General features: G+C 46.8%; 92 protein-coding genes and 1 pseudogene (1 of these 93 cut by a window edge). 59 read left to right on the top strand and 34 right to left on the bottom strand.

What is annotated here, in order from left to right:
* Window positions 1–128 precede the first annotated feature (128 nt).
* Window positions 129–503: pseudogene (locus tag OEZ43_12555) on the bottom strand (transposase).
* A gap of 216 nt (window positions 504–719) precedes the next feature.
* Entirely contained in the window at window positions 720–1,598 is an 879-nt protein-coding gene (locus OEZ43_12550; GenBank protein MDH5546417.1) for an adenylate/guanylate cyclase domain-containing protein, read from the bottom strand.
* Window positions 1,599–1,827: 229 nt separating this feature from the next.
* Here OEZ43_12550 and OEZ43_12545 point away from each other — a divergent pair, with 229 nt between their 5' ends.
* Entirely contained in the window at window positions 1,828–3,066 is a 1,239-nt protein-coding gene (locus OEZ43_12545; GenBank protein ID MDH5546416.1) for an HDOD domain-containing protein, read from the top strand.
* 24 nt (window positions 3,067–3,090) lie between these two features.
* Here OEZ43_12545 and OEZ43_12540 read toward each other — a convergent pair whose 3' ends face one another.
* The 5 genes from OEZ43_12540 to OEZ43_12520 form a co-directional block, all read right to left on the bottom strand.
* Window positions 3,091–3,492 carry a hypothetical protein gene (locus tag OEZ43_12540; protein ID MDH5546415.1) on the bottom strand — a complete coding sequence of 134 codons (402 nt, stop codon included), beginning with the start codon at window positions 3,490–3,492 and terminating at the stop codon, window positions 3,091–3,093.
* Window positions 3,493–3,525: 33 nt separating this feature from the next.
* Entirely contained in the window at window positions 3,526–3,861 is a 336-nt protein-coding gene (locus OEZ43_12535; GenBank protein ID MDH5546414.1) for a ribulose bisphosphate carboxylase small subunit, read from the bottom strand.
* Between the two features lie 59 nt (window positions 3,862–3,920).
* A complete protein-coding gene (locus OEZ43_12530; protein ID MDH5546413.1) occupies window positions 3,921–5,006 on the bottom strand; it encodes a hypothetical protein in 1,086 nt (361 codons plus the stop codon).
* Between the two features lie 200 nt (window positions 5,007–5,206).
* Window positions 5,207–6,139, bottom strand: coding sequence for an ethylbenzene dehydrogenase-related protein (locus tag OEZ43_12525; protein MDH5546412.1), 933 nt, complete (start codon window positions 6,137–6,139; stop codon window positions 5,207–5,209).
* Between the two features lie 17 nt (window positions 6,140–6,156).
* The gene (locus OEZ43_12520; GenBank protein MDH5546411.1) at window positions 6,157–6,735 is read right to left on the bottom strand and encodes a NapC/NirT family cytochrome c; all 579 of its coding nucleotides are present in this window, start codon (window positions 6,733–6,735) and stop codon (window positions 6,157–6,159) included.
* A 140-nt stretch (window positions 6,736–6,875) separates the two neighbouring features.
* On the opposite strand from OEZ43_12520, the gene OEZ43_12515 reads away from it, so the two are divergent.
* The 6 genes from OEZ43_12515 to OEZ43_12490 all read left to right on the top strand — a co-directional run bounded on the left by OEZ43_12515 (window position 6,876) and on the right by OEZ43_12490 (window position 12,221).
* Window positions 6,876–7,325, top strand: coding sequence for a hypothetical protein (locus tag OEZ43_12515; GenBank protein ID MDH5546410.1), 450 nt, complete (start codon window positions 6,876–6,878; stop codon window positions 7,323–7,325).
* A 242-nt stretch (window positions 7,326–7,567) separates the two neighbouring features.
* Window positions 7,568–7,753: a hypothetical protein gene (locus OEZ43_12510; protein ID MDH5546409.1), complete on the top strand. Its 186-nt coding sequence runs from the start codon at window positions 7,568–7,570 to the stop codon at window positions 7,751–7,753.
* A 90-nt stretch (window positions 7,754–7,843) separates the two neighbouring features.
* Window positions 7,844–9,655, top strand: a complete 1,812-nt coding sequence (locus tag OEZ43_12505; GenBank protein MDH5546408.1) for an ABC transporter ATP-binding protein/permease — start codon at window positions 7,844–7,846, stop codon at window positions 9,653–9,655.
* An 89-nt stretch (window positions 9,656–9,744) separates the two neighbouring features.
* Window positions 9,745–10,161 carry a rubrerythrin family protein gene (locus tag OEZ43_12500; GenBank protein MDH5546407.1) on the top strand — a complete coding sequence of 139 codons (417 nt, stop codon included), beginning with the start codon at window positions 9,745–9,747 and terminating at the stop codon, window positions 10,159–10,161.
* A 90-nt stretch (window positions 10,162–10,251) separates the two neighbouring features.
* On the top strand, window positions 10,252–11,595 hold the full coding sequence (locus OEZ43_12495; GenBank protein ID MDH5546406.1) for a heterodisulfide reductase-related iron-sulfur binding cluster: 1,344 nt from the start codon (window positions 10,252–10,254) through the stop codon (window positions 11,593–11,595).
* A 38-nt stretch (window positions 11,596–11,633) separates the two neighbouring features.
* On the top strand, window positions 11,634–12,221 hold the full coding sequence (locus OEZ43_12490; protein MDH5546405.1) for a DUF3501 family protein: 588 nt from the start codon (window positions 11,634–11,636) through the stop codon (window positions 12,219–12,221).
* Between the two features lie 45 nt (window positions 12,222–12,266).
* On the opposite strand, the gene OEZ43_12485 is transcribed toward OEZ43_12490, so the two are convergent.
* The 3 genes from OEZ43_12485 to OEZ43_12475 all read right to left on the bottom strand — a co-directional run bounded on the left by OEZ43_12485 (window position 12,267) and on the right by OEZ43_12475 (window position 15,679).
* Window positions 12,267–13,100 carry a hypothetical protein gene (locus OEZ43_12485; protein ID MDH5546404.1) on the bottom strand — a complete coding sequence of 278 codons (834 nt, stop codon included), beginning with the start codon at window positions 13,098–13,100 and terminating at the stop codon, window positions 12,267–12,269.
* A gap of 125 nt (window positions 13,101–13,225) precedes the next feature.
* On the bottom strand, window positions 13,226–15,046 hold the full coding sequence (locus tag OEZ43_12480) for a hypothetical protein (GenBank protein ID MDH5546403.1): 1,821 nt from the start codon (window positions 15,044–15,046) through the stop codon (window positions 13,226–13,228).
* A gap of 438 nt (window positions 15,047–15,484) precedes the next feature.
* On the bottom strand, window positions 15,485–15,679 hold the full coding sequence (locus tag OEZ43_12475) for a hypothetical protein (GenBank protein ID MDH5546402.1): 195 nt from the start codon (window positions 15,677–15,679) through the stop codon (window positions 15,485–15,487).
* Between the two features lie 137 nt (window positions 15,680–15,816).
* Between OEZ43_12475 and OEZ43_12470 the strand changes: the two genes are divergently transcribed.
* Both OEZ43_12470 and OEZ43_12465 read left to right on the top strand, forming a co-directional pair.
* The gene (locus OEZ43_12470; GenBank protein ID MDH5546401.1) at window positions 15,817–16,785 is read left to right on the top strand and encodes a phosphoribulokinase; all 969 of its coding nucleotides are present in this window, start codon (window positions 15,817–15,819) and stop codon (window positions 16,783–16,785) included.
* Window positions 16,786–17,027: 242 nt separating this feature from the next.
* On the top strand, window positions 17,028–18,383 hold the full coding sequence (locus tag OEZ43_12465) for a Glu/Leu/Phe/Val dehydrogenase (protein ID MDH5546400.1): 1,356 nt from the start codon (window positions 17,028–17,030) through the stop codon (window positions 18,381–18,383).
* 6 nt (window positions 18,384–18,389) lie between these two features.
* Here the strand turns inward: OEZ43_12465 and OEZ43_12460 are convergent, their stop codons facing one another.
* Genes OEZ43_12460 through OEZ43_12450 form a run of 3 tightly spaced genes read right to left on the bottom strand, consistent with a single transcriptional unit; the run spans window position 18,390 to window position 21,299 of the window.
* Complete coding sequence (locus OEZ43_12460; protein ID MDH5546399.1) at window positions 18,390–19,979, bottom strand: AAA family ATPase; 1,590 nt, start codon at window positions 19,977–19,979, stop codon at window positions 18,390–18,392.
* Between the two features lie 52 nt (window positions 19,980–20,031).
* The gene (locus OEZ43_12455) at window positions 20,032–20,757 is read right to left on the bottom strand and encodes a hypothetical protein (protein ID MDH5546398.1); all 726 of its coding nucleotides are present in this window, start codon (window positions 20,755–20,757) and stop codon (window positions 20,032–20,034) included.
* Window positions 20,754–21,299 (bottom strand): sigma-70 family RNA polymerase sigma factor, encoded by a 546-nt coding sequence (locus OEZ43_12450; protein ID MDH5546397.1) that lies wholly within the window; start codon window positions 21,297–21,299, stop codon window positions 20,754–20,756. Before OEZ43_12450 ends, OEZ43_12455 begins: the two co-directional genes overlap by 4 nt.
* Before the next feature lie 167 nt (window positions 21,300–21,466).
* On the opposite strand from OEZ43_12450, the gene OEZ43_12445 reads away from it, so the two are divergent.
* Together OEZ43_12445 and OEZ43_12440 are read left to right on the top strand one after the other, a co-directional pair.
* Entirely contained in the window at window positions 21,467–21,922 is a 456-nt protein-coding gene (locus OEZ43_12445; GenBank protein MDH5546396.1) for a DsrE family protein, read from the top strand.
* Between the two features lie 232 nt (window positions 21,923–22,154).
* Window positions 22,155–22,358 (top strand): cold-shock protein, encoded by a 204-nt coding sequence (locus OEZ43_12440; GenBank protein MDH5546395.1) that lies wholly within the window; start codon window positions 22,155–22,157, stop codon window positions 22,356–22,358.
* A 53-nt stretch (window positions 22,359–22,411) separates the two neighbouring features.
* Here the strand turns inward: OEZ43_12440 and OEZ43_12435 are convergent, their stop codons facing one another.
* On the bottom strand, window positions 22,412–22,915 hold the full coding sequence (locus tag OEZ43_12435) for a response regulator (GenBank protein ID MDH5546394.1): 504 nt from the start codon (window positions 22,913–22,915) through the stop codon (window positions 22,412–22,414).
* On the bottom strand, window positions 22,896–24,254 hold the full coding sequence (locus OEZ43_12430) for a hypothetical protein (GenBank protein ID MDH5546393.1): 1,359 nt from the start codon (window positions 24,252–24,254) through the stop codon (window positions 22,896–22,898). The genes OEZ43_12435 and OEZ43_12430 overlap by 20 nt, the downstream gene beginning before the upstream one ends.
* A gap of 446 nt (window positions 24,255–24,700) precedes the next feature.
* Between OEZ43_12430 and OEZ43_12425 the strand changes: the two genes are divergently transcribed.
* Window positions 24,701–25,306, top strand: coding sequence for a hypothetical protein (locus tag OEZ43_12425; GenBank protein ID MDH5546392.1), 606 nt, complete (start codon window positions 24,701–24,703; stop codon window positions 25,304–25,306).
* 302 nt (window positions 25,307–25,608) lie between these two features.
* Here the strand turns inward: OEZ43_12425 and OEZ43_12420 are convergent, their stop codons facing one another.
* A complete protein-coding gene (locus tag OEZ43_12420) occupies window positions 25,609–26,304 on the bottom strand; it encodes a TVP38/TMEM64 family protein (GenBank protein MDH5546391.1) in 696 nt (231 codons plus the stop codon).
* 1 nt (window position 26,305) lies between these two features.
* Entirely contained in the window at window positions 26,306–27,172 is an 867-nt protein-coding gene (locus OEZ43_12415) for a sterol desaturase family protein (protein MDH5546390.1), read from the bottom strand.
* A gap of 116 nt (window positions 27,173–27,288) precedes the next feature.
* Between OEZ43_12415 and OEZ43_12410 the strand changes: the two genes are divergently transcribed.
* Entirely contained in the window at window positions 27,289–27,942 is a 654-nt protein-coding gene (locus OEZ43_12410) for a metalloregulator ArsR/SmtB family transcription factor (protein ID MDH5546389.1), read from the top strand.
* A gap of 17 nt (window positions 27,943–27,959) precedes the next feature.
* On the opposite strand, the gene OEZ43_12405 is transcribed toward OEZ43_12410, so the two are convergent.
* The 5 genes from OEZ43_12405 to OEZ43_12385 all read right to left on the bottom strand — a co-directional run bounded on the left by OEZ43_12405 (window position 27,960) and on the right by OEZ43_12385 (window position 31,653).
* Entirely contained in the window at window positions 27,960–28,472 is a 513-nt protein-coding gene (locus OEZ43_12405; GenBank protein ID MDH5546388.1) for a hypothetical protein, read from the bottom strand.
* A gap of 61 nt (window positions 28,473–28,533) precedes the next feature.
* A complete protein-coding gene (locus OEZ43_12400) occupies window positions 28,534–29,130 on the bottom strand; it encodes a hypothetical protein (protein MDH5546387.1) in 597 nt (198 codons plus the stop codon).
* A gap of 6 nt (window positions 29,131–29,136) precedes the next feature.
* Window positions 29,137–29,664, bottom strand: a complete 528-nt coding sequence (locus OEZ43_12395; protein ID MDH5546386.1) for a hypothetical protein — start codon at window positions 29,662–29,664, stop codon at window positions 29,137–29,139.
* Window positions 29,665–29,950: 286 nt separating this feature from the next.
* Entirely contained in the window at window positions 29,951–30,925 is a 975-nt protein-coding gene (locus OEZ43_12390; protein MDH5546385.1) for an ATP-binding protein, read from the bottom strand.
* 2 nt (window positions 30,926–30,927) lie between these two features.
* Entirely contained in the window at window positions 30,928–31,653 is a 726-nt protein-coding gene (locus tag OEZ43_12385; protein MDH5546384.1) for a response regulator, read from the bottom strand.
* Window positions 31,654–31,890: 237 nt separating this feature from the next.
* On the opposite strand from OEZ43_12385, the gene OEZ43_12380 reads away from it, so the two are divergent.
* The 3 genes from OEZ43_12380 (at window position 31,891) to OEZ43_12370 (ending at window position 35,080) form a co-directional block, all read left to right on the top strand.
* Entirely contained in the window at window positions 31,891–32,223 is a 333-nt protein-coding gene (locus tag OEZ43_12380) for a hypothetical protein (protein MDH5546383.1), read from the top strand.
* Window positions 32,224–32,407: 184 nt separating this feature from the next.
* Window positions 32,408–33,157 carry a glutathione peroxidase gene (locus OEZ43_12375; protein MDH5546382.1) on the top strand — a complete coding sequence of 250 codons (750 nt, stop codon included), beginning with the start codon at window positions 32,408–32,410 and terminating at the stop codon, window positions 33,155–33,157.
* A 150-nt stretch (window positions 33,158–33,307) separates the two neighbouring features.
* Window positions 33,308–35,080: a cytochrome c3 family protein gene (locus OEZ43_12370; GenBank protein ID MDH5546381.1), complete on the top strand. Its 1,773-nt coding sequence runs from the start codon at window positions 33,308–33,310 to the stop codon at window positions 35,078–35,080.
* Here the strand turns inward: OEZ43_12370 and OEZ43_12365 are convergent.
* Window positions 35,077–36,054 carry a CysB family HTH-type transcriptional regulator gene (locus OEZ43_12365; protein MDH5546380.1) on the bottom strand — a complete coding sequence of 326 codons (978 nt, stop codon included), beginning with the start codon at window positions 36,052–36,054 and terminating at the stop codon, window positions 35,077–35,079. The two genes, OEZ43_12370 and OEZ43_12365, sit on opposite strands and share 4 nt — an antisense overlap.
* A 151-nt stretch (window positions 36,055–36,205) precedes the next feature.
* Here OEZ43_12365 and OEZ43_12360 point away from each other — a divergent pair, with 151 nt between their 5' ends.
* Window positions 36,206–37,459, top strand: a complete 1,254-nt coding sequence (locus OEZ43_12360; GenBank protein MDH5546379.1) for a nitrite/sulfite reductase — start codon at window positions 36,206–36,208, stop codon at window positions 37,457–37,459.
* Between the two features lie 58 nt (window positions 37,460–37,517).
* Here the strand turns inward: OEZ43_12360 and OEZ43_12355 are convergent, their stop codons facing one another.
* The 6 genes from OEZ43_12355 to OEZ43_12330 form a co-directional block, all read right to left on the bottom strand.
* On the bottom strand, window positions 37,518–39,857 hold the full coding sequence (locus tag OEZ43_12355; GenBank protein ID MDH5546378.1) for a VWA domain-containing protein: 2,340 nt from the start codon (window positions 39,855–39,857) through the stop codon (window positions 37,518–37,520).
* Between the two features lie 2 nt (window positions 39,858–39,859).
* The gene (locus OEZ43_12350) at window positions 39,860–40,456 is read right to left on the bottom strand and encodes a methyltransferase (protein ID MDH5546377.1); all 597 of its coding nucleotides are present in this window, start codon (window positions 40,454–40,456) and stop codon (window positions 39,860–39,862) included.
* A gap of 147 nt (window positions 40,457–40,603) precedes the next feature.
* Window positions 40,604–41,419 (bottom strand): CbbQ/NirQ/NorQ/GpvN family protein, encoded by an 816-nt coding sequence (locus OEZ43_12345; GenBank protein ID MDH5546376.1) that lies wholly within the window; start codon window positions 41,417–41,419, stop codon window positions 40,604–40,606.
* Window positions 41,420–41,502: 83 nt separating this feature from the next.
* Window positions 41,503–41,814: a hypothetical protein gene (locus OEZ43_12340; protein MDH5546375.1), complete on the bottom strand. Its 312-nt coding sequence runs from the start codon at window positions 41,812–41,814 to the stop codon at window positions 41,503–41,505.
* 88 nt (window positions 41,815–41,902) lie between these two features.
* The gene (locus OEZ43_12335) at window positions 41,903–42,259 is read right to left on the bottom strand and encodes a ribulose bisphosphate carboxylase small subunit (GenBank protein MDH5546374.1); all 357 of its coding nucleotides are present in this window, start codon (window positions 42,257–42,259) and stop codon (window positions 41,903–41,905) included.
* A 128-nt stretch (window positions 42,260–42,387) separates the two neighbouring features.
* Window positions 42,388–43,809, bottom strand: a complete 1,422-nt coding sequence (locus OEZ43_12330) for a form I ribulose bisphosphate carboxylase large subunit (GenBank protein MDH5546373.1) — start codon at window positions 43,807–43,809, stop codon at window positions 42,388–42,390.
* Between the two features lie 174 nt (window positions 43,810–43,983).
* Between OEZ43_12330 and OEZ43_12325 the strand changes: the two genes are divergently transcribed.
* The 9 genes from OEZ43_12325 to OEZ43_12285 all read left to right on the top strand — a co-directional run bounded on the left by OEZ43_12325 (window position 43,984) and on the right by OEZ43_12285 (window position 54,331).
* On the top strand, window positions 43,984–44,910 hold the full coding sequence (locus OEZ43_12325; GenBank protein MDH5546372.1) for a LysR family transcriptional regulator: 927 nt from the start codon (window positions 43,984–43,986) through the stop codon (window positions 44,908–44,910).
* Between the two features lie 144 nt (window positions 44,911–45,054).
* Window positions 45,055–45,345 carry a copper-binding protein gene (locus OEZ43_12320; GenBank protein ID MDH5546371.1) on the top strand — a complete coding sequence of 97 codons (291 nt, stop codon included), beginning with the start codon at window positions 45,055–45,057 and terminating at the stop codon, window positions 45,343–45,345.
* A 325-nt stretch (window positions 45,346–45,670) separates the two neighbouring features.
* Window positions 45,671–46,948, top strand: a complete 1,278-nt coding sequence (locus OEZ43_12315; protein ID MDH5546370.1) for a TolC family protein — start codon at window positions 45,671–45,673, stop codon at window positions 46,946–46,948.
* Window positions 46,949–46,950: 2 nt separating this feature from the next.
* On the top strand, window positions 46,951–48,408 hold the full coding sequence (locus OEZ43_12310; protein ID MDH5546369.1) for an efflux RND transporter periplasmic adaptor subunit: 1,458 nt from the start codon (window positions 46,951–46,953) through the stop codon (window positions 48,406–48,408).
* A gap of 110 nt (window positions 48,409–48,518) precedes the next feature.
* The gene (locus OEZ43_12305; protein ID MDH5546368.1) at window positions 48,519–51,755 is read left to right on the top strand and encodes an efflux RND transporter permease subunit; all 3,237 of its coding nucleotides are present in this window, start codon (window positions 48,519–48,521) and stop codon (window positions 51,753–51,755) included.
* Window positions 51,728–52,111, top strand: coding sequence for a hypothetical protein (locus OEZ43_12300; GenBank protein ID MDH5546367.1), 384 nt, complete (start codon window positions 51,728–51,730; stop codon window positions 52,109–52,111). The genes OEZ43_12305 and OEZ43_12300 overlap by 28 nt, the downstream gene beginning before the upstream one ends.
* 812 nt (window positions 52,112–52,923) lie before the next feature.
* The gene (locus OEZ43_12295; protein ID MDH5546366.1) at window positions 52,924–53,412 is read left to right on the top strand and encodes a DUF2231 domain-containing protein; all 489 of its coding nucleotides are present in this window, start codon (window positions 52,924–52,926) and stop codon (window positions 53,410–53,412) included.
* Complete coding sequence (locus tag OEZ43_12290) at window positions 53,402–53,845, top strand: cytochrome c (protein MDH5546365.1); 444 nt, start codon at window positions 53,402–53,404, stop codon at window positions 53,843–53,845. The genes OEZ43_12295 and OEZ43_12290 overlap by 11 nt, the downstream gene beginning before the upstream one ends.
* Window positions 53,846–53,941: 96 nt before the next feature.
* Entirely contained in the window at window positions 53,942–54,331 is a 390-nt protein-coding gene (locus OEZ43_12285; GenBank protein ID MDH5546364.1) for a DUF302 domain-containing protein, read from the top strand.
* 53 nt (window positions 54,332–54,384) lie between these two features.
* Here OEZ43_12285 and OEZ43_12280 read toward each other — a convergent pair whose 3' ends face one another.
* The 3 genes from OEZ43_12280 to OEZ43_12270 form a co-directional block, all read right to left on the bottom strand.
* Entirely contained in the window at window positions 54,385–56,529 is a 2,145-nt protein-coding gene (locus OEZ43_12280) for a hypothetical protein (GenBank protein ID MDH5546363.1), read from the bottom strand.
* Window positions 56,526–56,981: a CopD family protein gene (locus OEZ43_12275; protein ID MDH5546362.1), complete on the bottom strand. Its 456-nt coding sequence runs from the start codon at window positions 56,979–56,981 to the stop codon at window positions 56,526–56,528. Before OEZ43_12275 ends, OEZ43_12280 begins: the two co-directional genes overlap by 4 nt.
* Before the next feature lie 128 nt (window positions 56,982–57,109).
* Complete coding sequence (locus OEZ43_12270; GenBank protein ID MDH5546361.1) at window positions 57,110–58,066, bottom strand: alpha/beta hydrolase family protein; 957 nt, start codon at window positions 58,064–58,066, stop codon at window positions 57,110–57,112.
* Between the two features lie 49 nt (window positions 58,067–58,115).
* Between OEZ43_12270 and rpe the strand changes: the two genes are divergently transcribed.
* The 27 genes from rpe (at window position 58,116) to OEZ43_12135 (ending at window position 84,584) form a co-directional block, all read left to right on the top strand.
* The gene (rpe, locus tag OEZ43_12265) at window positions 58,116–58,805 is read left to right on the top strand and encodes a ribulose-phosphate 3-epimerase (GenBank protein ID MDH5546360.1); all 690 of its coding nucleotides are present in this window, start codon (window positions 58,116–58,118) and stop codon (window positions 58,803–58,805) included.
* A gap of 23 nt (window positions 58,806–58,828) precedes the next feature.
* On the top strand, window positions 58,829–59,896 hold the full coding sequence (locus OEZ43_12260; protein ID MDH5546359.1) for a hypothetical protein: 1,068 nt from the start codon (window positions 58,829–58,831) through the stop codon (window positions 59,894–59,896).
* Window positions 59,897–60,055: 159 nt separating this feature from the next.
* Window positions 60,056–60,955 (top strand): cytochrome c3 family protein, encoded by a 900-nt coding sequence (locus OEZ43_12255; GenBank protein MDH5546358.1) that lies wholly within the window; start codon window positions 60,056–60,058, stop codon window positions 60,953–60,955.
* Window positions 60,956–60,979: 24 nt separating this feature from the next.
* Complete coding sequence (locus OEZ43_12250) at window positions 60,980–61,954, top strand: peptidylprolyl isomerase (protein MDH5546357.1); 975 nt, start codon at window positions 60,980–60,982, stop codon at window positions 61,952–61,954.
* 198 nt (window positions 61,955–62,152) lie between these two features.
* Window positions 62,153–63,946, top strand: coding sequence for a hypothetical protein (locus OEZ43_12245; GenBank protein ID MDH5546356.1), 1,794 nt, complete (start codon window positions 62,153–62,155; stop codon window positions 63,944–63,946).
* Between the two features lie 139 nt (window positions 63,947–64,085).
* Window positions 64,086–64,463 (top strand): hypothetical protein, encoded by a 378-nt coding sequence (locus OEZ43_12240; protein MDH5546355.1) that lies wholly within the window; start codon window positions 64,086–64,088, stop codon window positions 64,461–64,463.
* 14 nt (window positions 64,464–64,477) lie between these two features.
* The gene (locus tag OEZ43_12235; protein ID MDH5546354.1) at window positions 64,478–65,176 is read left to right on the top strand and encodes a cytochrome c, class I; all 699 of its coding nucleotides are present in this window, start codon (window positions 64,478–64,480) and stop codon (window positions 65,174–65,176) included.
* A gap of 219 nt (window positions 65,177–65,395) precedes the next feature.
* Window positions 65,396–66,871, top strand: a complete 1,476-nt coding sequence (locus OEZ43_12230) for a hypothetical protein (protein ID MDH5546353.1) — start codon at window positions 65,396–65,398, stop codon at window positions 66,869–66,871.
* A 146-nt stretch (window positions 66,872–67,017) separates the two neighbouring features.
* A complete protein-coding gene (locus tag OEZ43_12225; GenBank protein MDH5546352.1) occupies window positions 67,018–67,614 on the top strand; it encodes a hypothetical protein in 597 nt (198 codons plus the stop codon).
* Window positions 67,569–68,717, top strand: coding sequence for a hypothetical protein (locus tag OEZ43_12220; GenBank protein ID MDH5546351.1), 1,149 nt, complete (start codon window positions 67,569–67,571; stop codon window positions 68,715–68,717). Before OEZ43_12225 ends, OEZ43_12220 begins: the two co-directional genes overlap by 46 nt.
* A 5-nt stretch (window positions 68,718–68,722) precedes the next feature.
* Window positions 68,723–69,805, top strand: coding sequence for a 6-bladed beta-propeller (locus OEZ43_12215; GenBank protein ID MDH5546350.1), 1,083 nt, complete (start codon window positions 68,723–68,725; stop codon window positions 69,803–69,805).
* Window positions 69,806–69,817: 12 nt separating this feature from the next.
* Window positions 69,818–72,313 carry a hypothetical protein gene (locus tag OEZ43_12210; GenBank protein MDH5546349.1) on the top strand — a complete coding sequence of 832 codons (2,496 nt, stop codon included), beginning with the start codon at window positions 69,818–69,820 and terminating at the stop codon, window positions 72,311–72,313.
* Between the two features lie 77 nt (window positions 72,314–72,390).
* A complete protein-coding gene (ccmA, locus tag OEZ43_12205) occupies window positions 72,391–73,026 on the top strand; it encodes a cytochrome c biogenesis heme-transporting ATPase CcmA (GenBank protein MDH5546348.1) in 636 nt (211 codons plus the stop codon).
* Window positions 73,026–73,691, top strand: a complete 666-nt coding sequence (ccmB, locus tag OEZ43_12200) for a heme exporter protein CcmB (protein ID MDH5546347.1) — start codon at window positions 73,026–73,028, stop codon at window positions 73,689–73,691. Before ccmA ends, ccmB begins: the two co-directional genes overlap by 1 nt.
* Window positions 73,692–73,701: 10 nt before the next feature.
* A complete protein-coding gene (gene ccmC / locus OEZ43_12195) occupies window positions 73,702–74,451 on the top strand; it encodes a heme ABC transporter permease CcmC (GenBank protein MDH5546346.1) in 750 nt (249 codons plus the stop codon).
* Complete coding sequence (ccmD, locus tag OEZ43_12190; protein ID MDH5546345.1) at window positions 74,452–74,610, top strand: heme exporter protein CcmD; 159 nt, start codon at window positions 74,452–74,454, stop codon at window positions 74,608–74,610.
* A 7-nt stretch (window positions 74,611–74,617) separates the two neighbouring features.
* Window positions 74,618–75,097, top strand: coding sequence for a cytochrome c maturation protein CcmE (gene ccmE, locus OEZ43_12185; protein MDH5546344.1), 480 nt, complete (start codon window positions 74,618–74,620; stop codon window positions 75,095–75,097).
* Entirely contained in the window at window positions 75,097–77,100 is a 2,004-nt protein-coding gene (locus tag OEZ43_12180) for a heme lyase CcmF/NrfE family subunit (GenBank protein ID MDH5546343.1), read from the top strand. Before ccmE ends, OEZ43_12180 begins: the two co-directional genes overlap by 1 nt.
* Complete coding sequence (locus tag OEZ43_12175; protein MDH5546342.1) at window positions 77,100–77,624, top strand: DsbE family thiol:disulfide interchange protein; 525 nt, start codon at window positions 77,100–77,102, stop codon at window positions 77,622–77,624. The genes OEZ43_12180 and OEZ43_12175 overlap by 1 nt, the downstream gene beginning before the upstream one ends.
* The gene (locus tag OEZ43_12170) at window positions 77,621–78,076 is read left to right on the top strand and encodes a cytochrome c-type biogenesis protein CcmH (protein ID MDH5546341.1); all 456 of its coding nucleotides are present in this window, start codon (window positions 77,621–77,623) and stop codon (window positions 78,074–78,076) included. Before OEZ43_12175 ends, OEZ43_12170 begins: the two co-directional genes overlap by 4 nt.
* Window positions 78,077–78,094: 18 nt before the next feature.
* Window positions 78,095–79,402, top strand: coding sequence for a c-type cytochrome biogenesis protein CcmI (ccmI, locus tag OEZ43_12165; GenBank protein ID MDH5546340.1), 1,308 nt, complete (start codon window positions 78,095–78,097; stop codon window positions 79,400–79,402).
* A gap of 647 nt (window positions 79,403–80,049) precedes the next feature.
* Entirely contained in the window at window positions 80,050–80,652 is a 603-nt protein-coding gene (locus OEZ43_12160) for an RNA polymerase sigma factor (GenBank protein ID MDH5546339.1), read from the top strand.
* Complete coding sequence (locus OEZ43_12155) at window positions 80,649–81,038, top strand: DUF3619 family protein (protein ID MDH5546338.1); 390 nt, start codon at window positions 80,649–80,651, stop codon at window positions 81,036–81,038. The genes OEZ43_12160 and OEZ43_12155 overlap by 4 nt, the downstream gene beginning before the upstream one ends.
* A 10-nt stretch (window positions 81,039–81,048) precedes the next feature.
* Window positions 81,049–81,246 carry a hypothetical protein gene (locus OEZ43_12150; protein ID MDH5546337.1) on the top strand — a complete coding sequence of 66 codons (198 nt, stop codon included), beginning with the start codon at window positions 81,049–81,051 and terminating at the stop codon, window positions 81,244–81,246.
* Window positions 81,239–81,730 (top strand): DUF3106 domain-containing protein, encoded by a 492-nt coding sequence (locus tag OEZ43_12145; GenBank protein MDH5546336.1) that lies wholly within the window; start codon window positions 81,239–81,241, stop codon window positions 81,728–81,730. The genes OEZ43_12150 and OEZ43_12145 overlap by 8 nt, the downstream gene beginning before the upstream one ends.
* 6 nt (window positions 81,731–81,736) lie before the next feature.
* Window positions 81,737–82,606, top strand: coding sequence for a hypothetical protein (locus tag OEZ43_12140; protein ID MDH5546335.1), 870 nt, complete (start codon window positions 81,737–81,739; stop codon window positions 82,604–82,606).
* A gap of 118 nt (window positions 82,607–82,724) precedes the next feature.
* Window positions 82,725–84,584 carry a metallophosphoesterase gene (locus OEZ43_12135; protein ID MDH5546334.1) on the top strand — a complete coding sequence of 620 codons (1,860 nt, stop codon included), beginning with the start codon at window positions 82,725–82,727 and terminating at the stop codon, window positions 84,582–84,584.
* Between the two features lie 42 nt (window positions 84,585–84,626).
* Here OEZ43_12135 and OEZ43_12130 read toward each other — a convergent pair whose 3' ends face one another.
* On the bottom strand, window positions 84,627–86,570 hold the full coding sequence (locus OEZ43_12130; protein ID MDH5546333.1) for a methyl-accepting chemotaxis protein: 1,944 nt from the start codon (window positions 86,568–86,570) through the stop codon (window positions 84,627–84,629).
* A gap of 23 nt (window positions 86,571–86,593) precedes the next feature.
* Window positions 86,594–87,853 carry a carbohydrate porin gene (locus OEZ43_12125; GenBank protein MDH5546332.1) on the bottom strand — a complete coding sequence of 420 codons (1,260 nt, stop codon included), beginning with the start codon at window positions 87,851–87,853 and terminating at the stop codon, window positions 86,594–86,596.
* A 228-nt stretch (window positions 87,854–88,081) separates the two neighbouring features.
* On the opposite strand from OEZ43_12125, the gene OEZ43_12120 reads away from it, so the two are divergent.
* From OEZ43_12120 to OEZ43_12095, 6 genes are all read left to right on the top strand, one after another.
* Complete coding sequence (locus OEZ43_12120; GenBank protein ID MDH5546331.1) at window positions 88,082–89,059, top strand: hypothetical protein; 978 nt, start codon at window positions 88,082–88,084, stop codon at window positions 89,057–89,059.
* Window positions 89,060–89,260: 201 nt separating this feature from the next.
* Window positions 89,261–89,716 (top strand): hypothetical protein, encoded by a 456-nt coding sequence (locus tag OEZ43_12115; GenBank protein MDH5546330.1) that lies wholly within the window; start codon window positions 89,261–89,263, stop codon window positions 89,714–89,716.
* Window positions 89,709–91,178 carry a DUF1302 domain-containing protein gene (locus OEZ43_12110; GenBank protein ID MDH5546329.1) on the top strand — a complete coding sequence of 490 codons (1,470 nt, stop codon included), beginning with the start codon at window positions 89,709–89,711 and terminating at the stop codon, window positions 91,176–91,178. The genes OEZ43_12115 and OEZ43_12110 overlap by 8 nt, the downstream gene beginning before the upstream one ends.
* A 22-nt stretch (window positions 91,179–91,200) precedes the next feature.
* Window positions 91,201–93,903, top strand: coding sequence for an MMPL family transporter (locus tag OEZ43_12105; protein ID MDH5546328.1), 2,703 nt, complete (start codon window positions 91,201–91,203; stop codon window positions 93,901–93,903).
* Window positions 93,903–94,820: a hypothetical protein gene (locus OEZ43_12100; GenBank protein MDH5546327.1), complete on the top strand. Its 918-nt coding sequence runs from the start codon at window positions 93,903–93,905 to the stop codon at window positions 94,818–94,820. The genes OEZ43_12105 and OEZ43_12100 overlap by 1 nt, the downstream gene beginning before the upstream one ends.
* Before the next feature lie 58 nt (window positions 94,821–94,878).
* A protein-coding gene (locus OEZ43_12095; GenBank protein MDH5546326.1) for a tetratricopeptide repeat protein crosses the window boundary here: on the top strand, window positions 94,879–97,643 show its 5' portion. Its footprint extends 46 nt past the window's final position; the window shows 2,765 of its 2,811 coding nt (coding positions 1–2,765); it begins with the start codon at window positions 94,879–94,881; its stop codon lies off the right edge, out of view.

Raw genomic sequence — 97,643 nt, 5'->3', positions numbered from 1 at the left:
ACTGCGCTGGGGTTCGACGTTGATAGGCGGTGTTGCTCATAATATCCTCATGGCCGTTGTGAAACGATGAGGGAATTCTAAATGGGGAGTACTATTTAAAGAAGGACGTCACGAAATGAACGGTTACCCTTGAACGTGGCAACAATCTCACGCGTGGTCATGCCTTTGGCATACAGAAAATGAATTTTCTCGTCCATGCCGGTAAAGCGGGTTTGCTGTTTCTTGACGAGTTGCGGCTCGAATGAGCTGTCTCGATCGCGTGGCACATCAATCTGAAATTGGCCATCTTCGGTGATGAGCGTCTTACTAGAATAGCCGTTTCGACTATTGCTACTGTCCGATGTTTGGTGTTTGTCGTAGCCCAGGTGATCATCGAGCTCCGCATTGAGTGCCGCCTCTACGGTGATCTTTTTCAGCATCTTACTGAAGTCACTTAAATCCTTTTCTGACTTGATGCTCTTGGCTGCTTCGCGTGCGAAGGCTTCTATTTCCTTTTGTTTCATCTCGCTTATCTCCCTTTAGGGTATATGATAAGCAGATACACAATCTAATTTACAGTCTCTGTAGGTAGAAAAGTGCACAAAGAATTATGTGAACACAACTATATTGTTCGTGCGTTTTAAACTCGAAATGGGTTAATTTGGCTAATACGTTTATTCTGGGAGGGAGATAGTCAAAACTTTTCGCAAGATAGATGTGTCCGTTTTTATCGGCAATGGCTAATCCAGACTGTATTCGATGATCTGTCCATTATTGTTCTTGGCGGACTCACCAATACTGATGATTCCATTTCCTACCAGCGGTACACTTTCTCGGCGGATATAGACTTCTTCGTTGTTAGAGGTGACAAAGGTGCCATTAGTGCTCTCATCCACCAACATAAATTTACCACGTCGGTATTCAATCTTAGCGTGAAAACGGGAACTCATATTTGATCTGACGACGAGTTGGCAACTATCATGGCGGCCAATCCAGAACTCGTGGGTCTGAGCATCCACTTGTTGAACGCTTGCCCCTGCCTGGAGTTTCAAGTGTTGCGTATCTTGGGTACTGTAATTAACCGGAATACTTATTGTCGTAACGTCCGTCATTTCCCACATATATTCATAGATATTTGTGGTTTCCTGTTTGCCTTTAAGTGTGATGTGATCAAAAAGTCGGGTCCGTCCCTTTTCTAACGAGAAGAGCTGTTTAACAAGTTCTTCGGTAAGAAGTATTTTGTGTGCACCTGCGATATTGGACAGATAAGCCGCGACATTGACTACGTCTCCAGCAATGTCATTGGTGCTGACCATGAACGGTCCTAGATGGGCGCCGATGCGCAGGGTGATCGGTTTACCCAAGGGCGTTAACATACTCCGTGCCGCCGTCTGCATCTCGGCAGCTGCACGTACGGTTGCATCAGCCTTCGGGAAGCGACACATGACCGCATCACCAATAGTCTTGATAATGACACCCTGATGCTTCAAGGTAATTGCAGATAGAGTACTTAGGCAGCGATTTATTTGTTCTGCAGCAACCTGGTCTCCCAGATCTTCATATAAGGCCGAACTTCCTACTACATCCGCAAATAGAATCACACCTTCCTGGGTTTGCATTTCTTTCCTGTACGCTGAGTCTATTGGCTTCATTCTAGAGGAGATAGTGTCTGTATGCGATAGTAAAAATGTATTAGCGGGAGCGCAAATGCCTCACTTCCGCCGGGCTCATCCCGTTATTCGCATTAATACTAATGCAAATAAAGTGGTAATTAAATTTATTTTTTTGCCGAATAAAAACTAGCGTTTGGTGGAAGTCATAAGCAGTGTTTTTAAGTATATGAAAAATATGGAAAACATAAGAACGATGGAGTCTGAACAGTCGGCTTTTGTTGGTCGGCAACCCATATATGACAAGAATCTAGGCATTTTTGCCTATGAATTACTTTATCGTAGTGGGTTGGTCAATGTTGCGGGTGTATTTGACGGCGACGAAGCTACTACCAGGGTGATATTGAATACCTTTGTAGACATCGGTTTCGAAAATATCGTTGGCGACAAAATGGCCTTTGTTAACCTCACCGAAAATTGCATCAATGGCACTATCCCTCTACCGCTAACACAGAAACATGTGATACTCGAAATTCTCGAGGACGTACGTGCAACACCCGAACTCATAAAAATACTCGGAGAATATCGAGACAACGGATTTAAGATAGCTCTGGACGACTATGTTTTTGAAGACAAGATGAAAGCGTTTCTTCCTGTCGTTGACATAGTAAAAGTTGATATACAGGCGGTGGACAATACAAAGTTAGTAGAGGGCATAAAGTATCTCAAACTAGTTGGGAAGACGATTCTTGCGGAAAAAATCGAAACACTAAAGGAATTTGAAGCCTGCAGGGAAATGGGATTTGATCTTTTTCAAGGGTATTTTCTATCTAAGCCAGAGGTAGTGGAAGGTAGAAAACTCAGTACCGGTAAAGTCGTTTTAATGCAGTTATTGTCTTTGTTACAGGATCCTGAGGTAGAGTTTGGTGCTTTAGAAGCTTTGATTTCCAAGGATGCAGCGCTGAGCTTCAAATTGCTACGGTATATACGATCTCCTGCCGTTGGCGTAACAACACAAGTTGATTCCATTCAACGCGCCCTGATGATACTTGGGCTGGACGCGCTTAAACAGTTTATGACATTGTTGATTATTGCTGACGTTGGTGGTTCATGTAACGAATTGGTTCGTGTTGCGCTAACTAGAGCGAAAATGTGTGAGCAGATTGCGGTCAGGAAAGGTGTCGAAAAGACGAATAGCTTTTTCGTCGTCGGTTTATTTTCCGCTCTCGACGCGATGCTGGGAATCTCAATGTCAAATATTTTAAAAAGTTTGCCGCTGCATAAACGCCTCAATGAGGCCCTGCTTGAACGTTCTGGTGATGAAGGGAAAATTCTGAGGTGTGTTACGGACTATGAGAAAGGAGATTGGGACGTATTATTGTGTGAAAAGCTTTCGCACAATGCAATCGCTAGTTCATATCTTGATGCGATAAAATGGGCAGACGATATGTTGGCCGAGCTTGAGAAGCTTGATTAGCATCCACGGCACATCAGATCCTTTTTAGGATCGTTTTATGGGGCTGACTTTCTGGCCGGGCTCTACATCTGAAGTTGATTGTGTACTACGCACATATTCATCCGCTATATCCAACACCTTGTTTACGATCACGCCAGCGTGGGCGTGGTAAAAACGTAGATCACATCGAATCGGCGCGGTCAGGTCCGTGCGTGCTTCTAACTGAAAACTTAGCCAGGCAATGACAGGCAAATCGTTATTTGTGGCATCTACCACTAACCAGACGTCATCATTGAGCTCGAGTTCAAGGCCTCTCAAGCCAGCAAGTTTCATCCTTAGCGGCTTTTTGTTGCGCTTAATTGCCACGCGTAGCGCATTAAAGCGAGCGGCGTCGATCAACGCAGTGGATTGAGCTAATACGGGAACACTTTCAAGGCGTGACGGCATAGGTGTTTCTGTCCTAAAAAATTACAACGGGGTTTATATGCAATTTGCGTCCCTGTTACCACTATCAACCCCAAAAGCAAGCATTTGTGCGACCTTTCTATACTTGTGGTCCTCTTGGCTGTGAGCGCAAATCATCACGAAACAGTCAGGGTGTTGGGTGTGGCACCTTTCCAATTCTTCAAATATGAGATCCGGAAAATGCGCGTCAACCATTGATAGTGGCCAGGTTTGCCAATAGGTATTTTCATCACTATTGACTGGAGAGTATTCGATACTGACCAGCCAGTCATTTTTCGAACACTTTACCAGAAAGCTACGTATCTCTGTTTCGCTGTGCGGCGTATTGCTTAAAAACTGATAATGCGACATCAGCGAAACTTAGCACAAAAAGACGTGTTTGCGCAGATTTTTATATCGTCCCTTTTGAATCACAACATATACCGTAATGTCACGCTGACATGATTGCCAAAACCCGTGCTCATATGCGCATGGTCGCCACTCGTGCCCGTGTCATCATGTGGCGCGACGGCAACATCCTGCTCATAGATGTATGACGTCGTGAGCTTGATGTTTTGCGCTGGCTTCAGGACGAGCGCAAACGTCATCTGGCTTTCTACGCCGCTATTTTCTCCATTGTCAGTAGTGTCATAGCGATAGATGCCGAGAAGTTTTTTGGTGAATTTATAATCTGCTTGGAAGGTGAATCCATAACGTGGTTCACCTTGAGTATCCGCGCTATGTTTGCTGACATCCAGAGAAAATTGGCTTCGAAGATCCAGATTTTTATAGCGAACATTAAACGCTGCCGTCATGACTTGTTTTTCTACGCTACCGTTAGCGTTATACCATAGCAGCGAGGCCGAGCTTCCAGCAAAATCGAGACGTCCGGTTGCCCAATAATCCAGTCGATCATAGTTTCGACCAGTGTCAGCGTGAGCGTGGCCATCGGTCGCAATGGTATCCGATGCGGGTATTTCGCCATTTGCCAAGCCTGCGGATAGCAGCAGCCAGTCGTTGTAGCCGTAGAACTCAATACCCTCATGTTGCGCGTAGCCTGGGCCCACCTGAGTGAAATTGGCCCCCGCGCCGTGGTGTCCGCCGCCATATGCCCCAATGTCACCACTGGGAGTGTCCAATGCGCCACTGTGACCGTAAAAAGAAGTCCAGGTCGTAGGGTCAAGTGTTCCTGCTCGCAGGTTTACATAACTTGAATCCAGTATATTGGTGCGTGCGATCGTGTAGCGATGCACTTCCGCACCGGAGGATGAAATATCTGCACCTACCCAAATGGGTGTATTTTCGGCGAGGCTACCAGTTGCCAGAAATCCCACGGCATTAGGGACTCCTAGCTCTGGAGTGACAGTGCCACCCTTCATACTCATTAATTCCATATCACCAGTGATACTGAGAGTCTCGGCCAGCTTGCGTAGCAGTTTATCCTCTTCCTGACCTTTATCATCGTCCAGGCCGAAACCGCCATCGTTTTCCTTTTTTAGCTGAAACCCATTGCGCATGAAACGCTCTCCGCGAGTGTTTAGGCGAGGGAAAGACTGGGTGTGGCATTTGTCGCATTTGGAACCCGTGGCGCGTGCAAAGGCACCGGTGGCCTGCGATTCTATGCTAAATGTGGATAAAAAAATTAGAGTTAAAAATGGAAGGCTAACTACGCCCGATATAAATCTGTTCAGTTGGTTCATGATTTGGTCTCTATGAATTAGTGAATTTTCTTGACTGTAATATCAGATTTTTCACCGTTGAGGCTCAGGCGTTTGCCGAACGATACGTAGTGAAAGCGTCCGCTGGTATAATCGTCGTGTATGGCGAATCCTATCTGCAACGGTGTGGAAGCGTCGAGTTTTTTAAGACCATCGCCTGTTGTTTTCAGGCGTCGCTTGAATTCGACTGTCCAAACGTTGTCTTTTTTTTCCGCTACACTGGTTACCGGCTGTCCCTGATGGAGATGTCGTTTTTCGAGGATGTATCCTGAAACCGTTTCCATAGATTTCTTACCGGGGCGTGCTTGCCAGAATTCCATAAAGTTATTTTCGTCGAGCAATGCCTTTAACTCCGAGACGCCTTTGTATTTATCACCACCGCCCTTTTGAGTGATGGTCTGCCGGGATTTGCTGGTATACAACTCACGTTTTTCACCATCGGCAGAAGGCATGTTGGCAACGTCGACATGGCATACCCCCCAGCAACCGGCGACACCGGCTTCCTTAACCCGGCCGTCGTCAAACATGACTGCGAATTTGGTTTCGTGGTTGGCATCCATCTTTTTTCCGCTGCTGAACTCTGGGTCTTGCCACTGTGCGCGCAGGTACAGAAAATCCGCATCAATGGCTGCCTGGATGCTGACGGTAACAGAACCCGGTTTGCCCGCAATGGCATCCGAATCCATTTTTTTTCCGCTGGCGAGTGCTGCTCCCATCTGTTTTTCTTCTGTCTCGTGACATTCGAGACAGGGAGTGCCTTTACGTAGACTCTTCGAGCCCTTGTGTTGTGTGAGTAACCATTCCCATGAGGCCTGGCCTGGATAAAACAGAACGAATTCCTGACTGTCCACTTGTCCCCAATCAATGTTGTTTGCATAGACATTTGGTGAGACAACGGCACATATCAGGAGAGCAATTTTCCCTGATCTCATTTTTTCATCCCCGTCATTCAAAACTCCAAGATAATATTTTCTTCTTCTGATGTTTCCATCAAATCATGAACTGCTTTGTGTGCGATTCCCTTGTGGCACTCGATGCAAGTTTCACCGTCTTTAGTGGCTTGCTGGTGCATTTTAGAGGCGCGTTGACGTTGTTTGTCCATATCCATAGAGTCGAAACTGTGGCAGTTGCGGCATTCGCGGGAGTTTGACGCTTTCATCGAAGCCCATACTCTTTGCGCCATTTCCAGGCGACGTGCTTCGAATTTTTCCGTAGTGTCGATTGTCCCCAGGAGATGATGATAAATATCTTTGACGGCTGCAAATTTGCGAATGATGGTTGTGCCGAGGTCATGTGGTATATGGCAATCAGCACAACCGGCGCTTACGCCACTGACGTTTTTATAATGCGTGGTTCGCCGATACTCCTGATATACCGTCGTTTCCATCTCGTGACAGGAAATACAGAACTCGTTAGTGCTTGTGGTTTTTATAAACGCACTCATGCCGAGTCCACCCAATAACGCGAGTGCGACTATGGAAATACAGACCAGAACAATGACGATTATGCGGCGGTCTTGGAAGTTCAATGTTGTTATAGCCTCTTCCAATAAGGGGGTAAGACAAAGGACGATAATAACACTATGTTGGATTCAAGTAATCACGTCACAAAATAGGCTGAAGTTGAGTCGGGATTTTAGAGAAGTTGAGCTACAACGTAGACTAAAGCTTGTCGCTCGACGCTCGTTATAAAAGAGATGCCAATCTGTTTAGCGAGGTCGCCATGCCTTCCACATTGACGGTTTTTGACGAAACAGCCCGTGGAGAACGTACCCATAGAGTGCAATTGAAACTTGCGAGCGAGCGCTTGACATTACGTGAGCTGATAGAGCGACGTGTACAGGCCGAAGCCGAAAGCTTTAATCTGCGCCGCCCGGTGAATTTTCGAGCCCTGGTGCAGCCTGCGGACGCTGAGGAGACTAGTCAGGGATATCGTTTGCGTCAACATCGCGATCTTGACTGGAAGGTGCAATGCGAAGAGGCTCTAAAAGCCTTTGAAAATAAAGCATTTTTCGTGATGGTGGATCACAGGGAAGTGCAGAGCCTTGATCACGAACTGACGATAACGCCGTCGACGGACGTTAGCTTTATCAAGCTAATGCCAGTGGTTGGCGGCTAAAAGATCGTTTTGGTTGGTGGTATCAAGCCGGGCCGCTATATTGCCTTTTTCCAACGTTTAAACCTGGATTAATCTTGCCTGCCTAGACTCTGCCCGAAATCGGCTTGGCCCGGTTTTGGAAAAATAGACATATATTGTCTATACTCAACGAGTGTCTTGGTTTTTTTCTATTAAATCAAGGCGCTACTATGGCGCAGTTCCAGACTGCATTCACCTACATTATCCGAAGGAGGTCACTATGGGTGGCATGGGTGGTATGGGTGGTGGAGGAGGCGGCGGCATGGGCGGTATGGGCGGAGGAATGGGCGGTGGCATGTAGGCCACACCAGACTACCGTACAAGAACAACAACACCACACGCGCCACATCGAAAGCCGTGTAGATGCGGTGATATGGGGAGCGGGTATCTACCCGAACACTTATCACTGATGACTTGTTCCATCATCAGATAAACCGTAGTAAAAGAGAAAGAGAGGCTTCGGCCTCTCTTTTTTTGTTTTCAGCTTCAGGAAGGACGGTGTGGTACAGAATGGATACCTAACCGTCGGAGATGAGTCATTGCTGTTTAAAGGTCTATTTGAGCTATTGAGTGAAACCCGCCGCATCAAAAAGCGTTATGCGGAGGAGTTGGTTGACGAGTTATCGACAATAAAGCTTGCAGCGATCGCGGTGCTTTTGATCGCTATATCCAATACAGTACTGATTTGGTTGTTAGGTCAGCCGCTTAATCTCATTTTTCAAAGTCAATACCAGCAGCTATTGTCTGTCATTTTAGGGCTGATGGTAATGGTTATTCTGAATCAATCGGCCCATTTTATTGCGCGTATACTATCGAGTGGTGCGGGATTACGATTTGTTGGCCGCTTGCGTAACCGTTTTCTCGGTCATTTATTGGAAGTTTCTGCACCAGTTTCCGACAAATTTGAGCAGGGTGATCTGCTGTCACGTTTAAGTCATGACGTGGATGAAGTTCAACGTGTTGTGATTGAATATCCGATATATGTTTTATCTCACATTTTAACAATATTGTTTTATGTGGCGATGTTGTTTTTTTTAGATCCATATCTTGCGGTACTCGCAACGATGTTGACGCCATTGTTTGTGATGCACCAGAAAATATTTGTTAATCGTAAACACAAGGCCGCAAGCCAGTTTATGCACAACAATGGCAAATTGTTGGCGTTCGAAAATGTCTTGATCAGTTTTCTGAAACCTATGACCAGTTTCGGCGCATCAACACGCATGCGTCAGCAACACCTTCAGCGTTTCAATGACGCGTATCGGGCAGCGATGAAAGAGCGTTGGCTAGAGGCATCGTTCGGCGTCAGCCTGAGCGCATTGATGTATGTGTGTATTCTTGCTGTCATATATGTTGGTATCGGCTTTGTCGAACAATCCAGGCTAAACGCCGGTTCTTTAGTCAGCTTTCTGATCTATCTTGGATATCTTTCCGTTCCTGTTCGAGGTCTTGCAGAGATGCCCTTTCAGGCGCAAGCCGGACTTGCGGCGAGTAGACGATTGGAAGAAGTGCTGGCGCAAAGCGCAGATGTACGGCAGAGCGGGTGCGAGAATTTCGTCGCCGGTGATAACGGCGTGCGTATCGATATACAGGATTTGTGGTTTGCCTATCCCGGATCTCAACCTTTGTTTCGTGGTGTCGATCTGGCGTTCATTCCCGGTGAAACAGTCGCCATAGTAGGAGCGAGCGGCAGCGGTAAGTCTACGTTGGTAAATGTGTTATTGCGTTTTTATGATCCACAGCAAGGCGAGATCTTGTTCAACGGCAAGAATATTTCAGCGTATGACCCGGTATCGCTGCGCAAATACATTGCAGTCGTCTGGCAGGAACCATTGTTACTACCAACCAGTATTCGGGAGAATCTACTGCTCGCTTGTCCTGATGCAAGTGATTCGATGTTGCAACAGGCCTGTGTCGATAGTGGTAGTTGGGAATTTATTCGAAATCTGGAGTTGGGTTTGGATACACCCATAGGCGAAGGCGGTTTTACTTTGTCTGGTGGTCAGTTGCAACGGCTCTCGATTGCACGTGCCTTTTTGCGGAATGCTCCCATTCTGATTATGGATGAACCCAGTTCCGCGCTTGACAGCGAATCGGAACAGCATCTGATGCAAAGTATTCGGCGACTATGCGTGGGACGAACTACGATAATCATAGCCCATCGGTTTTCTTCAATTCGTGAAGCGGATCGTGTTGTATATCTTAACGGTGATGGAAGTGTGGATGTTGGTACTCACTCACAGCTTGTTGCTGAACACTCATCATATAGTGCAATTGTTGAGTGGCAAACGCGTGTCGATGTTGAATCATAATTACCTTGATAAATATTGGACAAAGTCCAAATTATTCTTCAGAATGCAAATGAACAAATGGTGAGCTAATCTATTGCAGGAGGAGCAACATGTCGTTAAAAGGTAGTAAAACAGAAAAAAATCTGAAGGACGCTTTTGCCGGCGAATCTCAGGCAAATCGTCGTTATCTTTACTTTGCTGCCAAAGCAGACGTCGAAGGTTATAACGATGTCGCAACTGTTTTCCGTTCGACGGCAGAAGGTGAAACCGGTCATGCCCATGGTCACCTGGAATATCTTGAAGAGGTAGGCGATCCTGCAACAGGATTACCAATTGGAAATACCTCCGATAATCTCAAGGCGTCGATTGCGGGCGAAACCCATGAATACACAGATATGTATCCGGGTATGGCTAAAACGGCTCGTGATGAAGGTTTTGATGAAATTGCTGATTGGTTTGAAACACTGGCAAAGGCCGAGCGTTCTCACGCTAATCGTTTTCAGAAGGCCCTCGACACACTCGACTAGATCAAAGAGTACACGTAAAACTGGCCACATCCGTGGCCAGTTTTTCTCACCAAAAAAAGAATAAACAGACTGTCATTCCAAGGGAGTTTTATGTCTGGACCGAAATCCCCTGTGCGTGAAGGTAGCCTGGAGGCTCCTACGCGACATTCGCTCGACTGGAAAAACCCCGAGTTTTATAACGAAGAATCACTCATGCACGAACTTGAGCGCATCTATGACATTTGTCATGGATGTCGCCGATGCGTCAGTCTTTGCAATGCCTTCCCGACACTTTTTGATCTGGTAGACGAGTCCGACACCATGGAAGTTGATGGAGTCGCGAAAAAAGATTACTGGAAAGTCGTCGATCACTGCTATTTGTGTGATTTGTGTTATATGACGAAGTGTCCTTATGTTCCCCCGCACGAATGGAATCTGGATTTTCCACACACGATGTTGCGTGCAAAGGCAGTAAAGCATCGCAAGGGGGACGTGAAGCTGCGAGACAAGATACTGACCTCGACAGATGCCGTTGGCTCTTTGGCAGGTATTCCCGTTGTGTCTGGTGTGGTAAACAGCGCCAATAAAATTCAGGCTACGCGCAAGATTTTACAAAGCGTACTCGGTATACATACTGACGCGGTGGTTCCGCAATATCATAGCCATACAGCGCGCAAACGGCTAGCCAGCCATAAGTCTTTGGCGCAATCAGAGGCTACGGAGCAGACCGCAGGCAAGGTTGCGGTGTTTGTTACCTGTTATGGCAACCGCAATGCGCCACAGATAGTGGAAGATCTGGTTGCCGTGTTCGAACACAATCAACTTCATACCAAACTAATAGATTCCGAAGTATGTTGTGGTATGCCTAAGTTGGAGCTCGGTGATCTGGAGGCAGTTGAAAGGGCAAAAAACAAAAACATCCCGGTAATGATTGAAATGATAGAGCAGGGTTTTGATATCGTTGGACCGGTTCCGTCCTGTGTATTGATGTTTAAACAGGAATTGCCCTTGATGTTCCCGGATGATAGAGATGTACAAAAAGTAAAACAACACATCTATGACCCGTTTGAATATCTCATGCTTAGACACAAGGCTGGAAAGTTAAACACCAGTTTCCAGCGAGGTTTGGGTAAGGTGTCGTATCATGCATCCTGCCATTTGCGAGTACAGAACATCGGTTTGAAAACCCGGGATGTGTTGGCATTAACGCCAGGAACTGAAATCGATCTTATTGAGCGATGTTCGGGCCACGATGGGACGTATGCGGTAAAGCAAGAGTACCACGATATTTCCATGAAGATATGTCGACCCGTGATCAACAAGGTCAAGAAATTTGAACCAGATCACTATACCAGCGACTGTCCAATGGCGGGCGATCAGATAGAAAACGGTTTAAAAGATGGTCGTGGTGCGACACATCCCTTGAGTCTTTTGCGTATGGCTTACGGAATTTAGTTTTACTGTATCAGTGATGGACAGATAGTAGAGGTAGCATGTCTGACAAACTTACACGTAGTGATTTAATGTCTCTGGAATCCTATGCGGAAGCTCGAAAGGAGTTTCGCGCCAAAGTCATCGAACATAAAAAGAACCGAACGGTTCACTTGGGGCAGAATGCGACCTTGTATTTTGAAGACCGTCTGACGGTTCAGTATCAGGTGCAGGAAATGCTACGCATCGAAAAGATCTTTGAAGCCGATGGTATAAAAGAAGAACTGGAAGCCTACAATCCACTCATTCCCGATGGATCTAACTGGAAGGCCACGTTTATGATCGAATACCCTGACGTGGATGAACGTAAAAAGATGTTGGGGCAGCTCATCGGTATAGAGCGCCAAGTTTGGGTGCAAATTGATGATTGCGACAAAGTATATCCAATCGCAAACGAAGATTTGGATCGCGAGACTGATGAAAAAACTTCCTCGGTACATTTTCTACGATTCGAGTTTACCCCAGGTATGATCGAAAAGGCCCGAACCGGTGCAGCGATCGCGATAGGTGTTGATCACAATGCCTATTCAACGGTAGTGAAGCCACTTCCCGAAAATTATCGCAATGCTTTAGTTGCGGACTTTGATTGAAAAATCACACTATTATTTTCTATGAATAGAAGGCCGCAGTTGAAATCAGGGCGTGTACGATTGGTGTTGTTCGACGGATAGGTAGGTCTGCAGTCGTTTGCGCCAGCCGGGTAGCCAGCGTCTTTCGTCACGGGGCGCATTCTCCACTCGGCGCGTCAATATGAAATCTGCCGCTTCGACAAACGCGTGTGTTTTGCTTTCCCGACTGCTATTCATGTGGTCAAGAACCTGTGCTAAACCCCAGCCGAGGCCGTTGTAACGTTCCTTTTCTGAAATGCCCTCACCTTTGAAATTAACGTAGTCAACCAGTGTATAAACGCCATTAGGATAGGCGGCTAAAGCGTAGAAGTTTTCGCGGATATGCATTTTCGCAAACGGGTTCTTTGTGTTTCTCAGGATACGCGGTAGCGCTTCTTGCAATCGCATAATGACAAACTGAGTTTGCTCGGCGAAGCTGTCCTGTAAGAAGGAACGTAGCCTTTGCGTAAATTCACTGTTCCTATTTGCCAGAAACTCTTCGCGCGAATTCCACGGTGCTGCGCTATCAGGATTCAATTCCGATGGCAAGTTACGCGTTTGACTGAGAAACCGCAGCAGTTTCGGAAAACTTTCCTCGAAAGTGTGTTCAACACCTTGCGGATACCAGATGAAATGCCCAATACCTAGAGATGGAAAATCTTCTCCTTCATTCCAGGAAATCAGGTTCTCCAACTTCCCACCACTTTCGTTTTGCCATATTTGCTTTCCAATCTGCTGTGCTTGCATATCATTGATGTGAATTTCCTGCGAAACCGAAAAATAATTCGCAAGAAAGACAAGTACAGCAATTGTAAGCAGGAAAAAGGAAAGCCAGGGCAGGGCGCGGGTTTTATTGGTCATAGCCTCGGCACAGATATTCAGGAAGAACGACCTTAGCACGTCGGCGAAAAAAACTCAGCTAGTTTGCCTGCGTTGGGCGAAATCCACCTGCCCCAGGGGTAGGGCAGGTAGACTCGCTGTTTAGGCTAGCGCCGATAGTAATTGCTTATAAAGCCTGCTGCCGGCGCAGCCGTTGGGGGTGGCAGTATGCCGCCTTCGATAAACTCAAGAACGCTAATTGAGTCCATTAAATTCAGGAGATCATGATGATCGGCATGCCCGGGCATTGCACTTCCTGGATTTCCGAATCGGATTTTATGCAAAGCTTCCTGCGGATCTGCAAGAACAAAATTATGCAGAAAGATAGGTGGTTCGCCCGCAGGTGCTAAATCAATCGCCGTACCATCTGGGCCGTGACATGCGGCATCGCCACAGCCTCCGGCATCTGCGGCTGCATGAAATACCGTCTGACCATGTTCGACGTTGCCACCTGTTACGGTTCCGGTGGCGAGATCGATAAAGTCATCAGGCGCCATGCCGTGCATTGCTTCTTGCTGCAAATCGACGACTAAACGTGTTAGCGCATACAAGTCCTCAGGTGATACGTGTGCTGCGAAGGCGTGATCTCCTTCAGCATGCACCGTTCCTGAATGGATGAAATCGTAGATTGCTACAGGTTCCATATGGGTTGGCATAGTGTTGTGAGACGTTACGATGCCCTTAATGCCGGTTTCGTAACTGCTGCCACTGACACCATTGATTCCGTCTGCGCCCACATAGTCCCAGCCATGACAGGCTTTACAGCGCCAGGTAATTTCTCCAGCTGCTGGTGTTAGGTTAGTCGCAGCAGGTGTCCACAATGCATGATCGACACCGACAATCTCCGGTGGAACAACAAGCGGTGCGGTTTCGTCATGTGCCGTCCACCATTCGTCGTAGAGGATACCGCCGCGTGCGAAATCGAGTGCGGGTTGATTCGCGGTAGCGTGATCTGCGCCAGCCTGGAAGGTTCTGAAGTCGAAACCAGTCGCACTGGCGATCAGGCCGTTCTGTGCGTAGGCGACAATATTGACCGCCTCGTGCAGCACATCCTTTGTTGCATGTGCGGGATATTCGCCCAGGCCTTTCATGAATACAGGTTCGCTTCCGGGTTGACCAAAGCGGATGATATGCAGTGTTTCCCAAGGGTTTTCGCGCGCCAGAGTATCAACAAATTCGTTAGGTTGAGTCGCTGGGTCACCATCAATGAAATCGATCATCTTTCCATCTGCGCCATGACAGGCCTGACAACCACCTTCGGTGATATCGAGGCCGAACATTGTCGCTCCGTCCGCTTCCACACCAGCCGTAAGTCCGGTTTCCTGATTAATGTAGTTACTTGGAGCGCGCTGCGCTAATGCGTCTTCGTGCATAGTGATAACAAATTTGGTCAGGGCATATATCGCCATGTCATCGAGAATCACGTGACCAAATGAATGAGACAGCGTATCGACCATGCCGTCGTGTAGAAAGTTATATACTTCTTCCGGTGTCTGTAGCACGGGTTGGCTACCACCGCTTATAGGTATGATGCCTTTGATACCGGTATGAAATGGGCTGGCAGGTTTGCCATTGATACCGTCAACTCCCTGGTAGTCCCAGCCATGACAGGAGCTACATTCCCAGGTAACTACTCCGGCCTCGTTGGTATTTTCCACCGGCCATAGCTCGTGAGTAGTTGCGGTTTCAGCAGGTACCGGCAACATTGTGCCATCTTGATTTGTCCACCAATGATCATATAGGCGACCACCCCAATGCAGGTCTGCAAGCTCATAGAGTGCTGGATCAAATGGGACGAGAGTGGCCTCGCGAATATGGAGGTTTGATCCCTTAATGCCGGGGCGTTTGTATGTTGGGGGTGCTTCACAAGAACTGATAAATAGAAAAACAAACAGACATAAGACTGCCTTTACACTGTACAACTTCATTTCCGTACTCCCCTCCAGCATTGGAGCGTCCTGCTCTTTCTTATTGTTAGCAATTTTATTTGTAAAAAAATCTAACTGAAACGATAGGTTATATTATTTTAGAGTATTTGTCTGGTGCTGTGCCCTCGATCAATTCCCCTAAAATCTGATAGTTAGGTCGTAAATTAATATAGTTTTCTGAACGCAGACTGATTATTCCCTGGGGAGTTTAATGTTGGCTGAAGAGCAAATATGCCTATTTTGTAGCATCGTCGAAATCTTTGATGATATGTGGCGGTAGAGGGGCGCTGTACCTGCTTACGACTAGGATGCTGGCTAGAGAAAAAATAAAACCGGGTACAATTTCCTAGACATCAAATAGGCCACCACTTCAAAGAACAACATAAGCGACACTTTCACCAGTATTGCTGCCATAAGCAAACCCTGAATAAGATCGGTCTACGAAACTGCGAGGAATCCGTCAATCACAATATTTGACATGATAATGACCGTACCCATGGTCAATGCAATACGGGAAGTCAGACACAGCATGGAATAGCTGGCACCGACGCATAGAGTCGCGACATAGTCTGAGACCTTACCCTGTGTGTCAGGCAGTAGGCGAGATAGCCCACGACCAGTACGAGTAGCCAATACGCGATAAATGCAAAAATAGTCATATTTATTCAGATTGTAGCGTGCAAACGTTATACGCGTTAGTCAGTATTGGCTTGATTGCATAATCATGCAGCTTATCGTAGTATTTTTGGGAAATTCAAAGGGAGTGAGTTATGTCCAGTCAATACCCTGTCATCGCAGTTACGGGCTCGGCGGGATCGGGTATATCATCGGCGGCTAACGACTTTCGTCAGATTTTTCAGCGGGGAAATGTAAACGCCTGCTTTGTCCACGGCAATAGTTTTCGTAAATATCCCGGTAAAGACTTGGTACGCATGTTTCGAGATGCAGAAAAGTCTGGAACGCCATTGAGTGCTTTTGGCCCCGAAATCAATTTATTGAATCGCCTTGAAGGCTTGTTTCAGGAATTTTCACGGAGCGGTAGTGGAACGGTGCGTGAATATGTTGAGTCCGATGAGCAGGCGCAGCGATTAGGTGTTGAAAAAGGGTTGTTTTCTGCTTGGGAAGAAATTCCTGTGGATACCGATGTGCTTTTTTACGAAGGGCATCATGGCGGTTATATTGAATCTCTGTGGTCAAAACGCGAATTGAGCCAGTCAAATAACCCGCTGGTGATACAAAAACGTCAGCAATCCCAAACGATCGAAGACCCAGGTGTCGATATCGCACAGTGGGTCGATTTGCTGATAGGGATAGTGCCGAGCATCAACCTTGAGTGGATGCAAAAAATCAATAGAGCCTGTCAGTTGACTTTTTGTTCCGCACAGGACGCTGTTAATCTCATTCTGCGACGCATGCCGGATTACGTAAAGTTTATTACGCCTCAGTTTTCCTGGACGGATATCAATTTTCAACGTATTCCCATGGTGGATACCTCCAATCCATTTGTGTTGACCGATGTTCCTCTGGAAGACGAGTGTATGGTGGTGGTGCGTTTTCGAGAGCCAAAAAAATATAATCTGATTGCCTATAAAGAGAAATTCCCTGGTGCTAAATTTACTCGCCCAAATACCTTGTTAATACCCAATACCCACATGTCTCAGGCGATACGTACGATTTGTGAACCGATAGTCACTCAATTGATGGAGCGGCGTAAGGAAGCTGTATGCCAATTGGCGTAGGTCTCGCTGCAGCAAATCGTTCACAACAAAAGAGCATTATTCGCACGAAGAATGCTTTCAGACTTGTATGTAAATACAGATGTTTCGCGTTCTTTTGAGTCAAATATTTGAAGCTTTTGTGATGAGTTACCCTTTCACTATTTCGGACGATTAAAGTTTCGTAATTCATTTGTGCTTGCTTTCACTCCTCGTGAGTATTAAAAGTGTGTAAGCAAGTCACGCAAAATATTATGGATGACCAAATGCAAGAGCAATCTTCAAACGAGCAATCCCAAAGTGCAAAAGAAAACCTTGATCCTGTTTACATAAGCGAGCAGCAATTTAATCGAGCAAAACAATATATCCACGGGCTAAAACAAGGTCTCATCGATTTTCTCAAACAACCAAAGCGTATTTATCACGTAAATTTTCCAGTAGAGCTGGATGATGGTTCGGTGAAATCATTCCAGGCATATCGAGTAGTTCATAATCGCGTGTTTGGACCGGGCAAAGGCGGTATTCGATATCATCCTGAAGTGACTCAGGACGAAGTAGTAGCTTTAGCAAAGCTTATGACATGGAAATGTGCATTAGTGAATATTCCATTTGGAGGCGCAAAAGGCGGGGTAGTCTGTAATCCTAAGGAATTGAGTGACGGAGAACTGCGGCGTATCACGCGGCGATTTACTGCAGAGGTCTCTGACGTAATTGGTCCGCATATTGATATTCCGGCGCCGGACCTCTATTCCGATGAGCAAACTATGGCCTGGATATTCGATACTTATGACATGTTGCACCCTGGGCACAACAATAGGCCAGTAGTCACGGGAAAGCCAATAGAAATGGGCGGATCATATGGCCGTCGCGAAGCGACCGGTTTAGGCGTGTTGTTTGCGACGGAGCGTTTTTTATCAAAGGCGCTGATACCGGAGAAGCAGGAAGTTGCAGGTTGTCGTGTCGCAATACAAGGATTCGGCGCTGTGGGTGCGATTGCCGCGGATGCCTTTTTTCGCAAAGGTGCAAAAATTGTTGCCGTTAGCGATAGCCGCGGAGGCATCTACTGTGCGGACGGTTTGGATCCTTCGGCAGTCGAAGCATTCAAAAAACAAAACGGTACCGTTGTTGGTATGGCAGAAACCCTAACCATAACCAACGAAGAAATACTCGAGACGGATTGCGATATTCTGATTCCTGCAGCCATGGGTAACCAAATTCGTGCGGATAACGCGCACTGCGTTAAGGCGAAGCTTGTCGTTGAAGCCGCAAACAATCCCACCACACCGCAGGCCGATGCATTGCTGGCGGCGAGAGGAATTTTTGTATTGCCAGATATACTCGCGAATGCCGGTGGTGTAACCGTGAGCTTTTACGAATGGGTACAGAATCACGCGCATGAGCATTGGCCGTTGGAGGAAGTCATCGACAAATTGCAACGCAGAATTCATGACACAGTGGATCATGTGTTTAGTCGTTGGCAAAGTTATGTGGTTGGTGAAAACGGTATGGCCGATCCGAACTCACCAATACCGCATGAACTACCCGATTTTCGAACAGTTTCCTTGATTATTGCTATCGAGCGTGTCGCTAAAGCGACATTAATGCGAGGAATCTGGCCGTAGCTGCCTTTATGTGTCGTTTGTTTGTATAGATTTGACAGTTTGAATAACCGTGTTTAACGCGAGTGTTGCTTCTTCTCTACTCTCTGTGTTAACACGAAAAAATAGCGGATAGTCTTGTTCGCTAAGAGTCTGCCACGATTGTAACTGGTGATCTAAAACAGCGATATCAGCATCCGAGGCGTCGCCTGTTCGTTTGGAAACTCGTTGTCTCAACGTATGGGTTGAAGCATAGAACTCAACAATAATGAAGCCGATATTGTTCTCGATCGCTGTTTTTTGAAACGCACGTATATGTACGGGAGATTGAAATGTTGCATCGACAATGACATGGTATCCGGCGTCTAATATTTCCTGCGTGAGTTTCAATAAATGTGCGTAAGTTTTGTCAGTCGAGGATGCGCCGTATATTCCCTCGCCAGGTGTTGTTCTCGTAATTTTGTGTGCATCCTGTCCGTGTAGGCGTTTTCGTTCCACGTCAGAGCGAATTCTGATGGCGCCTAGATGTTGTAGTAAATTTTGCGAGTAGGTTGTCTTTCCCGTTCCTGATGGGCCACGTGTAAGTATGAGCATGGGAGTTCGCGTTTTTGTATACGCTGTAGCGAGATCCAAATATTCATGGGCTTCCCTATCGACCTTTATGTGTTCCTGTTGTGTGCTGTCGGTCTGTATCAGTCGAATCGCCGCTACCATGCCTCTGACCAGTGCACGATAGGTGAGATAAAAGCGTAACAGTGATAGGCCCGCATAGTCTCCTGTGTATTCCAAATAGGTATTCATGAATCGCGACGACAGTTGTGATTGCTGTCTATCATCGAGGTCCATGATCAGAAAAGCGATTTCACTAATAACGTCATTCCAACGCAAGCCTGGACTGAATTCAATACAGTCAAACACCAGTGGTGTTCCATCGTCCCACGCGATATTGCGTAAATGCATATCACCATGGCATTCCCGTACGAATCCAGCAATCTTACGTTTTTCAAAGCTTGGGCCAAGCGTTTGAAATTGATGTTTGCACCAGGTGTCTATTTGATCTAGCTGTCGTAGCATTTCTGGTTCGCTGAGAGCCTGCCTAAAGCTCTTTATGGTTTCTGTAACGATATGGGTTATATGATTTGTATCACCATAAGGCTCTTCGACGGAACAGGATGGGATGTTCTTGTGAAAACTTGCGATCATAGTGGCCAGCGCATCAATGTGAGACTCCTGCAATTCTCCTCGCGACAGCATCTCGTCAAACTGATTCCGGTGCTGAAACTGGCGCATGCGTACAGCATATTCTAGCGTTGGCCCGTCACCATTCATGATTGGATGGTCTTCTCGGCCGGTAATGGGGACAACAGATAGGTAATAGGAAGGGGCAAGTCGTCGATTAAGACGTAATTCCTCTTCACAGAAATAACGACGTTTTTCGAGACTGGAAAAATCGAGAAAACCAAGATTGACGGGCTTTTTTATCTTGTAGGCATATCTACCCGTCAGGATAATCCAGGAGATGTGAGTCTGTATCAGCTTGCATTCCCAAACAGGATGAGAATAGGCTTCTGGTTCTAGCAGCGCCAGTATAAAGCGCGGTGTTTTTATAGTGGCATCCATGCCAGTATTTTACGCCGTGACTCAGCACATGCAATGCGTGACTGTCACTTATTTAGCCACGAACATAGGTCCAGCCCTCACTCAGTCGAGTGAGGATAAAATCAAATGCCATCGGTACCATATGTACGTCCGGCAGCATCGCAATTCTCCGGCCTTCCCGCAGTTCGGCATTGCTTCTTGCCGAGCTACATGCACGGAAGGTCACGTTGGAAAAGTCCGACGTCATTTGTCTAATTTCCTGCGCAAAAGGTGATCCTTCGCGCATAAAGTCGATTCCGTCGGAGTTGGCAACAATTTCTAACTGCAAATTGCTGCTCTTGTCCTGGGAAGCCAGCATACCTTTTGCGGTATCCAGCGCGGAAAGTATTTGTCTGGGGTTCATATCACTGATATGGATTAGAACCCGGTTGCTTTGTAGATTGTGGTTTTGAATTTGATCAATGCTGAGAAATCCAGGGTCAGCAACTTGAGTATTAAATTGCCCACCAATCCATCCTGCGATCGCGCCGCAAATAATGAGAGCAAAGGAGGCGGCGAAATTTCTAAAAGGCAGTCTCTCTGTTGTTTTTACTCTGGAATGCGCCAGTTGCGATGGTAGGGGTGGGTTGGAGTATGCCAGTGCTATCGAGTCTTTGGTTCGACGCAAGGCACAATAGCGAGAAGCCACCTCTTGATCCTGTTGCATAATGGACAAAACATGTGCTCTGTCATCGTTATCCAATTCGTTGTCCAGCAAAGCGTTTAATTTCTCATCTGAAACTGTTTCTTTGCGGCTCATTTTATAATCCTCAATTCTGGTTTATTGGAAACGGTCTCTCTCTCCATTGTAATCAAGATATCCTTTAATTCTTTTCTCGCTCGACACAGGCGACTCATTACCGTGCCGATAGGAATATCGAGAATTTGAGCAACCTCTTTGTAGCTCATTTCCTCTATATCGACCAAGCTCAATACTTGACGCTGGTGCAAAGGTAAACGTGCGATGGCTTGGCGAACCCCGGAAATGAGATCATTTCGTTGTTGATGTGTGTGGATATCATCAAAAGGTTCGTGTTCGATTTGGTCCAAGTCAGACATTTCCCGGCGATTTCGCCAATAGTCCTTCCAGCAATTATTTAGAATACTGAACAGCCAGGCATCCAATGCATCGGTATCTTTCAGCTGATGCATGTTCTTTAAGGCTTTCGCAAGGGTGTCTTGTGTAAGATCTCCCGCAAGATCTGGGTCATGACACCAGGAATAGGCCAGGCGGTAGAGGCGATGCCAGCGGCTTTCAAGCTTCTGGCGGGATTTGCGAGACTGGGTAAATATTTCCCACATAGTGCAACCTTCTAACGTTACCACGTATTATTTAAGACGGCTTGGTCTACGGTTTTATTCCCTTAGGGAAAAATATTTTTCAAATGTGGAATAAATGTCTATCGGCCAACGTCTATAGTCCTGTAGGTGTTTTTGTTTAACTGTCATCACATTTTGGGAGAAATAAAATGAAATTTAGCAAACTAGTGTCTAAGGTTTTCGCTATTGCTGCTGCAAGCGCAATCCTGGCTGTATCTGTATCCGCAAACAGCGTAGCTGCTGACTTTGATCCAAAATATAAAATCGTTATCCAGGTCAGCTCAGATGATGCTCAGACCCAAACTATTGCGTTGAACAATGCTGTTAACCTGCAACAGGAATACGGTCTTGACAATATCGCAGTAGAAGTCGTTGCCTACGGTCCTGGCCTGGGTCTACTGACTAAAGGTAACAAGCAGTCAGACCGCGTTAAGAGCCTGGCCACTCAGAATATTACTTTCAGCGCTTGTGGCAACACAATGAAGAAAGTTAAGGCAAAAACTGGCAAAGATCCAGTGCTGACTGAAGGCGTTCAGGTTGTTAAGGCTGGCGTTGGTCGCATCATGGAGCTTCAAATGGCCGGTTATTCTTACGTAAGACCTTAATCGGAAATACGTATTACGATAATTAGAAAAAGGAGTGGCAGCGGTGTTCCGCTGCCACTTTTTTCTTTAAAAATAGCTGGATATTGAATTCCCTTTATGCTCTAATTTGCCCCCTGGAGCATTGTTACATTATCACGGTCATTCGGTCACATCTCTCCCTGTGTTCTCAGTAAGCTACCTTGATATGTTTGCAATACCTTTTTAGTTCAACATCTTATCGAGGTATCTCACTATGAATACTGGCACAGTCAAGTGGTTTAACGAAAGCAAAGGTTTCGGATTTATTACACCTTCCGATGGCAGCGCTGACGTTTTTGTTCATTTTTCAGCCATTCAGGGTAGCGGTTTTCGCACACTGAACGAAGGTCAAACAGTAACCTTCAAAGTAGAAAATGGAGCAAAAGGACCACAGGCGACCGAAGTTCGTGTAGATTAATTCTCACCGGTTTCTGTCAAAAACCCGCCTCAATAGAAGGCGGGTTTTTCGTTTCAGGCGATCAATTTTTCAACAGCATTGAGCACTGTTTCTTCAATAAATGGTTTGCAAATCCAATCAGACGCCCCCGCCTTACTTGCCCGGTCTTTTTTATGAGAGCGGCGTTCCGAACTAATTGCCAATATAGGGGTGTAACGGTTGCAGGACTCCTGGCGGAGCTTTTCAATAAGCTCAACCCCATCCATACTTGAAATGTTAATCTCGGTAATAATTAAGCCGTATTGTTGATGTTGGGCAAGCATCCAGGCGCTTCCACCGTCCTGTGCTTCTTCAACTAAGTGACCTGCGTTTTCCAGATAATATCGTAAAATTTTGCGCACAATAAATGAGTCGTCTACGACCAGTATATTTACACCCGACATAAAATTCCTTTTTCCAGACGCCATTTTGGCGAGAAGCTTTCCATATTTTCCTAACGGGTAGAGTAATTTGCTCTTTAATGAAGTACTACTATAGAAATTTATAGGGTGGGTTGGATCAGCGTCTGCGTAAGGCATTAATATTTAGATTTGCCAGTGGTCCGTTAATGCCCACTTCTGCCCATGCGAGGCTAATAATGCCTATCTTATTTATATCAATCGTTGAGGCTAATAATTGTTGACCGTTAATATTCGAAAAGCTGGCGACAGAAATACTGCCACTCCATCCTGTGCTAGGGCGAAATTCGCGGAAGTGGAGTGTTTGATCAACACCAGCTTGGGTTTGCCACAAAACTACCGTATCGCTATTGTCTGCCACCTTTACCATCACGCTACTGTGCACGGCAGCAGGAATATCGCTGCTAAATTCCGTCACACCATTCCAGGCAAAACCTTGTTGGATTCGCGAAAAACGATTTCCATATACACGTGTGACAAATACAGGACTGGTATCTTCACTCAGCCACACAACTTGTATATCTCCGAGTCCGTTGTAGTTCGCGCGTAGATTTGAACGGCTAGATGGTATAGGAGTGGATTCGCTGATGACTTGGGGGTTTCCCCAGCCGACAATTGGATGGAAGCTCTGCGAAAGAATGTTGCCACCGCGGTCATAACCGATAAGCATGAGAACATTCCCAGGCAGGCTCGCAGTAACAATTTCTCTCGCAATATCAAAATTGATGCTGGTGAGGGTTGGGGATAGTGTGAACCAAGTTTTCCCCGGTTCAAGTTGACTCACGATTAACTCTTGTTGACCGGCGATGTTGTATTGTTGCCAAAGTTGTGATGTCCTCGTCTGGTCGTCAATTGTAGCTGAGCCAAGCGCTACACCACTACCAAACGACAAATTCTGAACGTCGCCAATTTGGGCAATTGGTGCACCGCCCATACCGCGTGCCAGGCTGGTAACTCGGCCTTGAATAGAATTGTTGAGCGTTGGCGCAGGCCAAACCATAGCGTATGCTTGTGTGTCCACGGGTGGTGAGAAAGGAAGTGTTTGTGCCGAAAATAGCAATTGAGGTTTGCCGGTGCTGTTTCCCTGTAATTGAGGCAACAGCCATATAGGGCTAGTATTCACGTAGATGTCACTGCTGTATATTTCGCCATTGTTTGACCATAACGCCTTCGCATTGTTGGCGTCGCGAGAGAATTGTATGTCTAGATATTGGGCATTCGTTTGTTGTATTTCCGGAATCGGCGAAGCACTGGTGACTGCACCAATATCATCCAAGATGCGAACCTGATAGTTTCCCCAAAGGACATTTCCCGAGAATGCATCCATCGAAACCGCGTTTTGCCAGGAAAAAATACTCGTAGCATCTTGCGGAGACAGGCTTACAGCGAATTCTCGAATTCGGGCAAGATTAGAGTTGTCAACTTGGGCCGAGGATAGCTGTACGACAGGATCCCACATACCGTGGCTTCTTGAACTGGGACTATTTTTTGAGGATGTCAATGAAGTTGCTGGGCTTGGTGGAAGGTTTTCTGCACATGCTGCCACCATAGTCAAAATAATCCATACGAGTAGCGAGATTCGCACCATGCAGTCGTCCCTACGTATATTTATTGTGTCTTAGATAAACTATAGATAGCAAATTAGTGGCGATCAAGTGCGAATAGTTTTAGACCTGGACTTCCCCCATCTAATACCAAAAATGAAGAGAATGAATCCGAAATTTCAACAATTGAAAATTGTTCCTCATCTTTTGGGGTTTGTTAGCTAAACAATTTAATGTTTCCTGGCGATACAGGAGGGTAGGAGGCTACATTATATACTTGGTCTGGAAATTCGGTTTCCCGCTCGGAAAGTTTTCATAATTGACTATCCATAGATACAATTATTTAAAATAAAGTGTGTAAATGAGAATTTTTGCTGCAATTTTGTTGATGTCTCAACTGTCTAGTGTTTCGTATGCAAATGGATTTGATTGGAAGAAATTTGCCTTTGCCCACTACGACGTTCTTCCAGGTGAAACTGTGGCAAGATTTATTATAATCAGGCAGGAAGCCAGCGGTGAAACAACGCGACGTGAAGACGTAGTAGCAGGACGAGGCCTGTTTTTTGCCGGTGGACTTGCGCTAACATACCGATCATTTGAGGCACGTCTGGATTTAGGATGGAAGAGCAACCGGGTCGGTGGAAGCGATGGCAGAGGGGTATTCTCACGTGCTCCAATTGATGCACTTGCTATGCTACGTTATCGCATGCACGGTTTAGGATTCGGAATAACGCGCCATCTCTTTGTGAGTTATCTTTGTGAGGTAGAAGGGGGATGCAATGGGCATTACAAATTTAACGACGTTGGCGGTGTGATAGCAGAATACAATTACGAAATACGCGAACGAGACGTCAGCTTTTCGATGTTTGTTGGAGTACGCTATACCATGATACGTTACAATATACCTGGTTTCAGCCACGGTGTTAGCGGAAACACGCTGGGAGCAAATATCGGCGTTTCATTTTAAATAGCGTAAGCAGCGGAAACCTAAAACTGTAGTGAAGGTAGCAAGACTAATAGAATAAAAAATACAAACGGTAGAAAAAGTGTGAATGAAACAAAGAAAGCAACAAAGGCATAAAATATAAAGCATTCCGCCAGGTCCGGCCATGAGCAGGCGCCTGTCAGGTCGAACACGTCCCGTTCATACGCTTCGAAGAACAGTTTAACTGACGACATCATAATACCTCCTTCGAGACATTACTCTGAGTACTTAACTTCTTTAGATTGCGTCGGCCGAAAGTCGTTCAGACTTGAGGACAAGGATTTTTAATCACCGTGCCCGTGGTTTTTCTTATGACTGTCACTGACAGCGGAAGAATTCTGGCGAACGCGTTTCACGATTCCGGGTAGGAAAGCGACGCAGGCAAGTAGGGCAGTTGCAAGAATGATTTTTTGTACCAGATCTTCGCCGCCGGTAATTGCCTCTTTTCCTGCATATCCAAGATAAGTATAGGCGAAGGCGCCGGGTATCATGCATAGGAGTGTCGTCACCACATAATCTCGCAGTGAAATGCGAGTCAGTCCTAATGCATAGTTCAAGAGATTGAATGGGAATATTGGTACCAGCCGCACGAAGGCAACAAAGCGCCAGCCTTCTTGTTCGATGCTGTGTTTGATGCTCCCCAGCTTGTTTTGGCTGTATTGTTCGACCCAGCCGGAAGCCAAATATCGAGCGATTAGGAAGGAGAGTGTTGCCCCGGTAGTGGCGCCGATTAAACTGTATAGGCTTCCCAAAATTGGTCCGAATAGGGCGCCGGCAGTTAGGGTGAGTAGTGAACCGGGTAAGAAGAGGACGCAGGCAATGATATATGCCCCAACAAAAATTACGGGACCGGCTCCCCCTAATTCATTTATCCACAACTGAATAGCATCGGAATCAAACTGGTGACGATTGAGTACAGCCACGACGATGCCAATGGCAAGCAAGCCCGCCATCAACACGCGGGGGAGATTCTTAATCACGTTATTTATCCTGTTCCGTGTTCTTCCAGGAGCGTCGATTGATAGCGTAAGCGCTTACTTTTCCTTTGAACGGCAGCATAAGCATACCGGGTAACCAGGTGACGGTTTTTGTTTCGGTAAATTGGTGAATTCCTATTTTCATACCTTCGTGACCATTGCGCGGCTGAGCACGATAGGTACCGAAGACGCGGTCCCAAATGGAAAGATTGAATCCGAAATTACTATTTGCCTCGTCGTCTTCCACGGAATGATGCACTCGATGCATGTCCGGTGTTACGACGATAAGGCGTAGGTATTTGTCCAGCCGCAGTGGTAGTTTCACATTGGCGTGATTAAACATCGCCATTGCGTTCAGAATGACCTCGAAAATAATTACGGCAACAAGCGGTGCGCCTAACACAATAATCGCGGCAAACTTGATTAGCATAGATAAGATAATTTCGATGGGATGAAAGCGCGCGCCGGTCGTTACATCGTAATCGGGATCAGCATGGTGAACCCGATGCAGGCGCCAAAGCGCAGGGACGGCGTGTACCAATACATGCTGAAGATAAATGATTAAATCGAGTGCGATGATGGCCAAAATAACACTGAGCCAGAAAGGCAGTTGATAAAAATTCAACAGCCCCCAACCAGCGTTTGTTGCGAAGGCCGCAACGCCGACCGCGGCAGCGGGAAATAGTATGCGTAAAATGAGGCTGTTCAGAAATACCAACCCCAGGTTATTGAGCCAGCGCATGCCCTTGGCGATAGACAGTGAGCGTCTTGGCGCAAGCATCTCCCAAGTGGCCATCACCAGCAATACGCCGAAAAAACACCCGAGGCGTATAACCACTTCGTTGTGAGTCAGCCATTCGTCAAAAGACATGAATTTCTCCGTGAATTTGTATTCAAGGGATTGTTTGAATAATATATCGGACGCGCGGTTTTGTATTCAAGTATTCATTTGAATATTATTGATCTCACTGGCAAGAGACGAGTGGTATGAAAACGTTTAAAAAGCAGTTGCTTGCTCATTTCTCACGGGTGGCTAAAGCCTTGGGCAATGAGAATCGCCTGGAGTTGCTGGAGTTTCTGGCTCAGAGCGAACGTTCGGTGGAAGACTTGGCCACGCTCACGGGGCTAAGTGTTGCTAACACATCTCATCATTTACAGCAGCTCAAACAAGTTGGTTTAGTGATCGGTCGCAAGGAAGGGCAATACGTTATCTACCAACTGAGTGGTGACGATGTGATCGCACTCACCGATCGATTGAGAGTGGTCGCCGAACGCCATCTGGACGAGGTAGAGCAGCTGATTACCGATTATCTTAATGTGAAGGACGACCTTGAGCCCATACCGGCAGCTGAGCTCTATGAGCGTGCCAGCAGCGGCCTGGTAACGGTGTTGGATGTACGCCCGGACGAAGAGTTTCAGGCCGGCCATATTGCGGGGGCTATTAACCTGCCACTGTCAGAGCTCAAGAAAAGGCTACACGAACTGGATGCGACACAAGAATATATCGCCTATTGCCGAGGGCCTCATTGCGTGCTGGCATTTGATGCGGTCGCTTTACTGCGTGAACATGGTATACACGCGCGGCGTTTGGATGGGGGCTTTCCCGAATGGAGAATTATGGGTTTGCCTACTGAGTGCTGAATAACGTTGCTGAAGTCTTATTTCCAGCCGTATAGAATTCCCATAGAAGGCCGCATATCAAATGTTTGAAATGATGGAGAGCCTATTCCGTCATAGGTGAATACATAGTTTAAGGCTGCCCACAGGCTAAGTCCGGAGCTTCCAGGATTGCCAAACTCGAGCGCAACGCCTCCGCCATAGTAGCTTCGGTCGTAAGTAAAGCTACCTGTTGTGAATCCGTCTCTTGATGAATCAGTCCGGTCAATAACAAGGTCGGCGCCTGCCATGAGTTTAAGACCCATGGGTGGAAGTATGCCAAAGGACTCCAATCGGCTTAGATAGGTGCCTACAGAGAACGCAGCGTCTACATAAGCGTCATTGCCGTTATTCGACACGAGACCAAATATCGTTCCTTGCGCAAAATGATCACCAAAGTATCGTCGGTACGTAATGCCGCTTCCATTGACCCAACCAGCAGAAAATCCCAATGCATGTTTAGCTGGCTTTAGTTGCGCAGGTTCAAGTGCGTAGACGGAAGCCGTTAAAAGCATACCTAGCACCGTTGAGCAAATGCGGAATGTCAGTGTTTGGGAAAAGCATTTCATATTCGTATTACCAACTATAAATCAGTGCCATTGCCGGGAGCGGGCTAATGAGCCACTCGCGTTTTTGCGGGCTCACATCTTCGATAGACAAGGCATAGGAAATAGCTAAAGACCAGACCAGTCCTGGTTCTCCCGGACTGCCTATGTCGATTCCGAGACCCGCGCCAGTAGTAATGAAATATGCCGATTGAAGTGTGTTGTAATCCGTATCAGGAGTAACAATAAGACCGGAGTTAATTATGCCAGACTGATAGCGCACATCTGTTCCAACAATCAATTTCAGCGCAACGGGAACCATGGAGCGTGGATCTCGTACATGGTGGAGATAGCGGGCGAAAGATACCCCGATTGTGTAGTCACTACGAAATTCATCGACATTTCCAGCAAAGGATAGCTGTAACATGTTCGGGCCTAGGTAATGTATATAGCCTAAACCACTACCGCCTATCCAACCAAAGCCTCCCGAAATACCGTGTTTGGCTTTTTGTTCGGCCATTGCCGGTGAAGAAAAACACACAACAAGTATGCACACAACCATAACCCAAGGTAACATGCCTTTGAAGCCTGATTGTCTGGTTGAGAAATGCGGCAGGTAAATGTCCATATTCGGTTACCAGTTATAAAACATGCTGACGTCTAGTTGCGGACCAAGATTCCAGTTCCAGCTACCGATATCCTTGTCCATTACTAACGCGTAATTCATGCCGATGGAAAACATCAATCCAGGAGAAAAGGTATTGCCGATTTCGAGCGCTACTCCAACTCCTGATGCGAATTTGTTAAAGCCTGAGCCCACGATATCATCTTGAGTGTAGTGACCGTCGGCGCCAATTGTCAGTACTAAGGCCGTTGGTGGGAGGGCTTTTACCATTGAGATTTCACTCAAGACGTGACCATACGACGCGCCCAGTAACAAGTTTGTCAACTTGTCATAACCATTTGCGACAGAGAAAAACCGCCCCTGCAGGAACCCATTGGAGAGATATTGCCGGAACGTTAGCCCCCCGCCAGATGCAGTGCCAGCCGAGACACCGAATGCGTGTTTAGCACTTCCAAAACTGTTGTCCTCCGCATAGACGTTGGAGACTAACAACAACAGCGATGCAATGATTAGCGGGGAAGTTTTTTTGTTTTCCATAATGACAGTTCGATATGAGTATTCCTATGCGTCCTATTCTAGACATTGATGTGAAATAGCGCAATCGATCCCTTTAGAGAAAAGGACGAGGACAATATTTGCTATTTGAATGAGAATATCTGTATTAGTGAATAGCCAATGTTTTTCGAATGTTATGAAAGTTGTGCGAAGTAAATTGTGAGAATACGTTTCTATTTCTTGTAAGAGAAAAAACGTTTGACTAATAGCAGCGTTCGTTATGCTTTGGGAGACGCAAAAGATTTGTTTGAATATCGTTGCGCCTTACTCAGGATTGATGTCGAATCAGTTTTACTTCGACGCGCAGGCCACCTTCTTTTTTATTGGAGAGTAGTATCTTTCCACCATGTGCGTGTATCGTGGTGCGACTTACGCTCATACCCAGGCCGATTCCACCGGTTTCTCGGTTTCGTGATTTGTCGATGCGGTAAAACGGCAGAAAAACATTTTCAAATTGATCAGGGGGAATGCCGTCTCCCTGATCATCGATCAGCAGTGAAATTTCTGTTTCGCCACAACTCAAAGTGACAGTGACATTTTTGCCATAAATTACGCCGTTTTCGATAATATTGGCCAGGGCACGTTTCAACGAGTTCGGCTTGCACAAGCTTATACAACGATCCGGACCGGTATATGTCGCAGGCCCATAGATATCACTGGTATCGTCACAAATAGTCTGCACCAGTGATGCGATATCTGCCTTGACACTTACCTCGGTTGCAGCGTCATCACGGATAAAGGCGAGGGTGCTTTGGATCATGGCACGCATGTCTTCAATGTCTCGCAGTGCCTTGTTGCGCTGTTCTTCGTCCTCTATTGTTTCCACTCGGAGTCGCAAACGCGTGAGAGGGGTGCGTAAGTCGTGAGAGATAGCCGCGATCAGTTGCATTCTTTCCTCGACGAAGCGCTGTATGCGTTGCTGCATCTGGTTAAAACTTTGCGCTGTATCACGTACTTCTTTTGGCCCTTTTAATACCAGGGTTTCGCTTTTCAAATCGGTGGAAAAGCGCTGAGCTGTCTCGGCCAGGCGTCTAAGGGGCTTGATTAGTTGTCGGGATATTATGTAGCCAATGAATATCAGTCCAAACAGTATCGCTGCCGAAACACTAATCCAACTCGAGGCATCCTGCTGTTTGTTGTCTAACATCGAGCCAACAAGTAATACATCAAGAGCAATCAGTGCCGCACCGAGCAACAGGATGAGAATGACGCGGCCAGTCAAATTGTCATAGATAAAGCGCATATTCACGACTCTACTTCAGGCGTGAACATATATCCGCTGTTACGAATGGTTTTGATCAATTGGGGCTGCTTTGGATCGTGCTCGATTTTTTGTCTGAGTCGGCTGAGCTGAACATCAATACTACGATCAAAGGGTATGCTGTCACGCCCCTTGGTCAGGTCGAGAAGTTGATCGCGATTGAGTATGCGTTGCGGATGTTCGACAAAGGTTTGCAGCAAATCGAATTCACCGGAGGTTAGACTAACCAGCACTCCGTCCGGATTGTGTAATTCACGTTTGGCTGCATCGAGTCGCCACCCCTCGAATCGAAAACTGTGTGTAGCATGTTCGGACGCGGATTTCGGAACGTGTTGCAGGCGTCTCAATACTGCCCGAATGCGCGCCAGCAATTCGCGCGGATTAAATGGCTTAGGTAGATAATCATCGGCGCCCATTTCCAGGCCGATAATTCGATCCGTATCCTCTCCCATAGCCGTCAGCATAATAACGGGTATTTCTGATTGCATGCGCCAGCGCCGACAAAAAGACAGACCGTCTTCGCCTGGCATCATCAAGTCGAGAACAATAAGATCGAAACGTCCCGCAGCCAATTTGTTTTCTGCTTCGGCTGCATTGTATGCCACAGAAGTTCGAATGTGATTGTCAGACAAAAACCGACTGAGCAGGCTACAAATTTCCCTGTCATCGTCAACAATCAAAATATGGGCTTGTTTCTGTGCTTGTTGCATATCGGTACTATAAACCAGATATGACAAATTTGCAGTGATCGGCGTGTAACAACACATTTCAAGAATCCAGATCGTGGGGCTCTTTTCTCCTTGTTGGCAACAATACATTACACAGGGGGTGTCTGAAATATTTCGTAACCGTTTGATACCCGTGTGAGACCTTGATCCAAACACTCTCTGCTAGAGTTTTCCTTAGTCAGTTACGACTGGTTTTCACAATCAACAGAGGAAAATATTATGAGTATCGATTGGTGGGATTATCTAAGTGGAATATTGTTGGCAGGGGCGTTTCTTCATCTGGTCTATGCCTATGCAAATATTCGATTTCCAAGCCTGTTCGGGCGTTCGACGAAAGGAAATCTAATTCATAGTATTTTACTGGCAGGCGCTTCGATCGATGTGTTTGCTTTCAACCATGGCCTGGACGCGGTGTTTAATAGTGGTCTTTTGATGGGCGGGGTGGATTTGTATTTGGTCTATCTCTTATTCGGGCGCTTTATGCATCGTCGTTGGCAGCCAACGGAATCAGGCATGACGCCCCAAGCGTGTTCTAGCGCACTTGGCTCATAAGTCCCTATTTCTGAGTATCGAGGGCCTAAGTAGGCCCTCTTTTCTTTGTTATTCAGTTGCTTATGGGTGATAGGAATTAACGATACATGGGATAATAACAAACGATTATATCTATTGTAGGTTTCGCACGATAATGTCTCCGTATTCAGTCAGCTAAGCTTTTCTTAACCTAAAGGAGAATACCATGTTAACTAATTGCGAGGGACGAAAAGTCCCCCAAGTCGTCTTTAAGACGCGTCTTAATAACGAATTTGTGGATGTGAGCAGTGATGACATATTTAAAGGCAAAACTGTGGTTCTTTTCTCGCTTCCTGGGGCATTTACGCCCACATGTTCGTCCACTCATGTACCGCGCTTTAACGATCTCGCTCCAGTTTTTCATGCTAACGGCATTGATGACATTGTTTGTTTGTCGGTCAATGATGCGTTTGTTATGGATGCCTGGAAAAAAGATCAACATGCAGACAATCTCACGTTAATCCCCGACGGCAACGGCGAATTTACCGACGCTATGGGTATGTTGGTGGACAAGTCCGACATCGGTTTTGGTATGCGTTCCTGGCGCTATTCGATGTTGGTTCGCGACGGCGTGATCGAAAAAATGTTTATCGAACCGGAAGTGCCAGGTGATCCATTCGAGGTGTCGGATGCGGATACCATGTTGCGATATATCAATCCACAGGCGGAAGTCCCTGCTGCCGTGAGTATTCTTACTCGACCCGGTTGTCCATTTTGTGCGGAAGCCAAAAAACTTTTGGACGGGCATGGCTATACCTATGAAGAGATCTCACTTGCGCACGATGTTTCGCTGCGTACAGTACACGCCATAACCGGGCTAGATACCGTTCCCCAGGTGTTTATAGAAGGAAAGCATATTGGTGGCGCTGAACAACTGAAAGCCTATTTTGGCCAGAAGACAAAAGGCGCTGCATGAACATGAAATGGCAGGCAGCTCTACAGCGCGAAAGGCTGTAGAGCTGTTTGTTTTCTCTTTAGATTTATCCCACTTTGCCAAGCCCTGTTTAATGAGCGTTTAAAGACACTTATATATGCTCTTTTCAGCTTTTTGGTTGGCAAATATTTCATGTCGAATAGTGCTTCGATTTTACGAATTCTAAATTTTCTTCTTGTTCTGCTGTTCTCACTTATTGCTTTGGGAGGATGTGCGGAAAGAGACTTTTCATCGCGGCACAAGAATGACTCAAATGGAAGCAGCAATCTAGGCGGCACTGAGCACTATAAAGTACTTGCGGTTAACCGCAGGGGAATGGCCTTTCCTGATCAAGATTTTTCGGTGTTTGCAATATTTCCTCCTGCCAATTTCATCAAGGCTCAGGTGATAAAAACGTCTACCGATAAAAAGCAATTGCCTGTATTACTCGATAATACCGAAGTTAAACTTGAGTATCAGGGCACTATGGACCGCTATGGTTCTATCAATACCAGCAGCGCCAGCAAGACGAATTTTTGGGAACATGCCGGCGAGCTATACCGGTTTTTACTTGGCAATCAAGTTCGGATTCCGCTAGATGGCGGGGTGCGAGGATTACTGTTTGATGGACAGAACATGCCCGGGCTTAATAACATTCCACAAACATTTGGTTTGTTTGATGCGAAGACCAAAGAGTTTACCGCTGCATGGGTACCGATTACACCAATAGATGATAACGGTAATCTAAACTATTTTCCGCAATTCCAAATTAGTGCGATCGTTCGCGGAGAACATCCACGCTTGCTTGCATCTACAAACATTGTGTTACCCATGGCTAAACCAATGGATTGTGCCCACTGTCATGCGACGGGTGAGATTGCAGCAAACGATGCCGTCAGTCAACGTCTGGGTATCGATATTGAGTGGAGTCAAAATTCAGATATCGACAACCAAGGAAAGGAAAACGTTTTGCTATTGCATGGGGCAACGACAGGCCTCGATTTATTAAAGAGAACACCGCTGATGTGTGCTGAGTGCCACTACTCGCCAGTTGCAGATCCGGATGGTTTGGGGCCGTCAACCTTTCATCAACAACGACGATTACCATTGTCGATTTCAATACATGCTGCACATGCCTTAAACAACCAATATCAGTTGGCCGTTTCAAACGAAACACAAAATATTCCAGAGGATGGGAATACCAGTTGTATGTATTGTCACGGTCGTGAAGCACCCTATGTTAGAGATGCTATGAGCAAGAGCGGAATCAACTGCCAAAGCTGTCACGGTGGCATGCTCGCGGTAGGTAAATCCCCTATGGTCGGTTCATCCGAACAACGAAGACCGTTTCTCGATGAACCACGTTGCGAGTCTTGCCATACGGGCGATGCGCTTCAGCATTTGGGCGACTCGATAGTGTTGAACAGAACCTTTGATGAATCCGACGTGTTTGCCACCCAGCGTCTAGCCGTTAATCGACGCTATGCAGAAGAGCCGGATAAGTTGTATCGTCAAAGTGTTGGTCACGGTGGCGTGGCCTGTCAGGGTTGTCATGGTAGTCCGCACGCTATTTGGAGTAGCTCAATTCCCGGCATGGTGGATAATTTGATCCCGATCCAGCTGCAAGGGCACGTCGGTACCATCAGTCAGTGCGAGGTATGTCATGAAAAAGGCGTTCCCGTTTCTCTAAATGGCCCCCATGGACTACACAATATTGATGATCCCCAGTGGATGGGTTCCGAACATGGTCGATTTTACAATGCCGATCCGAAAAGTTGCCAATCCTGTCATGGCTTGTCGCTGGAAGGTACACATCTATCACGTGCACTGGCCGCTCGTAGCTTTATTACAAAAGCCGGTAGCGTCATTCAGTACGGTAGTGGGCAGGTTATTGGCTGTAATGATTGTCACTTATTGACTCGCTAGCGCAAAGGCAAGTCTGTCAGCTTTTGCATTAACTCATTTTCCAGTTCCGGACTATGCTTAGTCAGTAACGATGAAATCTGTCCAATGCTGAGGTGCGGTGCAAACATTTCGACAAACTCGAGCATGTAACCGCGTAGAAAACTGCCGCGTCGTATACCGATACTGGTAACACTGTCATCAAAGAGATGACTGACATCTTTGCAGCGCAATTTCTTGTCTCGTTTCTCATCGTATGCCATATGTGCAAGTACACCTATCCCTAGCCCAAGTTCCACATAGTGTTTGATAACGTCGGAGTCGATTGCAGTTAACACTATGTTGGGTTTGAGTCCTGCCTCAATAAACGACTTATTCATCGCGGAACGGCCGGCAAAGGCAAAGTCATAGGTCACGATAGGAAATTGCGCGATCAGGTCCAGCGTCGGTTTGCGTGGTTTCAAAACTGGATGTCCGGAGCGTGCAATCAGGCACCGGTTCCAGCGATACACGGGTAACATAAGCAGCTGTTGGTAAGATGCGATGGCCTCGGTTGCAATTGCAATATCAGCATCGCCCTGAATCACCATTTCGGAAATTTGCTGTGGATGTCCTTGTCGAATACGCAGTTGAACGTCAGGATAACGTTTTACAAAGCGCGTGATAATAGCTGGGAGCGCATATCTGGCCTGGGTGTGAGTGGTGGCTATGGTAAACGTCCCTTTTTTCTCTTGGCTAAACTCCTCCCCAACAGCACGTATTGCACGAATTTTTTGCAGGATTTCCTGGCTCATGCTGACGATCGATTCGCCGGCAGCGGTTAAGCCTATTATGCGTTTGCCTTTGCGCTCAAAGATCATTACTCCTAATTCGTCTTCCAAAGCGCGTAACTGAGTACTCACACCGGGCTGTGTAGTGTGCAGCGTTTCGGCTGCACGGGAAAGGTTGTAAGCATTTTTTACTATGGCATCGATATGGCGTAACTGTGTCAGATTCATATATATCTAAAAACGTATAAGAAAATTAATATATATTATTTCAGATTATAAGCATTTCTGCCTATATTCCAACTACTCCTGTTATGTGGCTTTTAGATGGAGCTGGTTCCCAGGGACGGGATATAACTTATTTTGGTCGAGGAAACGGCAGATGAATGCAGCAATACAAAACACTTTCGAGGATATTGCGCGCTTTGAGCAAAAGCGTCATGCCTTTGAGCGGGGCGAGCTCTTTGAGGAAGATTTTGTTGCCAGTCGTCTGCAGCTTGGTGTCTACGCGCAGCGCCAGAGCGGTAGGTTTACGGTTCGGATACGCGTACCAGGAGGTAAGCTTGCTCGTACTCAACTAAGTCGAATTGCTGAACTCGGACGACGCTACTCGGACAAAGCCTTTGTAAATGTCACAAAGCGCCGGGATATACAGTTCCACTTCGTAGCACTCGAAAACGTTTCGTCACTACTACGTGGTTTAGCCGAAGTTGGTCTAACTACGCGAGAGGCCTGCGGTAATACGATATGCAATATCACGACCTGTGTATTAACGGGCGTGTGCCTGGTTGGGTATGTGGATGTGCAGGCCTATGTTAACGCGATAGTGCAATATTTTTTGCGCAACCCGGATTGTCAGCACTTACCGCGAAAATTTAGGATAAGTTTCTCGGCTTGTGAACAAGACTGTGCCCAGACCTTGATTCATGACCTAACATTTGTTGCAACAAAAAAAAATGAACGATTCGGATTTCGTGTTTACGTCGGTGGTGGCTTAGGTCACAAGCTACGCGAAGCGGTGGAGTTGGAGGCATTCATCGACGAGGGGAACATACTTTCAGTTGTTGAGGCTGTAGTTAATTTGCACAATCGAAATTCTGACGGCAGCAAACACGCCAAGTCACGTTTTAGTGACTTGGTGGAGCGAGTCGAGGCTGGTGAATTGCGTGAACTCTATAAGCGCGAGTTAAAACGTATCGAACATGCGGTGCCGGTGATTGCTGTTGGCGAGAACTGGCGTGAACCCGATGAGAAACTAATATTCGACTTTCGTGATTTGAACGAAGTCGTACCACAACGGCAAACACGAAACGTCGCAATCCCTTTGAAATTATCAAGAGGTGAATTATCTTTTCAGACCATCGAACAGTTGGACGCACTGTTGAGTCGATACGGATTGCAGGAAATAAGACTCACTCAAAACCAGAATCTGGTTTTGCCCAATGTAGTCGAATCGCAATTACAGGATCTAGTGAAAAAACTAGAACGTATAGGTCTGCACGTTCCAAATGCGGAAAACGATGTGGTGGTTTGCCCAGGCACCTGGACTTGCCGACTCGCCATTGCCGACGTGCGTGAAGTTGGCAAGGTATTGTCTGGTTTGCATGCGCCTTCGAAGACCATAGCAATTTACTGAAGCTAAAACAAACACCACTAAAAAGTGGTGTTTGTTTTATGTGAGAAAAGTGTCGAGATCAAGTAGTAAGCGATGCGAATAGCACTGGCAGTTTTTCAGGCAAACGCTGTACGTGGTCAATAATGGTGTAATTGTTAGCACCGAAAATCCGCTTCACGTAGGCATCAGCATCGGGGTCTAGTGTAAGACAGTAAGACATAATCCCTTTGCCATATAACTCTTCGACTGCCTTTTTTGTGTCGTGGCGTAAATACTGTGGATCGCGTTCGTCAATATCCGCAGGCTCGCCATCGGTAACGACAAGAAGCAGTTTCTTACGCTCTTGCTGTCGAAGCAAATGTTGTCCGGCGTGACGCATTGCCGCACCCATTCGAGTAGACAATCCACCCTTCATTCCGGCAAGTCGCGACTTGGGTTCTTCATTAAACTTTTGATTGAAATCCTTGAACCGGAAATATTGGACATTGTGTCGTCCATCGGAGGAGAAACCGTGGATTGCAAAAGGATCACCCACGCCGTTGATTGCAGTCGCTACCAACGATGCAGCTTCACGTGTTAGTTCAAGAATAGTTTTATCTGATCCTTCTACGGTTTCATTAGTAGACTCAGACAAGTCGAGTAATACCACAACCGCCAGATCGCGATTCTTGATCACGTTACGCATGGTAATCCGCGTGTTTGGCTGTCTACCTTGGCGGATATCGATCATTGCATCAATCGCGGCATTGATATCGATTTCATCACCATCTTCCATATTGCGCACACGTTGCACGCCTTCCGGCTGTAAAAGGTCTATGATCTGTTTGATACGGTGTGTAACCGGTTTGTAATCGAGCAATATACGATCGATATCTTCTGGGTCGCCTTTTTGAGGACGGCGTTCATAGATAGTCGCCCAATCAGGACGATGCAATTGCACCTGGTAATCCCATTCCTGATAGTGAAAAGGCTCAGAGATCGGTTCCTTACCCCACATCTGGTTAAAGCTTTGGGTATTCTCCAGATCATCCTCATAGGGATACATTTCTGTTTCACATATCCAGATTTCCTGTGCATCGTCGCCGGCCAATTCGCAATCTACTTCATTTGCCATCTCTACAACACTGACTTTGCGTCGAATCTGTTGCATAGCTGCAGCAAGATAATCGGCTGGTTTGTCCCAGGCGAATTCTTCGAATTCCCAAACATAACGATTGTCGTCGCGATAAGGGATACGTATCGACTCCAGGATTCGTAGGCTTGGAACATCACGACGCGCGGCGAAAATATTATACAACTCCATACCCATATGCCATGAGAAAGAACTATCTTCGGCATTGTTTTCTATATTGGCATGAAATCTTTCTACAAACGCCTGGATGTCTGCATCATTGGAAGTCACACTGTCATCCAATAACATGCGCGCAATGTATTCCAATGTAGCAATGGTTGGATGCTGCGGCGCCTGTTCGAATTCGATATCGAGCAGAGACTTCCACAGTTTCTTGAGTCCCGGGAATTCTTTAATTGCAAGATACTCAACTCGTGAGTCTTCAATTAAGCCGATGAAAAACATTTGTGCAGGGGATAATTGTTCCGCTGAAATTCGCGATTTGGTGTATACCATATGTGACGCGAGGTGAGCGGCTGTAGCGCGATAAAGCTCAAGGCCCTTAATGTCAGCAATGTCATCTAAGGCATCGGGTAAATGCAGAATACGTGATTCAATAAAAGGTTTGAAGCCGTCATGGTCAGCCGCTGTTGGGCGTAAAAAAAAGTCACGCCCCCATAGGGCGCGTAAATAGAAATTTATCTTGCGTTGGATGTCAATAAACAAGGTTCCACGTCGTTCCTTCTGCAGCACTTTTAGGCTGTCTGCGGTTTGTAGAGCAAAGTATGACGCTTGATTAACATAGTCACGGCGATAGGCTTCGGCACCGAAATTCGCCCATCGACGTAGACCACTCAATGTTAGCTTGGATAACAATTCATCCATGTGTTCCAACATTGGACGTAGCCCGCGCGGCGCTTTTGCCGATATCTGGTGTACAAGTGCGATATAAGATTTCAATAATTCGGCATCGCCCAGTCGACTCGCGGCAGTTGGCAAACTCGCCAGGAGTAGCGCGATTACCTGACCAGAGGTCAAGGAGGACAGTTTTAATGCAGCGGCCAGAACATCATTGATGATATCGTCACCGCATTCTTTGACAACCTTGGGCATGTCTTCGAGAAAGGAGACAACGATGTCGCTACCGCGCCCAAGATTTGCTAGACCCTTGGCGCCGTTAAGGTATTGTTCGAGTCCGGCGGGAGACATGTTGCGTGCGGCTTCATGTACGATGCCGTCCAAGGTGTTTTTCAATTCCGGTGCTGCTTTGGTCAGCACTTCACGATAGTTTTCGATATCGACGCTCATGACTACCTCGATTCTGACTTTTCTGCCAGCGCTACAGTGTAATTCTTGCCCTGTTTGACTTTGTCGTAGTTACCAAATGTCTCTTTGAAATGTCGTTTCATAAAGTCTCTTAGACCATTAATCGTTACGACATAAAATTTTCCACCAGGTGACAAACGATGGAATGTGTCATACATAATAATCTGCAACATTTCCTTGCCTACTTTAGCCGGAATGTTTGACGCTATGACATCGTAGCTTTGTTGGGGAATGTGTTGAAACCCGTTACTCAGCAAAGCTTTCGCATTGTTGATGCCGTTGAATTCTGCATTCTTGTTTGCATATTCCACCGCCATAAAATCCTTGTCGACCATAATGGTCTGGCCTGCCGGTGCCATGCGTGCCATCGTTAGGCCGATAGGGCCGTATCCGCAACCGAGGTCAAAACAATTGGCTTCTTTTGCGATGTTTATGCGTTCAAGCAATAATTCAGTACCTTCGTCTATTTCTCGGGGTGAAAAAATTCCCCAGGTTGAGTGGAAGGTAAACGGAAAACCGCCCAATTCCGCATTGAAAACAATATCCTTACGCAAGCTATCGATATATTGTTTTTTTTCCATGTGTGTATGTCACCGAAGTGAGAAAGCGCATAAGACAATAGTTAAACCTTTCAGTTTTTACACCCGGCAAGCAGACGACTGACGCCATTTGCTAACCGGGTTACTTAGTCTTTTCCAGATAGCTTGCTACGCAAATCCAATATCTGCTTAGAAGAAGGTACCGACGGCTGCATCCAATGTCTCACGCATATCTGGGTCGTCTGTTAGAGGACGAACCAGTGTCATGCTGCAGGCAGCAATAGGATCGACACCTTTCTGTATTAGTTGACCCGCGTAAACCAGAAGACGGGTGGATATACCTTCATCCAGGCCATGTCCTTTCAGATTGCGCGCGCGATGTGCGATCTGCACCAGCTTGTGCGCAGTTTCCTTGTCAATGTCGGTTTCCTTAGCAACGATTTCTGTTTCGATTTCTTCCGATGGATAATCGAAATCCAAAGCGCCAAAACGTTGTTTGGTTGATTGCTTGAGATCCTTCATTAGACTTTGATATCCAGGGTTGTAGGAAATAACCAGTTGGAAATCAGGATGGGCTTCGATCAACTCACCCTTTTTGTCTAGTGGCAGCGTACGACGGTGGTCAGTCAGTGGGTGGATAACAACGGTAGTATCCTGGCGCGCTTCAACCACTTCATCCAGGTAACAAATTGCACCTATGCGCGCTGCCATAGTCAGGGGCCCATCTTGCCAAACAGTACCGTCTTTATCGAGAAGGAATCGGCCAACAAGATCGGATGCTGTCATGTCTTCATTACACGCGACGGTGATCAATGGACGGCCTAAACGATAAGCCATATATTCAACGAAACGTGATTTACCGCAACCGGTAGGGCCTTTGAGCATAACTGGCATGCGTGCCGCGTATGCTGCTTCATACATTTCAACTTCGTTGGCAACAGGCTTATAAAATGGTTCTGATTTAACTTTGTATTGATCTGGATCTACGCTATTTTGTTTAGACATAGTGCACCTTCGATTTCTTGAAAGTTTAGATGAAAGACATTCTGATTAACCTGGTATGGATAATGGGTTAATCAGAAAACCTTTTATTCTTCGTCATCGGTCTCGACGTTTCCATTCCAACCAGCCTGGTTGGCTTTCTTTACAGCGTCGCCGTGAATGCGTTGATGCTTTTCGAACAGTTCAGTAGGCAAACATCTAACCATGCAACCATATTTATCCCATTCGGCGTTTACTTTGTGCATTAACGCCTCAACGGCCTGTTGTGTCCAGCCTTCACAGGTCTGGGTTTCCGGAATCAAACCAAATACCCAAGCGTCTCGAATAACTTTGCCGATAGGTGTCATGCCGCCATTTATATCTTTATCGATACCGATGTAAGCTTTGGGTTTGTTCACTTATGGAATTCCTTCTTGCTATGGATAAAAAAAGCCCCTGCCCGCGAGCGGCCAGGGGCTTTTTGTAGGTCTTTACCCTGGCGGCTGATTAAACAGCTTTACCGCGGAAAATTACCATGGAAGCACCGGCAGACTGTGCGAAGTTGTCGAAGCCCATCAAACGAACGTGGTTCTTTGGATGTGCTTTCTTGCAAGCAGCGCATTCGGCCAGAACTTTGTCTACGTCAGTTTCACCGAACATAGGCAGTTTCCACATGTACCAGTAGTTATCGAATGCATTTTCTGGCTCAGTGTGCTCGATACCAGGATTCCATCCTTTATCAACGATGTACTGGATCTGCTTACGGATCTGCTCATCGCTCATTTCTGGCAAGTAAGAGAAAGTCTCAAACTTACGGCTTGAAGTATCAGTCAAGCTTGACTTGTAATCTTGCATTTCAGACATTTTAAATTCCTCAAAATCTATTTAGTCAAATTCGGTTTCGTTAATTCAAGTGTTTAAAGCGTTAGTTGGTGCGCTCTGGCGTCGTATGTATACACACGCCGCCAGAGCGTGCCACATGATGCTTTAAATTACTTGTGAGCAACGTCCAGCTTGTCAACTGTGTCGAATTCGAACTTGATTTCTTTCCAAGTTTCCATCGCCATCTTGAGCTCAGGACTGCTCTTGGCAGCATTAGTAAGGATGTCCTTACCTTCTTTCTCGATAGCGCGACCTTCGTTACGTGCTTCAACACACGCTTCCAAAGCAACACGGTTTGCAGCTGCACCAGCGGCATTACCCCATGGGTGACCCAGCGTACCACCACCGAACTGGAGTACAGAGTCATCACCGAAGATGCTAACCAGAGCAGGCATGTGCCATACATGGATACCACCAGAAGCAACTGGGATTACACCAGGCATTGCGCCCCAATCTTGGTCGAACATGATGCCGCGTGAGCGATCTTCTTTGATGTAAGAATCACGCATGATGTCAATCCAGCCCAGAGTTGCGTCACGGTCGCCTTCCAGCTTACCAACAACCGTACCTGAGTGCAGGTGGTCACCACCAGACAAACGAAGTGCCTTAGTTAGTACACGGAAGTGGATACCGTGGTGCGGGTTACGGTCAAGTACTGCGTGCATCGCGCGGTGGATGTGAAGCAGAACGCCGTTGTCACGACACCAGTTAGCAAGACCTGTGTTAGCAGTGAAGCCACCAGTCAGGTAGTCGTGCATGATGATAGGTGCGCCGATTTCCTTAGCATACTCTGCACGCTTGTACATTTCTTCAGGAGTAGGAGCAGTAACGTTCAGGTAGTGACCCTTACGCTCACCAGTTTCACGCTCAGCTTTGTGGATTGCTTCCATTACGAAGTCAAAACGCTGCTTCCAGCGCATAAACGGCTGAGAGTTAACGTTTTCGTCGTCCTTAGTGAAGTCAAGACCGCCACGAAGACACTCATAAGTCGCACGACCATAGTTCTTAGCAGACAGACCCAACTTAGGCTTGATAGTACAACCCAACAGAGGACGACCGTATTTGTTCATGATGTCGCGCTCAACTTGGATACCGTGAGGAGGACCACCACAAGTAGTTACGTAAGCGATAGGAATACGGATGTCTTCCAAGCGAAGTGCACGTAGTGCTTTAAAGCCGAAAACGTTACCAACCAATGAAGTGAAAACGTTTACAACTGAACCTTCTTCGAACAGGTCAATTGGGTATGCAACGAATGCATAGAAACAAGTGTCGTCGCCAGGTACGTCTTCGATGGCGTATGCACGACCCTTGTAGTAATCCAGGTCAGTCAACAGGTCAGTCCAAACAGTGGTCCAGGTACCAGTTGATGATTCCGCAGCAACCGCAGCAGCAACCTCTTCACGAGGTACACCAGGCTGTGGGGTAACTTTGAAACACGCAAGAAAGTCAGTGTCCTTCGGCGTGTAGTCAGGCATCCAATATGTTTCGCGGTATTCTTTTACACCCGCGTTGTACTTCTTCTCTGCCATTTTATTTCCTCCAAAAAGTAGGTATAAAAACGAGTTAACTGTGATTGAACTAAAGAAAATCGTGTCGCTGATATTTCGTGAGAAAGAGGTTACGGGCGCGCTGGCATAAAGTAAATTAAATATTTATAATCAAAATCATAAATGATTGCTTATGATTGACAGGATTTGACCCGAATGCTTCACGTAACCCTAAGACAATTAAAGGTTTTTGAGTCTGTAGGCCGACATTTGAGCTTTACCCGTGCGGCCGAAGAACTTCATCTTTCACAACCGGCAGTGTCCATGCAGATCAAACAATTAGAAGATCACGTGGGTGTTTCCCTGCTCGAACAGTTCGGCAAAAAGAACTTTCTTACCGAGGCCGGCCGCGAGATGCTGCATTATAGTAGGGAGATACTCGGTCTACTAGATGAAGCAGAGGGCGTGCTCGAAGATTTGCGCGGTGTCAGGCGTGGTACCTTGAACATCGCGGTAGCGACTACAGCTAACGACTTTGCAACCCAGCTACTTGCTGCATTTTCGCAGCAGTTTGGCAATATTCAGTACAAATTGGATGTGACTAACCGCCAAACGCTACTTGATGAGCTTGAGAATAATCAGACCGATCTGGTCATCATGGGTCGGCCACCGCGAGACCTGAAGCTTGTGGCGGAACCCTTTATGGATAACCCATTGGTAGTTATTGCGCCCCCCGATCACCCGCTGGTAAACGAAACAAATATTTCTCTCAAGCGCCTGGTGCAGGAAACCTTTGTTGTCAGAGAGAAAGTTTCGGGTACGCGGATAGCGATGGAGCGATTTTTTCAGCAGTACGGCTTTGAAGCTGCCTCCAGGATGGAAATGACCAGTAACGAAGCCATAAAGCACGCGGTTCAAGCGGGTCTGGGTCTGGGAATAGTATCGGCACATACGGTACGCCTGGAATTGGAGATAGGTAAGTTGAAGCTATTGAATGTGGAGCACTTTCCGATTTTACGTCACTGGTATCTGGTTCATCGCGAAGGAAAAAGGCTCTCGCCTGTGGCGAAGCGTTTTAGTGAATTCGTGCTTGAGCAGGCGGAAAAATTTGCCTCGCTACCAAAATTCATACAGGGAGCTTGACAAGCCAGCCAAAGGATTTAATGATGAAACGCTGCGTCAGAGTCGGAAATTAATCCTGATTTCATGCTTAAGTCGTAGTTTTCTAAGAAATTATAGATTCCGTCCATGTCGGAAATGACTCATAAATGAAGTAGAGGGGGAGGTATGAAAAAAACGTTTTTATCAGCTGCAATCGTCATGCTTATGTCGGTATTTACTACTGTTTTTGCAGCAGACGAGCATGAGGCAAGCGGTACAATCAACTCAATTGATAACGTGAACAAAACACTCAATATCAGTCATGGCCCGATTACGACAATGGGAATGGGGGCAATGACGATGGATTTCGCAGTTGCTGACCCTTTTATGTTGAAGGAAGTCAAACCTGGCCAGAAGATCAAATTTGTAGTCACCACTGATCGAAAAGGTCGGTTCGTCATTTTGGATATGCAGTAATGCATTGAACGAATAACAAAAAAAGCGGCTAGTGCCGCTTTTTTTTATTTGATATAAAAATTGTAGATGAGGTATTAATTACATTAGCCCGTTGAATTGTTGATAAATAGGCTCAAAAGTAGAACAATAGTTTTTAATCAGACTATGTCTGAATCGTAGAAAAAAAGAATTTCATGTGGGACTGGGGAAGAATTGCAGATTTGTCTTATAGTTAGGCAACCCTTACCCGTCTGGTTAAGTCTCCTTTAACTCGTCTTGGTTATCTTGCGCGTTGGTATAAATTTTCTGAACGAAGTTGTTGAGCAAGATAACAGGTGTGGGAAGTATGAATTACTTGCGACTTTGGGTCTTAGTAATCCTGACGGTGATTGCGGGCGTGAATACCGTTCACGCGCTTGAATTGACTATCAAGGATGCTGAGACGGTTGCCATCCAAAACGACCCACTCATTGCCGAGTTCCAGGCAAATGCCCAGTCCTTTATGGAAGAGTCAGTAGCCGACGGGCAACTGCCTGATCCGAAATTTCGCGTTGGCGCGGTAAATTTTCCGATAATCGGTAACAATGCGTTTAGTTTTAACTCTGAAGGTATGACGCAGGCAATAGTAGGCATCAATCAGGGTTTTCCTTCGAAAGGCATGCTTGAGGCAAAGACGGAAAAAAAGTTGCTAATGGCCGAGGCCGAGCGTGCGAAAGCTGTCGACAGGGCAATGACAGTTTTACGAAATTTGCGCAAAGCGTGGATGGAAGTTTATTTGCAAACACATTCGCTTGCCCTGGTAAAAGAAAGCGAAGAGATATTTAACCAGTTAGTGAAAGTAACTCGATACCAATATCGTGCAGGCCGTGGTCAACAACAAGATGTGATACGTGCTCAATTAGAATTGAGTTTACTTCAAGATCGCGAAGACGACATACAGCAAATGCGTGAAAAAGCGATCGCAGAACTTGAAAAATGGACGGGTGCTTCAGTGCGCAAACATGCACTATCGACAGTGTTTCCTCAGCTCCCAACCTTGCCTACGGTTGAGGAGCTCGATCATCGTCTCGAAAACCACCCATCCCTGGCCGTAAAAAAAGCCATGTTAGGCGCAAGTCGCAAGGATGTTCTCGCAGAACGGTCTACATTTAAGCCGAGCTGGAATGTAGATATTAGCTACGGTTATCGGGCTGATGGCGTCAATTCAGCTGATGGTAGTGTTATTCCAAGAAGTGATTTTTTGTCTGCCGTCGTGTCAGTAGATATGCCGTTTTTTACTGAGAAGCGACAGAATCGTCGTTTGAATGCAAAAGGCCATTTGGTAAATTCTGCGTCGGACGCAGCAGATGGCCAGCGTCGCGAGCTAAAACGTTTGCTAGATGCAAGTTATGCGGACTGGTTCCGCTTGGGTGACCGTTTAAAATTTTACATGGATGATGTGTTGCCTAAGGCGGCACAGTATTCCGAGTCTTCGAGAAAATCCTATCAAAGCCAGACTAGTGATTTCTCAGAATTGGTTCGTGCGCGTTTGCGAGAACTGGATAGTAATTTACAAACTCTGCGTTTGAGAGTGGAAAGGGCAAAGGCACACTACGACCTTCAATATCTGGCAGGGGAAGCATAAACATGGAACGTGTTACTAGAACAACACGCTACGGTGTTTGGTTGGTATTTAAGTGGCTGGAACAGATTTTCCTGCCGAATGCGCGACACATGTCATCTGTTGCACGTAAACAGATACTTGGTGCAATCGTGTTACTCGCGGTTGGGGTACCCATCAATATATATGTGTTCTCCGGGCTGGGTGATAGACAGGCGGTGGCTGCCGATGAGAATTCATCTAGTCATATTCAGGCGGCCCCTGTCGTTGCAGCGCCTGCCATGCTGAGTGAATTGAGCGGTGATGGCCATAACCATGACTCTTTTGGAAACCAGAGCATTTCCCCTGTGAACGAAGCGCCAAAAGAAACTGCGGTAGAGCACGCGCAAAAGCACTCCAATCCTAAATTTGTTTGTCCTATGCACCCGGAAATTGTGATGGAAGATCCGGAGGCAGACTGTCCGATATGTGGAATGGACCTGGTGCCATTGGAGAACACCGGCGATTCAGGCGTCGTGACCTTAGCGCCGACCGTGATCAATGCATTGGGTGTAAGACTGGATAAGGTGAAGCGGCGTACGATATATCGCAAGATCGAGAGCGTCGGTTATATCAATTATAATGACAACAATCTCAGAACAGTGAGTTTGCGCACCGAGGGCTGGGTCGAGAAGCTCGCGGTCAAAACAACAGGTGAGAAGGTTGCCAAGGGTGATCTCTTGTTCCAGCTATACTCGCCCAAGCTCGTCAATAGCCAGGAAGAATTTCTGCAGGCGCTTGAACTGGGAGATAGCGCCAATGGATTGATTGATGCCTCTCGGGAGCGTCTTCGTGCCCTCGGTGTTTCGGAGCAACAGATTGCCCGTTTGAACGATACTCGTGAAGTGGAGCAACTGGTCAGTTTCTATGCGCCCCAGGACGGATTCGTCACGCGTTTGAATGTATCGGAAGGGGAATTTGTGCCACCGTCTAAGTCCGTGATCAGTATTGCCGATCTGTCCACAGTCTGGCTGATGGTCGACGTATTCGAAAATCAGATTGATTGGGTCAAGGAAGGACAAGGTGCAGAAGCCAGGTTGTCGTTTATGCCTGAAAAGGTATGGGAAGGCGAGGTTGAATATATTTATCCAAGCCTCGATGCCCGCACCAGAAGTGTGAAGGCGCGTCTGCGTTTTGACAATCCCGATGAAGTCCTCAAACCTAATATGTATGCCGATATCAGCATTTTCGCACGTCCAAAGCGGCAAGTTTTGACTGTCCCACGTGAGGCAGTGATTCGCCAGGGCAATCAAACCAGGGTGATTACCCACCTTGGAGAAGGAAAATTCAAGCCCGTGATTATTCATGCAGGTATCGAAACGGATGATCGCATCGAGGTTGTTGGCGGGTTGGAAGAGGATCAGGAAGTGGTTGTATCGAGCCAGTTTTTGATCGATTCTGAAAGCAGCATGCGTGCTGCCCTTATGCGTATGGCCGGCGGATAATATCTGACAATTTCCGGGAAATTGATCGGCAAGAATTCAATAAAAATAAATGACATGCCGATGTCATTCATTAAGTATAGTGACGCGGCGGATATTGTTCGGTAGTAGATATGATTGCACAAATAATTCGCTGGTCGATTCGAAATAGGCCTCTAGTACTCATCTTTACCATAATCCTCGCAGTTTGGGGGGTTTACTCGGTAAAGAATACACCTTTGGATGCGATTCCTGATCTATCTGACCTACAAGTTATTATTAAAACCTCATTTCCAGGTCAGTCGCCGGAAGTTGTTGAGGACCAGGTAACCTACCCCATTACCACAGCCATGCTCTCGGTACCCGGGACTACAGCAGTGCGTGGTTATTCCTTTTTCGGTGATTCATACGTCTATGTCATTTTTAAAGATGGCACAGATATATATTGGGCGCGTTCCCGCGTGCTCGAGTATTTGTCGCAAGTCGCCGGGGCCTTGCCTCCGTCGGCAACACCTCAGCTAGGACCGGATGCGACCGGTGTAGGCTGGATCTATGAGTACGCGCTCGTTGACCGCAGCGGCAATCATGACCTCGCTCAACTACGTAGCTTGCAAGATTGGTTTATACGCTTCGAACTACAGACCGTACCAGGTGTTTCAGAAGTCGCAACTGTTGGCGGAATGGTCAAACAGTACCAGGTGGTGGTGGATCCTGATCGTCTGCGTGCTTACAACATGCATATCAATCATGTGAAGACAGCGATACAACGGGCCAACCAGGAAGTGGGTGGTTCTGTTATCGAAATGGCCGAAGCTGAATATATGGTTCGTGCCAAAGGTTATATCAAGGGTCTGGACGATCTTCGCCATATTCCGCTTGGTGTGAGTGAAGAAGGTACGCCTGTGTTGCTGCAGGATGTTGCCAATATTCGTATCGGCCCACAGATGCGCCGTGGTATCGCCGAGCTCGATGGTGAAGGTGAGGTCGTTGGCGGCATTATCGTGATGCGTTTTGGTGAAAACGCGTTGACCACGATAGAGGCAGTTAAAACACGATTGGCTCAGGTCGCCAAGGGCTTGCCGGAAGGCGTGGAAATCATCGAAACATATGATCGTTCCGATCTCATCATGCGTTCGATAACAACACTACGCGATAAGCTCATTGAAGAATTTATCGTCGTCGCAATTGTTTGCGGAATCTTTCTATTTCATTTGCGTTCTGCATTGGTGGCAATAGTTATTTTGCCTCTCGGTATATTGATCTCATATATCGTAATGCATTATCAGAATATCAATTCTAACATCATGTCCCTGGGCGGAATTGCCATTGCCATAGGTGCCATGGTCGATGCAGCCATTGTGATGGTTGAAAATGCGCATAAACATATTGAAAAGGGCAATATCACAGATGAGAATCGCTGGGTTGCTATGCAGCGTGCTGCGGTTGAAGTGGGTCCGGCACTATTCTTTTCGTTGTTGATAATTACTTTGAGTTTTCTTCCTGTTTTTACACTTGAGGCGCAAGAAGGAAAACTATTTTCCCCGCTAGCCTATACCAAGACATATGCCATGGCTGCAGCGGCGGGTTTGTCGATAACACTTATGCCTGTATTGATGGGATATTTTATAAGGGGACATATTCCCTCAGAGCATAAAAATCCGATCAATCGATTCCTTATATCGATGTATCTGCCGGTCATTAAGTTCGTGCTCAATTGGCCAAAGACGGTCGTAGTCCTTTCTTTTGCAGTTGTTTTAACCACGATATATCCCTATGGAGAATTGGGTTCTGAGTTTATGCCGGAATTGGATGAGGGTGATTTGCTCTATATGCCGACCACATTCACCGGTGTATCAATCGGCAAAGCTGGCGAGTTGTTACAAATTACGGATCGTTTGATAAAGACCATTCCAGAAGTCGATGTTGTATTCGGTAAAGTGGGCAGGGCCGAAACAGCCACCGATCCTGCTCCACTTACAATGATCGAAACCACGATCAAATTAAAGCCCCGCAGTGAATGGCGTAAGGGGATGACCACCGATAAGCTGAAAAATATTCTCGATGAAACGGTGAAGTTTCCCGGATTGACAAACGCCTGGGTTATGCCGATCAAAACACGTATAGACATGATATCTACGGGTATAAAAACTCCGTTGGGTATCAAGATTCTTGGTCCTGATCTGGGCGTGATACAAAAGATCGGCGAGCAAGTTGAGTCTGCGGTGAAGAGTGTACCGGGAGCCGCCGGTGTTTTTTCGGAACGCGTGGCAGGTGGTCGATATATTAACTTGGATATTGACAGACGTGCAGCCGCACGCTACGGCTTAAACATCGCTGATGTACATGAAATTATCAGCATGGCTGTGGGTGGGGCAAATGTTACTCAAACAGTTGAAGGACTGGAACGTTATCCGGTCAATATCCGCTATCCACAACACGTACGTGATTCTATTGATGACCTGATGGCTTTACCGATTGTTACACCAGGGGGCGGTCAGATCACCCTGGGCAATGTTGCCTTTGTCTCCATCGCCGACGGGCCAGGAATGATAAAAAGTGAAGATGCGAGGCGAACAGGCTGGGTATATGTTGATATCCGAGGTCGCGACCTGGGAAGTTTCGTCGCTGATGCTCAAAGAATTGTTCTCGAAAAAGTCGAACTACCTGCAGGTTATGCCCTTGGTTGGTCCGGACAATACGAATACATGCTGCGTGCAAAGGAAAAGCTGATTTATGTTGTGCCTCTAACCCTGGTAATCATTTTGTTGTTGCTGTATTTCAATTTCAGAAATTTTGCAGAATCCTTTATGGTCATGGGCGCTGTGCCACTTGCTCTAGTGGGGGCATTGTGGATGGTTTATCTGCTTGACTACAATCTATCAGTAGCGGTCGGAGTCGGATTGATCGCTCTGGCAGGAGTGTCAGCGGAATTTGGTGTTGTTATGCTGGTTTACTTAAACCAGGCAGTAAAAGATTTTGATCCCAAGGATTTGAATGAACTACGTCGCGCGATAGTTTATGGCGCGGTAATGCGTGTCCGTCCCAAAGCGATGACTGCTGCGGTGATATTGGCCGGGTTGGCACCGATAATGATTGGCGGCGGCACTGGTTCCGAAGTAATGAGACGGATTGCCGCTCCGATGCTGGGTGGAATGATCACCGCGCCGCTAGTTTCCATGGTTTTAATTCCCGCTTTATATGCCTTGTGGAAAGGAAAACAATTTGCTATAAATAACGGAGCAATTAACGGGTCTATCAAACGGCCGGGGAGTTGGAGGCGAGTTTGGTCATGGCGACCAACGTTTAAAAAGCCTTCTTTTAGAAAAAAGAAAAGATCTCAAACATGGGAAGATTTACAAAAAAAACTATAGTCTTTTACTGCGTTTTGATCGCAGCGTGGATGCCGTTGTCTGTGGTGGCCGCATCTGTTGACTGTCTTTTCCATGATCGAGTTGATATAAACTCCTCTATCGAACACGATTCTCATTCTTCCCATTCCAGCGCAATTGACCTGAGTGATGTCGATTTTTCTGATATTCAGGTGAGCGACAACAATGATTACGGACCGGATAATACCTGTTCAACCCAATTGATTGCAGCTGCGGTTAGCGAGGTTCAGGTTTTCTGCGGCGCCAATTGGAAAAAAACTGGTGTCCAGTTCAGAGATATTTATAAGCTCACTACTGTTTCACTTCCAGCAGACATTCGTCCACCGATATCTGCCTAGTCTCAGGGAGTAGTCCGTCCGCGGCTTCCCTTCTATTCAGTGCTCATTCAGTGTTTATTGTGTGTAATCGAAGCGTAGCTTTCTGAATATTTAGAATTTACTGTAACGAATAAATGACTTCCCACGTGTTGCCGGGATGCTAAAACAAATGGAGTTTTGCTCCCGGCATTTTTAACATGATGGGACGGTAAGAGACGAGATATTAAGACTTCCCACGTGTTGCCGGGATGCTAAAACAAATGGAGTTTTGCTCCCGGCATTTTTAAACAAGATGGGATGGTAAGAGACAAGAGAGTACTGACTTCCCACGTGTTGCCGGGATGTTAAAACAAATGGAGTTTTACTCCCGGCACTTTTTAAAATTTCTGATGTCAGTATTTACAGATTAGTAATAAATTCCCACGTGTTGCCGGGGTGTGAACTGAACGTTTGCTCCCCGGTTTTCTTTTACAGAGGCATCCACAAATTAGTTTTCTAGCGATTGATAGCGGTATTAAGAAATTCAGAATGCCTATTTTTTCTACGTAATTTGCACTTTTTCAGCTTTTTTTGTCTTGTTCTCTCTCGCTGGCTAACTTAATCACGATTCTAGGCGCATTACTTTTCCATAGTGATATTGAGATGCTGAACCGGAAGTGATCTAATACCCTGGGATCGAGTGAAAAGGTATAAGTGCTTCAATGATAGATATAATTCCAAATTGGCATCCAGTATTTGTTCATTACACTATCGCGTTGCTAAGTGTCTCCGTCGTAATTTATTTATTTTCCAATTTTGCTGCTCAATACACAACTCGTCTACAGTTGCGGGTTATGGCCAGATGGAGCCTATGGATAGGTTCGGCACTAAGCGTGCTGACAGTGGCTGCTGGAGTATACGCGTACTACACAGTGAATCACGACGGCCCGTCTCATGAGTGGATGACTATACATAGAAACGTCGCGTTAGGAACTTTCCTTGTATTTGGAATTGCAGCGGTGTGGGCGATATGGTGTCACAGATCGAAAAACGACGAACCAAGGGCGTTTAACGGGCTTTTAGTCATAGGACTGGTGGCTTTGCTATCGACTTCATGGTTGGGTGGAGAACTCGTATATCGATATGGACTTGGCGTCATGTCTTTGCCTAAGTCTGAAGGTGATGGCCACGATCACGATCATGGCGAAGGCCATGCACACAATGTTCAACCTTCTTCCTCCGATTTGTCACACCAGGATGATTTAATGGGTGGAGATGCGGTAATGTCTGGAGAAGAAATGCCAACCCACGAGCACACAGATAATAAACCTCATGCGCATTAGTAGCGTGTTGTTTGTGGTAGCTTGCATTACCTTTGTGGCAATGAGTGCTTGTTCAGACAACACTGAATCGGCAGGTGCTAGAAAGATCAAGCCAGTATTTGATCGACAAAAAGTTGATAAAGGCTTTGTCATCTATTCTGCGCATTGTCAGAAATGCCATGGTGTTAATGCGGTTGGCGCAGAAAACTGGCGCGAATCTGACGCCTCAGGGAAGTTTCCCCCGCCCCCGCTTAATGGGACTGGACACGCTTGGCACCATCCAACAAAGGTGCTGAAGGAAGTCATCGAAAACGGTACTTTGCCAAATGGCAATATGCCTGCGTGGCGAGATAAGCTTAGCGAGCAGGATATAGACAACGTGATTACCTGGTTCCAGTCTTTGTGGCCTATGCAGGTATATCATGCTTGGCAAGACATCAACGATAGGCAATAACTTGAAGTTGGATAAATGAGTGCATGCTGCTAAAAGTAGTGGTACGTTGATGAGTTTCTAGCGAGTCCTTTTACCCGAATATACAGGAGGTTTTTTATGTACGGTTTCAGCACAACATTTCCCGGTAGCTTCGACGAAGCACAAGTGCGCATTGCGGACGAATTGAAAAAAGAGGGATTCGGGATTCTGACCGAAATCGATGTGCAGGCTACATTAAAGGCGAAACTTGGCGTGGAAAAAAGACCGTACAAGATTCTGGGGGCCTGTAATCCCGGCTATGCAAACCAGGCCTTGGATGCCGAGCCTGATATTGGTTTGTTATTGCCGTGTAATGTCGTGGTTCGTGAAGAGGAAGACGGTGCTGTTACTATCGGATTTATGGATCCTAAATCCGTATTGGGATTAGTGAACCGTCCCGAGGTTGAAAAGCTTGGAATGGAAGTGAGGGAAAAGCTGCAACGAGTTTGCGCGGCACTCGGAAGCTAGTTTCGATTCATTCAATCATAAAAAGGGCTAGAATGAGCCCTTTTTTATTTGGACTACATTGGTTGAGTCCGTCGTGCTGATGTTTTCAACAAAGCAATAAACATGAGCATTCCGCTTAATGCAAAAAGGAATAGCAAGGGCTTTTCGATGATCCAAACAATGGGTGTTAACAGCCATCGAACGATCATCCGCAATTCTGAATGTTGCGCGATGTAATCTGCCAGCTCGGGGGAATATTTATAATATTGATGTACGAGCCAGCGGCCTACAGATGTCTTCAATAAAACGTCATCGCGAAATTTTCTGAGTGTCTGTACATGTTCTTCGAGATATGAGCCATAGGCGGCTGTAGCGATAAAGCATCCTTCACGATCGATATGCGTGAATGTTATGGCTTTGTTGTCGTCTTCCTTTATCTCGTTTTCGCTTGATTGAATGATAGACGTCATAGCAATCGTGCGATCTGCGAGAATAATACGCGGCTCGGTTAGAAGAGTGACGGTGACAAATTGTCCGGGGTCTAGTCTGTCAACGAAACAATTGACATCTATGGGTGTCCAATTGCAAATCACTCCATCGGTACCTTCGGCACTGATTATTGTTAAGCCACCAGATTTGTAATAGATTTCCGAAAGATCCGGGTTAAGAGACGTGTCGCGCTTTACAGGAATGACCGGAGCAATATTAGCGCTAAGGCAGGTTGCGTATTTATTGGGTTCTGCAATATCGCTATTGTTTCGAATTACTATGGAATAGGTGTGTTTTTCACCAACTGTCAGTCGCTCATGATCAGAAATGATTGCAGTTTGAAGATCGATATCGACGCTGGTAGGGCTCAAAACGTAGAAACGCTCTGTTGTATCGTCCGCCATTTGGCCAGATGCGACGATAAAATTCTCTTTTATGCGTGTCGTAACAGATAGCGCTTTTTTTAATGATAAATCAGGGTTTGGAAACGCGAGCAGCTCATTGAGATTTTGCACACCGCATTGCGGACTTAATTTATATGCTCGGTAGTTTGCGGGATCCAGGCCTGAGGCACCAACGAATTCGCCTAGATCATTGGCCTGATAGATACGGCCATATCCGATATCTTCCTCGAGCGTTATGATGTCCTTAGATTCAAAAACCAATTCCTGTTGATCGTTTTGAAATCGGCGCCAACGGACTGGACGAATCAAGCCGCTATTGTCGGCATACCAGCCAATAACGCCATTTAATGTGATGCTGGTTATGCCTATTGGGTTATCGTAGTGAGTTCCGGCAGCATCCTTGACTATATCGACCGGGGCTTTGGTCGTGTCTGACCACAATGTTGCGTTGAACCGAGCTTCGGTTTCTTTGAATATTTCACCGGTAATTTCATTGCTGTGTCGATTAATTTTCGATGCTTGGGCAATAAGGCTGTTAATCTTCCCTCCTACATTGATGGTTGCCAGGTCCCTTGCCACATAGGCAACTTCGGGAGTGGCAGTCTCGTCGTCGCTAGTGATTTCTTCTTCCTCCCAGGCGATTGCGCGTGTTGTGCCGTCGTAGCGAATCGAAATGCCAACAACAATGCCATTATCATTGAGTGCGTATGCTTTGCTGCGGAAGTCGCATTCTGTCACGATTGAAGGTGTAGGGAAGGGGTCGCTTGCCACCCAATCTGTCCACGCGCTATTGTCACAACCCTGGGAAGTTTGTACTGCGATAAGCACATCTTCAATTTCTTCTCTCAGGATGCAATCATTCCCTTGAACTCCACTTTCGGGACATATGTTTTGCTCTTTTTTAAAGTTCGGAAGTTGTTCGTCGGTATACGCACCTTCGGTGTTTCGCCAGATTACGGCGTGTTCTTTATCGTCTAGGTCTAGATACCAACCTGAAACTATTTCTGATGATTCATCTTCGGGTGCAGGGCTATTGATATCAGTTGCGTGTACTTCTTTTGCATCCAAACCGGCTAGGGATAGTATTGCAGTGTTCGGAACCGTCGTGTCGCCAATGATTCTCGAGTATCGATTTTCTGCCGTATAAATCAGAACGGTGGGTTGTCCAAGTGCGTTGTGCCCGAGAACTTTATTACTGTTGTTGATAACGATGACATCACTGAGTGGGATTTCTTCATATGCATAGCGTTCGGCTACCAGCGTTGTGGAATATCCCAACGTAAGCGCAATTAATGAGACAAAATAAAGCGCCGGTACAAATTTCAAAAATATCGCCCCATACTAGCAACTAACACTGTTGCAATCCCCAGGCTGAGATTGATTGCTATGAGTTGTCGCATTTTATTGAGATGGCTAGCTGCTAACGGGAAATCTTCTGCGCGTATGGCATCTTTAAGTCCCTGGTACGGGCGAAAATAAACAAACATATAAATCGCAATCATGACCAGTCCAAGGAAATGCATGATATGGATGTACAGGGCAGCTTGACCAAACCCATCAAGTACGAAAAAAACCATCCAGTAGCCGGTTAGTGGCAGAACTAATACGCACACCCAGACCCAGACGAAAAAGCGTTTAAAAGTGAGTTGCCACAGATGGAGTCTGGGTGGTGGTTCTAGCACCCTAGCGGCCGCCGGTCGAAGCGCCATATACGCGAAAAACATTCCCCCAATCCAAACGATTGCGGCCAAAAGATGAAGAGTGATCGCTAATGCCATGATATTCCGTCTAACAGCTGGTGATACTACTTACAATTATGCACCAATGGATACGCTGGGGACACTGGTAGAGGTGGGTTTTGCGCGCGATAAGGCGGAAAAACTTAATCTTTTCAGGTTGCTAGTGCTTATCGGCTATATACGGAAAGCCAGCCTCTAATGGCTTTCACCAGTTCGTCGGTATTGTAGGGGAAGTCTGGAAAGGCGCCAGGCAACATGATCTGTCGAAACCATAGATTGCTGGTCTTGTTTTTCGCGAGTTCTTGTACCTTGCTGGAGTGAGCAATGGGAGGTGGCCCAAGTTTCAAGTTTTTTCCTGCGACGCGGGCGGCAACCAGGCGCATATGGGCGTGATCAGTTACCGATGTATAGTCCCGTTCGGCATAAATATCCAACATGGGTAACTGAAGATTGACCAGATTTTTCTTAATATTATGCCAGTCTTCGCTTTGTTCTTGGTGAGGTAGGCTAATGGCCACCAGTGCTTTAAATGGGTGTTGCGGCGTTTCTGCCAGGTATTGCGTGACCACTGCGGCGCTTTGGCCGTGGGCGATAATAGCCAAAGGCTCGATGTTTCTTTGTTGCATAAACGAAATCGCGGATTCGATTCGCGCTACAGACTCTTTGAGAACATCCGCAGGATTGTCAAAATTCCACATAGGATCCGGAATGGGCATTTGGATCGCGAGGGTATGCCAGCCGGAATCGGGTAATTGTTCACGCAGTGGTCGACTGACACGTGGCCAATTCGGGTGGTGCCCGAAGTCATGGAGTATGAGCACGCCGCCGTCAGCCTCGTTCAGGCTGGACGCAATGTATAATCCCAATACGGGGTAGCGCTTCCCAGCATCTAATTTCACAATCTGGCTTTTGGGGACCGAGTTCTCGATCTCCTGCCAGATTTGTTGTTCCTCCCATAGATTACTGGAGAATCCCGGCTGGGCGCAGAGTAATGTCGGCACCAATAGGTAAACGCGCACATCGGAAAAAGAAACGGGTAAGAGACAGCGTGTCTGACGAAAAAGAAGCTGTAAATAGAGGCGTATTGCGGTAAAGTGCGTCCTTTTTGGATAGACAAGTATCATTTGTCGCCAGATTTTACGAACAGAATTGTAAAGGTAAGAGGCTAAAGTCATGCCAGATTTTAAGATTGCACCGTCCATCCTGTCTGCAGATTTCGCCCGTCTGGGCGAGGAAGTCAAAAACGTATTAGATTCGGGAACTGATTTTGTCCATTTTGACGTTATGGATAATCACTATGTCCCCAATCTGACGATTGGCCCATTGGTTTGTGAGGCGTTGCGCAAACATGGCATTACCGCTCCAATTGATGTGCATTTGATGGTAGAGCCAGTTGATCGCATCATCCCAGATTTTGCTGAGGCAGGTGCCACCTATATTACCTTTCACCCTGAGGCTTCCAAGCATGTGGACAGAACCCTGCAACTCATCAGAAGTAGTGGATGCAAATCGGGTTTAGTATTCAACCCTGCGACACCTCTGGATTATCTGAAATACGTTATCGACAAAGTCGACATGATTTTGTTGATGTCTGTGAACCCTGGTTTTGGCGGGCAGGCGTTTATTCCTGCAACTCTCGATAAACTGAGAGAGGCGCGTAAAATTATTGACGAGTCTGGCTATGATATTCGCCTTGAAATAGATGGTGGAGTCAAAGTGGAAAACATTCGCGAGATAGCAGAAGCAGGTGCAGATACCTTTGTTTCAGGCTCGGGAATTTTTGGTAAGCCTGGTGTTTCAGACCCGAATCGCTACGATAGCATCGTGGCCAAGATGCGTGAGGAATTGAAAAAAGCAGTTTAAGCTGTGGCGTAAGAGTCAGGCCAATGCGGTTCAGTATTCTGGTTTTTTGGTTGAGCTTTGCTTTTCTGACGTCGGTGTTATCAGCGTGTTCAAACGCACCGATAATTGAGAATAAACCTTTTTACTGGCCACCCGCGCCGGACTTGCCCAGATTGAAACTGGAAGCACGTCTTCGTTCTGGCGAAGATCTTGTTCGCGATTCCACTCTGCAAAGATTCCAGCGCTTTGCGACCGGCGAGTTGGAGTCCGCTCCCGGCATGAACAAGCCTTATGATATTGCGGCTCGGCACGGTTTAGTTGCCATTACGGATAGTCGCGATGCCGTCGCGTATATGTTCGATTTGCAACGTCGGCGCTTTTTTGCATTCGGCTGGCGGAGGGAAGGAAAACTTGAAAAACCTGCAGGAATTGCAATCGACAACAACAAGCAGGTTTATATTGCCGATAGTGCGCGCGGTAAGATCATAGTCTACGATGCATATGGCCTTTATCTGCGCGAAATTGGAACGCCGGATCTGTTTGATCGGCTTAGTGATGTTGCGGTTTCATCGTTAAATAACGATGTGTTTGCCCTGGATCGAGGTGGCGTGGATTCAACACGGCATCGCGTCACTCAGTTTGATTCTGAAGGTAAATTCAAACGCTTTATTGGTGAACGCGGTCATGGTGAAGGACAGTTTAATCATCCTAACCAGGTGACGGTAAGTCTGCAGGGTGATCTTGTGGTGTTGGATGCGGGAAACTTTCGTGTTCAGGTGTTCGATTCCGAGGGAAAGTACAAAAGCAGTTGGGCCGGGCTTGGGCGCGGCTTGGGGCAATTGGCCAGGCCGCGTGGATTGGCGCTAACTCATAACGGTTTGTTCGTGATTTCGGACACAGCATTTCAGAATGTACAGTTTTTTAACAGCGACGGACAATTGTTGTTGGTGCTGGGGAATCAAGAGCCGCCCGGTGAACCAGGGCGATATCTACTTCCCTCGGGAGTGGCGAGCGATGAAAAGGGATTTATCTATATAGTGGATCAGGCCTTGAGATCGATTGATGTTTGGCGACTACTCGATGAAGACAGCGCCAAGTCTGTGATTCGTTGACTGATTTGCTCTTATATTTCCTTACATTCAGTCTTGCGAAAACAAGGTTAGTCGTCTAGAGTAAGGCCTTTGTCCAGTATGCTGGGATAAGGCTTTATAGTAGAGCGATAGAAATCGATCAGCCTTGTTGATACGTGGATTCTAGATTTAGGGGGGGAAATGAGAGCTAACCTGAAGGCCTTGGCGAGTTTTGCAGTCGTTGCAGGCATAGGTCTTGTGTTGACTGTCAATACAAAAGTTGCCTGGGCTGGGATTGCCGAATCCGTGCACAATCTCGGTGTTACGGGTACAAGTACCAGCGCCAACGGTGGCGAGCGTAATGAATTTTCAGGAACAGCCGAAATCTGTGTCTTCTGTCATACCCCTCATGGTGGTGATTCCAGCGCAGCTATTCCACTCTGGAATCGCAAACTAGCCAATCCAGCTGTTTATCAGACTTATGATCAATTGGGCACGTCGACATTCGACGCACGTATTGCTGATGTGGGTTCTGTTTCTATCGGCTGTCTGTCATGTCATGACGGTACCATAGCTCTCGACAATCTCATCAATGAACCTGGTTCTGGTGCAGAGAACCCGAGTTTTTCCGCTGGACGTTGGACGGGCGCGGATCAGCAGTTAGGTGGAATCGGATCTAATGACAATAGCTCTGTGATTGCCCCGGGTCTGGTTCAAAATCTCGGAACGGACTTAACCAACGATCACCCTATAGGAATGCAATATGCCGGTGGCGGCGTAAGTGCTTCTCGTCCGAAACCCAGTCGTGGAGACACTAACGACCCTGATTTTGCTGAAGTGAACTATAAAGTAAAAGACGGTCGTTATATCTGGTGGGTTGACCATGATTGGCGCAACGGCGGCGATGGTGAGCGTACAAAACATGATGTCCTGCTTTATACTCGTGACGCACAAAATGGTTATCCTGGACAGTCTGAACAAGAACCTTTTGTGGAATGCGCCAGTTGCCATGATCCGCATGAAACTGTAAACCCAACTTTTCTGCGCATTAGCAATACAGACACACCAAGCGGTTTGTGTTTGACGTGTCACGTTAAGTAAACAGTGCGGAACAGGTAAGTAGAGATGCGCGGAGTTGTAAAAGCGGGCTTAGTCGTTTTGCTGGTTTTGTGGCAGGTAGCTGCCTATGCCAAGCCCGATGCCAAAGCAACAGCCAAAGAGAATGATGCATTTGCTGTCGTAGACGGCGAACAGATTTCCAAACACGATTTTCGTATGGCCTATCAGGCGGGTGTGCGCAAGCGCTTTTACCACGGCAAGATTCCTGAACAACAGCTTGAGGCATTCAAACAAGAAGTCTCTGATACCTTGATTGAGCGGTTGTTGTTGTTGCGTGAGGCGAAGAAGCAGAAAATTACAGCCGATGCTAAGTCTGTTGAATCTCAGCTCAAGACTTATGAGAAACGTTATGCGTCACGTCCAGATTGGGAGCGTAACCGTGAGGGCATGCTGGCTGGTTTGCGTGCGGCGCTGGAAGAAGAAAATTTGCTGGAACAACTTCGTCAGAGGGTGCAAGAGATAGGTGTCCCGAATGAAAAAGAAGCGCAGAAATTTTACGATGGAAACCGCGAGCTATTTACCACGCCTATGCAGCGCCGCGTTTCGCTAATCCTGTTAAAGGTCGCGCCGTCGTCTGGTGCTGACGTTTGGCAGGCTGCTAGCGACGAAGCGCAAAAACTGGTTAAGCGCTTGCGTAGTGGAGCGGACTTTGCTGACGCCGCACGTATACATTCTGGTGATCCATCGGCGTCTAACGGCGGCGATATGGGCTTTCTACATCAGGGTATGCTTTCTCCACAGGCAGAGAAAGTCCTCAATGGAATGAAAGAAAATGAAATTAGTGACCCCGTGATGATGTTGCAGGGCGTTGCAATACTGCGTTTGGATGAGACGCTTGACGCCCAGTTGAATGAATACGAGAAGGTTAAGGATCGAGTCCGCCAGTTATGGCAACGGGAGCGGGCTAAACAAGCCTGGGCAGATTTGTTGCGAAATCTGAAATCCAGGGCAACTATAACAATCGATATGGCTGGTCTATAGACCGATAGCCTTACAACGCTGAAAGTCGCGAGTTTTTGCAAGTTAAAACGACTTCAGAAATTTGAATAGGGAGGAGAGCTCGTCACGACCGTTTCACGGTCTGTCTGTGTTTTCCTGAAAGCATATGAATAGTCTCATTCATCGGTGGAGGGGTGCCGTTGTTATTTGTGACGCATGGTGCATACAGTGCAGGTGATAATGTTTAGACCTGCAGCTGTGGTATTCGCGATATTATTTTGCGGTCTTCTTCTGTCGGCCGTTCAGGCATCGACGTCTCCCCTGAATTTGAGTGGCAACTTGGGCTATAACTACGCTTTGTATGTCACTGAAGAGGCAAAGCGATCACAGAGCTCTTATGTAGTCGGTTCATTAAACGCGGATAGTTATTTATGGCAGCCATGGTTTGCGACGTTTAACGTGGGCGGATCCGGTACCGGTGCGTTTTCATTGGTGGAAGAGGGCGTAGAGAAGCGATCCTTATTGTTGTCTTCAAGAAGCGATTTTCGATTTTTACCCCGCAGTCGTGCGCCGATGGTGGCTTCTTTTTACATGCAGAACAATCTTGATCCTGCGACTAGTGATTCAGTAGTAAAATTTCCAGGAAAAGATCTGCTTAGGCTTGGGCTCGATATCAAAACGCGTTTTTTCGGTGTTAAGCAGAGTTTTATCGGTCGTAGCGGTGATCAGTTAGATTTGTGGATACAGGATCGGGCCAGACAGACGTCAAGTACGATTGGTGATTCAAGTGAACAGACTTATGGCGGAAAAATACAGTCGCGTGTTGCCAACCATAATTTTTATGCGACAGGTTCTTATCAGACAAGAGAGGGAGGGATTACCCCGGGGAGCAAAACGCAAGCTGGGTATCTCACCGCCATGCACCATTACGTTCCGAATAGTGAGTTTTATATAAAGACTCTTGGGTCTCATATCAATTACACGGACAAGAGTGGTACGAATGACAGCAGTAGTGAAGTGAGTCAGGCCTCGAGCTTTTTCTACTGGCGTCCGGTTTACAGGCCATATGTTCTTAACGGTGCTTTGCGTGTAAATTTGCGCCAGTTTACCAATAATAACGATTCTTTGATTAATGATACCCAGGGCGTGAATGCTTTTCTTTCAGGTACCTATACGATAAATCGTCGCACGCAACTGACCGCGTCAGTTAGTGGAAACGCGCTCGATACGGAGAGTCGCCAGAATATAAGTTCCAAACAGAATGTACAGTTAATGTATCAATCTGACCAAGTGATACGCCGTGGTTTTCAATATCGCTGGTTTTCTAATGCTGGAATAGGTAATGACGCCGGAAGTGAACGCAGCAAAATAGGTGCTTCAACAGACTTCGACTTAGATCTTTCGCAAAACTTGAACGCAGGACTTGGTCATAGCATTAGTCGACATTGGATTACGGGAAACCGATCGAGTTTGCGTACTAGTTTCACGCAACAAGCACGCGAATATTTAGTAACAAAAGATCTTGGTTCGATACTGACGGTGTCACACTCAGGCAGCTTTGCGTGGAATCTGGATGTGAACACTGGCGGCGCGTATGCGCAATTAACGGCAATGGATACTCGAAGCTTTTTCGATAATTCGTTGGAGATGCAGATTATAAATATGCAAATCTCCCGATCCATGCCTATCACGCGCTTAAGCGCCTGGAGTGGAAATTTTTCCTTGCAGAGTTCTCGTCGGGACGAAGGAGGCAGCGATGCCAAATTTTTCGACGAGTTTCTGACGGTGGCAACGGGCAGATTGAGCTACCAACATTCGCGTTTGTTTGGTATATATAAGCTCAAATTTCGGACCAAGTTTGATCTTTCTTCAACGATCAATAAGTCGGGGGAAGATCGTTTGCAGGGAGACTGGGAGAATCAGCTTGGGTATAACATTGGCAAACTGGCGACTTCACTCGTTGGGCGTGGTGTTATAAGTAATTCCGGTTTGGGATCCATATCGTTGATTTTTCAGATTAATCGCAATTTCTGATTTCGGTCGGGAATGCGTTTTTTTATACGTTGATTTTTTATAATAAACGGAGAACGTAGTTATGAGAGCCAAAGCAGAGCGCACTAACATTTGGAAGTTCGCCTTATTCGGTGCATTAGCATGGGTTGCAGTTGTGGTAATGCCACAGCCGGCTCACGCAGAATATGCAGACGTCGTCATCAATAACTACGCGGATGCGGCGGGTATGCGACCAGTAGTTTTTCCTCATTGGTATCACCGCATTCGTTTTCGCTGTAAGGTTTGTCACGCGGATTTGGGCTTTAAGTTCAAGGCCGGTGGAAACAAGATTACAATGGCGAAGATTATTGATGGCCAATTTTGTGGTGCTTGCCACAACGGAGAGATTTCATGGTCAGTTGAAAACTGCGGCATGTGTCACTCAGGTATTCCAGGTACACCAACTCACATCAGCGGAAGTACAGTACAACGTCTCGTAGCGCCAGCCTATAAGGCCCTGGATCAGAAAGACACTGTACAAGACGGCTATAAGAAGTAGGGAGAGGAATACCAATGAGAAACGTATTAAGAACTTTTGCAATTGCGGTAACTTTTACCGCGTTGCCAGTAATGGTACAGGCGTCTGAGATCGCTCCTTTAGCGGTTGCCGCGAGTGCACCGGTTTCTTCTGCTGAAGTGACTGGTTCCGTGCCTTCAAAGATGAATGTATCTGGTGCCAACACTTTCAACCGTCTGTTGAAAAAGATCAAAGATCCAAATGCTGCGCCGGCAGAAGATGGAATCCATGATACCGCTAACGAACCTACCTTCTCACTGCAGCCGCCAAAGGTTGCATACGAAGGTTTGCCAACAACGGAATTTGGTAACCACATTGACTGGGTTAAGTCACTAAATGATGGCATGTTGAATCCACGTTACGATCGTCAGGATCCTGATGTCGAGCCGTTCGTAATGGACCTCGATATCGTCCGTCCTGTAAAGGCCTCTGTGCCTGACGTGGTATTTCCACACAAGCCGCATACTCAATGGCTACATTGTTCTAACTGTCACCCGAAGATTTTCATACCTCAGCGCGGTGCAAATCAGATCAATATGTCTGCGATTATTCTTGGTCAGAAATGTGGTGTGTGTCATGGAAAGGTTTCTTTTCCACCGACTACGAAATCCTGTACCAAGTGTCACTCCAAGCCCAAGCCAGCTGACTGGACTCCGCCTTTGAGTGATGCAACTGTCAAGAACCCTTGGAGATAATCACGGGTATCTGATAGTACAAGCAACCTGACACATCCCTCTTTATGAGGGATGTGTCATATTGGCTAGAGTGAAATGTCGGAATTTGACGACCGGAAGAAAAAATAAAAAACGGGGATGGTAGTAGCGATGCTTTGGGAAAAAGCCAATCGCTAGAGAGAATTTCTATTTTGCCTTGATATCAGTTTCGTTGGCTTATCCAGAATATAGGAAAATGTTGTGAAGAGAATTTCGTCCTTAAATAGTGTTCTTCTTCGATCAGGTTCAATAGCCGTCTCAGCGTTAATATTATCGAGTTGCGCTTTTTTCCAAATGCCTGCCAAAGAGTCGAGTCAGCCAGAAGTGCAGGCGGTTAAGCCGGTTCCTCCGAAGAAAACAGAGGACGACGAATTAGAAGTTTCGAGTATCAGTATTATTGAGGCGGCGCCGGTATCGGAGCTCAAAGCCGAGCCAATTGCGGCATCCGTCTCAAAGCCAACGAGGGAGTTACCAAAAGAGCCAAATACTTTTCTGATCGATATTGAAGAAAAAAACAAGAGTCATCCGTTTTTTGGTATTGGACACGAAAAAGGATTCGCCTTGAATGGCGTTCAAGGCAAATGGTTAGTCCTTGAAAGAGGTAAGCAATATACGTTTCGTGTTAGAACCAACGTAAAGCACGATTTTTATTTGAGTAAGAGTCCCAAGGGTTGGGGTTCGTCGGTTTATACCAGAAATGTTGACGGACAATTTACCTATAATGGAGATGTTACCTTCCAACCGCAGAAAGACACGCCTGACGAGTTGTATTATCAATGTCGTAACCATCAGTCTATGGGCGGTAAGCTGTTAATTGTAGATGCTGGGTCAGATCTCGAAGCATTGCAGGCTAAGCTCGATACAGAGCAATCTCAATATTCAAAATCCAATCCGGAACAAAGTGCAAAGAGCACCTTGTCACCTTCTGTTGTAAAACAAAAAGTCAGTTATGCAAGCATGCTAATTATGTTTAAAGGCAAAGCTCTTGATGCCGATGAGAAAAGTAACTTAGAAAATAAAGTTAAGCAGGCGCAGGCCAGTTTAGATAAGAATGAGTTGGATCAAGCCATGGCGTTAGCTGAAGATGTAGTGTCGGCTTTCAATAAAAAACCAAAGGCGGGACCTAGTAAGGAAGAGCTTGAAGAGATGCGCGGCGAATACGAGGGTGTCCTGGCTTCTGTTCAGAGTTTCGAAGAATCGCATGACGCTGCAAAACGTAGCGCTCAAAAGGAAAAGCGCGAAATCGTGGATTACGATGCCAAAGAGGTGGCGCGCCTACTGGCGGAAGCAGACAATCTTGCCAAGTCTAATAGTTTCAAACAGGCAATAAACAAAGCTCGACTTGCGGAGCGAGCTATCGCCGAAGCAATGAATGCGATGCTGGGTTCGCGCACGCTAGTTTATGAGTTAAAGTTTGATACGCCGAAAGATGAATACGAATATGAAGTCAATCGCTATCGCAGTTATATGGAACTGATTCCGGTAGCAATTGAGGTCAAAAAACCGGCAAAGGCGTCAGTAGATTTGATGCAACGTTATGTAGATAAAGGGCAGTTCTTTCACGATAAGTCTCAAGAGTCAGCAAGTGTGGGAAACTATACCGAAGCGTTGGTCATTATCAAGGATGCGACGATGGAAGTCAGACGCGGATTGATGCTGTTGGGTGTGTCGATGTAAGAGGGACGTTGCTCTAAAATCTGACCGGGCAAGGTATGACAGCTAGTCTGTGTTACTGAGGTCAAAAATCCAATAAATACAAGAATTCTGCAAATATTTATGTATAATCGTTCGACTAAGAGAGGGCGGACAGAGAGAAACGCTTTATGCGCCATAATAACATCTTGAAAATTACTATCATTTTGTCCTTGCTGTTTATTTACACCTCGGCCGTATTTGCTGCGAGCCTTGAGGGACGTATAGAAGGACGATATGAAGAGAGCTCCGGTCATTTTCAATTACACGGAGACGTTACGCCTATTGCGGAAGACGGTATACATGATCCCGCTAATGAAGCGGTAAAATTACTGCAGCCACCCGCAGAAGCCATGCTTAATTTTCCCAGAGATGAACGTGGTGTGATTAACTGGGTCGAGACCTTGGACAAAGGAATGGTTGATCCCCGCGCCGGTCTTACCCAAGAAGACAAAATGCACGCCGTCGATTTCGACGTCATTTTTCAGAACACGGCTTCTATGCCTTATGTGCGTTTTCCCCATCGTCCGCACACCATCTGGTTGACCTGTCAGAACTGCCATCCCGGTATTTTTATTCCTCAGCGGGGTGGAAATCCGGTCACTATGGCAAAAATCATGGAAGGTGAGTACTGCGGTGTTTGTCATGGAAAAGTTGCATTTCCACCTTACGAGTGTAATCGATGCCACAGAGAACCCAGAAAAAGCGTAGGCCTGCGCTACAAATAGTCTCAATTGCACTGGCGATTTTCATGGCGGGATGTTCGATTGCGCCAGAGAAAATGTCGCCCATACATCCGAGTGTCGATACCGAAGCCAAAACGTTGCGCTACCGAGCAACAATAGACCGTGTCGGTCTGGGCTCAGGTGATGGATTTAAGAGATTTCTCGTTGGTGACGACTCCCATGATTTAGAAAGACCTGTCTCGATCGGGCTACGTGATGACATCATGTATATCTTCGACGCCGGTGATGGATATATTTTCCGTTATTCACTCGTCGATGGACGTATGGACCCGATGGCAGGTGTTGGTGCTGAAGTCGCCGAAGACGCCACCGATATCTATGTCGCAGCCGATCATTCATTCTATTTGGCTGATATCGAAGGTCGTCGCGTGCTGCATTTTGATCCCGATGGCAATCTAATCCGTAGCTATTTTCACGGCCCAAACATTTCTCGTCCGGTTGCCGTTTCTGTCAATGAAGACAATGGCGAAGTTTTCGTCGCCGACGAAGTGTATAGCCATGTGGTTGTTTTCAATAAGCGTGGTGAGCCATTACGCGGTATTGGTGGTCGCGGTGAAGGGCCGGGTAAATTTCGCATCATCACCGATATGATTAAAACGGCCGATGGGTTTTATCTTAGCGATCGTATTGAGCTCAGCGTTCAGGTACTCGACAACGAAGGCCGTTATCTGACCCATTTTGGTGAAGGTCAGTTGATATTCCCTACCGCACTGACAGTTGATAACTTTGGGCGTGTTTACGTCTCCGAAAAGAATGAAAGTATTATCAAGGTTTTTCAGCAGGGCAAGTTGATCGACGTTATTGGTAGTAATGGTTACGGTCGAGGCGAGTTTCGATTCGTTAGCGACATGAAAGTCCATAAGGGTTATCTGTATGTCGCGGACAGTCTCAATGGTCGCGTCCAGGTTTTCGAGATACTGCCGCCTGCCAAAGCTCAGCCCGTTCTGGAGAAAAGTCCTGCTTCTAAACCGTCGACAAAAGAGACTCAACCAGTACAACCAGAATCTGTGCCCGCCGCGCCTGGCGAAAATCCAGCTGAACAAACCTCGGTAGATCAGAAATCAGCAATGTTGTTGCTACCGTAATTTCCATGCGTCGCGTCCTTGTTGTTCTTTGCTGTAGTTTCTTATTGCTCGCTTGTGCACATACGCCGGGCAAGTTTGTATTAACAAATACAGAACAGCCCTTGGTTTGGCCTTCTGAACCCCTTCAGGCTCGTTATCAACTTCAAGGTTATCTTGTAGGTGAAGAGAACTACATTGTAGACCAGGCCAAGCAAAAATTTCTCAAACGCGCATTCAGATGGATAGTCGGTTTGGCCCTGGGAGAAGACGATGCCATGCGTCTTAAGCGTCCACAAAGTGGTGCATATGACGCCTCTCGACAGCGTATCTATGTCACAGATGGTAACGCCAAAGGCGTTTTTGTATTTGACGGTATACGCGGTGAATTGCAGTTGTGGCAGGAGGCTGGGAATAGTCGCGGATTCAAAACACCGGTCGGTATCGCACTGGATCAAACCGGGTTTGTTTATGTGGCGGATGCTACTTTAGGTGTGATCGTCGTACTCAATTCCGATGGTGAATTCGTGCGCGAGCTGGGGCGAGGAACGTTACGACGACCGACAGGGCTTGCGTTCGATAGAGTGAGGCAACATTTGTGGGTTGCGGATAGCGAAGCACACAAGGTTATATCCCTGAATTTGAATGGCGAAAAATTGACCGAAATCGGTGGCCCAGGCGATGCGGATGGCTTGTTTAAGGCACCAACACATCTCGCCTATCACGATCAACGTCTGTATGTGACCGATACGCTCAATGCACGCGTGCAAATTTTTGCCAGTGATGGTAAGTTTCTGAACACTTTTGGAAAACGCGGTATTTACCTGGGTAATCTACCGCGACCAAAAGGGGTCGCTGTCGACAGCCAGGGCAAGGTATACGTTGTAGAATCGTACTACGACTATCTGCTAGTATACGACGGTCAAGGCCAGCCGCTTTTACCGATTGGTGGGAGTGGTCATGGACCCGGGCAGTTCTATCTGCCAGCCGGTGTCTGGGTCGACGAATTAGGGAGGGTGTTTGTTGCAGATATGTTCAACGGGCGAGTCGCTGTGTTGACCGATCTTTCGCAACAAACGGCGTTGTCCGCGACAACGCAGCAAACACAATAGCGTTCATACTCAATGAGAATCACAAAAACGGTTCAATACACCGCCGCCTCGATTATTGCCTTTGTTTTAGGCGTACAGTTCGCGTTTGCCGCTAACCATATGGCTTCCGACCGTATCTCTGATATCGTCAATACCAAACATAATTTTGCAGCGCTCGCGAATCCAGATTTACCTTCCAATGATGTAGGGCGTCAAGTTCAGGCGGCGACGCAAAACGAAGTGTGTGTTTTCTGTCATACGCCGCATGGTGATCCTAATAATGCGACGAAACCATTTCTATGGAACCAAGCAGCGTCAGTGCAAACATATACCCCATACAATTCGAATTCGTTGAATTTTGGGACTGATTTTGCCACTCGCAGCGCGATTCAGCCTGGTGAAGCGTCCAAAATGTGTCTTTCGTGTCATGATGGTACGGTTGCTGTCGGATCTGTTGATGTTATTAATGGCAGAGCGACAAACTCAGGCCCCGAGCCTCGTGAACCGCAACCCACAATGACAGGAGCGGGTATCAATCCAGATGGGACACTTGTTGATAGCGGAACGGGACGGAATAGTAATCTAGGTTTCGATTTGAGTAATGACCATCCGATTGGGTTCCAATATAGTGAATCAGAAACCGACGATGAAATTTATAAATTGAGTGAAGTTGATTATATCGGTCGTCGCACGGGTTCCGCGGTAGCGGTAAGAAATGCGACGATACAGGCTGGTGGTGGTACGCCTGATGCCAACAATAATCCTACCAGCACTGCAACGCGCATAGCGGTTCCTTTGGAGTCTTCGTTAACCACTGCTCTGCCAGGTTTGGCCGATGGTGTCTTTGCTACCCAAACTGCAGGTACTGTTGAATGTACGTCTTGTCATGACCCCCATATCCGTAGCACAAGCGATGAAAATATTAAGTTTCTACGTTTGCATAGATTCCAGAAAGGCTCACCCTCTGGCGTGAGTTTTAATATCGATCAGGATATCAACTGTCTGGCCTGCCATAAGAAAGCGGGATGGGCAACGTCTGCGCATGCGACTATGTCACACGCCGACGAGATATATGACGACACCGCCGCTGATGCGCGAGAATTTCCTCGTGGTACGACTGTGTGGCAAGCATCATGTTTAAACTGTCACGACGCGCATACCGAAGAAGGTGCTCGATATCTTTTACGTGAAGGCGCTAACGTCAGCAACAATTCGGCGATAGAGAACACGTGCTATCAATGTCACTCCACCAATACTGCATTATCTGATGTAAATGTTGGAGCGAAGGACATCAAATTTTTAAATGATTTAACAGGTGGCCACTCTCTTGCGGATTTTTCTATAGGAGCGAACGTTCACGATATTCGAAATGCAAATCAATTAGAGTACCCTGCAGAGTTGGAAAATCGTCATGTTACTTGCACAGATTGCCATAATCCTCATCGAATGGTGAAAAATGCTGAATACGACGAGTTATCTGCAAAAGTTCAAGCAACACATGATCATGACGGTACTGCTATGCATACCAATAAAGCGTCAGGTTCGCTTCGTGGTACATCTGGCGTAGAGCCTGACTACCCTGGGGTAGGTGATACTTTTGATCCGTTTAACGTTGTGTTGAAATTTACTAAGGACACTGGAGCTCAAAAGATTGTGGGTCTTGATGAAACAGTACAGCTTGGCGGAGATCCTACAACGGAAACAGAGCCTACAAAAGTGGTAACGAAAGAGTACCAGGTTTGTTTTAAGTGCCACTCAAATTATGGAATTCCAGATGCAGATCTAACGACAAACACTAAATTGAATGTTGCAATGGAGTTTCAGCCGGCTGATGATGTAGTCGGTCACGCTGACCCACAGAACCACAACAGTTGGCATCCAGTAACGGGTGCCACAGGACGTACAGCGGGGCAAGATAGTCTAATCAGTCCTTGGAATGATAGTGGTGTTGGTAATACTTATGCCGGAAATCAAACCATGTATTGTTCAGATTGCCATACGAGCAATGACCCAACATCTGCAGTCGGTCCTCATGGTTCAGTGAATAACAAGTTGTTGGTCGGCAATTGGAATCAAAACACAGGTACAGCGACGCCCAATGATTTGTGTTTTAGCTGTCATGAGTACGATCAGTATGCAAATCCAGCAACTGCCCTTGGTTCATTGAAATCAAGCGGATTTAGTTGCGCGGTTAGCACTGATTGTAAGACTAATGTTCCTGCAGATAGTGCCTATTGGCAGAATTTGCATATTGCGCACGCCACAAAACCAGATTTGAATCTCAGTCTTGGGGCTCCTGGGAATCAGGCGTATGAATGTTCTCTTTGCCATGTGAAGGTGCCTCATGGAGCGAAGAATAAGGCATTATTGGTTAATATTGGCGTTGTTGATGCCGCTCAAGACGCCTTTTACAATTTCCCAAATTCGACACTGAGTGTCGATGATTTTAAGGCAAGTGGTCAATGGGTGCGAAGCGGGTCTGGAGCGAGTGATAATTGTGCTAGTTCCGGTTGCCACAATATTCTCTGATCTACCAACTTTGAAAAGTAGGTAAACCTAGACTTAATTCTGCCTATTATTCTTTCTAGAACTTTCGGGACTATGCAATGCTAGAAACCGCGCAGCTGCAATGTATACGCGGCGACCGGATGTTGTTTCGTGATTTGAGTTTCTCTGTTAATGAACGGGAGATGCTTTATGTGCGTGGCGAAAACGGTAGCGGTAAGACATCCTTGTTGCGCATTCTATGCGGCTTGATGGTACCCGCCGAGGGCGAGATTCGCTGGAATGGCGAGAACGTTAAAAAACTCGGCGAGGAATACAATAAAGACCTGCTTTATCTCGGTCACAAACTGGGTACCAAGGCAGATATGACAGCGGTGGAAAATCTGCGCGTTAGTTCCAGTCTGGCAGGACATCCAATCAGTGAAGACGAGGCATGGGATGCCCTCGCTGAAATTGGCCTCAAGGGTAGAGAAGATCTGCCGGTAAAAGTTCTTTCCCAGGGGCAGCAGCGTCGAGTAGCTCTGTCACGCTTGCTGGTGAGTAAGGCCAAATTATGGATACTCGACGAGCCTTTTACTGCGCTGGACGTGAAGGCCGTGGCCCAGTTGCAGGATATACTGGCGGCCCATCTTGATAAAAACGGCATGATCATCATCACCACCCACCAGGATTTCCAGGTCTCATCGGGCACTCAACGTGAGTTGTCCATGGATGGTCGTGGTGGAGGGATGCATTAATGGGCGGCATACGCGCCTTACTGTGGCGCGACCTGACCCTGGCAATGCGGCGCAAGGCCGAGGTGCTGACCACCTTGTTCTTCTTTGTCATTGTCGTGACTCTGTTTCCGCTAGGACTTGGTCCGGAAATCAATACCTTGCGTGAGATTGCCCCAGGTATCCTGTGGGTAGCCGCGCTATTGGCCTCGATGCTGTCTCTTACACGCATGTTCGCCGAAGACTTTGATGATGGCACGCTCGAGCAGATGCTGATGGCGGCCCAACCCTTGTCGCTGTTGGTGTTCAGCAAAATCCTCGCGCACTGGTTGGTTTCTGGTCTGCCATTAGTCATAATATCCCCCTTGCTCGGCATGCAGCTGGGGATGGATGGGGATACAATTCAAATACTTACCCTTACTTTGCTGGTGGGAACACCAGTGCTGAGCCTGATCGGTTCAGTGGGTGCAGCTTTGACGCTGGGCGTGCGGGGCGGGGGAGTTTTGCTTTCACTTTTGGTCTTACCCCTGTATATTCCTGTGCTGATTTTTGGCTCCGGCGCGGTTGAATCGTTCCGGGGAGGCCTCGGCGTAGAGGCCCATTTTTCCCTGTTGGGGATCTTTTTGATCCTGGCGATGTTGTTAGCGCCGCTGGCTGCGGCCCTGGCCCTGCGTATTTCGCTGGAATAACGGTTTTTCTATGCAATTGTTTACTAAAGCTTTTTGGCTTCAATTATCATCGCCCAAGGTATTTTACCCGGTTGCGGGTAAGCTCATGCCGTGGTTCGCCGGGCTGGCAGCGATCAGCTGTGCTATTGGTCTGTATATCTCATTTGCGGTTGCACCCCCCGATTACCAACAAGGTAACTCCTATCGCATCCTGTTTATCCATGTCGGTGCGGCGTGGATGTCGATGTTTATCTATATAGTGATGTGTGCCTATGCGGCCATCGGTCTGATCTGGAACACCCGTTTGTCGAACATGATGGCCACCGCCCTGGCTCCAACGGGCGCACTGTTCACGGTAATCGCCTTGTGGACAGGCTCGTTCTGGGGTAAGCCCACCTGGGGTACCTATTGGGTCTGGGATGCACGTATAACCTCTTATTTAATCTTACTTTTTCTCTATTTAGGCTTTATCGCTCTGCAGGCTGCGATTGATGACCCACAAAAGGCGTCCAAGGCGAGTGCCCTGGTGGCGATAGTGGGAATCGTGAACCTGCCCATCATCTATTTTTCCGTAAAATGGTGGAACACCTTGCACCAGGGGATGTCTGTAACAACTACGGGTGTGACCATGGCGCCATCAATGAAGGCGGCGATGTTTATCATGGCCTTTTCATTTTGGATGTATACCATCGCCATAGCTTTGGCCAGGGTCAGGAATATTATTCTGGAACGTGAGCGCCACGCTGCCTGGGTAGTGGATCTGGTTGCGGAGAGAAAATAAATGCCTGAATTCCTGGATATGGGTAAACACGCCTTCTACGTATGGTGGTCTTACGGGGCTGCTTTTGGTCTGCTTGCTATAGAGATTGTTCTCCTGGTCCGAAACAAGAAGAGTTTGACCCGGCGTCTGGCGCGAATGGCGCGCATGAACAAAGAGTGAGATGTAAATGAAACCTAGACACAAACGACTGGCATTTGTCGCAGGTGGGATCGCCGCACTTGGTATCGTCACAGCGTTGCTGCTAAACGTATTCAACAGCAATATGGTGTTCTTTTTCAGCCCCTCGGATGTGCTTGCGGGCAAGGTGCCCGTAGAGAGAGACTTCCGTCTTGGTGGCATGGTTGAGAAAGGAACACTTGAGCGAGAAGATGATGGTCTGACGACGTATTTCTGGGTGACTGACAACCACCAGCGTATCCGCGTTACATACAAAGGCATCCTCCCTGATCTCTTCCGCGAGGGTCAGGGTGTAGTGGCGCAGGGCCAGCTCGATAAATCCACCGGTTTGTTTTCTGCCAGCGAAGTACTGGCTAAACACGATGAAGAATACATGCCGCCTGAAGTAGCTGAGGCTCTGGAGAAAGGAAAGAACATGAACAAACAACAATTAGGACAAAGCGAAATGCCTAATGGAGGTGCTTTGTAATGGTTCCGGAGTTAGGTCATTTTGCATTAATAATGGCGCTAGTCATTGCGATAGCACAAACCGTACTTCCCATCTGGGGCGCGCAAACCGGTAACAAATCCCTGATGGCAGTTGCCCGTCCTGCGGCACAGGGGCAGTTCGTATTTGTAGCGATTGCCTTTGGCTGTCTGGTGTCTGTATTCGTCAATCATGACTTCTCCGTGCTCTATGCCACCAATCATTCCAATTCTCAGTTGCCCTTGTTGTACCGCGTTTCGGCAGTCTGGGGCGGCCACGAAGGCTCAATGTTACTGTGGATACTGATGCTTTCTGGTTGGGGTCTGGCGGTATCCGTGTTCAGTCGTAAGTTGCCCGTGGACATGGTTGCGCGCGTTATCGGCGTACTGGGTTTTGTCGCGATTGGTTTCATGCTGTTTACGCTGATTACCTCGAATCCTTTCGAACGTGTATTGCCCTCTGCAATGGACGGACGCGATCTGAATCCGCTATTGCAGGATCCCGGACTGGCGATACATCCGCCGTTGCTATACATGGGATATGTAGGTTTCTCTGTGGCCTTTGCTTTCGCGATTGCCGCCCTGATGAGTGGCAAGATGGACGCGACATGGGCGCGTTGGTCTCGTCCCTGGACAACAATTGCCTGGGTGTTTCTCACCCTGGGTATCGCCCTTGGTTCCTGGTGGGCCTACTATGAACTCGGCTGGGGCGGCTGGTGGTTTTGGGACCCGGTTGAGAACGCTTCGTTTATGCCTTGGTTGGTTGGAACCGCTTTATTGCACTCGCTTGCGGTAACTGAAAAACGTGGCAGTTTTAAGAACTGGACGGTATTACTAGCGATATTCGCCTTTTCTCTCAGTCTCCTTGGTACTTTCCTGGTTCGTTCAGGCGTACTGACATCTGTACACTCGTTCGCGTCCGATCCGGATCGCGGTATCGCTATTTTAGTCTTCCTGGCGATTGTTATCGGTGGTTCACTCGCCTTGTACGCCTGGCGTGCACCGTCGGTTGGCATTGGTGGTAAGTTCTCGCTGGTATCTCGTGAAACTTTTTTGTTAAGTAATAACGTATTGCTGGTAGTGGCCTGTGGCGCAGTGCTGCTCGGCACTTTATACCCACTGTTACTAGACGTAATGGGCAAGGGTAAGATTTCAGTTGGACCTCCCTATTTCAATGCGGTCTTTGTACCACTGATGACACCGCTGATTTTCCTTCTGGGTATCGGGCCTTTCGTACGTTGGAAAAAGGCATCGTTGGGTGAAGTTATGCTGCGCCTGAAATATGCGGGTGCGGTGAGTATTGTTACGGCAGCTATCGTACCCTTTATGATGGGGCATTGGTCGTGGGGCGTGAGTCTCGGAATATTGCTGGCAATGTGGATTTTCAGTACCGTTGTCACCAGCATCGTGACGCGACACAAGCAACGCATCAAGGCTGGTGCGGCACTAGGTAAGATGTCACGTAGTTATTACGGGATGCAATTAGCACATACTGGTATCGGTATTTTCATTATCGGCGTTACCCTGGTCAACGGTTACCAGGAAGAAAAAGACGTACGTATGGATATAGGTGACACCGTGGAAGTCGGTGCCTATCTCTTCCGTTTTGACGGTGTTTCCCAGGTGAAGGGGCCTAATTACGTTGCTGAACGTGGTGTTGTAACTGTCTTTCGTGACAACGCTCAGGTCACAGTGATGCATCCGGAAAAACGTTTTTATAACGTGCAGCAACAGGTGATGACGGAAGCGGCGATCGACACCGGATTGGTTCGCGATCTATATGTCTCGCTTGGCGAACCGATTTCCCGCGGTGCATGGAGTGTCCGTGTCTATGAAAAGCCCTTTGTTGATTGGATCTGGGGTGGTTGTGCGTTGATGGGACTAGGCGGAATCCTGGCGATCAGTGACAAACGTTACCGTCTTGTTTCGCGTAAGGAAAAAGAGGAAGCTGAAAACGCAAAAATTAAAGCGGGAGCAAAAGTCAAAACTGCGGAGGTCAATGCCTGATGTTACGATTTATCGCGCCATTGCTAGTTTTTGTTGGCCTGGTCGTGGTCTTCTATATTGGTCTCGGCAAAGACCCGCAGATACTCCCGTCTGCCTTGCTCGATAAACCCGCACCGGCATTTAATCTTCCCCAATTGCACAAGGCCGACATGCAATTCGCCAATGAGGAAATGAAAGGCAAGGTGTGGCTGCTAAATGTATGGGCCTCCTGGTGTGGTGCCTGTCGTTCCGAGCACCCTCTGTTTATGGAAATAGCCCGCAAGGGTGAAGTGCCGATGATAGGCTTGAACTATAAAGACAAACCAAACGATGCCATGACCTGGTTGCGTCAGCTTGGTGATCCCTACATGCTTAGTGTCTCTGACATGGCCGGTAATGTGGGAATCGACTACGGTGTATACGGTGTTCCCGAAACCTTTCTTATCGATAAAGAAGGTGTGATTCGTTACAAACATGTCGGTCCTGTTTCCCGTCAGGATTGGGAGACAATTTTGAAGCCCAAGATTAAGGAGCTGGAAGGATGAAGAGTGCCGTTGTAGCCATCCTGCTAGGTCTGTTGGCCCTGCCGGTTTTTGCTAAGGACGCTGTGCCTTTACTTGATTCTGCAATCGACGAGGAACGCTATAAGGCGCTTACCTCTGAACTGCGTTGTCAGAAGTGTCAGAACCAGACTATATACGATTCCAAAGCTGGACTTGCTGACGACCTGAAGCGTGTCGTGCGCGAGCAGATGAAGCAGGGTAAAACAGATAATGAAATCGTTGACTATATGGTCGCACGTTATGGTGACTTTATCCGCTATAAACCAGCCTTCAAGTCATCCACGATGTTCCTCTGGATTGGTCCTTTTATTCTACTCATCATTGGCGTGACCATGCTGTTTGTTCAATTGCGTAAGCGCCGTCTGGTGGCGGCTGATGATGTGCCGCTCAGCGCGGAAGATACAGCGCGCGTCGAAGAACTACTCAAGAAATAAGACGGGGAAGATTAGCACATGATAGCTTTCTGGTTTATCGCGGTAGTCTTTATCGCTATTGCGTTAGCATTCCTATTGCCACCTTTATTGAAAAAGCGTCCGCAAGATTCAAAACTTGTCGATCGTAAAGATTTAACGGTCAATGTTTATAAGGATCAGTTTGAAGAGTTGGAAAATGACCTGAAAAACGAGGTCATCAGCCAGGAGCAATACGATAGCGCCAAGGCGGATATCGAACGCAACTTCCTTGAAGACATGAAGCGTCTCGAAGAAGGTGACGAAACAGCAGAAGCGGTTACGCCTACATCGGCCAAAATGTCTGCCATGGCACTGATAGCCGTGGTTCCTGTCTTGGCCATTATCCTCTATGGCACCTGGGGAGCGGGAGCACGCGGACTAGATCCCGACAGTGCCGAACCCGAGGTAAATACCGCAGAACACCAGCAGCAGACTATTAACAATATGATTGCACAGCTGGAGCAGCGTCTGGAACAGGAGCCAAATGACCCGGAGGGTTGGTTTATGCTGGCGCGTTCGTATAAATTCCAGAAACGCTTCAAAGAGGCTGCCGATGTTTTCGAAAAGTTGATGCAAATGGGTGGTGACAAGGTCCCCGATGCATTGGCGGCTTACGCTGATACCGTTGCAATGGCATCCGGTCGTCAGATCACGCCTAAGGCCATTAGTTTGCTGGAGAAGGCGATTGAGCTTGATCCGAATCATGTGCAGGGCTTGTGGTTAATTGGTACTGCGGCATACCAGCAAGGTGACTTTAAATCCGCGCTGGGGTTTTGGGAGCGATTGATTAAGGTGTTGCCTCCAGGATCGAACGAGGCACAGCAGATAGCTGCGAATATTGACGAGGTCCGTTCCCGTCTTGGCATGGCTCCCTCTGCTCCGCCCAGTATGATGACACCGCCGATGATGCAACAGGGTGGAGTTGCGAGCGGGAATTCAGTGGCGGCTGCAGGTGGTGGAATTAAAGAAGTAAATGGAACTGTCATGCTGGGTGGCGCCATCGCCAGTAAGGCCAGTGCTGATGACACCGTTTTTATATTTGCCCGCGCTGCTGACGGGCCACGTATGCCGTTGGCTATCGTTCGCAAACAAGTAAAAGATCTTCCGTTCAAGTTTAAACTAGACGATTCGCTTGCGATGAACCCGAGTATGAAGCTATCAGGGTTTGGTCGCGTAATCGTTGGAGCACGTATCTCGAAGACGGGTAATGCCATGTCGCAACCCGGGGATCTCGAAGGCTTTAGCGATGAAATACGCGTCAATTCCAGCTCTGGAATTAGCGTTATTATCAATTCCGAAGTCAGATAAGGACACAGGGCGTGGCGTTTCGTCACGCCCTTTATTTAATTTTCTAAGAACAATTTTGCCTCTTCAATTGCCCCAATAATCAAAGCTTATCGCTTGTTCAGCTTGTGTTTAACTGAGTAAATCGTTTGCTAATTTCCCAATCGTTTAAAAACAAGCGCTTCGATAATTTGTCCCCTCAATTCAATTTTCTGAACGAAATACTCGATCAATCAAATCATCTGATTGGGAAGTTGCTTGGATCAATCCTATAATTGCGATAAGAAGTTTAGAAAAGGCTTATATAGCCAAGGACAGAAAGATTAATACTTCTGCTTATCCGAAGGATCGGACAGTTTTATTAATAACCCCTATGAGGTAAACGTCATGAGTGACAATGTAAAAGCCGCCCTTTTTCTTTTAGCCTTTGCCATGATACTGCCGGTGATGTATCTGGCGCCAACTATCTTGAATGCGTTGACTGATATCGCCATTCACTAAGATTGCCTGAGCGGCACAACATAGCCGATCCGGAACGGCGACTGGCCCGTCCGGGTCGGTTATGGTCTCCGGACAATAGTTAGCTTTTCCCACTAAAAATTTCCAAATCTTGTCAACCAAATCCCTGCTCGCCCGTTGCTATCATTAAGGTGGTCACAGGAATTCGCAAAATGCAGTTAGTAACGGTATCTTACGACCTCATGGAAGGGGAAGGCCGGGACGGCGCTCAGACAGTAAATATCAGGAATGCGCTGAATATATTTTTTCAGGGCGTGGAAAGACGTGCCTACCGCATGGCCTATATTGCTACCTATAATCGTGAGGATGCGTTGGATCTTGTGCAGGATGCGATGTTGCGACTGGCACGCAACTACGCGCAAAGACCAAACGAAGAATGGGCGCCTCTTTTCCATCGCATCTTGCAGCATCGAATTACCGATTGGCACCGCAAGCGTAAAGTCGAACAATGGTTTGGCAGCTGGTTTGGTCGGTCGCGAGATGAAGACAATCAGCCGGAACCGTCGCTTGAAATTGAAGACGTTCGCTTCGAACCGGGTAGAACCGTATTCAATAGCCAGGCATTGTCGCGACTGGATGAGGTCTTGCACGAGCTACCGTTACGCCAACAACAGGCGTTTCTATTGAGAGCTTGGGAAGGTTTGGATGTGCAACAGACAGCTGAGGCTATGGGATGCTCGGCAGGCAGCGTTAAAACCCATTATTCCCGCGCCATACATACCGTGCGTGAAAAACTGGAAGGGTATTGGCCATGAAACATGATGATGAAGATGAGTTGTTGCGCAGGGTCAAACGACAACTTGATGAAAAGGCGGACGGACTCGATGGCGAAACCCTGTCTGATTTGAATCAGCGTCGTCAGGCAGTGCTTAATCAAGCTGGCAAATCAACGCCGGTAGCTGTTTGGCAAAACATCATGGCCTTGAGCAGCAATCATCCCTGGGCAATACCAGCCTCAACGGCGGCCGTCGCAGTAGTGGCCATTTTGACCTGGAATGTCTGGAACAACAGTACATGGATCAGTCAGGTAGAGCCAGGTGTGCTCGAAGATATGGAATTGCTCAGTAGCCATGAAAATCTGGAATTCTACAGTGAGCTGGAATTCTATGAGTGGCTGGAAGATGAAGCCAATTCCGGTTAGGTACTGGTTAATGGGGATTTGTATAAGTCTAGTGCTTATACCCGTCGCTGCAAACGACGATCAGGATGCGCCTGATCTTGCGTTTCTGGAATTTATTGGTAGCTGGGATACTGGCGACCAGCAAACTGTGGTTGATCCTTTCGCCTTACTCGATGTTAAAGACGATCAGTTTTCGGAGTTTGCAGAACAGGAAAAACGTGATGAATAATCGAATCGTGAACCTGCTAATTTTGATCTGTTTGAGTTTCCCTTTGTTGGCGGAAGATACCGTCACGCCTTGGGAGGCATTGTCGCCTGCGCACCAGAAAATGTTGAGTGCGGCAAAAGAACAGTGGAATCAATACCCCGCAGAAAAACAACAACGATTGATTAGAGGTGTAGAACAATGGCAGAAAATGGATGGCGATCAGAAGAGGGTATTTAAGCAGCGTTTTCAACAATGGCAGGAAATGTCGCCGACAGAACGCCAAGTATTAAGAGAACGTTTTAGGTTATATAAGAATATGCCAGCCGAAAAGCAACAGTCAATACAGCGGCGGTCGAAGTGGTTTCAGACATTACCAGAAAGCAAGCGACAACAACTTCGACAAAAATGGCAATCCATGACTCCGGCACAGCGGCAACAAATACGACAGCGTTTGCGCCAGTCTAGTCCCAGACAACGACGTCCTATGCTGAACAGGCAAAGATAGTTTGTTGTGTTAGCAATAATTTTAGGGCTGTTGCTGGTATTGGCGGGAACTACAGCATTGGCGCAGGATGCAGAGGCTGAATTGGCACCAGAGCCAGTTTCTTTTGCGTCACTCTTTATCAATGTCGATTCGGGAAATACCAAAGACAGTCAGATCTATGTCGAGCTGGCCCTACCCTATGACTATCGCTTTTTTGTAGGCGCCGGGCGAACTAAGAATTCTTCGCCAACGTTTGTCAATACGCAAAGTTTTTTTACCGGCTATAGTAGCGACCCAGTCCAGCCTTTAGTTAGTGGTTTGGAATTTGGAAGTTGGGGTAACACCGAAGCCTTGATTACACGGCATTTGCGCGGGAGCCTGAGCTATAACAGTGATAATTGGCAATTGTCTCTGCGATCCTCCTTGAAAGGCATTTCTGTAGCGACTAAGGCTCTCGTTAGGTGGCAAGATCCCAGTATTAAAAAGTTAGAACTATATGGTATGGGAATTGATTTGAGTTGGACATACTATACGTCGTTTCTAGTGAATGTTGGCGCCCATTGGCAAGAAGAACGCTATAGTCGTGATTTGTCGGTCATTGACCCAGATAGAGTTATGCAGTGGCTATCCTATAAAGCGAGTTCACTATCCTCAGGTCTTATTCAAAGGTCGAATAGTATTTTTTGCGAATACGAAATTTTGCCTTTCGTCTTTCGAATCAATGTCGCCAGGACTGTTTCGGCCATTGGTCAGGAACTCCAATACGCCTCTACACTCGGTCTAATATGGTATCTAAACAAACACTTTGATGTCGAATTGAGTGGAGGTATGCAGTACGATCGAGCGTCTGACTCCTCAGTAGAATTCATGGGTGTTTCAAGTAGTTTTTCCTGGTAACGAAAAATTTCAAATTTCTTGTCAACCGATCCCAACTCTCCACGTTGTCCTGTTTGTAGCGCTGAATAATCTGGTTGATTAAACGCGCAAGAATTAAATAAATCCATAGGAGAGTGCTATGAAGTTCGTTACATTAAGAAAACGATTATTGAAGTTTGGGGCGCTGCTACTGGCGGGCATACTTTCAAGCTGCCAGCTGAATTTGGCAGATCGCTTTTCCAACAAGATTGCTGAAGAAGTAGGTGAAGTATATATCGCTATTACCGATGCCCAAGGTGACTTTTCCCTTTACGATGTCGATGTGAATTCCATTACGCTTACCAAGCGGGATGGTTCGGTTGTCGAAACCCTTCCCGTTAAGACACGTATTGATTTTTCACAATATGTCGACATGACGGAATTAGTAACCGCAGCAAGAATTGGTTCTGGTGATTACACCAGCGCCACGATGACACTGGATTATAGCAATGCGGAAATTCGAGTTGAAGACATCAACGGAGATGCGGTACTTGTTAGTGATATACGTGACAGTAGCAACAATCCTGTTACTGAGTGGAAGGTGAAAGTTGATCTCGATCGAGACAAGCCTTTACGCATATTTCCGGGCGTTCCGGCACACTTGAGCCTGGATTTTGATCTAAAGGCCTCGCATAGCATCGAGTATGATAGTGCTGGTACACCCGTGGCATTGACCGTCGAACCCGTTCTTATCGCTGATCTGGATCCTCAGACATCTAAAGCCCATCGTCTGCGTGGTGTTTTGAACAAAGTCGATGTTGTTAACAATACGTTCGACGTTTTCATGCGTCCTTTTCATCACAAGCTCGACAAAGACCACGGCTTTGGTGGCGTGACAGTTTCTGTTGCCACAACGACCACGTTCGATATCAATGGCGAAAATTATGCGGGTGAGGAAGGAATAAGTGCCTTGGATGCGCTTCCGGTATTATCTGCTGTAGTCGTCAAAGGTGATCTCAATCTAAAAGAACGCAAATTCATGGCGACTGAAGTTAAGGCGGGTAACAGCGTACCTGGCGGAGAGCTTGATGTTGTACAAGGTAGCGTAGTCGGACGTGTTGGCAATCTCTTAACGGTAAAGGGCGCAACACTCATACGTGCAGGTGGTACCGTTGTATTCAATGACAGGGTTGACGTCGTAATTGCGGAGACTACTCGCGTACACAAGCAAGGTTCACATGAGGACTTTTTGATCGATGATATCTCCATTGGTCAGCGCATTGTGGCTATAGGAACAGTTGGCGATAGCAGTACAGCGGGACTTTCACTTGATGCCAGCCTAGGGCGTGTTGCGTTGCACTACACCGACGTTCATGGTACGAGAGTAGAAAACACAAGTAGTCGTTATGCATTGGTGATGGACGTACAAGCCATTAATCACCGTCGAATTGAAGCGTTCGATTTCGCGGGAACCGGTATCGACGCAGCAAACGATGCAGATCCACAGAACTATGAGATCAATAGTGGCGCGCTTGATGTTGCATCAATTTCTACTGGTTCACCAGTTAAGGTCAGGGGCTTTGTAACGCCATTTGCTAGTGCGCCTGCTGATTTCGAAGCGGTATCCGTCGTCGATGTCGCGAAAGTTAGGGCGATTTTGGTGAGTAACTGGCTTCCTTCATCGGACAATGCGATATCTGAATTTTCTGCGCAGGGAATTACATTGAATATGGTTGGTAATGGTAAATTTCACCATGTTGTGAGAAACGGCAATCGAACCGATTTGTTAGACACTACGGCGGCTCCTAACATAGTTCCAGTCGATGAAGAACGTGGGTTGTGGGCGATTGTTGAAGGACAGACACGTACAGTACACACGCGATTTGAGGAGTTTGTAACGGATCTCGAACTGAGACTATCTCAACAGACAACGTATATTCGAAGCTTGAGTGCGGTAGGGCAGTATGATGATCAGTCTGCGAGATTAGATGCAACGCGAGTAAGAGTCATTCTGGAGTAACAGCAAGCGGCTCGCAAGAGCCGCTTTTTTTACTTGTGTTTGTCAAGCCACTCGGAAGTAGTCAATTAGCTTCTTCAGATCACTAGCCTGAGTTTGCATTTCCTCCGCCGTAGCGCTTAACTCCTCTGATGATGCCGAGTTCTGCTGTGCAACGGAATCTAGTTGTCGGACCGCAGTATTAACCTGTTGTATGCCACTGGCTTGTTCCGATGAAGCGGCTGCAATTTCTTGAACCAATGACGCAGTACGTTTGATGTCGGGTACCAGTTCACTAATAGAATTCCCTGCACCTTCAGCGATACGCAGACTCTGATGAGAGAGTTGTCCGATTTCCTCTGCAATTGATTGACTGCGCTCGGCAAGCTTTCTAACCTCATCCGCTACGACGGCAAATCCTTTTCCATGTTCACCCGCGCGTGCAGCCTCTATGGCCGCGTTAAGCGCCAACAGATTGGTCTTGTAGGCGATGTCCTCCACCATCGTGATTTTGTCGGTGATGTCTCGCATGGCGCCGACAGTTTCAATGACTACTTTTCCACTAGCCTCGGCGCGGTCAGAAGATGTTGTTGCGATGGCTTCTGTTTCACGTGCATTATCCGCGTTTTGGTCAATAGTAGAGCCCATCTCTTCTAAACTAGCCGTTGTCTCTTCCAAGCTGGCAGCCTGTTCACTGGCACCAGAGCTCAGGTTCTGAGAAGAACTGGCTACCTGTTCCGCCGCATCCGCGAGTGATGTTGACGTGTCGATGGCTTGTTTGAAAATATCTGACAAGCGTTCCTGCATTAAACTCATCGACTTCAACATTTGGCCGGTTTCATCAGTGGAATTCACTTCTATAATACGGGTAAGATCGCCTTCTGCAATGGCATTCGCAACCTCAACAGCCGTATTCAGTGGCAGGACTATCGCTCTGGTGATGAGCAAGCCTAGAACAACGGAAAGCGCCACGCTGGCAACAACAACGGTTAGCAAAATAGAAAGGACTGCGGCCTTCGTTGTTGCAATTGCACCGGTTTCGTTTTCCACAGCAGCATCGCCAGAAGATTCAACCGTTTCCAAAAGATCTAAATATTCAGATGCTACTTCCGTATAACGTTTTCTCGCTTCACTAAATGACAGGAAACTCTGAACAGCCTGAGTAAACTCGGTTTCGTGCTGCGACATGTATTTTTTTATAATAGTGTTGTATCGCTGACCCTTGTGTGGCCCTTCGTTGACAGTTGCGCGGAAGGCACTTAGTCCTGTTAATTCGCCAGTGGTTTCCTGCAACCATTTTAATGTGTCACTGAGTTTGGGTAATATTTCATCCGGTGGCTCGTATGCCGCCAGGCGTTGGTAATAGTACTGCCGTTGTAAGAGTGCTATTTGAGATTCCATAGCGCCATCTGCGGCACTCCATTTCTCCGCTAGTCCGCCTTTCCAACTGAGAGCGCGATTAGGTTGGCGACGTAAGGCTTCGACTTGCCCGTCTCCATACTCCTCGGCTAGCCCCATGAAATTTTGAAAATCACGAAAACCAGCCGCAAGATTATGGTGTGCTTGCGCGTAGACGTCATGAGCTCGCATCATCTCTTCGATATTTTTGTTATAGCTGGCTTGCCCTGATTTGACCTGCCGGACTTGATCATCAGGGATTAAACCAGACGATATCATGCGTTGGATAGATTCGTTTGCGGTAACTTCGCCTTCTTTGAGTAGCTTTTTATATTTGAGAATCTCGGGATCATTTGCGTTTCGGCTAGAGGAAAGTAAGATGATTTTTTCTACGGCAAGCATCATTTGCTGTGTGCCTATGCTTCCTTCCATCGAGCCGTCGGCTGCATCCCATGCGGGCCCTGTGACAAAGTCAAGTGAGTTGGACAAACGCTGCGTACCGACAAAGCCTGAAATACCGGCGGCAACGACGAGAACAGCAACAAAGGCAAAACTGCTAATCAGTTTTGCCTTGATGCTGAGCAGACTGAACTTGCTCAGAGAACTGCTCATTCTTGCTCCATATATTTTGCTAGTTAAAATACCAATTCAAATCGAGAGCCTACGACGAGAGCGTTGGCAATTGACTGACGTGCGCTAGGCGTGACGACGTACTGCAGGTCGGGCTGAACGACCATCCACGGCGTAAGTTCCAAACGGTAAGTGACTTCGATATTGGTTTCCTGACCTGAAGGGTTGAAGCTGGAGGCAGACAATGCGTCATATACGAGTTGACTCGTATGTGCATTTGCTACAGCAAAACCAAACTGATCCTTGTTACGGCCGGGAATCAGTCCAGAGTAAACAAAACCAACGCTATAGTAGTAGTCGATAGCATTTAATGAGTCGTTAGCCATGCCGAAGCGTGCAAATCCAGAGAGACCTTGTTCGCCGCTTCCGGATTCGGAAAACAGTTTTCGTTCGGCAACAGCATAGTAGCCGCTATTGTTTTGAGGCGTAATCGCTGAACCAAGAGAGTTCGTTGCCATACTTTGCGTGTAGTACCAGCTTCCGACTGCAAACTTAGTGTATGCAGTTCCCTTGTCTTCAGGATCGGTGGCAAAACCCATTTCCCCTGAGACCAGCAGTCCGTCATTTGCACCGAGTTTTACCTGAGTGCCATTGGGATTATTTGGGTCACCGGCGACACCATCGAGTACCACGCCTTGAGCATACATTGTTGGCGTGAGCTTATACACCGCACGGAAACCAAGTGAAGTTGTTGGAAAGATAGACGGGCCGTTTTCTCCAGACTGAGCGAAGTCCGGGCCTATGCCATGCGAGGAGTTGAGAAACAGCCCCGCAGTTTCCATGACGTCAAATTCAGAATTAAGATCGTAAAGGCCTAGACGAAAGCTCAAAGCATCGTCCAGAAAATTTGTTTCTATCCACGCTTCGTACAATTTAAATGTGTTGTCTGCGTCAATATTGCTTACGCCTTGCATATCACCGACATGATCAGTTGGGCTGCCACCGGTGTTGCCTATAAAGTAGAACGAAGCGCTTACGCCGTTCATGCCAAATGCTTTGCCGGCATCCAGATTGAAAACAAGATCAACATTATCTAGTCGCTCAGTTCCCTTTGCAGCACCGCCACTGAGGTTAGACATAACGTCGGTGACGTAGGCGAATTCGAATCCATATCCCTTGTTTTCCAGATTGGTGCGCGCTCCTCCCCAACTGCCAGTAAGGTTGTCTTGGCTCCAAATTGATTCGGCGTTGGCACTAAGGCTTATGGCAAGTGAAAGCGCCAGGCCTGAAAGTACGAAACGCTTTTTCGATATTTGCTTTTTCATTAAAACTCTCGCTTTTTATAGTGCTTGATAAACTTCTGTAGCTATCGGACGTGTCAGCGAGATGCTTGAGTAATTCACGCAGTTACTTGATAAAAGTAGTCACCTTTTACGTGGGAAATGTGGATGAATAGAAGCGTTGGCGAAGGCGTCTTCACGCGCATGCGTTAATGGCGTATTAATTGAAATTATCTAGACTTAACAGCTCTTCGAAAACTCTCTGGAGTCTGGATGCGCCGCTCGATAATCTTGATGATCTTCAAAGGACTGCTCTTGCTGGCATGCTCGATAAGCGCCAGCGCCATGTCTATTCCTGAAAGAGATCAGGATTTCTATCTAGCGACCGACCAGCTGGTTGGCAAGTATCACGATATCGCGAGACTTCATAAGACGAACTTAAGCAAAAAAATAGGTTTGTCTGTCGACAATCTTACAACAGCTTGGGGTGAACCTAAGCAAGTAAAACAAAATCGAGGAAATCTATTCGGCAGTATTTTTGTGGGAGTGGGGACAGCTCTGCTTGCCCTTCCTAATCCAATCGCTGCCATCGGTCTGGCCAGCGGTGTTGGCGTGCTTTCCTATACGCGTACGCAGGAAACCATGATTTGGGATAAAGGGGACTATCTCATTGAGGTTAACACTCGTAAATCTAGGCGGAGCAGCCAGGTATCATCCTGGATATGGAAATATAAATCCCTAGACCAGGCAGTTCCCATTTTTTCGCCAGGAAAGAGTTCAAAGAATTATTTCCAGATAGGCTTTGGTCGCGGCACTGAGGCATTGATGTCCAGGTCGAGCAGTTACGGAAACGGACAATACTTTGTTTTGGGGCATCGTGTAGCGCGTTTGCTTGACTACCAGTTATTTTTAGAGGCAGGTGTCAACTGGGGATTACCGGGCAAGGCGACCCCAGATGGTGCTCACTGGGTACGCATTCCACTGCATATGGTTGTAAAGACCGAAATGAATGCCAATGGATTTTCTTATGGCGCTGGGTTGGGATATCAGATCGCAAAAGAGTTCGGCAGTGTCAATAATGACGCCAAGGCACTCGGTGGGGCGCGCTCAACTTATGCGTTCATCGAATATCGTTTTTCTCCTCAATTGTCGTTTGGAATACGCGAGAATCTTCAATGGATCGCGACATCATCGCCCGAACACCCACTATTCAGTAGCCAACTGGCCAGTTACGCCAGTGTACGTTTCTAGTTTTTGGCAGATAACAAAACCGTTTCACAGCGACACCCCTTGAGTCACCCTAACTAATTGATACTTAGTAATTTAATTGCCCACTAATGGGGGTGATTCCGATATACTGTCGGTAGCTAAAATTGACTCTGTATAACCATTGTTTTACCTTTGTATAACATTTCCAAATAGTCCAACAACCTATAAGAACAGGAGTATGTAATGCAAAAATCCGCCAAAGTGTTCCACCCAGCTGAAAAGGCTAATCTGATGCGTGACAAGGCGATGAAAGTTGCGCTACGCCGTAAGGAAGAGTTTCTCGGTGCTCGCGTCCCCAAGGCTTTGAAAACAAAGGTGATACAACGGGCTGATGAATTGGGGATCCCCGTCTCATTGTTGTTAAGGCGGGTGTTGGAAGATGTATTCCTGGAGGAGCAACCATCCATCAAGCTTGATTTGATCAAAAAGAATACACCTCAAGTCGAGTCTAAAAACGAGTTCGCGGATGTGATTGCCTGGAAGACTATTGTGCTTAATCGCCGTTGTTCTTGTGATAGTTGTGGTGAGCCTATGCAAGTTGGCGAGCGAGCTGAAATGGGTATTTGTCAGTCCAGCAGTCAAACACCAATTGTTTGTGAAAGTTGCCAGAAGAATGCAGTAAACGGTCACAATGCATAGATTATTAGTACTGCTACTTTATCTTGTTTCACTGGGTGTTGAAGCGGCAACACCTGGTTTGGATCTCGACTTTGAGTTTCCCAGCAGTATTGATGTACCGACTGAAAAAAATAATCTGATTAAATATGATTTTGGAGGCTATGTTAAAAATGAAACGGCCTATCGTTTTGACGAACCGCGTATCTACACAAAAATCAGAAATATTCTTCAGCTAAAAAATGAAGTTTCTATCGGCAAGTGGTCCAAATTCGTCGCGACCGGCTGGGGATATTATGACAGCGTGTACGATGTGTTTGACGAAGAGACTATCGCAGCGCGATATGTACGCGAAGAAAAAGAGGTTTTAACCTTTGTTGAATTGATCATTGCTGGTCAGGAAAGAGATCAAAAGAGGGCCGAGTTGCGCGAACTCTATCTCGATTTATACATCAAAAATCTCGATCTTCGCATCGGAAAGCAATATGTGATCTGGGGCGTTCTTGAAGGGATGCGTATTGTCGATGAAATTAATCCGATGGATTTTCGCGAACTAATACTTCCCGGTCTCCTTGACTATCGCATTCCGCTTTGGACCTTAAAGGCCGACTACTACGGTGAGAACGCCAGTCTGCAACTACTGTGGATTCCTGAATTGAAATTTCACCAACCCGCGGTAAAAGGTTCTGAGTGGGAGTTGTTTCAGGTTTTACCTTCCACGACGCAACCGAACAATTTTGATCCCATGTATTCGGAGTTTGGCGTACGTCTAAGTACCAGGATAAACGAGACAGACCTGGCGCTGAGTTATTTTTATACGTGGGATGACTATCCTGCAACATTTCGTATTATTTCTATCGATGATGTCACCAGCGTGGAAACCAGTAATGAGTTGGCGATTCTTCCCACCTACACCCGAATGACGATGTATGGTTTAACCGCTACGCGGGAGATTGGTGGAGATATTCTGAAGGCCGAATTTGCATATGTGACGGGGAAATATTTTGCAATCGAAGATCACTATGAAGACGGTTTTTTAGTCAGCGATGGCGAAGTTCAACGTGACCACATTCGCTGGGGTATCGGCTACGATTTTTCGCTTTGGGGAGCCGACTTTTCTCCCTCTATTTCGCAATGGATGATATTGGACTACAGTCCCGACATTCTCAGCAGACGATTCGATACCACATTTAATGTCTTTCTACGTAAACCACTGCAAAAACAATCGGCAGTCTTTACGTTGCTCTACATACGCTTAATCGAATTTCAGGAAGACTACATCAAACCAAAGATTACATTTAATCTGACAAATCAATTTCAGGTGATGTTTGGCCTTGATCTATTTACGGGTAATCGTACACAGTTCGGGCGCGCATTCTCGACAATTGATCCAGGCGGTTTGACGGATGTCGAACAACGGGCACAGTTTCTCGGAAACTTTCGCGACAATCGACGAGTGTTTCTCGAATTCAAGTACGACTTTTAGCAAGGCGATGGGAAGGTAAACAATGCTAAAGAATTTCTATCTTACAGGTGTCAAATTTCCACGAGCTACGATAGCTACTATTCTCGTGTTTACTGCTTTCTTTGGAAGCCAGCTAGATAAGTTGCGTTGGGAGACTGATGCTCGAGTCTACTTACCCAAAGGACATGAAGCGATTATCTATGATGAAAAAGTTGACGATGCGTTTGGTGTACGAGATACCGTCATCATTGGAATTGAAAATCCGGATACCGTATTTAACATAGAAACGCTGACACGCATTAAACGGCTATCGGAAAAACTGGCTGCTCTTCCTGGCGTTCAGGCAACGCGTTCAAGTGATGTGGCTTCGATTGCAACGGCTACACGATTTACTGGCGATGAAAAAACGATTGGTTCGATTCCTTTAATGGAACGTTTGCCGCAGACTCAAGCGGAAATTGATGCACTGAAAAAACTTGTTTTCGACAATGCAGACTTGTTTGTCGGTAACATTGTTTCTGCCGATGGTAAGGCGGCTATGGTGCGCGCCAAGCTAAAAGAGGGCATGGTCAATCGCTGGATGACGTATTGGCAGGTGAAAGGCATTCTTGGTGCAGAAACCGGGGAAGATAGCGGTGGATGGAGTGGTAACTGGGGTGATGGCAGCGGGGATTGGAAGAAATGGCAAAAGGAAAAGAAAGGAGACGATGGTCAGTGGAGTGAAGACCAGGTCAAGTGGTGGAAGCAGCAACAAGGTGAAACAACTGAGACCAAGGCCGTCGAGGAAAAGCCAGTTGTTGAAAAATCGAGTGAAACACAGTGGTCTGAAGAGCAACTAAAGTGGTGGAATTCAACTAAAGCCAAAGAAGAAGAGGAAGAAGAATGGGCTGCCAGCGAATTTTCCAACTCAACAGCGAAGAATATTAAAAAAGCAGGGCCTCTGTCGTCTGATACGTCTGCTACGCAAACACCAGAAAATGTCTCTGCCCCGAAAGACATCAAAGACACGTTTTATCTCGCAGGCCGACCCGTTATCGAAGTCTCTTCCGGCACCTACGCACTGGAAGACATGCAAATCATGATACCCATGGTTGTGGCCGTGATGGCTTTGGTGTTGCTGGTTATGTTTCGTTCCGGTCGAGGAATGTTGCTACCCATTGTGGTAATGGGTTTTGCGATCGTCTGGACTATGGGGTTACAGACGTTATTTGATGTTCCTTTGTATACGATTTCCACTATGTTGCCAGTCATACTCGTAGCCGTCGGCATTGGCGATTCAGTACACTTACTTAGTGCCTATTTTGATGCAGTCTTGAAGGATCCTCACCGTGACAGCCGGCTCATTGTAAGCGAGGCAGTTAGCCGCCTGGGCGCGCCGCTAATCATGACGTCACTCACAACGGCCATAGGTTTCGCGGCCCTTTTCTTTGCTGATATGCCGCCTTTTAGAATTTTCGGTGTATTTGCGATGATAGGGATCATACTGAGCTGGTTAATTTCGATTATGTTTATACCCGCGGTATTGACTCTCATGAAACCACGTGTAGCGAATTTCTATGCAAGACGACGCGCGCAACGTGTTTATGAAGAACAGAGTCGACTCTCATGGTTGTTGATACGCATCGGTGAACAGGTCAATGAGCGTAAGTCGGTTCTGGGCGCCGTGCTCGCAGTTTTGGTATTGGTCGCAGGTTTTGGCTCATCAATGCTATTTGTCAATTCCAGCTGGTTGAGTGATTTTCGTGAAGACAGCGACGTCTATGTTGCAACTCAGAAGTTGAATGAAAAATTCTCCGGCACCGTGTTTCTTAATGTGGTTATCGAATCGCAACAGAAAGATGCTTTTAAAGATCCTGAATTGCTACGCAGGATTGAAGGTTTGCAAACCTTTGTGGCGGAATTGCCCTATGTGGGTGATTCCTTGTCGGTGGTGAATTATCTTAAGAACATGAACAAGTCGCTGCACGAAGATAATCCGGCTTACAACAAGTTGCCGGAGTCACGCGATCTGATCGCTGAATACCTGTTTCTGTTTTCTGTTTCAGGGCGTCCGGATCAATTGGACCAGGTGGTGGACTTCGATTACAAGCAAGGTCTGGTAACGATAGCGATACAGACTGATTATACAAAGCATCTGAAACATATTATCGATGAAGTAAAGACCTATGTTGCAAGAGAGTTCGAAGGTGCCGGAGTCAGTATTAATTATGCTGGTTCTGCAAACAATTCCTATATCTGGGCAGATTTGCTAATCGGAAGTCAGACTTCGGCGATTGTATTCTCCAAGTTGGTGATTTTTGTGGTGGCGGCGCTAGCCTTTCTTTCCTTGATTGCGGGGTTGTACGTTGTTATCCCAGTGACCCTGTCTACGCTGATTGTCGCTGGTTTTGCGGGTCTTTTTTCGATTCCGATGGATGTCTCAACGGCCTTGGCAGCGGGTATTGCTATCGGTGTGGGTGTCGACTATGCGGTGCATTATGTTTATCGATACATTAGCGAACGACAACAAGGCCTGAATCATATCGACGCTACAGCAGCGACCTTGCGTACCACAGGCAGAACAATTGTATTTAATGCCACAGTAGTTAGCGCCGGTTTTGCCGTCTTATTTCTGTCGCAGTTTCCTCCACATGTGAAACTGGGCTATTTCGTTACGGCATATATGTTGGTGAGTTGTTTAGTAGCGTTAGTTGTGCTACCCGCATTGTTTTCTTATTACAGACCTGGGGATAAACGGGGGGCGTAATGTTTAGAAAAAGAACACCTTGGTATATCTTACTATTGTTTTCTCTGCCGTTGTCATCGCATGCGCGTCTTGATGAGCCAGGGTGGATATTCACGCCGACTATGGGGCGCAGTGGACCGCAGTTAAAAGCGCTCAACGATGGCTTATTTAAAATGCCACTGGTAGGGCAGTCGGAAATAACGACAGATCTGCCAGAAGATATTGAAGGCGCATCCTCATATCCGCCTAAAGGGTTTAACATTACGAATCCACTTGACCCGGTTCCTGTGTGGTGGGAAGCCGGCTTGGAAATTCGTCGAAATTTTGGGAAGAAAAATGACTTTGTTATCGGTTTTGGAATTTGGGAAGTCAATTCCTTTTCTCCCAACCTGGATGTAACTTTTCCACTTCAGGGTGAGCCCGAGAATGAAGCACTCTATTCACGAAGGGCAAAATTTTCCTATACCCAATATTATGTTGGGTTGCGACGCTACTTTCTCGAGCGTAGTAGCCGATTTAATCTGTATATAGATACCGCAATACATGATTTGTTTGATATTGATTACAAAGATGTCCACAAGATATTTTTCGTTTCCGGTGCGCCCGCAGGATTCAGTCGGAATATAGTCTTTGAAACACAAGCAACGGGATTGCTTTTATTGCAGTTTGGCCTAGGTGCTGAGGCCAGGTTGGCCGATCGGTTTTCCATCAGTTTGTCGGGTTCCTATGCTCTTGGCGTGAAGAATGCGACGCTAAAAGGCATCACAACCAAACATGATTTTAATAACGGTGACCGCTTGTTGTCCGCGCCTACTCCGATGTTGGTAAATAGAGACGGCTATATCGAATATTTACTACCTGATGGCGTTAATCGGCGACTTGCAACTTTTCGGTTGGATGGATGGCGCGCGCAGCTGAAGTTTAATATCGGATTCTGATTGGAATTCGATTTGTCTGGTCAAAAGAGTGCAGGCCGTATTTTTTAAGCGGGTACCTATGCCTTACACGGTTAACAACGCTATACAGAGGATGGTCACGGCAGTTCGTCTCTTAGTGATGATGAGTGTGCTCGTGTCTCTTCCTGTGTTTGCAGAAGATGACGAGACTGTTAAGCGCCTCTTGGAGGAAGGTGCGGCGGCAATGAACCTCAAAGATTTTGATAGCGCTTTGCAAATCTATAATAAAATTTTGGTGTTGAATCCGAATCACCCCGAGACCTATTTTCGTCTTGGGCAATTGTCTATCTTTAAGAAAGATGCTGAAGGGGCACAAAAAAATCTGTTACGAGCTACCCAGCTAGATCCCTTGAGTTCTCATTACAGTCTAAATCTTGGGGCCTTTCTGGAGCGCATAGGCAAGCGGAACGAGGCCTTAGAAGAATACCAACGCTTGGTTGATACCGGTAGTCGCGATAGTGGCGTGAAGGAGGCTGAAAAGCGATTGTCATTGGCGACGGGTCAGGCACTTGCAAAAAAGGGGGAGATGAGCGCGGCTTTGCTGGTTTTCAACGGTTTGCAATTGGACTATCCAGAAGATCCCATAATACTTGCGAACATTGGCGCAACCTATGTATTTCTCAATCGCATTGAAGAAGCGGAAACAACGTTTAAGAAACTCGTCTCTATCGAGCCTCGTCATATTATTGGTCATATGAATCTGGGTAATATTTATGAACGCTCTAATCGACCCGATGATGCAATGCGGCATTTTAAGATCATAATCGATATTAACGCCGATCCTAATATCACTTTAGAAGCCAAAATCCGATACGGAATTATCAATGGACGAGAGTATCTGCGCCGGCAGGACTGGTCCAATGCGGTCAAAATTTTTCAGGAAGTAGTCAATCTCGACCCAAAAAGAACGGAGGCGTTTTTCAACATAGCATTAGCAAATCTGAATCTTGGGAACGTGTTGCAAGCTGAAAAAGGATTTAATGCAGTTTTGAAGGTCACGCCGGATGACTTTTCTGCTCGCCTTAACTTGGGTAACCTCTATCTCGATATCAAACGCTTCAGTGAAGCAAAAGAACAGTTTCAATATATTATTGATAGAGATAAAGGTCGATACGCCCAAGAAGCCAGCGTGCGTATGAACTTTATTCACACATCCGTAGCGGATGAAGCATTGCAAGCTGGGAAAGTGGAAGAGAGTTTGCGTGAGTATAAAAAAGCCTTGGACTATTATTCCGGTAATGTGCGCGCCAGCTTTAATCGTGGGTTGATTTATATTAAGCAGAGTAAATACGAGGAGGCTAGGATCGAGTTTGAATCTGTAATCAGGCACGATCCACAAAATCTTCGCGGTCGCGCGAATCTTGCTAATGTATATGAACAACTCGGTGATTTAAGCAAGGCAGCTGAACAATATGAAATCATTATTCAAATCGATAAGGATAGTGAAGAAGGAAAGATCGCATCCAGTAAATGGCGTATCACAAAGGCAAGAGGATTGTGGGCAGAGAAAAAGCTTTCTGCTGCGCAAAAGGTTTTTGCAGAGATAGTGGCTGATCAGCCTAATAATATAGAAGCACTCTTCTATCTTGGCACTATACAGCAGAGCAAGGGCCTTCTTGAGGAGTCTGCAGGAGCATTTCATCGAATATTGCAGGCACGCCCAGGAAATCAGCGCGTTCGGTTATTGTTGGCTAAGTTGTATGAACAATTGGGTTTGGATCAGTTGGCCGCCTCAGAATATCAGCAAATTATATTCAACGGTGCTGAAGCTGAGGTGGTAAATGAGGCGACGGTTCGCTTGAGTCTGGTGGAAGGTCGATTAAGCGGCTTTTCAAATAACTATAGTTATGTCTTTCTGGCGGATAGTAATGCAAATATGAACGATGCATCGTCGTTTCCCGAAGTGCGATCCGATATGTCACTGAACGTCCTGTATTCACAATCGTTATTGGATGACTTAAGTTATAAACTCATATGGCAGCCTAGTTTTTCACAGCTTCATATAGCCCAGGTCAGCTATTTGAATAATAACTATTTAGTCAATATCGTTAAAGGAACTCCTCGCGCAAACTTCACCATACAGTATGGTCAACAGAATCAGGCATCATTAGAAACTGAGGGTGATTTAAGTAATAGCTGGAATCTACAATTCACCGATGTCCGTACGTTGTTTTTACCGGCAGCATTTAAGCTGGCACCAGAGGGATACGAAGGGGAAAATATCTCAACGGGACTGAGTATTAGCGGAAGTTTACGAAATATACAGACATATGCGGAGAGCAAGTATTTCGCCTACTCCGGTAATGTCGGTTTCAACTTGAATCAAGCCTTGGCAAAAGGCTTTGGTGCAAGTGTTGGTTATCAGCTGATTGTGAACTGGATACCGCCGGACAGGCATAACAAAGTCATTCAAGAGAATGTTTCAGTTAGGCGTGATCCATTGACAGGTTTAGATGTGCCGGTTGTTGGTGCTGGACAGCTGGTTACCTTTGATTCTAAGGACTATGTTTATAACGGGCATAGCGTATCTGTTGGTTTGAATCGCATGCTTTCTCCTGGTGTAAACGGAATGCTAATGGCGAATGCCCAATATATCGGCTATTTAAATCCCGATTCTGCTTCAAAAGAAGGGAAGCGACGAAATAATCTGAATCTCACCTTGAATGCGACGATCAATTATAATTTCTTTAAGGACATGAGTTTTTATATTTCAGCGATGTTCCAGAAAAATCTGTCTTCATTGCCTACCGGTTTGCAAACAACTAGCGAAGCCGTGGCGACGTTTCAAAGTACTTCTTTGGGGGA

This window comes from Gammaproteobacteria bacterium (genome assembly GCA_029881255.1).
Taxonomy (GTDB): domain Bacteria; phylum Pseudomonadota; class Gammaproteobacteria; order S012-40; family S012-40; genus JAOUMY01.
Note: the sequence above shows the minus strand (reverse complement) of the source record. Positions and strands in the feature narration are given on the sequence as shown.

Excerpts from the sequence above, each read along its gene's own strand:
- OEZ43_12550 (MDH5546417.1), bottom strand. The coding sequence starts at position 1,598 with ATGCAAACCCAGGAAGGTGTGATTCTATTTGCGGATGTAGTAGGAAGT.
- OEZ43_12545 (MDH5546416.1), top strand. The coding sequence starts at position 1,828 with ATGGAAAACATAAGAACGATGGAGTCTGAACAGTCGGCTTTTGTTGGT.
- OEZ43_12540 (MDH5546415.1), bottom strand. The coding sequence starts at position 3,492 with ATGCCGTCACGCCTTGAAAGTGTTCCCGTATTAGCTCAATCCACTGCG.
- OEZ43_12535 (MDH5546414.1), bottom strand. The coding sequence starts at position 3,861 with ATGTCGCATTATCAGTTTTTAAGCAATACGCCGCACAGCGAAACAGAG.
- OEZ43_12530 (MDH5546413.1), bottom strand. The coding sequence starts at position 5,006 with ATGCGCAATGGGTTTCAGCTAAAAAAGGAAAACGATGGCGGTTTCGGC.
- OEZ43_12525 (MDH5546412.1), bottom strand. The coding sequence starts at position 6,139 with ATGAGATCAGGGAAAATTGCTCTCCTGATATGTGCCGTTGTCTCACCA.
- OEZ43_12500 (MDH5546407.1), top strand. The coding sequence starts at position 9,745 with ATGTCGTTAAAAGGTAGTAAAACAGAAAAAAATCTGAAGGACGCTTTT.
- OEZ43_12495 (MDH5546406.1), top strand. The coding sequence starts at position 10,252 with ATGTCTGGACCGAAATCCCCTGTGCGTGAAGGTAGCCTGGAGGCTCCT.
- OEZ43_12490 (MDH5546405.1), top strand. The coding sequence starts at position 11,634 with ATGTCTGACAAACTTACACGTAGTGATTTAATGTCTCTGGAATCCTAT.
- OEZ43_12485 (MDH5546404.1), bottom strand. The coding sequence starts at position 13,100 with ATGACCAATAAAACCCGCGCCCTGCCCTGGCTTTCCTTTTTCCTGCTT.
- OEZ43_12480 (MDH5546403.1), bottom strand. The coding sequence starts at position 15,046 with ATGAAGTTGTACAGTGTAAAGGCAGTCTTATGTCTGTTTGTTTTTCTA.
- OEZ43_12470 (MDH5546401.1), top strand. The coding sequence starts at position 15,817 with ATGTCCAGTCAATACCCTGTCATCGCAGTTACGGGCTCGGCGGGATCG.
- OEZ43_12465 (MDH5546400.1), top strand. The coding sequence starts at position 17,028 with ATGCAAGAGCAATCTTCAAACGAGCAATCCCAAAGTGCAAAAGAAAAC.
- OEZ43_12460 (MDH5546399.1), bottom strand. The coding sequence starts at position 19,979 with ATGGATGCCACTATAAAAACACCGCGCTTTATACTGGCGCTGCTAGAA.
- OEZ43_12455 (MDH5546398.1), bottom strand. The coding sequence starts at position 20,757 with ATGAGCCGCAAAGAAACAGTTTCAGATGAGAAATTAAACGCTTTGCTG.
- OEZ43_12450 (MDH5546397.1), bottom strand. The coding sequence starts at position 21,299 with ATGTGGGAAATATTTACCCAGTCTCGCAAATCCCGCCAGAAGCTTGAA.
- OEZ43_12445 (MDH5546396.1), top strand. The coding sequence starts at position 21,467 with ATGAAATTTAGCAAACTAGTGTCTAAGGTTTTCGCTATTGCTGCTGCA.
- OEZ43_12440 (MDH5546395.1), top strand. The coding sequence starts at position 22,155 with ATGAATACTGGCACAGTCAAGTGGTTTAACGAAAGCAAAGGTTTCGGA.
- OEZ43_12435 (MDH5546394.1), bottom strand. The coding sequence starts at position 22,915 with ATGCCTTACGCAGACGCTGATCCAACCCACCCTATAAATTTCTATAGT.
- OEZ43_12430 (MDH5546393.1), bottom strand. The coding sequence starts at position 24,254 with ATGTGGGATCCTGTCGTACAGCTATCCTCGGCCCAAGTTGACAACTCT.
- OEZ43_12425 (MDH5546392.1), top strand. The coding sequence starts at position 24,701 with ATGAGAATTTTTGCTGCAATTTTGTTGATGTCTCAACTGTCTAGTGTT.
- OEZ43_12415 (MDH5546390.1), bottom strand. The coding sequence starts at position 27,172 with ATGTCTTTTGACGAATGGCTGACTCACAACGAAGTGGTTATACGCCTC.
- OEZ43_12410 (MDH5546389.1), top strand. The coding sequence starts at position 27,289 with ATGAAAACGTTTAAAAAGCAGTTGCTTGCTCATTTCTCACGGGTGGCT.
- OEZ43_12405 (MDH5546388.1), bottom strand. The coding sequence starts at position 28,472 with ATGCTTTTAACGGCTTCCGTCTACGCACTTGAACCTGCGCAACTAAAG.
- OEZ43_12400 (MDH5546387.1), bottom strand. The coding sequence starts at position 29,130 with ATGGACATTTACCTGCCGCATTTCTCAACCAGACAATCAGGCTTCAAA.
- OEZ43_12395 (MDH5546386.1), bottom strand. The coding sequence starts at position 29,664 with ATGGAAAACAAAAAAACTTCCCCGCTAATCATTGCATCGCTGTTGTTG.
- OEZ43_12390 (MDH5546385.1), bottom strand. The coding sequence starts at position 30,925 with ATGCGCTTTATCTATGACAATTTGACTGGCCGCGTCATTCTCATCCTG.
- OEZ43_12385 (MDH5546384.1), bottom strand. The coding sequence starts at position 31,653 with ATGCAACAAGCACAGAAACAAGCCCATATTTTGATTGTTGACGATGAC.
- OEZ43_12380 (MDH5546383.1), top strand. The coding sequence starts at position 31,891 with ATGAGTATCGATTGGTGGGATTATCTAAGTGGAATATTGTTGGCAGGG.
- OEZ43_12375 (MDH5546382.1), top strand. The coding sequence starts at position 32,408 with ATGTTAACTAATTGCGAGGGACGAAAAGTCCCCCAAGTCGTCTTTAAG.
- OEZ43_12370 (MDH5546381.1), top strand. The coding sequence starts at position 33,308 with ATGTCGAATAGTGCTTCGATTTTACGAATTCTAAATTTTCTTCTTGTT.
- OEZ43_12365 (MDH5546380.1), bottom strand. The coding sequence starts at position 36,054 with ATGAATCTGACACAGTTACGCCATATCGATGCCATAGTAAAAAATGCT.
- OEZ43_12360 (MDH5546379.1), top strand. The coding sequence starts at position 36,206 with ATGAATGCAGCAATACAAAACACTTTCGAGGATATTGCGCGCTTTGAG.
- OEZ43_12355 (MDH5546378.1), bottom strand. The coding sequence starts at position 39,857 with ATGAGCGTCGATATCGAAAACTATCGTGAAGTGCTGACCAAAGCAGCA.
- OEZ43_12350 (MDH5546377.1), bottom strand. The coding sequence starts at position 40,456 with ATGGAAAAAAAACAATATATCGATAGCTTGCGTAAGGATATTGTTTTC.
- OEZ43_12345 (MDH5546376.1), bottom strand. The coding sequence starts at position 41,419 with ATGTCTAAACAAAATAGCGTAGATCCAGATCAATACAAAGTTAAATCA.
- OEZ43_12335 (MDH5546374.1), bottom strand. The coding sequence starts at position 42,259 with ATGTCTGAAATGCAAGATTACAAGTCAAGCTTGACTGATACTTCAAGC.
- OEZ43_12330 (MDH5546373.1), bottom strand. The coding sequence starts at position 43,809 with ATGGCAGAGAAGAAGTACAACGCGGGTGTAAAAGAATACCGCGAAACA.
- OEZ43_12325 (MDH5546372.1), top strand. The coding sequence starts at position 43,984 with ATGCTTCACGTAACCCTAAGACAATTAAAGGTTTTTGAGTCTGTAGGC.
- OEZ43_12320 (MDH5546371.1), top strand. The coding sequence starts at position 45,055 with ATGAAAAAAACGTTTTTATCAGCTGCAATCGTCATGCTTATGTCGGTA.
- OEZ43_12315 (MDH5546370.1), top strand. The coding sequence starts at position 45,671 with ATGAATTACTTGCGACTTTGGGTCTTAGTAATCCTGACGGTGATTGCG.
- OEZ43_12310 (MDH5546369.1), top strand. The coding sequence starts at position 46,951 with ATGGAACGTGTTACTAGAACAACACGCTACGGTGTTTGGTTGGTATTT.
- OEZ43_12305 (MDH5546368.1), top strand. The coding sequence starts at position 48,519 with ATGATTGCACAAATAATTCGCTGGTCGATTCGAAATAGGCCTCTAGTA.
- OEZ43_12300 (MDH5546367.1), top strand. The coding sequence starts at position 51,728 with ATGGGAAGATTTACAAAAAAAACTATAGTCTTTTACTGCGTTTTGATC.
- OEZ43_12295 (MDH5546366.1), top strand. The coding sequence starts at position 52,924 with ATGGCCAGATGGAGCCTATGGATAGGTTCGGCACTAAGCGTGCTGACA.
- OEZ43_12290 (MDH5546365.1), top strand. The coding sequence starts at position 53,402 with ATGCGCATTAGTAGCGTGTTGTTTGTGGTAGCTTGCATTACCTTTGTG.
- OEZ43_12285 (MDH5546364.1), top strand. The coding sequence starts at position 53,942 with ATGTACGGTTTCAGCACAACATTTCCCGGTAGCTTCGACGAAGCACAA.
- OEZ43_12275 (MDH5546362.1), bottom strand. The coding sequence starts at position 56,981 with ATGGCATTAGCGATCACTCTTCATCTTTTGGCCGCAATCGTTTGGATT.
- OEZ43_12270 (MDH5546361.1), bottom strand. The coding sequence starts at position 58,066 with ATGATACTTGTCTATCCAAAAAGGACGCACTTTACCGCAATACGCCTC.
- rpe (MDH5546360.1), top strand. The coding sequence starts at position 58,116 with ATGCCAGATTTTAAGATTGCACCGTCCATCCTGTCTGCAGATTTCGCC.
- OEZ43_12260 (MDH5546359.1), top strand. The coding sequence starts at position 58,829 with ATGCGGTTCAGTATTCTGGTTTTTTGGTTGAGCTTTGCTTTTCTGACG.
- OEZ43_12255 (MDH5546358.1), top strand. The coding sequence starts at position 60,056 with ATGAGAGCTAACCTGAAGGCCTTGGCGAGTTTTGCAGTCGTTGCAGGC.
- OEZ43_12250 (MDH5546357.1), top strand. The coding sequence starts at position 60,980 with ATGCGCGGAGTTGTAAAAGCGGGCTTAGTCGTTTTGCTGGTTTTGTGG.
- OEZ43_12245 (MDH5546356.1), top strand. The coding sequence starts at position 62,153 with ATGTTTAGACCTGCAGCTGTGGTATTCGCGATATTATTTTGCGGTCTT.
- OEZ43_12240 (MDH5546355.1), top strand. The coding sequence starts at position 64,086 with ATGCCACAGCCGGCTCACGCAGAATATGCAGACGTCGTCATCAATAAC.
- OEZ43_12235 (MDH5546354.1), top strand. The coding sequence starts at position 64,478 with ATGAGAAACGTATTAAGAACTTTTGCAATTGCGGTAACTTTTACCGCG.
- OEZ43_12225 (MDH5546352.1), top strand. The coding sequence starts at position 67,018 with ATGCGCCATAATAACATCTTGAAAATTACTATCATTTTGTCCTTGCTG.
- OEZ43_12220 (MDH5546351.1), top strand. The coding sequence starts at position 67,569 with ATGCCACAGAGAACCCAGAAAAAGCGTAGGCCTGCGCTACAAATAGTC.
- OEZ43_12215 (MDH5546350.1), top strand. The coding sequence starts at position 68,723 with ATGCGTCGCGTCCTTGTTGTTCTTTGCTGTAGTTTCTTATTGCTCGCT.
- OEZ43_12210 (MDH5546349.1), top strand. The coding sequence starts at position 69,818 with ATGAGAATCACAAAAACGGTTCAATACACCGCCGCCTCGATTATTGCC.
- ccmA (MDH5546348.1), top strand. The coding sequence starts at position 72,391 with ATGCTAGAAACCGCGCAGCTGCAATGTATACGCGGCGACCGGATGTTG.
- ccmB (MDH5546347.1), top strand. The coding sequence starts at position 73,026 with ATGGGCGGCATACGCGCCTTACTGTGGCGCGACCTGACCCTGGCAATG.
- ccmC (MDH5546346.1), top strand. The coding sequence starts at position 73,702 with ATGCAATTGTTTACTAAAGCTTTTTGGCTTCAATTATCATCGCCCAAG.
- ccmD (MDH5546345.1), top strand. The coding sequence starts at position 74,452 with ATGCCTGAATTCCTGGATATGGGTAAACACGCCTTCTACGTATGGTGG.
- ccmE (MDH5546344.1), top strand. The coding sequence starts at position 74,618 with ATGAAACCTAGACACAAACGACTGGCATTTGTCGCAGGTGGGATCGCC.
- OEZ43_12180 (MDH5546343.1), top strand. The coding sequence starts at position 75,097 with ATGGTTCCGGAGTTAGGTCATTTTGCATTAATAATGGCGCTAGTCATT.
- OEZ43_12175 (MDH5546342.1), top strand. The coding sequence starts at position 77,100 with ATGTTACGATTTATCGCGCCATTGCTAGTTTTTGTTGGCCTGGTCGTG.
- OEZ43_12170 (MDH5546341.1), top strand. The coding sequence starts at position 77,621 with ATGAAGAGTGCCGTTGTAGCCATCCTGCTAGGTCTGTTGGCCCTGCCG.
- ccmI (MDH5546340.1), top strand. The coding sequence starts at position 78,095 with ATGATAGCTTTCTGGTTTATCGCGGTAGTCTTTATCGCTATTGCGTTA.
- OEZ43_12160 (MDH5546339.1), top strand. The coding sequence starts at position 80,050 with ATGCAGTTAGTAACGGTATCTTACGACCTCATGGAAGGGGAAGGCCGG.
- OEZ43_12155 (MDH5546338.1), top strand. The coding sequence starts at position 80,649 with ATGAAACATGATGATGAAGATGAGTTGTTGCGCAGGGTCAAACGACAA.
- OEZ43_12150 (MDH5546337.1), top strand. The coding sequence starts at position 81,049 with ATGGGGATTTGTATAAGTCTAGTGCTTATACCCGTCGCTGCAAACGAC.
- OEZ43_12145 (MDH5546336.1), top strand. The coding sequence starts at position 81,239 with ATGAATAATCGAATCGTGAACCTGCTAATTTTGATCTGTTTGAGTTTC.
- OEZ43_12135 (MDH5546334.1), top strand. The coding sequence starts at position 82,725 with ATGAAGTTCGTTACATTAAGAAAACGATTATTGAAGTTTGGGGCGCTG.
- OEZ43_12130 (MDH5546333.1), bottom strand. The coding sequence starts at position 86,570 with ATGAGCAGTTCTCTGAGCAAGTTCAGTCTGCTCAGCATCAAGGCAAAA.
- OEZ43_12125 (MDH5546332.1), bottom strand. The coding sequence starts at position 87,853 with ATGAAAAAGCAAATATCGAAAAAGCGTTTCGTACTTTCAGGCCTGGCG.
- OEZ43_12120 (MDH5546331.1), top strand. The coding sequence starts at position 88,082 with ATGCGCCGCTCGATAATCTTGATGATCTTCAAAGGACTGCTCTTGCTG.
- OEZ43_12115 (MDH5546330.1), top strand. The coding sequence starts at position 89,261 with ATGCAAAAATCCGCCAAAGTGTTCCACCCAGCTGAAAAGGCTAATCTG.
- OEZ43_12110 (MDH5546329.1), top strand. The coding sequence starts at position 89,709 with ATGCATAGATTATTAGTACTGCTACTTTATCTTGTTTCACTGGGTGTT.
- OEZ43_12105 (MDH5546328.1), top strand. The coding sequence starts at position 91,201 with ATGCTAAAGAATTTCTATCTTACAGGTGTCAAATTTCCACGAGCTACG.
- OEZ43_12100 (MDH5546327.1), top strand. The coding sequence starts at position 93,903 with ATGTTTAGAAAAAGAACACCTTGGTATATCTTACTATTGTTTTCTCTG.